Source organism: Rhodococcus sp. RCBS9, from assembly GCF_029457415.1.
Classification (GTDB): Bacteria; Actinomycetota; Actinomycetes; order Mycobacteriales; family Mycobacteriaceae; genus Rhodococcus_F; species Rhodococcus_F qingshengii.
In genome coordinates this window covers 4,753,227-4,867,807 of sequence record NZ_CP120422.1, presented here as the reverse complement: position 1 = coordinate 4,867,807, position 114,581 = coordinate 4,753,227, and the positions used below count along the sequence as shown (strand labels likewise).

General features: G+C 62.8%; 109 protein-coding genes, 1 pseudogene and 1 riboswitch (2 of these 111 cut by a window edge). Of the genes and pseudogenes, 57 read left to right on the top strand and 53 right to left on the bottom strand.

The genetic code is table 11. The features are described 5' to 3' along the window. On the top strand, positions 1–1,385 hold the 3' portion of the coding sequence (locus tag P0M12_RS22800; RefSeq protein ID WP_277376866.1) for an aldehyde dehydrogenase family protein. Its footprint begins 121 nt before the window's first position; the window shows 1,385 of its 1,506 coding nt (coding positions 122–1,506); the start codon falls outside the window, past its left edge; the stop codon is at positions 1,383–1,385. On the opposite strand, the gene P0M12_RS22795 is transcribed toward P0M12_RS22800, so the two are convergent. From P0M12_RS22795 to P0M12_RS22785, 3 genes are read right to left on the bottom strand one after another with little or no spacing between them, the layout of a single operon-like run. Further along, positions 1,336–2,121 (bottom strand): alpha/beta fold hydrolase, encoded by a 786-nt coding sequence (locus tag P0M12_RS22795; protein ID WP_030535042.1) that lies wholly within the window; start codon positions 2,119–2,121, stop codon positions 1,336–1,338. The two genes, P0M12_RS22800 and P0M12_RS22795, sit on opposite strands and share 50 nt — an antisense overlap. Beyond that, positions 2,118–3,182: a 2-oxoglutarate and iron-dependent oxygenase domain-containing protein gene (locus P0M12_RS22790; RefSeq protein ID WP_042449601.1), complete on the bottom strand. Its 1,065-nt coding sequence runs from the start codon at positions 3,180–3,182 to the stop codon at positions 2,118–2,120. The genes P0M12_RS22795 and P0M12_RS22790 overlap by 4 nt, the downstream gene beginning before the upstream one ends. Further along, on the bottom strand, positions 3,163–4,554 hold the full coding sequence (locus P0M12_RS22785) for a nucleobase:cation symporter-2 family protein (protein ID WP_277376864.1): 1,392 nt from the start codon (positions 4,552–4,554) through the stop codon (positions 3,163–3,165). Before P0M12_RS22785 ends, P0M12_RS22790 begins: the two co-directional genes overlap by 20 nt. Before the next feature lie 134 nt (positions 4,555–4,688). Here P0M12_RS22785 and P0M12_RS22780 point away from each other — a divergent pair, with 134 nt between their 5' ends. Genes P0M12_RS22780 through P0M12_RS22770 form a run of 3 tightly spaced genes read left to right on the top strand, consistent with a single transcriptional unit; the run spans position 4,689 to position 7,438 of the window. Further along, the gene (locus P0M12_RS22780; RefSeq protein WP_007727247.1) at positions 4,689–5,252 is read left to right on the top strand and encodes a cupin domain-containing protein; all 564 of its coding nucleotides are present in this window, start codon (positions 4,689–4,691) and stop codon (positions 5,250–5,252) included. A 55-nt stretch (positions 5,253–5,307) separates the two neighbouring features. After that, on the top strand, positions 5,308–6,312 hold the full coding sequence (locus P0M12_RS22775; RefSeq protein WP_081377504.1) for an acyl-CoA dehydrogenase family protein: 1,005 nt from the start codon (positions 5,308–5,310) through the stop codon (positions 6,310–6,312). A gap of 34 nt (positions 6,313–6,346) precedes the next feature. Then, the gene (locus tag P0M12_RS22770) at positions 6,347–7,438 is read left to right on the top strand and encodes an N-formylglutamate amidohydrolase (RefSeq protein ID WP_003940896.1); all 1,092 of its coding nucleotides are present in this window, start codon (positions 6,347–6,349) and stop codon (positions 7,436–7,438) included. A 38-nt stretch (positions 7,439–7,476) separates the two neighbouring features. Here P0M12_RS22770 and P0M12_RS22765 read toward each other — a convergent pair whose 3' ends face one another. Further along, a complete protein-coding gene (locus P0M12_RS22765) occupies positions 7,477–8,808 on the bottom strand; it encodes an anaerobic C4-dicarboxylate transporter family protein (protein WP_277376863.1) in 1,332 nt (443 codons plus the stop codon). Positions 8,809–8,914: 106 nt separating this feature from the next. Here P0M12_RS22765 and P0M12_RS22760 point away from each other — a divergent pair, with 106 nt between their 5' ends. Together P0M12_RS22760 and P0M12_RS22755 are read left to right on the top strand one after the other, a co-directional pair. Further along, the gene (locus tag P0M12_RS22760) at positions 8,915–13,462 is read left to right on the top strand and encodes an ATP-dependent helicase (protein WP_277376862.1); all 4,548 of its coding nucleotides are present in this window, start codon (positions 8,915–8,917) and stop codon (positions 13,460–13,462) included. A 63-nt stretch (positions 13,463–13,525) separates the two neighbouring features. Further along, positions 13,526–14,317 carry a DNA-formamidopyrimidine glycosylase family protein gene (locus P0M12_RS22755; protein ID WP_030535047.1) on the top strand — a complete coding sequence of 264 codons (792 nt, stop codon included), beginning with the start codon at positions 13,526–13,528 and terminating at the stop codon, positions 14,315–14,317. On the opposite strand, the gene P0M12_RS22750 is transcribed toward P0M12_RS22755, so the two are convergent. Further along, on the bottom strand, positions 14,304–14,873 hold the full coding sequence (locus P0M12_RS22750) for a TetR/AcrR family transcriptional regulator (protein WP_007727263.1): 570 nt from the start codon (positions 14,871–14,873) through the stop codon (positions 14,304–14,306). The genes P0M12_RS22755 and P0M12_RS22750 overlap by 14 nt on opposite strands. Before the next feature lie 87 nt (positions 14,874–14,960). Here P0M12_RS22750 and P0M12_RS22745 point away from each other — a divergent pair. The 5 genes and pseudogenes from P0M12_RS22745 (at position 14,961) to P0M12_RS22725 (ending at position 19,136) form a co-directional block, all read left to right on the top strand. Then, positions 14,961–15,901, top strand: a pseudogene (locus P0M12_RS22745) (oxygenase MpaB family protein). A gap of 17 nt (positions 15,902–15,918) precedes the next feature. Beyond that, positions 15,919–16,455 (top strand): hypothetical protein, encoded by a 537-nt coding sequence (locus P0M12_RS22740; protein ID WP_003940745.1) that lies wholly within the window; start codon positions 15,919–15,921, stop codon positions 16,453–16,455. Positions 16,456–16,778: 323 nt separating this feature from the next. Then, positions 16,779–17,252, top strand: coding sequence for a hypothetical protein (locus P0M12_RS22735; protein WP_007727281.1), 474 nt, complete (start codon positions 16,779–16,781; stop codon positions 17,250–17,252). Next, positions 17,242–18,165 (top strand): hypothetical protein, encoded by a 924-nt coding sequence (locus P0M12_RS22730; protein ID WP_102999358.1) that lies wholly within the window; start codon positions 17,242–17,244, stop codon positions 18,163–18,165. The genes P0M12_RS22735 and P0M12_RS22730 overlap by 11 nt, the downstream gene beginning before the upstream one ends. A gap of 86 nt (positions 18,166–18,251) precedes the next feature. Further along, complete coding sequence (locus P0M12_RS22725; protein WP_058226546.1) at positions 18,252–19,136, top strand: aldo/keto reductase; 885 nt, start codon at positions 18,252–18,254, stop codon at positions 19,134–19,136. 36 nt (positions 19,137–19,172) lie between these two features. Here the strand turns inward: P0M12_RS22725 and P0M12_RS22720 are convergent, their stop codons facing one another. Then, entirely contained in the window at positions 19,173–19,916 is a 744-nt protein-coding gene (locus tag P0M12_RS22720) for a 3-hydroxybutyrate dehydrogenase (RefSeq protein WP_058039068.1), read from the bottom strand. Then, positions 19,913–21,289 carry an MFS transporter gene (locus P0M12_RS22715; protein ID WP_003940819.1) on the bottom strand — a complete coding sequence of 459 codons (1,377 nt, stop codon included), beginning with the start codon at positions 21,287–21,289 and terminating at the stop codon, positions 19,913–19,915. The genes P0M12_RS22720 and P0M12_RS22715 overlap by 4 nt, the downstream gene beginning before the upstream one ends. Positions 21,290–21,442: 153 nt before the next feature. On the opposite strand from P0M12_RS22715, the gene P0M12_RS22710 reads away from it, so the two are divergent. Next, positions 21,443–22,390, top strand: a complete 948-nt coding sequence (locus P0M12_RS22710) for a LysR family transcriptional regulator (RefSeq protein WP_064443411.1) — start codon at positions 21,443–21,445, stop codon at positions 22,388–22,390. On the opposite strand, the gene P0M12_RS22705 is transcribed toward P0M12_RS22710, so the two are convergent. The 3 genes from P0M12_RS22705 to P0M12_RS22695 form a co-directional block, all read right to left on the bottom strand. Then, positions 22,359–23,075 (bottom strand): GAF and ANTAR domain-containing protein, encoded by a 717-nt coding sequence (locus P0M12_RS22705; protein WP_003940742.1) that lies wholly within the window; start codon positions 23,073–23,075, stop codon positions 22,359–22,361. The two genes, P0M12_RS22710 and P0M12_RS22705, sit on opposite strands and share 32 nt — an antisense overlap. A gap of 50 nt (positions 23,076–23,125) precedes the next feature. Continuing rightward, positions 23,126–23,668: a hypothetical protein gene (locus tag P0M12_RS22700; protein ID WP_003940921.1), complete on the bottom strand. Its 543-nt coding sequence runs from the start codon at positions 23,666–23,668 to the stop codon at positions 23,126–23,128. Between the two features lie 99 nt (positions 23,669–23,767). Further along, the gene (locus P0M12_RS22695; RefSeq protein WP_125050568.1) at positions 23,768–25,510 is read right to left on the bottom strand and encodes a glycerol-3-phosphate dehydrogenase/oxidase; all 1,743 of its coding nucleotides are present in this window, start codon (positions 25,508–25,510) and stop codon (positions 23,768–23,770) included. 108 nt (positions 25,511–25,618) lie between these two features. On the opposite strand from P0M12_RS22695, the gene glpK reads away from it, so the two are divergent. Together glpK and P0M12_RS22685 are read left to right on the top strand one after the other, a co-directional pair. Next, on the top strand, positions 25,619–27,109 hold the full coding sequence (glpK, locus tag P0M12_RS22690; protein WP_277376858.1) for a glycerol kinase GlpK: 1,491 nt from the start codon (positions 25,619–25,621) through the stop codon (positions 27,107–27,109). A 171-nt stretch (positions 27,110–27,280) separates the two neighbouring features. Then, positions 27,281–28,696, top strand: coding sequence for an MFS transporter (locus P0M12_RS22685; protein WP_030535054.1), 1,416 nt, complete (start codon positions 27,281–27,283; stop codon positions 28,694–28,696). Here the strand turns inward: P0M12_RS22685 and P0M12_RS22680 are convergent. Then, on the bottom strand, positions 28,693–29,589 hold the full coding sequence (locus tag P0M12_RS22680; RefSeq protein WP_030535055.1) for a LysR substrate-binding domain-containing protein: 897 nt from the start codon (positions 29,587–29,589) through the stop codon (positions 28,693–28,695). The genes P0M12_RS22685 and P0M12_RS22680 overlap by 4 nt on opposite strands. An 83-nt stretch (positions 29,590–29,672) precedes the next feature. Here P0M12_RS22680 and P0M12_RS22675 point away from each other — a divergent pair, with 83 nt between their 5' ends. Both P0M12_RS22675 and P0M12_RS22670 read left to right on the top strand, forming a co-directional pair. Next, positions 29,673–30,587 carry a CoA-transferase gene (locus P0M12_RS22675; RefSeq protein WP_007727305.1) on the top strand — a complete coding sequence of 305 codons (915 nt, stop codon included), beginning with the start codon at positions 29,673–29,675 and terminating at the stop codon, positions 30,585–30,587. Then, positions 30,584–31,369, top strand: coding sequence for a CoA-transferase (locus tag P0M12_RS22670; protein WP_277376856.1), 786 nt, complete (start codon positions 30,584–30,586; stop codon positions 31,367–31,369). The genes P0M12_RS22675 and P0M12_RS22670 overlap by 4 nt, the downstream gene beginning before the upstream one ends. On the opposite strand, the gene P0M12_RS22665 is transcribed toward P0M12_RS22670, so the two are convergent. Beyond that, a complete protein-coding gene (locus P0M12_RS22665; RefSeq protein ID WP_277376855.1) occupies positions 31,350–32,531 on the bottom strand; it encodes a PLP-dependent aminotransferase family protein in 1,182 nt (393 codons plus the stop codon). The two genes, P0M12_RS22670 and P0M12_RS22665, sit on opposite strands and share 20 nt — an antisense overlap. A 181-nt stretch (positions 32,532–32,712) precedes the next feature. Beyond that, positions 32,713–34,116, bottom strand: coding sequence for an NAD(P)H-quinone dehydrogenase (locus P0M12_RS22660; RefSeq protein ID WP_003940987.1), 1,404 nt, complete (start codon positions 34,114–34,116; stop codon positions 32,713–32,715). A gap of 154 nt (positions 34,117–34,270) precedes the next feature. On the opposite strand from P0M12_RS22660, the gene P0M12_RS22655 reads away from it, so the two are divergent. Further along, the gene (locus tag P0M12_RS22655) at positions 34,271–34,741 is read left to right on the top strand and encodes a gamma-glutamylcyclotransferase (protein ID WP_003940753.1); all 471 of its coding nucleotides are present in this window, start codon (positions 34,271–34,273) and stop codon (positions 34,739–34,741) included. Between the two features lie 13 nt (positions 34,742–34,754). Here the strand turns inward: P0M12_RS22655 and P0M12_RS22650 are convergent, their stop codons facing one another. The 4 genes from P0M12_RS22650 to P0M12_RS22635 are packed head-to-tail and all read right to left on the bottom strand — an operon-like array spanning position 34,755 to position 38,903. Beyond that, complete coding sequence (locus tag P0M12_RS22650) at positions 34,755–35,831, bottom strand: hypothetical protein (RefSeq protein WP_030535059.1); 1,077 nt, start codon at positions 35,829–35,831, stop codon at positions 34,755–34,757. Positions 35,832–35,886: 55 nt separating this feature from the next. Further along, positions 35,887–37,035, bottom strand: coding sequence for a M20 family metallopeptidase (locus P0M12_RS22645; protein WP_277376854.1), 1,149 nt, complete (start codon positions 37,033–37,035; stop codon positions 35,887–35,889). Next, positions 37,032–38,192 carry a M20 family metallopeptidase gene (locus P0M12_RS22640; RefSeq protein WP_003940688.1) on the bottom strand — a complete coding sequence of 387 codons (1,161 nt, stop codon included), beginning with the start codon at positions 38,190–38,192 and terminating at the stop codon, positions 37,032–37,034. The genes P0M12_RS22645 and P0M12_RS22640 overlap by 4 nt, the downstream gene beginning before the upstream one ends. 12 nt (positions 38,193–38,204) lie before the next feature. Next, complete coding sequence (locus P0M12_RS22635) at positions 38,205–38,903, bottom strand: enoyl-CoA hydratase-related protein (RefSeq protein ID WP_003940710.1); 699 nt, start codon at positions 38,901–38,903, stop codon at positions 38,205–38,207. 67 nt (positions 38,904–38,970) lie between these two features. Here P0M12_RS22635 and P0M12_RS22630 point away from each other — a divergent pair, with 67 nt between their 5' ends. Together P0M12_RS22630 and P0M12_RS22625 are read left to right on the top strand one after the other, a co-directional pair. Next, complete coding sequence (locus P0M12_RS22630; RefSeq protein ID WP_192712554.1) at positions 38,971–39,768, top strand: purine-nucleoside phosphorylase; 798 nt, start codon at positions 38,971–38,973, stop codon at positions 39,766–39,768. Next, positions 39,765–41,357 (top strand): phospho-sugar mutase, encoded by a 1,593-nt coding sequence (locus P0M12_RS22625; protein WP_277376851.1) that lies wholly within the window; start codon positions 39,765–39,767, stop codon positions 41,355–41,357. The genes P0M12_RS22630 and P0M12_RS22625 overlap by 4 nt, the downstream gene beginning before the upstream one ends. Here P0M12_RS22625 and upp read toward each other — a convergent pair. Beyond that, positions 41,354–41,977, bottom strand: a complete 624-nt coding sequence (gene upp, locus P0M12_RS22620; protein WP_007727319.1) for a uracil phosphoribosyltransferase — start codon at positions 41,975–41,977, stop codon at positions 41,354–41,356. The genes P0M12_RS22625 and upp overlap by 4 nt on opposite strands. Positions 41,978–42,058: 81 nt before the next feature. Here upp and P0M12_RS22615 point away from each other — a divergent pair, with 81 nt between their 5' ends. From P0M12_RS22615 to P0M12_RS22595, 5 genes are read left to right on the top strand one after another with little or no spacing between them, the layout of a single operon-like run. Then, on the top strand, positions 42,059–42,373 hold the full coding sequence (locus P0M12_RS22615; protein WP_007727320.1) for a type VII secretion target: 315 nt from the start codon (positions 42,059–42,061) through the stop codon (positions 42,371–42,373). Then, a complete protein-coding gene (locus P0M12_RS22610; RefSeq protein ID WP_277376850.1) occupies positions 42,370–43,380 on the top strand; it encodes a C40 family peptidase in 1,011 nt (336 codons plus the stop codon). The genes P0M12_RS22615 and P0M12_RS22610 overlap by 4 nt, the downstream gene beginning before the upstream one ends. Positions 43,381–43,389: 9 nt before the next feature. Continuing rightward, a complete protein-coding gene (locus P0M12_RS22605) occupies positions 43,390–43,731 on the top strand; it encodes a hypothetical protein (protein ID WP_277376849.1) in 342 nt (113 codons plus the stop codon). Next, positions 43,728–44,027 carry a YbaB/EbfC family nucleoid-associated protein gene (locus P0M12_RS22600; protein WP_277376848.1) on the top strand — a complete coding sequence of 100 codons (300 nt, stop codon included), beginning with the start codon at positions 43,728–43,730 and terminating at the stop codon, positions 44,025–44,027. Before P0M12_RS22605 ends, P0M12_RS22600 begins: the two co-directional genes overlap by 4 nt. Before the next feature lie 47 nt (positions 44,028–44,074). Then, on the top strand, positions 44,075–45,313 hold the full coding sequence (locus P0M12_RS22595; RefSeq protein ID WP_003940713.1) for a hypothetical protein: 1,239 nt from the start codon (positions 44,075–44,077) through the stop codon (positions 45,311–45,313). Between the two features lie 15 nt (positions 45,314–45,328). Here the strand turns inward: P0M12_RS22595 and P0M12_RS22590 are convergent, their stop codons facing one another. The 3 genes from P0M12_RS22590 to P0M12_RS22580 are packed head-to-tail and all read right to left on the bottom strand — an operon-like array spanning position 45,329 to position 48,116. Beyond that, entirely contained in the window at positions 45,329–46,414 is a 1,086-nt protein-coding gene (locus P0M12_RS22590) for an adenosine deaminase (protein ID WP_050654872.1), read from the bottom strand. A 9-nt stretch (positions 46,415–46,423) separates the two neighbouring features. Next, positions 46,424–47,719, bottom strand: coding sequence for a thymidine phosphorylase (locus P0M12_RS22585; protein WP_003940738.1), 1,296 nt, complete (start codon positions 47,717–47,719; stop codon positions 46,424–46,426). After that, positions 47,712–48,116 carry a cytidine deaminase gene (locus P0M12_RS22580; protein WP_007727326.1) on the bottom strand — a complete coding sequence of 135 codons (405 nt, stop codon included), beginning with the start codon at positions 48,114–48,116 and terminating at the stop codon, positions 47,712–47,714. Before P0M12_RS22580 ends, P0M12_RS22585 begins: the two co-directional genes overlap by 8 nt. A 253-nt stretch (positions 48,117–48,369) precedes the next feature. Here P0M12_RS22580 and sdhC point away from each other — a divergent pair, with 253 nt between their 5' ends. From sdhC to P0M12_RS22560, 4 genes are read left to right on the top strand one after another with little or no spacing between them, the layout of a single operon-like run. After that, positions 48,370–48,774, top strand: a complete 405-nt coding sequence (gene sdhC, locus P0M12_RS22575; RefSeq protein WP_020969155.1) for a succinate dehydrogenase, cytochrome b556 subunit — start codon at positions 48,370–48,372, stop codon at positions 48,772–48,774. A gap of 1 nt (position 48,775) precedes the next feature. Next, a complete protein-coding gene (locus P0M12_RS22570) occupies positions 48,776–49,231 on the top strand; it encodes a succinate dehydrogenase hydrophobic membrane anchor subunit (RefSeq protein WP_003940699.1) in 456 nt (151 codons plus the stop codon). A 15-nt stretch (positions 49,232–49,246) separates the two neighbouring features. Then, complete coding sequence (gene sdhA / locus P0M12_RS22565; protein WP_003941011.1) at positions 49,247–50,998, top strand: succinate dehydrogenase flavoprotein subunit; 1,752 nt, start codon at positions 49,247–49,249, stop codon at positions 50,996–50,998. Then, a complete protein-coding gene (locus tag P0M12_RS22560) occupies positions 50,998–51,765 on the top strand; it encodes a succinate dehydrogenase iron-sulfur subunit (protein ID WP_003940925.1) in 768 nt (255 codons plus the stop codon). Before sdhA ends, P0M12_RS22560 begins: the two co-directional genes overlap by 1 nt. Positions 51,766–51,823: 58 nt before the next feature. Here the strand turns inward: P0M12_RS22560 and P0M12_RS22555 are convergent, their stop codons facing one another. After that, positions 51,824–52,846 (bottom strand): LacI family DNA-binding transcriptional regulator, encoded by a 1,023-nt coding sequence (locus tag P0M12_RS22555; protein ID WP_277376846.1) that lies wholly within the window; start codon positions 52,844–52,846, stop codon positions 51,824–51,826. A gap of 75 nt (positions 52,847–52,921) precedes the next feature. Here P0M12_RS22555 and P0M12_RS22550 point away from each other — a divergent pair, with 75 nt between their 5' ends. The 4 genes from P0M12_RS22550 to P0M12_RS22535 are packed head-to-tail and all read left to right on the top strand — an operon-like array spanning position 52,922 to position 56,617. Next, positions 52,922–53,713, top strand: coding sequence for an SDR family oxidoreductase (locus P0M12_RS22550; RefSeq protein WP_277376845.1), 792 nt, complete (start codon positions 52,922–52,924; stop codon positions 53,711–53,713). After that, the gene (locus P0M12_RS22545) at positions 53,713–54,753 is read left to right on the top strand and encodes a Gfo/Idh/MocA family oxidoreductase (protein ID WP_277376844.1); all 1,041 of its coding nucleotides are present in this window, start codon (positions 53,713–53,715) and stop codon (positions 54,751–54,753) included. Before P0M12_RS22550 ends, P0M12_RS22545 begins: the two co-directional genes overlap by 1 nt. Next, on the top strand, positions 54,750–55,616 hold the full coding sequence (locus P0M12_RS22540; RefSeq protein ID WP_007727332.1) for a TIM barrel protein: 867 nt from the start codon (positions 54,750–54,752) through the stop codon (positions 55,614–55,616). The genes P0M12_RS22545 and P0M12_RS22540 overlap by 4 nt, the downstream gene beginning before the upstream one ends. After that, positions 55,613–56,617, top strand: a complete 1,005-nt coding sequence (locus tag P0M12_RS22535) for a Gfo/Idh/MocA family oxidoreductase (RefSeq protein ID WP_080961238.1) — start codon at positions 55,613–55,615, stop codon at positions 56,615–56,617. The genes P0M12_RS22540 and P0M12_RS22535 overlap by 4 nt, the downstream gene beginning before the upstream one ends. Before the next feature lie 58 nt (positions 56,618–56,675). Here P0M12_RS22535 and P0M12_RS22530 read toward each other — a convergent pair whose 3' ends face one another. The 4 genes from P0M12_RS22530 to P0M12_RS22515 form a co-directional block, all read right to left on the bottom strand. Beyond that, positions 56,676–57,488 carry an ATP-binding cassette domain-containing protein gene (locus tag P0M12_RS22530; RefSeq protein ID WP_007727336.1) on the bottom strand — a complete coding sequence of 271 codons (813 nt, stop codon included), beginning with the start codon at positions 57,486–57,488 and terminating at the stop codon, positions 56,676–56,678. 3 nt (positions 57,489–57,491) lie between these two features. Further along, a complete protein-coding gene (locus P0M12_RS22525) occupies positions 57,492–58,550 on the bottom strand; it encodes an ABC transporter permease (protein WP_003940759.1) in 1,059 nt (352 codons plus the stop codon). Positions 58,551–58,613: 63 nt separating this feature from the next. Beyond that, complete coding sequence (locus tag P0M12_RS22520) at positions 58,614–59,615, bottom strand: substrate-binding domain-containing protein (protein WP_007727338.1); 1,002 nt, start codon at positions 59,613–59,615, stop codon at positions 58,614–58,616. Positions 59,616–59,775: 160 nt separating this feature from the next. Continuing rightward, on the bottom strand, positions 59,776–60,777 hold the full coding sequence (locus P0M12_RS22515) for a LacI family DNA-binding transcriptional regulator (protein ID WP_277376843.1): 1,002 nt from the start codon (positions 60,775–60,777) through the stop codon (positions 59,776–59,778). 115 nt (positions 60,778–60,892) lie between these two features. Between P0M12_RS22515 and P0M12_RS22510 the strand changes: the two genes are divergently transcribed. The 4 genes from P0M12_RS22510 to P0M12_RS22495 all read left to right on the top strand — a co-directional run bounded on the left by P0M12_RS22510 (position 60,893) and on the right by P0M12_RS22495 (position 64,429). Beyond that, positions 60,893–61,918 carry a Gfo/Idh/MocA family oxidoreductase gene (locus P0M12_RS22510; protein ID WP_007727343.1) on the top strand — a complete coding sequence of 342 codons (1,026 nt, stop codon included), beginning with the start codon at positions 60,893–60,895 and terminating at the stop codon, positions 61,916–61,918. After that, a complete protein-coding gene (locus P0M12_RS22505; protein ID WP_030535069.1) occupies positions 61,915–62,691 on the top strand; it encodes a TIM barrel protein in 777 nt (258 codons plus the stop codon). The genes P0M12_RS22510 and P0M12_RS22505 overlap by 4 nt, the downstream gene beginning before the upstream one ends. 173 nt (positions 62,692–62,864) lie before the next feature. Further along, complete coding sequence (locus tag P0M12_RS22500; protein WP_277376840.1) at positions 62,865–64,049, top strand: phytanoyl-CoA dioxygenase family protein; 1,185 nt, start codon at positions 62,865–62,867, stop codon at positions 64,047–64,049. A gap of 62 nt (positions 64,050–64,111) precedes the next feature. Beyond that, positions 64,112–64,429: a hypothetical protein gene (locus P0M12_RS22495; protein WP_042923501.1), complete on the top strand. Its 318-nt coding sequence runs from the start codon at positions 64,112–64,114 to the stop codon at positions 64,427–64,429. A 39-nt stretch (positions 64,430–64,468) separates the two neighbouring features. Here P0M12_RS22495 and P0M12_RS22490 read toward each other — a convergent pair whose 3' ends face one another. The 5 genes from P0M12_RS22490 to P0M12_RS22470 form a co-directional block, all read right to left on the bottom strand. Further along, positions 64,469–64,894 (bottom strand): hypothetical protein, encoded by a 426-nt coding sequence (locus tag P0M12_RS22490; protein WP_100245418.1) that lies wholly within the window; start codon positions 64,892–64,894, stop codon positions 64,469–64,471. Positions 64,895–64,952: 58 nt separating this feature from the next. Beyond that, the gene (gene iri / locus P0M12_RS22485) at positions 64,953–66,389 is read right to left on the bottom strand and encodes a rifampin monooxygenase Iri (protein WP_058226435.1); all 1,437 of its coding nucleotides are present in this window, start codon (positions 66,387–66,389) and stop codon (positions 64,953–64,955) included. 121 nt (positions 66,390–66,510) lie between these two features. Beyond that, positions 66,511–67,893 carry an MFS transporter gene (locus tag P0M12_RS22480; RefSeq protein ID WP_081305327.1) on the bottom strand — a complete coding sequence of 461 codons (1,383 nt, stop codon included), beginning with the start codon at positions 67,891–67,893 and terminating at the stop codon, positions 66,511–66,513. A 30-nt stretch (positions 67,894–67,923) separates the two neighbouring features. Beyond that, a complete protein-coding gene (locus tag P0M12_RS22475) occupies positions 67,924–69,072 on the bottom strand; it encodes a Gfo/Idh/MocA family oxidoreductase (RefSeq protein WP_214925628.1) in 1,149 nt (382 codons plus the stop codon). A gap of 106 nt (positions 69,073–69,178) precedes the next feature. Then, entirely contained in the window at positions 69,179–69,916 is a 738-nt protein-coding gene (locus P0M12_RS22470; RefSeq protein ID WP_003941006.1) for a GntR family transcriptional regulator, read from the bottom strand. A gap of 199 nt (positions 69,917–70,115) precedes the next feature. On the opposite strand from P0M12_RS22470, the gene iolC reads away from it, so the two are divergent. Genes iolC through P0M12_RS22430 form a run of 8 tightly spaced genes read left to right on the top strand, consistent with a single transcriptional unit; the run spans position 70,116 to position 79,318 of the window. Beyond that, on the top strand, positions 70,116–71,120 hold the full coding sequence (gene iolC / locus P0M12_RS22465; protein ID WP_193604587.1) for a 5-dehydro-2-deoxygluconokinase: 1,005 nt from the start codon (positions 70,116–70,118) through the stop codon (positions 71,118–71,120). Further along, the gene (locus P0M12_RS22460; RefSeq protein WP_021332504.1) at positions 71,113–72,012 is read left to right on the top strand and encodes a hypothetical protein; all 900 of its coding nucleotides are present in this window, start codon (positions 71,113–71,115) and stop codon (positions 72,010–72,012) included. The genes iolC and P0M12_RS22460 overlap by 8 nt, the downstream gene beginning before the upstream one ends. A gap of 21 nt (positions 72,013–72,033) precedes the next feature. Beyond that, the gene (gene iolB, locus P0M12_RS22455; RefSeq protein ID WP_021332503.1) at positions 72,034–72,906 is read left to right on the top strand and encodes a 5-deoxy-glucuronate isomerase; all 873 of its coding nucleotides are present in this window, start codon (positions 72,034–72,036) and stop codon (positions 72,904–72,906) included. Between the two features lie 14 nt (positions 72,907–72,920). Beyond that, positions 72,921–74,876 (top strand): 3D-(3,5/4)-trihydroxycyclohexane-1,2-dione acylhydrolase (decyclizing), encoded by a 1,956-nt coding sequence (iolD, locus tag P0M12_RS22450; protein WP_047271847.1) that lies wholly within the window; start codon positions 72,921–72,923, stop codon positions 74,874–74,876. 52 nt (positions 74,877–74,928) lie between these two features. Beyond that, positions 74,929–75,834 carry a sugar phosphate isomerase/epimerase gene (locus P0M12_RS22445; RefSeq protein ID WP_007727370.1) on the top strand — a complete coding sequence of 302 codons (906 nt, stop codon included), beginning with the start codon at positions 74,929–74,931 and terminating at the stop codon, positions 75,832–75,834. A 26-nt stretch (positions 75,835–75,860) separates the two neighbouring features. Then, positions 75,861–76,901: a Gfo/Idh/MocA family oxidoreductase gene (locus P0M12_RS22440; protein WP_007727372.1), complete on the top strand. Its 1,041-nt coding sequence runs from the start codon at positions 75,861–75,863 to the stop codon at positions 76,899–76,901. 2 nt (positions 76,902–76,903) lie between these two features. Then, complete coding sequence (locus tag P0M12_RS22435; protein WP_007727374.1) at positions 76,904–77,788, top strand: sugar phosphate isomerase/epimerase family protein; 885 nt, start codon at positions 76,904–76,906, stop codon at positions 77,786–77,788. Between the two features lie 24 nt (positions 77,789–77,812). Continuing rightward, positions 77,813–79,318 carry a CoA-acylating methylmalonate-semialdehyde dehydrogenase gene (locus P0M12_RS22430; RefSeq protein ID WP_030535077.1) on the top strand — a complete coding sequence of 502 codons (1,506 nt, stop codon included), beginning with the start codon at positions 77,813–77,815 and terminating at the stop codon, positions 79,316–79,318. A 62-nt stretch (positions 79,319–79,380) separates the two neighbouring features. Here the strand turns inward: P0M12_RS22430 and P0M12_RS22425 are convergent, their stop codons facing one another. Continuing rightward, complete coding sequence (locus P0M12_RS22425; RefSeq protein ID WP_030535078.1) at positions 79,381–79,953, bottom strand: dihydrofolate reductase family protein; 573 nt, start codon at positions 79,951–79,953, stop codon at positions 79,381–79,383. A gap of 121 nt (positions 79,954–80,074) precedes the next feature. Further along, positions 80,075–80,473: a hypothetical protein gene (locus P0M12_RS22420; protein ID WP_021343646.1), complete on the bottom strand. Its 399-nt coding sequence runs from the start codon at positions 80,471–80,473 to the stop codon at positions 80,075–80,077. 103 nt (positions 80,474–80,576) lie between these two features. Here P0M12_RS22420 and P0M12_RS22415 point away from each other — a divergent pair, with 103 nt between their 5' ends. Beyond that, positions 80,577–81,887, top strand: coding sequence for a D-alanyl-D-alanine carboxypeptidase family protein (locus P0M12_RS22415; RefSeq protein WP_030535079.1), 1,311 nt, complete (start codon positions 80,577–80,579; stop codon positions 81,885–81,887). On the opposite strand, the gene yhjD is transcribed toward P0M12_RS22415, so the two are convergent. From yhjD to P0M12_RS22380, 7 genes are all read right to left on the bottom strand, one after another. Next, positions 81,884–82,918, bottom strand: a complete 1,035-nt coding sequence (yhjD, locus tag P0M12_RS22410; protein ID WP_030535080.1) for an inner membrane protein YhjD — start codon at positions 82,916–82,918, stop codon at positions 81,884–81,886. The two genes, P0M12_RS22415 and yhjD, sit on opposite strands and share 4 nt — an antisense overlap. A gap of 51 nt (positions 82,919–82,969) precedes the next feature. Beyond that, positions 82,970–84,004 (bottom strand): tryptophan--tRNA ligase, encoded by a 1,035-nt coding sequence (gene trpS, locus P0M12_RS22405; protein WP_003941025.1) that lies wholly within the window; start codon positions 84,002–84,004, stop codon positions 82,970–82,972. A gap of 26 nt (positions 84,005–84,030) precedes the next feature. Continuing rightward, a complete protein-coding gene (locus P0M12_RS22400; RefSeq protein WP_030535081.1) occupies positions 84,031–84,525 on the bottom strand; it encodes a barstar family protein in 495 nt (164 codons plus the stop codon). Continuing rightward, complete coding sequence (locus P0M12_RS22395; RefSeq protein ID WP_030535082.1) at positions 84,525–85,064, bottom strand: ribonuclease domain-containing protein; 540 nt, start codon at positions 85,062–85,064, stop codon at positions 84,525–84,527. The genes P0M12_RS22400 and P0M12_RS22395 overlap by 1 nt, the downstream gene beginning before the upstream one ends. Before the next feature lie 26 nt (positions 85,065–85,090). After that, entirely contained in the window at positions 85,091–85,936 is an 846-nt protein-coding gene (locus tag P0M12_RS22390; protein WP_080712672.1) for an exodeoxyribonuclease III, read from the bottom strand. A 36-nt stretch (positions 85,937–85,972) separates the two neighbouring features. After that, positions 85,973–87,112: an MFS transporter gene (locus P0M12_RS22385; protein WP_007727387.1), complete on the bottom strand. Its 1,140-nt coding sequence runs from the start codon at positions 87,110–87,112 to the stop codon at positions 85,973–85,975. Positions 87,113–87,311: 199 nt separating this feature from the next. Then, a complete protein-coding gene (locus tag P0M12_RS22380) occupies positions 87,312–88,535 on the bottom strand; it encodes an NADP-dependent isocitrate dehydrogenase (RefSeq protein ID WP_003940772.1) in 1,224 nt (407 codons plus the stop codon). 305 nt (positions 88,536–88,840) lie between these two features. Then, a riboswitch (SAM riboswitch) is annotated at positions 88,841–88,981 on the top strand. A 143-nt stretch (positions 88,982–89,124) separates the two neighbouring features. On the opposite strand from P0M12_RS22380, the gene P0M12_RS22375 reads away from it, so the two are divergent. The 4 genes from P0M12_RS22375 (at position 89,125) to P0M12_RS22360 (ending at position 94,106) form a co-directional block, all read left to right on the top strand. Further along, positions 89,125–90,450 (top strand): bifunctional o-acetylhomoserine/o-acetylserine sulfhydrylase, encoded by a 1,326-nt coding sequence (locus P0M12_RS22375; RefSeq protein WP_007727392.1) that lies wholly within the window; start codon positions 89,125–89,127, stop codon positions 90,448–90,450. Beyond that, the gene (locus tag P0M12_RS22370) at positions 90,447–91,583 is read left to right on the top strand and encodes a homoserine O-acetyltransferase (RefSeq protein ID WP_007727395.1); all 1,137 of its coding nucleotides are present in this window, start codon (positions 90,447–90,449) and stop codon (positions 91,581–91,583) included. Before P0M12_RS22375 ends, P0M12_RS22370 begins: the two co-directional genes overlap by 4 nt. Before the next feature lie 118 nt (positions 91,584–91,701). Next, positions 91,702–93,531, top strand: coding sequence for a DEAD/DEAH box helicase (locus P0M12_RS22365; RefSeq protein ID WP_277376836.1), 1,830 nt, complete (start codon positions 91,702–91,704; stop codon positions 93,529–93,531). After that, positions 93,531–94,106, top strand: a complete 576-nt coding sequence (locus P0M12_RS22360) for a hypothetical protein (protein ID WP_166502026.1) — start codon at positions 93,531–93,533, stop codon at positions 94,104–94,106. Before P0M12_RS22365 ends, P0M12_RS22360 begins: the two co-directional genes overlap by 1 nt. 5 nt (positions 94,107–94,111) lie before the next feature. Here P0M12_RS22360 and P0M12_RS22355 read toward each other — a convergent pair whose 3' ends face one another. Continuing rightward, a complete protein-coding gene (locus P0M12_RS22355; protein ID WP_003940740.1) occupies positions 94,112–94,396 on the bottom strand; it encodes a DUF3017 domain-containing protein in 285 nt (94 codons plus the stop codon). Positions 94,397–94,401: 5 nt separating this feature from the next. Beyond that, positions 94,402–95,259 carry a bifunctional methylenetetrahydrofolate dehydrogenase/methenyltetrahydrofolate cyclohydrolase gene (locus P0M12_RS22350; protein WP_174519480.1) on the bottom strand — a complete coding sequence of 286 codons (858 nt, stop codon included), beginning with the start codon at positions 95,257–95,259 and terminating at the stop codon, positions 94,402–94,404. A 31-nt stretch (positions 95,260–95,290) separates the two neighbouring features. Between P0M12_RS22350 and P0M12_RS22345 the strand changes: the two genes are divergently transcribed. Together P0M12_RS22345 and P0M12_RS22340 are read left to right on the top strand one after the other, a co-directional pair. Continuing rightward, positions 95,291–95,803, top strand: coding sequence for a GNAT family protein (locus P0M12_RS22345; protein ID WP_230587437.1), 513 nt, complete (start codon positions 95,291–95,293; stop codon positions 95,801–95,803). Between the two features lie 32 nt (positions 95,804–95,835). Beyond that, a complete protein-coding gene (locus P0M12_RS22340; protein ID WP_007727403.1) occupies positions 95,836–96,111 on the top strand; it encodes a DUF1905 domain-containing protein in 276 nt (91 codons plus the stop codon). 6 nt (positions 96,112–96,117) lie between these two features. On the opposite strand, the gene P0M12_RS22335 is transcribed toward P0M12_RS22340, so the two are convergent. Together P0M12_RS22335 and P0M12_RS22330 are read right to left on the bottom strand one after the other, a co-directional pair. After that, positions 96,118–96,738, bottom strand: coding sequence for a pentapeptide repeat-containing protein (locus P0M12_RS22335; RefSeq protein ID WP_003940770.1), 621 nt, complete (start codon positions 96,736–96,738; stop codon positions 96,118–96,120). A 33-nt stretch (positions 96,739–96,771) separates the two neighbouring features. After that, a complete protein-coding gene (locus P0M12_RS22330) occupies positions 96,772–97,452 on the bottom strand; it encodes an excalibur calcium-binding domain-containing protein (RefSeq protein ID WP_003940685.1) in 681 nt (226 codons plus the stop codon). A 136-nt stretch (positions 97,453–97,588) separates the two neighbouring features. Between P0M12_RS22330 and P0M12_RS22325 the strand changes: the two genes are divergently transcribed. After that, positions 97,589–98,053 (top strand): tRNA (cytidine(34)-2'-O)-methyltransferase, encoded by a 465-nt coding sequence (locus P0M12_RS22325; protein WP_007727408.1) that lies wholly within the window; start codon positions 97,589–97,591, stop codon positions 98,051–98,053. A 6-nt stretch (positions 98,054–98,059) separates the two neighbouring features. On the opposite strand, the gene P0M12_RS22320 is transcribed toward P0M12_RS22325, so the two are convergent. The 3 genes from P0M12_RS22320 to P0M12_RS22310 form a co-directional block, all read right to left on the bottom strand. Continuing rightward, positions 98,060–102,244 carry a bifunctional nitrate reductase/sulfite reductase flavoprotein subunit alpha gene (locus P0M12_RS22320; RefSeq protein ID WP_277376834.1) on the bottom strand — a complete coding sequence of 1,395 codons (4,185 nt, stop codon included), beginning with the start codon at positions 102,242–102,244 and terminating at the stop codon, positions 98,060–98,062. Between the two features lie 180 nt (positions 102,245–102,424). After that, positions 102,425–103,258, bottom strand: coding sequence for a DUF3626 domain-containing protein (locus P0M12_RS22315; RefSeq protein WP_277376833.1), 834 nt, complete (start codon positions 103,256–103,258; stop codon positions 102,425–102,427). A 7-nt stretch (positions 103,259–103,265) separates the two neighbouring features. After that, a complete protein-coding gene (locus P0M12_RS22310) occupies positions 103,266–104,402 on the bottom strand; it encodes an NAD(P)/FAD-dependent oxidoreductase (RefSeq protein ID WP_277376832.1) in 1,137 nt (378 codons plus the stop codon). A gap of 74 nt (positions 104,403–104,476) precedes the next feature. On the opposite strand from P0M12_RS22310, the gene P0M12_RS22305 reads away from it, so the two are divergent. After that, a complete protein-coding gene (locus P0M12_RS22305; protein WP_007727412.1) occupies positions 104,477–105,157 on the top strand; it encodes a TetR/AcrR family transcriptional regulator C-terminal domain-containing protein in 681 nt (226 codons plus the stop codon). 12 nt (positions 105,158–105,169) lie between these two features. On the opposite strand, the gene P0M12_RS22300 is transcribed toward P0M12_RS22305, so the two are convergent. Beyond that, positions 105,170–106,081 (bottom strand): LysR family transcriptional regulator, encoded by a 912-nt coding sequence (locus P0M12_RS22300; protein WP_030535095.1) that lies wholly within the window; start codon positions 106,079–106,081, stop codon positions 105,170–105,172. Between the two features lie 91 nt (positions 106,082–106,172). Here P0M12_RS22300 and P0M12_RS22295 point away from each other — a divergent pair, with 91 nt between their 5' ends. Further along, positions 106,173–107,258, top strand: a complete 1,086-nt coding sequence (locus P0M12_RS22295; protein WP_042449826.1) for a TDT family transporter — start codon at positions 106,173–106,175, stop codon at positions 107,256–107,258. A gap of 74 nt (positions 107,259–107,332) precedes the next feature. Then, entirely contained in the window at positions 107,333–107,974 is a 642-nt protein-coding gene (locus P0M12_RS22290; RefSeq protein WP_003940771.1) for a dihydrofolate reductase family protein, read from the top strand. A 47-nt stretch (positions 107,975–108,021) separates the two neighbouring features. Here the strand turns inward: P0M12_RS22290 and P0M12_RS22285 are convergent, their stop codons facing one another. Beyond that, a complete protein-coding gene (locus P0M12_RS22285; protein ID WP_003940684.1) occupies positions 108,022–108,330 on the bottom strand; it encodes a rhodanese-like domain-containing protein in 309 nt (102 codons plus the stop codon). Between the two features lie 85 nt (positions 108,331–108,415). On the opposite strand from P0M12_RS22285, the gene P0M12_RS22280 reads away from it, so the two are divergent. Both P0M12_RS22280 and P0M12_RS22275 read left to right on the top strand, forming a co-directional pair. Beyond that, positions 108,416–109,255: a CPBP family intramembrane glutamic endopeptidase gene (locus P0M12_RS22280; RefSeq protein WP_039972807.1), complete on the top strand. Its 840-nt coding sequence runs from the start codon at positions 108,416–108,418 to the stop codon at positions 109,253–109,255. Between the two features lie 33 nt (positions 109,256–109,288). Continuing rightward, positions 109,289–110,179: an alpha/beta hydrolase gene (locus P0M12_RS22275; protein ID WP_277376831.1), complete on the top strand. Its 891-nt coding sequence runs from the start codon at positions 109,289–109,291 to the stop codon at positions 110,177–110,179. Here the strand turns inward: P0M12_RS22275 and P0M12_RS22270 are convergent. The 4 genes from P0M12_RS22270 to P0M12_RS22255 all read right to left on the bottom strand — a co-directional run. Next, positions 110,166–111,173 (bottom strand): NAD(P)-dependent alcohol dehydrogenase, encoded by a 1,008-nt coding sequence (locus P0M12_RS22270; protein WP_277376830.1) that lies wholly within the window; start codon positions 111,171–111,173, stop codon positions 110,166–110,168. The two genes, P0M12_RS22275 and P0M12_RS22270, sit on opposite strands and share 14 nt — an antisense overlap. Before the next feature lie 56 nt (positions 111,174–111,229). Further along, a complete protein-coding gene (locus tag P0M12_RS22265; protein WP_030535097.1) occupies positions 111,230–112,000 on the bottom strand; it encodes a glucose 1-dehydrogenase in 771 nt (256 codons plus the stop codon). A 14-nt stretch (positions 112,001–112,014) separates the two neighbouring features. Then, positions 112,015–112,362: a hypothetical protein gene (locus P0M12_RS22260; RefSeq protein ID WP_007727425.1), complete on the bottom strand. Its 348-nt coding sequence runs from the start codon at positions 112,360–112,362 to the stop codon at positions 112,015–112,017. A 234-nt stretch (positions 112,363–112,596) separates the two neighbouring features. Beyond that, on the bottom strand, positions 112,597–114,581 hold the 3' portion of the coding sequence (locus tag P0M12_RS22255; protein ID WP_037129108.1) for an error-prone DNA polymerase. The gene runs 1,303 nt beyond the window's last position; only the last 1,985 of its 3,288 coding nucleotides appear in the window; the start codon falls outside the window, past its right edge; its stop codon occupies positions 112,597–112,599.

Sequence of the window (114,581 nt, the reverse complement as noted above, 5' to 3'; positions counted from 1 at the left end):
GTACCGTTCGGCAGCACTCCGGTAGAGAAGTCGACGACGCCGTCGAGGCGGCTCATCGTGCGTTCCTCACCTGGCGAACCGTTCCCGCTCCGGCGCGCGGCGCGGTCGTACGCCGGCTGGGCAGCTTACTGACCGAGCACAAGGATGACCTCGCGGAGATCGTGACGTTGGAGGCCGGGAAGGTCACCTCGGAGGCTCTCGGCGAGGTACAGGAGATGATCGACATTTGCGAGTTCGCCGTCGGTCTCTCCCGGCAGCTCTACGGACGCACCATGCCGTCCGAGCGTCCCGGACACCGGTTGACGGAAACGTGGCACCCTCTCGGCGTTGTCGGGGTCATCTCCGCGTTCAACTTTCCCGTCGCGGTGTGGTCGTGGAATACCGCCATCGCTCTCGTCTGCGGCGACTCCGTCGTCTGGAAGCCTTCGGAAACCACTCCGTTGACCGCGCTGGCATGTGACGCCCTCCTCCGACGCGCCCTCGCCGACTGTGATGCACCGATCGACGTGCACCAGTTGATCATCGGCGGACGCGATGTCGGTGAGGCCTTGGTGGTCAACCCACTGGTGGCCTTGGTCAGCGCCACCGGTTCCGTGCGAATGGGCCGCGCGGTGGCTCCGCGGGTCGCCGAACGCTTCGGGCGAAGCCTCCTCGAGTTGGGTGGCAACAACGCCGCAGTCGTCACACCGTCGGCAGATCTCGAGCTTGCCGTACGCGGAATCGTGTTCTCCGCCGCCGGAACTGCGGGGCAGCGGTGCACCTCACTTCGTCGGCTCATCGTGCACGAGTCGATCGCCGATCACGTCGTCGAGCGCGTTGCGGCCGCGTACGCACAGCTCGAGGTCGGCAGTCCCTTCGATTCCGGTGTTCTGGTCGGGCCGCTGATCAACGAAGCCGCGTTCGAGACGATGCAGAAATCGCTCTCGGCCGCACGCGCGGACGGCGGATCTGTGGTGTGTGGCGGGGACCGCGTCGGCGATTCCGGGTTCTACGTGACACCTGCCCTCGTTCGTATGCCCGCACAGACCGAGGTGGTGCGGGCGGAGACTTTTGCACCCATCCTCTACGTCTTGACCTACACCGACTTCGACGACGCCATTGCGCTGCACAACGGCGTGCCTCAAGGACTTTCGTCCTCGATCTTCACACTCGATCAGCGAGAAGCAGAGCACTTCCTCGCCGCCGACGGCTCCGATTGCGGCATCGCGAACGTGAACATCGGAACGTCCGGTGCGGAGATCGGCGGCGCATTCGGCGGGGAGAAGGAGACTGGCGGCGGACGCGAGTCGGGTTCGGATTCGTGGAAGGCATACATGCGCCGAGCCACCAATACCGTCAATTACTCGGACCAGCTTCCGCTGGCTCAAGGGGTCGAGTTCGGCTGAACACCTGCCGGGCGAAATCGGTGATCGCGTCGATCAACTCCGGGAGCGCCGACAACTGCGGTGCATGGTCGGTGCCCAGGCTGACCACCTGGGCACCGGGGACAAGTCTCTGCATGGCGCGTTGAGCCTCGATCGGCACGGTTCGATCCAGCGTGCATTCGACATACAACCTCGGCACGGTTCCGAATCGCTCTTCCGTCCAGACCGGTGCCATCAGGCGGGCTGACTCCAGTTGTGGAACGAGCATGCGCGCGGCGAAGATCGCATCAGCCACCGGCGCTTCGTGGAAGAACACAGCGGCACCGGCTTCGGGCGGTACCACCGTCGCATCCCCGTCGTCGGCGGGGACCAACCAACGTGAGATCCCGACCGGACTTTCCAGACCGAGTTCGATGCAGAGCATCCCGAAGTCCGTCTGCGATGGAAGCATCATCCCTGCGACGTACACAAGACCCGTTACCCGCGAAGGCAGCAACTCAGCCACCTGTGAGGCCACGATGCCACCGCCGGAGTGACCAACGAGGGCGCACTGCCCGTCCAAGGACTCGACAACTGCCACAACATGTTCGGCAACGACATCGAGATCGATCACGTCGTCTGAGTTCCAACTTCCCGAGCCGGGAAGCTCCACCACAACAGGATTGAAGCCGGCCGATTTCAGTGGGCCACACACACGATCCCAGACCCAACCGCCGGCCCATGCTCCGTGGATCAGGACGATGTTCCGTGCACTCACTGCTTGACCTCGAGCTCTGCAGCCGAAAGTACCCGAGCCGCCTCACGACCTGCGGCGGCGTTGGACTTCCCCTGCCTCGACCCGGCCAATTTGGCCTTGATGTGATCGCGAACGGTAATGGGTTCGTACTCCAAGCCGGAGTCGTCCTGAAAACTCGGCAAGGTCGCAATCACCGCGTCGACGTTTCCGTCATGGAAGAAGGCCGCCGATCGCCGGCGCTTGATGGTGCCGTTCACCACCGGAGGCGCAACTCGGTGCAGCGTGGACATCCACCTGTCGTTGGTCAGTCGCGCGGTGAGATCCCCGAGGTTGACCAGTAGCGCGCCGTCGTGCGGCCAGACATCGTGCCAGCGTCGGTCGCTCCCGAGTACTTGCAAACCTTCGACCTGATCCGCCCACAGCACGGTGACCAGCCCGAAATCGGTATGTTCGCCCATCCCCTTCAACTCACCGTCCAACGTCACCGTCCCTTCGGGTAACGCGTAGTTGTTCATCCGCAGTACGTCGATGGAGTGGTCGGTGATCGACTCGAAGAATCCTGGGGTCAGCCCGAGCGCGTCTTCGAAAATGGTGGTCAGTGTGCGTGCCACCCGCTCGCCATGGGCGTAGTAATTCTCCACCCGCTCCGTGAAACCAGACACTGCGGGCCACAGGTTGATTCCGTAATCGTCCTCCGACAGTTCGAGTTCGGTGAATGATCGGGCTTCGGTTCCGACGTTGAAGGCCTCGAAAAAGTCGTTCATTCTGGTCGCGGATTCGACGCCGAGGCTCAGGCTCAGCGACTCACTCTTGGGCGGGCTGTACCCACGATTCGCGCCCTCGATTCGGTAGCCCGACTTCGTCTCCATCGGCAGCCCGAAGAAGTCGTCCATCGCTTCGGCGAGGCCGGAAGAAACAGCGGCCGGAACACCGTGGCCCCGAATCTGCATGAAACCTACAGTCCGACAAGCATGGTCGACTTCGGCAGCCACTCGCGCCTTGTCCTGGTCGGCACCACCGAGCACGTAAGGCGAGATGTCGACGACGGGCACTTCGAAGGGATCAGACTGGGACTGTGACACTGGCGTCTCCTGCAGAGCTGGTGGCGGGTTCAGATTTTGCAGTGGCATGGAGGCTCTCTCGCGATCGCCTCGCGAGTTCACCGAGTCGGGTGTGATTGAACAGCAGATTGAGCGAAAAGGCCGAGGCCGCAGCCAAGGTGATGCCGCTACCGAGGAGGATCTGAGCCGAGGAGGGGAATCGCTCGAACATCCCCTCCGCAAATTCCGGAAGAATACCGATCCCCACCGATACAGCGGCGATCGTGGTGTTGATCGGGTCGCTGAGATCGACCTTGCGCAGCGTGTTGATTCCGACCACGGCGACAGTGGAGAACAAGATGATTCCGACACCGCCGACCACCGGATCAGGCAGGGCTGCAACCACTTCACCCATTCGCGGGATGAGGCCGAGGACGATCAGAATGGCACCGCTGGTAGCGGTCACGTACCGGCTGTACACCCGGGTCGTGGCAACGGCGCCGACATTCTGCGAGAAAACGGTGTCGACAAAGGCATTGAAGATTCCGCCCAGAACTCCCGACATCCCGTCGGCCACCAGCCCTCGTGCGAGATCTGCTTTCTTCAAGGGCTTTCCGGCGATCTCGCTGACCGCCAGCATGCTCGCCGTCGATTCTGCGAAGACGACTGCCATGACGATACTCATCGCCACCACGGCGGTGACGGGAAACTCCGGAGCGCCGAAGTGGAACGGCATCGGGAAGCCCACCCAGGCCGAGCCGCCGACGCCACTCAGATCGATCAGGCCCATCGGGATGGCGATCACGGTGCCGATCACAAGCGCCATCAGTACACCGAGCTGCGTCCACATCCCGCGGCCGAGGCAGATGAAGGCCACCGCGACCACAACGACTGCGGCAGCCAGCGCCAGATTCTTCGGGTCGGCGAACGACGGGGAGGTGGGGTCGTTTCCGACGATCAGTCCTCCTGCGACACCGATCAACGAGATGCCGATGACTGTGAGGACGACGCCGGTAACCAGGGGTGGGAAGTATCGGACGATCTTGGCGAACGGCACGGCCAAGGCAATGCCGACTACGCCACCGACCAGCATGGACCCGTACACCGCCTGCAGGCCGTACTCCTTGGCGATCAGAATCATCGGCGTCAGCCCGGCGAAGGTCGCCCCGCAGACGATCGGCAGCCGGACACCGGCGACCTTCCCGACGCCCAGGCTCTGAATGATCGTGATGATGCCTGCAACGAGCAAGTCCGCGCTGATCAGCATCGCGACTGTGCTGCGGTCCAGCCCTACGGCGGCACCGAAAACCAGCGGAACCGTGATGCAGCCGGTGTACATGATGAGGACGTGCTGAAGAGCAAAAGCAGACTGGCGGGCAAATGGGAGCCGCTGGTCGACAGGATGGATGGCCATGCGCCGATCTCCGTCCGAAGCTGGAAGTGTTTCGTGTACGGGACTATTCAGCACGTCGATAATTTCTTACCGTGGTCGAATTTGTTTCGTCTGTGTAATCAAAACTTTCACCAGAGCACTGCTATCTTCGGCACATGGACGACGACCAGAAGGCGATAGCGACCGCAATCGGGGCTGCCGTGCGGACGGCGCGAAAAGAAGCCGGACTGACGTTGCGCGAGGTTGCCGTGAAGTCGGGCTTGTCCCAGCCCTTCCTGAGCCAGACCGAAAACGGCCACGCAGTACCCAGTGTCATGAACCTTCATCGCCTCGCGCAATCGCTCGGCACCACGGCGCACGCACTCTTGGCACAAGGTGAGCGAACTCCGTCCAGCCTCGTCCGCGCCGGCGAGGGGCGAACCTTCGAACTGGCACACGATTCGGTGATTCGATTCTGCTCCACCGGCTCACGGACCATGGAACCCAACGAGATCACGGCAGCACCTCATTCCGAGGCAGGTGAGCACACCGAGCACGCCGGCGAAGAGTTCATTCATGTTCTCGAAGGATCTGTCGAGGTCGAGGTGGGACTGGACGAGCATCACGTTCTTCATGTAGGCGACACCCTCCTCTACACCTCGACCATCCCGCACCGGTGGTTCAATCGCACCGATGCGGTCGCGAGGTTCCTCATCGTGAGTTCGCCGCCCTCGTTCTAGATGCGCGGCTGTAGTTCCACACCACAACCCCCCGCTCACGGCTTACCCTGACAGCGTGACCATGTGGCCGGAACTTGCGCGCGAAATCGCCGATACCGTTCTGTTTCCCGTCGCCGACAGCGTCGACGCCGACGGAGAAATCCCCAGCAGCCATTTCGACGCGCTCGCCGCCGACGGCTTCTACGGCATCGCTGCCCTCGGTGAGGGTGGCCCCAGCAGCGAAGAACTGGTCGAGGTCCTCGAAACCTTGTGCGGCGGTTGCCTCGCGACGACGTTCACCTGGATGCAGCATCACGGCGTCGTCGGAGCCCTGGCGGCGAGTCCCAATGCACCTCTGCGCGAACAATACTGGGACGGTCTGGTTTCCGGCACGATTCGCGGTGGGGTTGCCTATGCCGGCGCCATCCCCCGCCCACCGCTCCTGTGGGCGAAGCGGGTGAACGACGGCTACGTCCTCGACGGGATCGCACCCTTCGTCACCGGTTGGGGCATCGTCGATGTTCTCTTGGTGTCGGCGCGCGACGAGTTCGACAATTCCATCGTTCATTCCGTCGTACCGGTGGGCGAGGCCCCGGGTCTGACGATCGAGGAACTTCCACTGATCGCGGCGCGCGGAAGCAACACCGTCCGAATCGTGTTTGACGCTTTCGAAATTCCCGATACCGACGTCTGTGCTGTCGTCAGCGACGAACAATTCCAGAGCACCCAGCTCCCCGGCTTGTGGCTCAACGGCGCGATGGCCATGGGCATCACCCGCCGCGCTGTCACCGAACTTGCGGATCTGGGAGTCGACACCGACGCGTTCGAGGAACAAGCCACCCGGGCGCGCGCCGATCTCGATGCAGCACTGCGCGACGGCGGCGACATGTCGGCCGCCCGCGCCCGAGCGTCGGAACTTGCGATACGCGCGTCGGCCGCACTCGTGACTGCGACCGGAAGCCGCGCTCTGGTCGGCAGCAACACCCCCGAGCGGCTCATGCGTGAAGCCACCTTCACTCTTGTCGCGGCTGGTCGCCCGGAGATCAAAACAGCTCTCGTGGAACGACTCAGCGGATACTGAGTACGCAAGGTTGTACTCGATTACGCTGGGGCTCATGACCAGTGGAGAACCAGTACTCATCCCGGCCGGAACCGTGTTCACGCCGGAGGACCTGACGTTCTATGCCGATCGCGACTCCCGCAGTCTCGACGACGCCATCGCCGAAGCCGACCTTCTTGTCAGTTGCCCACACTCGGGTTCCGCGATTCCAGCAGAACTCTCACGTTTTCTCGCACCCGAGTTCACACAGCGGCTGCAATTCGACTTCACCGACATGTCCACCAGTCCCATCGTGCGCCGTTGGGCCGAAATCGATTCGCGCATCGTATACGTGGAGAATCCGCACCCTCGCATGATTCGCGATCCCAACCGTGCGAAGCCCGAAAACCTGGAAGCGTCACTGCGCGAAGCATTCGCCCGCGTCCACAAGGCCGGTGCAGGCAACAAAGCAGACCTCACCGGCGTCGACGCAGTTCGCCCTGTCACCTTCTCGTTCTACCCCCTGCTGCTCGAGCCGACCGACGACGCGGGCTGGAAGAACCTCGCCGAGACCTTCACCGAGACAGCCGAACACGGTTTGGGTGTCTACGAAAGAACTCGCGACACACTGATCGAAGCCATGGTGGAGAAGAGCTTCGAACTCGGTCGATCGTTCACGACGTTGTCGTTCCACGACACGATGAACCACACCACCCGGCGGGACGGCGCCGTCAATGTCGAACGGCCGGAAGCAGATCGACTCCCCGACGTCGTCGCACTCTCCAATCGTGGCGATCACGACGGTAATCGACGCGGCGACAATCCCGTGACGATGGATCCGGAGCTCATTCGCACTCTTGCGGTCTCACATCGCAAGGGATTTCAGGTCGACGATCCGGATGCGGTCGCTCTCAATCAGCCGTACCTCGGCAGTTTCGAAATCATCCGAGCCGGAGCGAGATTCGCCGAATTGAGCGCCCGCGCCGCCGAAGCCGGGATCACGTTGAGCGCGGTTCAGGCCGAATTCAAACGAGAATTCCTACTGGGAGACGAACTGGCCGCCTACATCATGGAACCCGGCGTCGACTGGCCTACACCCGACGCCGAACGGGTGGACCAGCTCGCTCACGCGTGCAAGGCGAGCTGGGACCACTACCGCAACAGCTGACTCAGCGCTGTCACTCAGGGCTGACTCAGCCGCAATACTCAACCGAGCACCACTCCGAACAACGCGCCGGCCGCAATCGTCGAGACGGCCAAGATGATGGTCGGCAGGAAGAACGAGTGGTCGACGAGCTTGGAACCGAGCTTCGTGCTGCCCGAGAGGTCGAAGTTCGCAGCCGCGATCTGCGAACCGTTTGTCGGCAACAGATAGACGCCGGCAAACGCTCCGGCCCACATTCCGCTCACCAGACCGGGTGCAATCCCGGCAGCGAGACCGATCGGCACGATGGTCCTCGTAGCGGTCGACTGACTGGTCGTCAGTACACAGACCAGGAAGACACCGAGCGCGAAGATCCACGGCGCGGCGTTGACCCAGTCGCCGACGGTGCTCGTGATCAGCTCGGAATGGGCGCTGATGAACGTGTCCGTCAGCCATGCCAGACCGAACAGCGCGATGGCCGAGACCATACCGGCACGGAACACCGTCGACGACGGCACGTCGGCGACATTCGGGCGGCACACCAGCAGGATCAACGTACCCACGACGAACATCAGCATTTCGATGATCGGTGTCATCCCCATCGGAGTACCGTCGGCAGCTTCGGGACGAATCCCCTTGAACAGGCCGAAGATCACGATAGCCAGGACGCCGGCGAGGAAGATCAGTGCCGCGTTTCGTCCGGTCTTCGTCGAGACGAGTTCGGTCTTGGAGGCTGCACCAGGTCCGGCCAATTCGCCCGACTTCATCTTCGCCTGTATCTCCGGGTCGTCGTCGAGATCTTTGCCGAGTCGGTTGACCGCGATGGAGGAAAGGATGATGCCGACAACAGCAGCCGGGAAGGTGATCTTGATGATGTCGATGAGTTCGAAATCGTAAGGCGGCACGTCGGTCAGCGTGACCATTGCCGCCATTGCCGCGGACACCGGACTACACGCCAGCGCCACACCGGTCGAGACAACTGACAGCGACAGCGGTCGTGACGGCCGCACACCGTTCTTGTACGAGACGTCGTAGATGACGGGGAGCAGTGGGTAGAGGATGTTGGACGTGCCGGCACCGACCGAGAACAGGAATGACACCAACGGCGCGATCAGCGTGATCTGTTTCGGGCGAGATTCGATCAACTTGGCCGCGATGGTGACCATCCAGTCGATACCACCGGCCGCCTGCATCATCGACGACGCGAGGACGACGGACAGGACGATGAGGAGAGCGTCGACCGGCGGACTGCCGACGTCCTCTCCGAAGACGAACACGAGGACGGCAACACCTGCGCCGCCCCACAGACCGAGAGCGACACCGCTCGATCTGGTACCCATGACAATCGCCCCGAGCACTACCGCCAGCTCGAGGACAATCTTGACTGCTTCCATCAGGCACTCGCCTTCTCGATAACAAGAGAATCGCTATAACAGGGCAAATAGTATGCTCTGCGCTTCGGCTGCAGGCACGAACACGCTGTCGGTGGGAAGGGGCAATATGGTGGTCGTGACCAACGTCCTCGGTAGGTTCTCGCCCGTCACACGCGAGTGGTTCGGCGGCGCTTTCAGCGCTCCGACTGCTGCGCAGCTCGGCGCCTGGGAATCCATCGCGAGTGGCTCTCACACACTTGTCGTCGCGCCCACCGGCTCCGGCAAGACATTGTCGGCGTTCCTGTGGGCCCTCGATCAACTCGCCGCCAAGGACGAAGGCGAACGCGCCACCAAAGTCCTCTACATTTCGCCGCTCAAAGCGCTGGGTGTGGACGTCGAGCGGAACCTTCGCGCGCCGCTGGTCGGCATCACGCAGACGGCGAAGCGTCTAGGCCTCACTCCGCCCGAGATCACCGTCGGTGTCCGTTCCGGTGATACGTCCCAGGCCGATCGGCGCTCGTTGATCAAACGACCCCCGGACATCCTGATCACCACGCCTGAGTCGTTGTTCCTGATGCTCACCTCCGCTGCCCGGGAAACACTGGTCGGTGTCGACACCGTGATCGTCGACGAGGTTCACGCGGTGGCGGGCACCAAGCGCGGCTCTCACCTCGCGCTCTCACTGGAACGCCTGGACGGCTTGCTCGAGCGTCCGGCGCAACGCATCGGATTGTCGGCCACTGTCCGTCCGCACGAGGAGATCGGGCGGTTCCTCGCCGGTTCGGCACCGATCCGAATCGTGGCTCCGCCTGCCGCCAAGACCTTCGACCTCACGGTCCGTGTTCCCGTCGAGGACATGACCGAACTGGGGATCGCGACGCCGGACGACGGTTCCGAATCTCCCACCCCGCAAGCCGGTTCGATCTGGCCCCACGTCGAGGAACAGATCGTCGACCTCGTTCTCGACCACCGATCGTCCATCGTGTTCGCCAACTCTCGCCGCCTCGCCGAACGATTGACAGCCAGGCTCAACGAGATTCATGCAGAACGCATCGGTCTGGCCGTCGAGAAAACATCTCGCCCGCCCGCGCAGATCGGGGCTCCCACCGAGGTCAACTACGGCGCAGAACCCCTCCTTGCTCGCGCCCACCACGGATCGGTCAGCAAAGACCAGCGAGCCCTCATCGAAGACGACCTCAAATCGGGTCGATTGCGATGCGTCGTCGCCACCAGCAGTCTCGAACTCGGAATCGACATGGGCGCCGTCGACTTGGTCATCCAGGTGGAGGCACCGCCTTCGGTTGCCAGCGGCCTGCAACGTGTCGGCCGCGCCGGCCACCAGGTCGGTGAGATATCGCGAGGCGTCGTCTTCCCCAAGCATCGCACCGACCTGATTCATTGCGCGGTGACGGTCGAGCGCATGGTCGAAGGCAAGATCGAAGCGATGGCCGTTCCGGCCAATCCCCTCGACATCCTCGCTCAGCAAACTGTTGCGGCCACCGCTCTCGAACCGATCGACGTCGACGACTGGTTCGAGACCGTGCGCCGAAGCGGTTCCTTTGCAACGCTTCCCCGTTCGGCGTACGAATCGACTCTGGACTTGCTGGCGGGGCGGTACCCCTCGGACGAGTTCGCCGAATTACGTCCTCGCCTTGTCTGGGATCGTGAGTCCAACACGCTCACGGGCCGCCCGGGTTCGCAGCGTTTGGCCGTCACTTCCGGCGGCGCAATCCCCGACCGCGGCCTCTTCACCGTCTACATGGTTGGCGAGAAAGCGTCCCGCGTCGGCGAACTCGACGAGGAAATGGTCTACGAATCCCGGGTCGGCGACGTCTTCGCGCTCGGCGCCACCAGTTGGCGGATCGAGGAGATCACCTTCGATCGGGTTCTGGTCAGCCCCGCCTACGGCATGCCGGGTCGTTTGCCCTTCTGGCACGGCGACGGACTCGGTCGCCCCGCCGAACTCGGACAGGCGTTGGGGCAGTTCGTCCGCGAAACGGCTCTCGGCAACGAAGCCGACGTCGTCGAGCGTTGCCGCGTGGGCGGGCTCGATCACAACGCGACTACCAACCTGATCCAACTCGTCGGTGAGCAGAAGAATGCCACCGGGCAGGTGCCGTCGGATCGAACCCTGGTGGTCGAACGCTTCCGCGACGAACTCGGTGATTGGCGTCTGGTGCTGCATTCCCCGTACGGCCAACGGGTTCACGCACCGTGGGCCCTCGCCATCGGGGCGCGCCTGCAGGAACGATACGGCGTCGATTCCAGCCCGACGGCCTCCGACGACGGCATCATCATCCGACTCCCCGACACCGAGAACGAACCTCCCGGCGCCGAACTGTTCACCTTCGACGTCGAGGACATCGAAGATCTGGTCACCCAGGAGGTGGGCGGCTCCGCGCTCTTCGCTTCCCGATTCCGCGAATGTGCCTCCCGCGCACTGCTTCTCCCCCGCCGCAATCCCGGAAAACGTGCACCGCTGTGGCAGCAGCGTCAGCGGTCGGCGCAACTGCTGGACGTCGCCCGCAAGTTCCCGACCTTCCCGATCCTGCTCGAGACCGTACGCGAGTGCTTGCAGGACGTTTACGACCTGCCTGCACTGAAGGAATTGTTCGGCAAGATCGAGAAAAGGCAGATTCGAATCGTCGAGGTGGAGACGGCCTCTCCGTCTCCGTTCGCCAGTGCGCTCCTGTTCAACTACGTGGGTGCGTTCATGTACGAGGGCGACAGCCCCCTCGCCGAGCGACGCGCCGCCGCTTTGTCCTTGGACTCCACGCTGTTGGCCGAACTCCTCGGCCGCGTCGAGCTGCGCGAGCTCCTCGACGCCGGAGTGATCGAGCAGGCCGAACGTGAACTGCAACGGCTCGTCCCTGACCGAAAGGCCAAGGACCTCGAGGGTGTTGCCGATCTCCTCCGCATGCTCGGCCCGCTGACCACCGAAGAAGTCACCGAACGCTGTCTCGAGGACCCGGTCTCATGGCTCGAGAAGTTGGTTACGGACAAACGCGCCCTCCACGTCTCGTATGCGGGCGAGAGCTGGTGGACCGTCGTCGAAGATGCAGCGCGGCTTCGCGATGGACTCGGCGTTCCCCTACCCATCGGCGTTCCGGCCGCGTTCATCGAGCCGGTCGATCAACCACTCGACGACCTCCTGAGCCGGTACGCCCGCACCCACGGTCCCTTCACTCTCGCCGACGCGGCTGCACGCTTCGGTCTCGGAGTATCAGTCGCGCGTGACGTTCTCGGTCGGCTCGCGCTCGAAAAGCGGGTCCTGGAAGGTGAATTCCGCCCGTCTGCAACCGGGAGCGAATGGTGCGACGCCGAGGTCCTGCGTCGCTTGCGGCGACGCTCGCTCGCCGCGGCACGGCAGGAGGTCGAGCCGGTCAGCACCGCGACGCTCGGGCGATTCCTTCCCAGTTGGCAGCACGTAGGCGGCACGCTGCGAGGAATCGACGGTGTTGCAACGGTGGTCGATCAACTTGCCGGCGTTCCGATTCCGGCGTCCGCTCTCGAATCGTTGATCCTGCCGAGCCGAGTTGCCGACTACTCTCCCGCGATGTTGGACGAACTCACGTCGACGGGTGAAGTCCTGTGGTCCGGATCGGGAGCTATCTCGGGCAAAGACGGGTGGGTAGTGCTGCACCCCGCCGACCTGGCACCGATCACGCTCAATTCGCCCGCCGACACCGACGTCTCGGAATTGCAGAAGCGCATCCTCGACCTGCTGTCCGGCGGCGGTGCCTACTTCTTCCGCCAGTTGGTCGACGCGTTGCGAACTACGGAGTCGGCTGCGGACACGGTCGACAGTGCGGTGACGACGGCACTGTGGGAGTTGGTGTGGCTCGGACACATCGGTAACGACACCGTTGCACCGCTGCGCGCACTTCTCTCCGACACCACCAGAACAACAACCAGTCACCGATCACCTCGCCGTGTTCCGCGGGCCCGTCCGTACCGCGGAATGGCCCGCGCTTCCACGCCCGCGCGCACGGGACCGGCAACTGCCTCCGGTCGGTGGTTCCAGCTGCCAGGTATCGAACCTGACCCCACTATCCGGGCGCACGCCACGGCTGATCTGCTGCTCGAACGATACGGCGTCGTCACCCGCGGTTCGGTGATGAGCGAGAACGTGCCGGGCGGTTTCGCGTTGATCTACAAGGTACTGAGCACGTTCGAGGACAACGGGCGCGCTCGACGCGGATACTTCGTGGACACCCTGGGCGGCGCTCAATTCTCCACGCCTCCCGTGGTGGACCGCTTGCGGACGTTCGGTGATTCCATCGAGGGGCGCCACACCTCCTCGGCTGCAGTCACTCTCGCGGCGTGCGACCCGGCAAACCCGTACGGCGCGGCGCTGCCGTGGCCGGCGTCGGGGGGCGAAGAGTCACCAGGACACCGACCCGGACGAAAAGCCGGCGCACTGGTAGTTCTGGTGGAGGGTGAGTTGGTTCTGTTCGTCGAGCGCGGCGGTCGCACGATCCTGACATTCACCGACGACGGCGGAACGTTGCGCCTGGCAGCACTGTCACTTGCTCAGAAGGTGACTTCTCGCGCCATCGACAAGTTGGTAGTGGAGAAGGTCGACGGAGAGACCATCCACGGCAACGATTTTGCTCCGGTCCTGGTCGAAGCCGGCTTCGCGGCCACCCCTCGCGGATTCCGGTTGCGGTCATGAGGATTGGGGTCATGATGATTGAGATCGTGGAAGTTGAGATCCTGAAGTGTGGGTGCGGCGACCATGCCTGAGGGCGATACCGTGTGGCGGGCCGCCAATGAACTGCGCGCTGCCCTGGCCGAGAAGGTACTCACCACCTGCGACGTCCGCGTTCCTCGTTACGCCACGGTTGATCTCTCGGGCCACCGCGTGGATTCCGTCGCCAGCCGCGGAAAACATCTCCTGATCCGAGTGGGCGAAGCGTCCATTCACACGCATCTGAAGATGGAAGGTCAGTGGCAGATTTATCGCCCCGGCGAGCGCTGGCGCCGACCCGCTCATCAAGCGCGCATCATCTTGGCCACCGAAGACTCTGTAGCAGTTGGCTTTTCACTGGGAATCACCGAGATCCTCGAACTCGGGCAGGAACAGGAGGCCGTCGGACATCTCGGACCGGATCTGCTCGGGACCGATTGGGACAGTTCCGTGGCCGCCCGAAATCTTCGGGCTGCCGACTCCGTACCGATCGGAATCGCGCTCCTGGATCAGCGGGTGATGGCCGGACTGGGCAACGTGTACCGAAACGAGATCTGCTTCCTACGAGGTATTCACCCGAAAACGCCGACACATCTCGCGGGGAATCTCGACGCGATAGTGGATCTGTCTTTTCGCACCATCAACGTCAACAAGTCGCGTCGCATCCGGGTCACCACCGGCGACACCCGCCCCGGTAGGCAGACATGGGTGTACGGCAGACGCGGAAAACCATGCCGCCGTTGCGGAACTCGCATCAGAGAAGACACCCTCGGACCGGATCAGCTCACCGAGCGAAATATCTTCTTCTGCCCGGCCTGCCAGCCCTTCACGCCTGGTTAGCGTTGATCAGCAGCCTGACGCAGTGGCGGACAAATCGATCACGGTCCACGACGATCGTGCCGTCCAGATAACCGATGAACAGTGTGAACAACGCCCCGACCAGTCCGACTGCCACCAGTTGCTTGTCCACGGGATCAGCGATCTCGGACAACTGGTCGTACACCAGGTCGACGAACGCCGGCATCGATTCGATACCGCGGCCGCTCAGAACGGGTTCCGAGAGCGGGGCGATCAGGAGCACTCTCCCCATCGCCGGATCGTCGACCATGAGCTTGACGAAAGCGTCGACCGCAGCGGTGGCGACGGCCTCGGATGTCGTCTCCGACTCCACTGCCGACGCAAGCGCCGACTGCGCACGCTCGGCGACAAACGTGTGGACCGCGACAACGTACTGATCGCGATCGGTGAAGCTTTCGTAGAAGTACCGCTCGGTCAAACCGGCGGCCTTGCAGACCGCACGCACGTTGACGGCCGGACCGTCGACCGCACCGAGCAGTGTCACTCCGACGTCGAACAACGTCGCCTTTCGAGTGGCCCTGCGTTCTTCGATGCTCACAACTTCCCCACTTCGCCGACACTTGATCTTCAATGCACCCGGCATTCGATCCTTGACTACCGCTGTTGTCGATCCTAATCTGACAACATGCGTAGTCAACTTGACGACAGCAGCACCCCGGTTCCCCTCGGTCCGGATTCCCTGACGTGGAGGTATTTCGGCGACTGGCGCGGGATGCTGCAAGGCGTCTGGGCCGGTTCGATGCAGAACATGCACCCCGGCCTCGGCGCCGGAGTCGAGGAGCATTCACAATTCTTCGACGAGCGGTGGGAACGACTGTACCGCTCGCTGTATCCCATTGCAGGCGTGGTCTTCGACGGCGATCGCGCGCAGCAGACAGCCGAAGAAGTCCGCGGCTATCACACACGAATCAAGGGCGTCGACAAGTTGGGGCGTCGGTATCACGCACTCGATCCCGATACTTTCTACTGGGCGCACGCAACGTTCTTCATGGGCACAATCGTCACTGCCGAGAACTTCTCCGGTGGCTTGACCGAGGCCCAGAAACGTCAGCTCTTCACCGAGCACATTCAGTGGTACCGCCTGTACGGGATGAGCATGCGCCCTGTTCCCGAGACCTGGGAAGCATTTCAGGAGTACTGGGACCACATGTGCCGCAACGTACTCGAAGACAACAAGGCGACCCGCGACGTCCTCGACCTGTCGGGACTCGGCAAGCCCCCGTACATGACGTGGCTACCCGATCCGTTGTGGCGGCTCGCCCGAATCCCCCTCGCCCGCGGATTCGTGTGGCTGACGGTCGGAATGTACGACCAACCGGTTCGAGACCTACTCGGCTACTCGTGGACCAGTCGCGATCAGAAAATTCACAACGCTGTCGGCCGCACCGTCAACGCCGTCTTCCGTCTGGTGCCGTGGCGATACCGGTATCGCCACGTGCTCGCGCGGGATGGGATCGAGCTGACGGCCGAATCCCCGCCGATGCACCACTGGTCCACACACCGGCGCGCAACCTGCCCCCGCTCGAGCAGCGAGATAACCCGATGCACTACAGCCCCAGGGTCTGATCTGCCATGCTCTGAACATGGAGTGGGACCTGCGAACCCTGCTGAACCGTCCGATCACGTCTCACGGTGCGCCGCTGGGACAAGAACGTGTGGCGGCGAGGACCACCGCGTACATCTACGGCAACATTCTTGTCCTCGCCGCACTCATACCGGTGACGAAATCTCAGGAATCGCTCGGCGCCGCGATTGTGGTCGGCACGGCATTGTCGACATACATCGCCCACACATTTGCCGAGGGCGTCGGCGAGAGCATTCGCAACGATCGCCGACTGACGACCGCGGAGAGAATCGACTCGCTTCGCGATTCCGTCCCGATCCTCACCTCTGCGGTTGTTCCTGTCGTCATTCTCGCGACGGCGTGGTTCAACTTCCTGGAACCACGGACGGCGCAGTTGATCGCGGAAATCGTCTTGATCCTGCGGATCGGTTCCACCAGTTACGTGATCAGCCGACTGCACGGCGAGAAAGTCAGTACGAACACACATCTGGCAGCCTTCGGCCTCGCTGCCGTCGCCACCCTCATAGTCGGGTTGAAGATAGTGCTCACTCATTGACGAGCCACAAGTGCAAAAGAAGTCAGACCGGTCGTATATAACTAAGACGGGCAATTCGCAGAAACCTAACAATCGGTAATTTCGATGTGCGGTGATCGACGACTAACTCGGCCCACTTCTATCAAGTAGGCAGAGGAGCAGCCCGCAATGACAACACCACAGTCGCCGTATCCCTGGAACAACGACCCCAACCACACGACACCTCTCCCTCCGCCCCCTCCTCCGCCGCCGGGTATCACACCCGGTCAGGCTCCGTACTCGGGACATCAGCCTGCTTACACCCCGCCCCGGCCCCATACGGTCAAGGCACTGGATATTCGCCGATGCCTCCCCGCCCGCCGAAATCGTATGCATGGCTGTGGGTCCTACTGGGAGTTGTCACAGTCGCACTCGTCGCCGTCGTGGTCTACGTATGGGTTCTCCCTCTCGTCTTGAACGACAATTCCGACGAGAACACCGCACGCACGGAAACCGTGGTGATCACCTCACCTGCGGCCGCGCCGCAGAACGGCGTCGTCACACCCGCGCCCAACGAGTCGGTCCCTGCCAGCGCAGCGCGTTGTGGATCGGTGTTCTCGAACAACGAATTCACGACGTCCGCCGTCGGCACCAGCGTGACGTCTTGTGAGTTCGCCGAAGAAGTGCGCTACCAGTACGTGAGCCAGGGTCGACGCGGCGGCCCGGTCTCCATCAGCGCGGTCAGTCCGGTCACGGGAACTCGGTACTCGATGAACTGCGCCGGCAACAAAGTCGTCACGTGTACCGGCGGAAACAACGCGGTGGTCTATGTCTATTGAGCAGTGCGTCGAGGCTCGAAGCGGGACGCGCCGACGACTCCTGGCGGTTGCACTCGCCACTGCTTCTGCAGCAGCCCTCGCGGGCTGCACGATTCCGACGCGAGACGAGTCGTCGGAGAAGGTCGAGACGATCACCGAGATCGTCGTCGTTCCACCGGAGCCGACAGAGACTCCTGCCGCCCCGGGCAACGGTGTCGGCCCGCTCGCCGGATTCGAGGCCCTGGGCAACACCCTCGGCGGCGCCGTGGGTATCGCACTCGTGCCCGTCGGCGGAGGTCAGTCACTCGTTGCCGGCGAGTGGCAGAACGGAGTCGCCTGGTCCACCATCAAAGTCCCACTGTCCATCGCAGCCCTCCACGAAACCGACAACACAGAACTCACAACGGTCAAGCAGGCGATCACCACCTCCGACAACGAATCAGCCGAAGAACTGTGGCGAGGCCTCGGCGATCCGACCACTGCCGCAGCGAAGGTCGAGTCAGTCCTCGTGGCCTCCGGCGATATGTCCACCACCGTGGAATCACGCACGCTACGACCAGAATTCAGCTCGTTCGGTCAAACACAATGGCCACTTGCCGTCCAAGCGCAATTCGCCGCCACCCTGCCATGCCGGAGCGACGCCACCGAAGTCTTCGGGCTCATGGGCAGCATCAGCCCCGACCAACAGTGGGGCCTGGGAGTGATCCCGGCCGCTCGATTCAAAGGTGGGTGGGGGCCGGACGACGACGGCGGCTATCTGGTCCGCCAATTCGGGATCATCAGCAGCGGCACCGGACAACTCGCTGTCGCCATCGCAGCCAAGCCGGACTCGGGCACTTTCGCCGACGGTACTGCGATGCTCAGCGACATCGGCCGCTGGGTAGGCGAACGAGCGCAGGCTTTACCCATCGGCGGCACCTGCCAACCGAGCTGAAGTACTGCCGGTCGAGGGAGGTACTGCCGTTACCCGGCTGAGCAGTCACTCCCGCCGAACCCCCGGCCGCCGCTACCGTGGACGACATGAGCATCCCGAGTCTGAAACTGAACAACGGCGTCGACATCCCAGCGCTTGGCTTCGGCGTGTACCAGACGCCGCCGGACGAAACACTCGCCGCCGTCGAGTCCGCGCTGTCGACGGGTTATCGCCATATCGACACTGCCGCGGCCTACGGCAACGAGAAGGGCGTCGGTGAGGCGATCCGGCGATCCGGACTCGATCGCGCGGACATCTTCGTCGAGTCGAAGGTCTGGATCACCGACTACGGATACGACGAGACTCTGCATGCCTTCGACAAGAGCGCAGGCAAACTCGGTGTCGAACAACTCGACCTCCTGATCCTCCATCAGGCGTTGCCGAGCGAGTTCGAGCGCACGATCGACGCGTACAGGGCGTTGGAAACGCTTCTGGCCGACGGCAAGGTCCGCGCCATCGGAGTCAGTAACTTCATGCCGGATCACCTCACCCGACTCCTGGACGCAACGTCCGTGGTGCCGGCGGTCAACCAGATCGAGGTTCATCCGTACTTCAGGCAGTCGACTTTGCTCGAGGCCGACGCCGATCACGGGATTCTGTCTCAGGCCTGGTCACCGATCGGCGGAATCACGTTCTACCGCGACGGCTCCCACGGCTCGACCCTCGAGGACGCCACCATCGGCGCCATCGCGACCGCGCACGGCAAGTCGCCTGCACAGGTGATGCTGCGCTGGCACCTCCAGCAGGGCCGCCAGGTGATCCCCAAGTCGGTGACTCCCTCGCGGATCGCGGAGAACTTCGACGTGTTCGACTTCGAACTCACCGCCGAAGAACTCTCCGCAATCGACGCACTCGACACCGGAGTTCGCGGCGGTCCCGAACCCGAGGTCATCACCCGCGAGAAGTTCGGAATCGAGATTCCCGAAGCCTGAACCCGGCAGCTTGAACAACACAGCAGCCCCAGTGATCTAGCTGGCGCTCCACCCGCCGTCGATGGTGTACGAAGCCCCCGTCACCATCGACGCCTCGGTCGATGCCAGCCACCCCACCAGCGATGCCACTTCTGTGGGCTCGACCATCCGTTTGATCGCGCTCTCAGTGAGCATCACCTTCTCGACAACCTCGGATTCACTGATTCCGTGAACCTTTGCCTGGTCGGAGATCTGGGATCGCACGAGTGGTGTCAGGACGTAGCCCGGATTGACACAGTTACTGGTGACACCGTGTGGGGCACCCTCGAGCGCAACAACTTTCGACAGGCCTTCGAGTCCGTGCTTTGCCGTGACGTACGCACTCTTGAATGCCGAAGCGCGGAGCCCGTGGACCGAGGAAATGTTGACGATGCGCCCGAATCCTTTGCGGTACATGTACGGCAGGGCCGCTCTGACCAGGAGGAACGGCGCTTCGACCATGAGGCGTTGAATCTTCCGGAAGTCCTCGACGTCGAAATCCTCGATGGGACTGACCCGTTGAATGCCGGCGTTGTTGACAAGTACGTCCGTCTCGAGTGCCAGATCCACGAGTTGGTCGGTGTCGAGGAGATCGACGGCCCACGCAGTGCCGTCGATCTCGTCGGCCAGCGCCTTCGCGGCGACGTCGTCGAGATCAGCGACGGTGACGTGGGCGCCGCGGGCGGCAAGGAGTCGAGCACACGCCTCGCCGATACCGCTGGCACCACCGGTGACCAGTGCCGTTTTGCCGGAGAGCGTCATGCGGAAACACCGGCCCGCTCGTCGGCGAGCACTCGTGCGTCGGCGGCATCGACGGACTCGAGCGAGATTCCCTTGGTCTCCCGCGCGAAAACGACTGCGACGATGGTGACCAGGGATGCCAACAGGAGATAGATCGCGATGGGGACCGAGGAGTCGAACTTGCTCAGCAGTCCGGTCGCGATGATCGGAGCCAGTGAACCTGCCACGATCGACGTGACCTGATATCCCAGGGAGACACCGGAATAGCGCATCCGGGTCGGGAACATCTCGGCCATGATCGCGGGTTGGCCGGCGTACATGAACGCGTGGAACACAAGCCCGATGATGATTGCCGACAAGATGACTGCATTGTGCCCGCTGTTCATCATCGGAAAGGCGAAGAATCCCCATGTTCCGGCGGTGACGGCGCCGATCATGTACACCGGGCGTCGACCGATCGTGTCGGACAGTTTGCCCACCAACGGAATCACTGCGAAGTGCACGGCATGTGCCATCAGCATCCACCAGAGGATGTGCGCCGTGTCCGCATGAACGACGACCTTGAGGTAGGTGATCGAGAAGGTCACCACGAGGTAGTACATGACGTTTTCGGCGAAACGCAGGCCCATCGCGGTCAACACTCCGCGCGGGTAACGCTTGACCACCTCGAAAACGCTGTACGAGGTTGCCTTGACCAGTTCTGCTTCCTTCTGCGCCGCAATGAAAATGGGAGCGTCGGTGACCTTGGTCCGAACGTAGTACCCGACCAGAACGATCACCGCGGAGAGCCAGAAGGCAACGCGCCAGCCCCAACTCATGAAGGATTCGTCCGAGAGCGTCGACGTCAGGATCAACAGCACGACAGTGGCCACCAGGTTGCCCATCGGCACGCCGGCCTGAGGCCAGGACGACCAGAACCCGCGAGATCGATTCGGGCTGTGCTCGGCGACAAGGAGTACCGCCCCACCCCATTCGCCGCCGACAGCAAATCCTTGGATGAAGCGCAGCGTGACCAGCAGTGCCGGCGCCCAGTAGCCGATCTGACCGTAGGTCGGTAGGCAGCCCATCAGGAAGGTCGCGGCACCGACCAGCAGCAAACTGAACTGCAACAACTGCTTCCGGCCGAACTTGTCTCCGAAATATCCGAAGACGATTCCGCCGAGTGGTCGGGCGGCGAATCCGACGGCGTAGGTGATGAAAGCCGCGATGATCGCATCCAGCTCGTTGCCGCCGCCAGGAAAGAAGACTTTGCTGAAGACCAGCGTGGCCGCCGTGCCGTACAGAAAGAACTCGTACCACTCGACCACGGTGCCCGCCATCGAGGCGCCGACCACCTTCTTCAGCCCCGATGGTGGGGCTTGGCTCTCGGGTTTCGGCATGTTGTCGACGCTCATCGTGGACTCCCTCGTCTTCAGTTCGCGATTCGCCTGCTCTTCACGATCAGGAATGTGACCGCTCGCACATTTTTTGTGACTCGATGAGTATCGGTGCAGATTCTTGGCACGACAATGACAAATCTCGCACCATACAGGTGCAAAAATGCAGATATGACACTCGGACTGAGCCCGGACGACCTACTGGTGCTTCTCGCGGTCGGTCGCACCGGCCGCTTCAACACCGCAGCCGACGACCTGGGCCTCAACCACACCACCATTTCGCGCCGCATCGCCTTGCTCGAGAAGAGCCTCGGCGGCCGTGTACTGGTCCGCTCGTCCGGCGGCTGGGAGTTGACCGACCTGGGCAGACAAGCCCTCAGCGCGGCCGAGCGCATCGAGGCCGCGGTGAACGAACTGGCACTCGACTCCACCGGTCAGCAGCAACTCGACGGCGTCGTGCGGGTCTCGGCCACCGACGGCTTCAGCGCATACATCGCGGCCCCCGCCGGCGCAGCGGTTCGCAGACGCCATCCTCGCGTGAGCGTGGAGATAGTCGTCGCGACCAGAAAGGCGTCGCAGATACGCTCGGGGCTCGACATCGAGGTTGTTGTCGGCAAACCTCAAGTTCACCGCGCCGAGGCCGTCCATCTGGCCGACTACGCGCTGGGTTTGTACGCCTCCCGAGAGTATCTACGTCAGAATGCTGTTCCCGAAAGTGCCGAAGAGCTGGCCGAACACTCGCTCGTGTATTTCATCGACTCGATGCTGCAGGTCGACGAACTCGATCTGGCTCGCAAGCTCACGGTTTCCATGCGCGAGGCCGTCACGTCCACCAACGTGTTCGTCCACATCGAGGCAACGCGCGCGGGTGCCGGCATCGGCTTGCTCCCCTGCTTCATGGCCGAGCAGCACGACGATCTGATTCGCGTGCTGCCGGCTCACATCGAAGTCAGACTTTCGTACTGGTTGGTGGCTCGTTCTGAATCCTTGCGCCGACCGGAAGTCGCAGCGGTGGTGACGGCACTTCGAGAGACGGTGGATCTCAAGCGATCTCAACTCCTCGGCTCGCCCGGGGCGAACGAAGCGCTCAGTCCAGAGTCGAACGATGCTGGACGATGACCTTGCGCGCCAACTCGGCGATCTTGACGTTCATGTTCTGCGAGGTTCGCACCAGAATGTCGAAGGCCTCGTCGTCGGACACCCGATGCAAAGCCATCAGCAGACCGACGGCCTGACCGATTTCGCGACTGCTCGCCAGGCCGCGCCGCAGCGAGTCGGCATCCTCTCCTCGGTTCAGCGCGGTGACGGCCACGGATGCAAACGATGCCAACATGATCGCGTGGTCGGCAACAGTTTCCGTGAATGCTCCCGGAGTGTCGGAGAAGAGGTTGAGGGCACCGAACTTCTGACGATCGACCATCAGTCGGAACCCCATCGAGCCACGAATGGGTGTCTCTGCCACGACTTTCCGAGCGAACTCGGGCCACTGATTCGGAGTGCGAAGATCTGACTCGAGCTGCGGCGCCTCCGTGTCGAGGGCGTCGATGCACGGCCCCTCACCAGTCGCACGTTCAAGATCGTCTGCATGCTCGGCGATCTCGTCGCTTGCCGCTACCGTGACGTTGGTGTTTCCCCGTCGCAGCATCAGGCTTGCGTGATCGCAACCGGGAATCAACTCGACAGCCGCCGAACAGATCGCGGAGTACACCTCGGCGCTGTCTGCGGCGGAGTAGAGGATCTCCGCCAACGCCGCGAACACTGCCGTGGGTTCTGTCAGTGCTTGGTCGCGCTCAGCCATCTCCATACACCTCGGGGTCTACCGTTCATCGAATTCTTCACCGAACGGTACAAACCTTACTTACTCGAGCGGATGGGGTCGCCGCCGCTCGCCGATTCCCGCCCGTCCGTCCCCTGAAAAGCTTCCGTAGCCGCGCGGTGATGCAGAGCCGTGACGGTGGTGATCTGCTTGGACACCAGGTCGTTGAGCTCGCGGTACTGCTCCTCCGTCTCCCCGGCCGGAATGTCTCTCAGGACCTCCCACATCGCACTCTTGCCGCACAGAGCGGTCCGCATGATCTCGAGAGTTGCCAGCTTCACGAGACGGTTGCGCCAGATGGCGTCGACATGGACGAGGCGCCTGATCCGATTGACCGTCGCGTCGATCTTGGAGTACCGCGGCAGAGATATGCCCTGGGTGTCCTCGATCAGTTGCAGCAGCTGCTCGATCTCGTACTCGAGCTCACCCGGCAACGAGTCCAGCTCACCGTCGGCCCACGCGCCGTACGAGTCCGAGAGTGACCGCGAGAGTTGCAGCCCTACCATCGCTCCGCACAGGTGAGTGACCAGATAAGCAGTGGCTATGTGTTCCTCAGCAGATCTCGACCGACTACCGAACATTGGGATCCTCCTGGGCGACGCTCGACCGGTCTGTGCTGACACGGGTGGTGATTCGACATCCGCCTACCCGCGACAGACCGAGAACAAACGACGGGCGACTCAGACCCGATCCGGCACCACGACGACGGGTTCGAGGATCTCGGCCCGAGACTCCGGCGCTGCGGCGCGCAAGGCGTCGGCCGACTCGTCGTCCGGCTGGGTCTGCGACTCGATCTCCGCTTCGACGCGCGCTCGGTACGTGTCGACCTCGCGCTCGACGGTGGCGGGATCCCAACCGAGAATCGGAGCAACCAATCCGGCAACCTGTTGCGCACAGTTGACACCACGATGCGGGTACTCGATTGCGATGCGCATGCGGCGAGCCAGGATGTCGTCGAGGTGCAATGCACCCTCCGCCGCGGCGGCGTACACAGCCTCGACCTGAAGGTAATCGGGGGCATCTGTGATGGGCTGCAACAACTCCGGCGTCTGTCGGCCGAGTTCGAGGACCTCCGTGATGAGTGAACCGTAGCGGTCGAGCAAGTGCTTGACGCGATACGGATGCAAGCCGTACTGCTCGCCCAGTTGCACAGTCTGATTGATCAACGCGAAGTATCCGTCGGCGCCGACGAGCGGCACCTTCTCCGTGATCGACGACGCCACTCGCGCCGGAATGTCTTCTGCTGCGACATCGACGGCGTCTTCCGCCATGACCCGATACGTCGTGTACTTTCCACCGGCGATGGCGACCAGGCCTGGAGCCACACGGGCAACGGCGTGCTCGCGCGAGAGCTTCGACGTCTCGTCGCTCTCACCGGCAAGCAGCGGACGCAGGCCTGCGTACACACCGTCGATGTCGGCGTGCGTCAGCGGCGTGACCAGAACGGAGTTCACGTGGCCGAGGATGTAGTCGATATCTGCTTTGGTTGCCGCTGGGTGAGCGAGATCCAAGTTCCAGTCGGTGTCCGTGGTGCCGATGATCCAGTGACTGCCCCACGGAATGACGAACAGCACCGATTTCTCGGTACGCAGGATGATGGCGGCTTCACTGACGATGCGATCGCGCGGGACGACGATGTGTACGCCCTTCGACGCTCGCACCCGGAACCGTCCGCGCTGACGTGAGAGGGCCTGGATTTCGTCCGTCCAGACACCGGTTGCATTGATGACGACGTGACCCTTGACCTCCGCGGTACGGCCGTCTTCGCAGTCGCGAACACGAACTCCCGAGACCCGGTCCGCTTCACGCAGAAATCCCACGACCTGCGTCGACGTTCGGACGACCGCGCCGTAGTGGGCGGCGGTCCGTGCAACGGTCATGGTGTGCCGAGCGTCGTCGACGACGGTGTCGTAGTACTGGATGCCACCGGTCAGTGAACTGCGCTTGAGGCTCGGCGACATGCGCAGTGCGCCCGCCCGGGTCAAGTGCTTCTGGGAGGGGACCGATTTGGCGCCGCCCATCCGGTCGTAGAGGAAGATTCCCGCGGCCATGTACGGGCGTTCCCACACTCGGTGAGCCAAGGGGAACAGAAACTTCAGCGGCTTGACCAGGTGCGGAGCGAGCGTGGTCAGCGAGAGTTCGCGCTCACGCAACGCCTCACGAACGAGGCCGAATTCTAGTTGCTCGAGATAGCGGAGACCGCCGTGGAACATCTTCGACGAGCGACTGGACGTACCGGATGCGTAGTCACGGGCCTCGACCAACGCAACCTTCAGCCCGCGGGTGGCCGCATCGAGGGCCGCTCCGACACCGACGACACCACCGCCGACAACGACGACGTCGAATTGCTCGGTCTGAAGTTGTTCCCAAGCAGCTTCGCGCTGCTGCGGGCCGAGAAACTGCGCACCTTGCTGCTTACTCAACCCGGTCTCCTGTAAGTCGACGACGAATCCGTTTACAGGCTAGTAGCTTGATCCACATACTGCGACAGCGCACGGATTACTGCGAACACGCCCGAACCTAGGAGCACAGTGAATCAATACATCGCCGCCATCGACCAAGGCACGACGTCGAGCCGCTGCATGATCTTCGATCACGACGGCGCCGTGGTGAGCGTTGCGCAGAAAGAACACGAGCAGATTTTCCCGCGAGCAGGTTGGGTCGAGCACGATCCGGTGGCGCTGTGGATCAACACTCGGGAGGTGGTGGCCGGCGCTCTCGCGAAGGTCGATCTCACGCGGGCCGACATCGCTGCCGTCGGAATCACGAATCAGCGTGAGACGACCGTCGTTTGGGAACGTTCGACGGGTAAGGCGATCTACAACGCGATCGTGTGGCAGGACACGCGCACGGATCAACTGTGTGTCGAACTGGGCGGCGACGAGGGTCCGGACAAGTATCGAGACAAGACCGGACTACCACTCTCGACCTACTTCGCCGGGCCGAAGATCCGCTGGATTCTCGACAACGTCGACGGTGCGAAAGCAAAAGCGGAGGCCGGCGAATTGTGCTTCGGCACTGTCGACACGTGGATCGTGTGGAACCTGACCGAGGGCGTCCACGTGACAGATGTCACCAATGCGTCACGCACGATGCTGATGGATCTCGAGACCCTCCAGTGGGACGAATCGATCTGTGCGGACTTCGGAATCCCGATGTCGATGCTCCCGGAAATCCGTAGTTCCTCAGAGGTCTACGGCACAGGACGTCCACGCGGCAATCTCGCCGGTGTGCCGGTCGCCGGAATCCTCGGTGACCAGCAGGCAGCCACATTCGGCCAGGCCTGCCTCTCCGAGGGTGAAGCCAAGAACACCTACGGCACCGGCAATTTCATGCTTCTCAATACTGGCACGAAGCCGGTGCACAGCAAGCACGGACTACTGACGACCGTCTGCTACAAACTCGGCGAAGCCCCTGCCGTGTACGCACTCGAAGGTTCCGTCGCCGTGACGGGTTCCTTGGTCCAGTGGCTTCGAGACAATCTCGGAATCATTCAGAACGCCAAGGACATCGAGCCGCTCGCCGCAAGTGTCGATGACAACGGCGGCGCCTACTTCGTGCCCGCGTTCTCCGGGCTGTTCGCACCTCGGTGGCGACCGGATGCCCGGGGTGTCATCGTCGGTCTGACGCGCTTCGTCAACAAGGGACACCTGGCCCGCGCAGCGCTCGAGGCGACGGCATACCAGACCCGCGAGGTCATCGACGCCATGCGAGCGGATTCGGGAGTCGAACTGTCCGCACTGAAGGTCGACGGCGGCATGGTGGTCAACGAAACCCTGATGCAGTTCCAGTCGGACATCCTCGGAGTTCCCGTCATCCGTCCGGTGGTCAACGAAACGACAGCTCTCGGTGCTGCATACGCAGCGGGCCTCGCCATCGGTTATTGGGCCGATACCGAAGACATCCGCAACAACTGGGCCGTCGGCAAGACGTGGGAACCGGCGATGGACGAGTCCGAAAGGTCACGGCTGTACGCGGAGTGGAACAAGGCCGTCGAGCGGACGTACAACTGGTCCGAGTAATCACCCCGATCCTTCCATACCGGAAGAGCTGATCATGGTCGCCTATTGATACTCCTGAGGTATCAATAGGCGACCAAGTTGGTATTGGACGTGACCTACACCACTCTGCGAATCTCATTCAGGCACGCCACGTTTCGGCGCCGCGAATGTTGCAGAGAAAGGTCGCCACGCATGAGTTCACCCACTCGCAGTTCCGAGGAGATCAACGCCAAGGCGCGAAGAGCCGGTATCGCTTCGTTCATCGGAACCACTATCGAGTGGTACGACTTCTACATCTACGGCACTGCCGCTGCCCTGGTATTCGGCGACATCTTCTTCTCCGACACTCTCCCGAACGGAGTCGGAACTCTCCTCGCCTTCATCACACTCTGGGCAGGCTTCCTCGCCAGGCCGATCGGCGGGATCATCTTCGGACACCTCGGCGACCGGATCGGACGCAAGAACACTCTCGTCATCACCTTGATGATGATGGGTGTCGCCACGGTAGGCATCGGACTCCTCCCCACCTACGCACAGGTCGGGATCTGGGCGCCGATCGGTCTGGTCATCCTTCGCGTCATCCAAGGAGTCGCGGTCGGTGGCGAGTGGGGCGGCGCAGTGCTCATTGCCAGCGAAAATGCACCGAAGGGCAAGAGCATCCTCTACTCCGCGTTCGCCCAACAGGGCTCACCCGCCGGAAATCTGTTGGCCACCATCGCGTTCTTCCTTCTGTCCTCGATGCCGACGCCGTCGTTCCTCCTGTACGGATGGCGCATCCCGTTCATCATCTCGGCGGTGCTGGTCATTCTCGGGATGATCATTCGCCTCAAACTCGAAGAGTCGGACGAGATGAAGGCCGTTCTCGCACGCAAGAAGGTCGTCAAGCTTCCGCTCGCCGAAGTCTTGCGCAAGCATTGGGTACTGGTTCTCCTCGGCGCCGGCGCACTTCCCCTCGCCCAGGTCACCTATTTCAAGAACACCTTCGCATTGTCCTGGGCTACAAAAGAACTCGGATACGATCGAGGAACCTTCCTGGCCGCCATCGCGATCGCGCTCGTCGTGCAGTTCATCGTCCAACCTTTCGGTGCCGTCCTGGTCTCCAAGATCGACATGCGAAAAGCCATGTGCCTGATGGTGATACCGGAGTTCGTTCTCATGCCCGCCATGTTCTTCGCGATCCGAACCGGGAACTTCACCATCGCAGTCGTCGCGATGTGTCTGGCCACGATCCCGCACTCGATGTTCTACGGCGCCATCGCCGGCGTTCTCGCTCGTGCCTTCCCCGCCAACATCCGTTATACCGGTCTGTCGACGGCGTACCAATTGTGTTCCCTTGTCGTCGGCGGCGGAACTCCCGTACTGGCGCAGTGGATGCTCAACACGTCAGGCAATATCGTCGGGGTCGCGATCGTATCCGGGCTGTACGCCCTTGTCTCGCTGATCTGCACCCTGCTCCTGCTCCGACGTACCGGCTACAACGCGGGCGAACTCTCGACGGCCGAACAAGCGGACTACGACGAACTCGAACTCGAAAACACTCTTGTCAATACTGCGAACTCACCGAAGTCCGAAACGGGTGAGATTCCTACCGGTCGGGCAACCGTCTAGGCCAGGGACGGCAGCGCCTGCTCGGACAATTTCAACACTTCGAGAAGAGCAGGTCTGTCGTCTCCCTCTCGCCAGGCGATACGCAGTTGAAGAGGAGGAGGTGGGTCCATGACCGGAACAAAGACAACATCAGGATTCACGATGCTCTGGGCCACCGAGGAAATGGTCAACGAGCATCCGATTTCCGCGGACACCAGCGCGATCAACGACATCGAATCCGGTGCCGTCTGCACGATGCGAGCCAGGAACCCTGCATTCTTCGAGGCAGTGAGCAGAGACTCCCGCAGAATCGAACCTGGCTCCGCCGGAAGCGTCACCCAATTCTCGGACTCCAATTCGATCAACCGAACCGAGTCCCTCGACGCCAACGGGTGGTCTTTGGACATGGCCACCAGAAAGTTCTCCTCGGCGATCAATCTCGACGTGATCCCGAGCGGCGGTACGGTCCACCGCACCATCCCGATGTCGAGTCGTCGATCGAGCAGCATCAACAACGCCTCGTTCGCGAAAGCAGAACTGTCGAGCACGAATTCGATACCGGGATTGGTCTTTCTCACCAATTTCGCCCACCGCCCGACGAGCAGATGCGAAGAAGTCCCCGCGAAACCCAGGCGAACGCGACCTGTCGTTCCCTTGCCTGCCGCAGACACCGCGATCTCGGCCATCCGGCACGCGTCCAGAATCTCGCGCGCCGGAAGCAGCAGCGCTTCACCGGCAGCAGTGAGCCGCACAGTTCGAGTGCTCCGATCGAACAACGGCGAACCGAGCTGTTTCTCGAATTGCCTGATCGTTCGACTCAGCGGCGGTTGCGCAATCCGAAGCCGCTGCGCCGCACGGCCGAAATGTAGCTCCTCAGCCACCGCGAGAAATGCGTTGATCTGATGAATTTCCACCCGACATTGTTGCGCCACACCGGCCGAACATGTCAAGTTCCGAAACCGACCGAGTGCGCGAAAGAACAAGAAGAGGTACACACGTGGACAAGACCCTCTCGATGAAAGAGGCCGTCGGCCGATACGTCGAAGACGGGATGACCGTTGCGCTGGAGGGATTTTCACATCTCATTCCTTTTGCCGCGGCACACGAGATCATCCGGCAGGGCAGAAAGGACCTCACGCTCTGCCGGATGACGCCGGACATCGTTTCCGATCAACTCGTCGCCGCCGGCTGCGTCCGAAAGCTGGTTGCCTCGTTCTTCGCCAGCGGCTCCGCAGGTTCTCTGTACGAGTTACGCAGACGCATCGAGAACCAGGACCCGCTCCCCCTCGAAGTCGAGGAATACAGTCATTACGGCATGGTGTGCCGGTATCAGGCGGGAGCGGCCAGGCTTCCCTTCTTCCCGCTGCGGTCGTACGCCGGTAGTGATCTACCCGCACTCAACCCACAACTGAGACTCGTCGAGGATCCGTACGGCGGCGGGAGCGTCTACGTTGTGCCGCCGTTGAATCCGGATGTGACGATCATCGGCGCACAGCGAGCGGACACGTCCGGGAACGCACAGATCTGGGGCATCGCCGGGGTGCAGCAAGAAGCCGTTTACGCCGCGAAGAAGGCGATCGTCGTTGTGGAAGAGCTGGTCGACGACGAGGTCATCAGGTCAGATCCGAGCCGAACTCTGATTCCCTCGCATGCAGTCGACGCGGTTGTCGTCTGCCCGCGCGGCGCGCACCCGTCGTACGCACAGGGATACTACGACCGCGATTGCGGCTTCTACCGACGCTGGACCGAGATTTCCAAAGACCCTTCGTTGCTGAGAAATTGGCTCGACGAATGGGTGTACACACTCGGCGATCACGACGAATATCTCGCCAAGCTCGGAGCTGACTACTGGTCGGATCTCGAGGTCGAATCAAAACTCTCCACACCTGTCGACTACGGGAGCAGACTGTGACCACCACGATTGTCAGCGGTAACACCACCTCCACCGAAACGATCGTCGCCGTCGCGGCACGCGAGTTGGCGGGTAAGCGCCGTGTTTTCGCCGGAGTCGGGCTCCCCACGCTCGCAGTCGATCTCGCGCGCCACACGTCGAATCCGGACGTAGAACTGATCTACGAATCCGGAGTGTGCGGCGCGCATCCGTCGGCGATGGCCGAAGGTATCGCCGACTCCGTCGTGGTCTCCGGTGCCGAATCCGTGCTCAGTATGGCCGCGCTCTTCGGTTATGTCCTGCAAGGTGGCAACGTCGACGTCGGATTTCTCGGGGCCGCTCAAATCGATCGAACGGGAAGCCTGAACACAAGTTTCATCGGTGACTGGAAGAACCCGACGGTCAGACTGCCCGGCGCAGGCGGGGCCGTCGAGATCATCGCGAACGCCGCCGAGATCTTCGTCGTGATGCGTCGCCACGACCTCAGTTCCTTTCCGGCCGCGCTCGACTTCTGCACCTCACCCAGCCCCGCCCGCGCCCACGCCAGCGGAAAGGGCGTCATGCCGGCAGGTGCAGGAGTGACAAAGGTGTTCACCAACCTCGGTGTCCTGACACACCAGGGCCCCGGCGGCGAGTTGGAGCTGACCAGTGTCCACGAAGGCATCTCGGTCGATCAGGTGCGAGAGGCGACGGGATGGGATCTGGCCGTCGCCGACCACGTCACCGTCACCACCCCACCGTCCGGTACGGAGATCGATCTGCTCCGCAACACTATCGACAAAGTCAGGCTGTACCTGCGATGACACTGTCCCGGAGCCTGCCGACGGCGTCGACCAGCACGGCTTCGGGATACGTCGCGAAACACAGTCGAGCGCTTCGACCGAGGCCAGCTTCGACCGCGAAGGCCGAACCTGGGACAAATGCCACGCCATGCTCGAGCGCGGCACCCAGGAGTTCGGTGGTGTCGACATCGTCGACGAAATCCATCCAACAGAACATCCCGCCGCGGACCTCGGAAAAGCGTGCACGCCCACTCAATTCCGTCTCGGCGGCCGTGACCAACGCCTTCGCCCTCGCGCCGTACCCCGCTCGAAGCACGTCGAGATGCGCGTCGAACCATTCGACGTCGGAGAAGAGGTCTGCGGCGATCTGCTGGGTGAGCGAAGACCCGCACAGGTCAGCGCCTTGCTTGATCAGTTCGACCGCCTCGCAGACCTTTCGGTCGCCGTGCAGCCAGCCGACGCGCAGCGCCGGTGCCAACACTTTGGAAGCACTGGACAGCCGAATCACCCTGTCCGACAACGCCGCCAGCGGTGCGGGCGGTTTCTCGCCGAAGTACAGTTCGCCGTACGGGTCGTCCTCGAGCACCCAGAACCCGTATCGGTCCGCCAGTGCCGCCAAGTGCGCTCGCCGCTGCGCCGAAAGCACCGCGCCGCGCGGGTTGTGGAAATTGCTCACGGTGTGAACAACTTTGGGCCGAAGACCGGCGGCAAGTTTCGTCTCGAGCGCGTCGGTATCCATTCCGTCCTCGTCCAGCTGGACGGGAACGAGACGGGCCTGCGCCGTTCGAAAGACCTGCAGCGCACCGGTATATGCCGGTTCCTCCACGACCACGACGTCACCGGCGTCGAGGAGGACCTGCGCGAGCAAGCTCAAACCTTGCTGAGAACCGTGGGTGATCACGACTTCGGACACGTCGAGTGTCCGCCCGATCTTGGATGATTCGCGCTCGGCGATCACCTCACGGAGGCGCCGCAGGCCTGACGTCTCGCCGTATTGAACGGACGAGGGGTCACCGAGTGCGTCGTGGGCTGCCTTCGAGATTCGCTCCCGCGGAATGAAATCGGGATCGGGCAGTCCGCCGGCCAAGCTGATGACGTCGGGCCGGGCAGTCAGGGTGAGCAGATCGCGAATTGCAGAACTACGGAGTCCGTCCATACGAGCAGACAGCGCGGCGTGTGTCATATGAAGCTCCCAGGCACGCAGAATGAAGGTCAGAGGAAAAACACCCTGAGCCGTCCTGGGTCAACGGGGCGGGAGAGCGCCGAGATACCGACCCTTGATTCGGTCGGTATCTCGACTATCCCACCAATACTTCAGTATGTGAAACAGAGTTCCCACACTGTAAGAAGGCTCTGGTCGGTTGTCAGTCCAGGTCGTCGTGACGCATGAGCTGACGAGCAGCCTCGGTGATCGATCCGGTCAGCGACGGGTACACCGAGAACGTCTGCGCCAGGTCGTTGACCGTCAGGTTGTTCTGTACGGCGATCGCGATCGGCAGGATCAATTCCGAAGCAGTGGGTGCGACCACAACACCGCCGATGACCACGCCGGTAGCCGGGCGGCAGAAAATCTTCACGAATCCGCGACGCAAACCGGACATCTTGGCGCGCGGGTTGGTGTTGAGCGGCAACATGACGGTGCGCGCAGGCACCTCTCCGTTGTCGATCGCTGCCTGCGAAACACCCACCGTTGCAATTTCGGGACGTGTGAAGACGGCCGACGCGACGGTCTTCAACTTGATCGGGCTGACGCCTTCACCCAGTGCGTGGTACATCGCGATACGTCCCTGCATCGCAGCCACCGACGCGAGCGGGAGCAGTCCGGTGCAGTCACCGGCGGCGTAGATACCGGAAACCGTGGTGCGCGAGACCCGGTCGACACGCAGGTATCCACCCTTGTCCAACTCGATGCCGACCCGCTCCAGGCCGAGACCGTTGGTGTTGGGGACGGAACCGACGGTCATCAGAGCGTGGCTTCCTTCGACCGTGCGGCCGTCGGAGAGCTTGACGACGATGCCCTTCTCGGTGCGCTCGACGGCGTCCGCGCGGGCGTGCTTGACGAGGGTGACACCGCGCTCGGCGAGGGCGTCCTCGAGCACGAGCGCCGCATCGGCATCCTCGCCGGGCAGAACACGGTCGCGACTGGACACGAGCGTGACCTTGACGCCCATCTCGGTGTACGCGGAGACGAACTCGGCACCGGTGACACCGGAACCGACCACGACCAGGTGCTCGGGAAGCTCATCCAAGTCGTAGAGCTGGCGCCACGTCATGATTCGCTCACCGTCGGGCTCGGCTCCCGGGATGATGCGGGGGCTGGCGCCGGTGGCGATCAACACGACGTCTGCGTCGATGGTCTTCTGCTCGCCGCTTCCGAGCGTCGCGCGAACCTGGTGTGCTGCCATACCGAGGAGTGGATCGGTCAGTTCGGCGGTGCCGGAGAGAACCTCGACGCCTACCGTCTGCAACCGTGCGCGAATGTCCGAGGACTGGGACAACGCGAGACTCTTGACTCGGGAGTGGATCTTCGGCAGTGACACCGAAGCCTGCTCCGGATCCAGAGTGATGCCGAGGTCGGATGCACGACGCATGTCGGTGCGGATTCCGGTGGACGCGATGAACGTCTTCGACGGGACACAGTCGAACAGCACACACGCACCGCCGACGCCGTCCGAATCGACCAGGGTGACCGTGGCCCCGTGCTGCGCGGCTACCAGTGCCGCCTCGTAGCCGGCGGGTCCGCCACCGATGATCACGATCCGGGTCATGTGTCCTCCAAGTCCTCGCGTGGCCGGCAGGGGTCTCCCGTCGACCAGTGTCACGCTATTCGAGCACCACGTGTCGCGCAGTGCTTGTACCAGATTACTTGCGTCCGGTGGTCCGCTTCGCCACACCCTCGGACCACGGTTTAGGCTTGCGCCCGTGTCGATTTATGCCGCCTACGGTTCCAACATGCATCCCGAGCAGATGTTGTTGCGCTGCCCACACTCCCCCATGTCCGGGACAGGGTGGCTGCGAGGCTGGCGCCTGACCTTCAGCGGCGAGGACCTCGGCTGGGAGGGTGCTCTCGCCACCGTGGTCGAAGATCCCGATTCCAGTGTTTTCGTGGTGCTCTACGACGTCCCGGAAGAGGACGAAGTGAGTCTGGACCGCTGGGAAGGTGCCGAACTGGGTCTGCACCGCAAGATCCGCGTGCGGGTCGACACCGCCGGCGACGCGGTACTTGCGTGGCTCTACGTCATGGATGCGTACGAAGGCGGGCTGCCGTCGGCCCGCTACATCGGTGTGATGGCCGACGCTGCCGAGATTGCCGGAGCGCCGGCCGAGTACGTACGAGAGTTGCGGACGAGAAACAGCCGCAATGTCGGTCCGGGTAACGGTGTTACCGATTAGATAGCTGTCCTGCTCAAAGCAGCAGGAAATACGCGAGCACTGCCAGTGCTGCGAGCACCACCACAACCGTCACGCCGATGAGCACACGCTTGGAACCGCGCGACTCCGATTCGCCTGCGACAACTGCAGTTTCCGGCTCGGCGGTCGCCACCCCGGCAGCGGTTTCTGCCGCCACCTTCTCGCGTCCCAGGGTGTCGAACACCTCGGTCACGTCGTGTGAAGGCGGCAATCCGATCGGCACGATAGTGTGCGACGTCGAGGTGAATCCGGCAGCCAGAATTGCGGCTCCCAGCGCAGCCGACTGCTCAGGTCCGGGACCGAGTTCACATCTGACACCGAGCTTTTCGGCAATCCCGGCCGCTATGGACATCATGGCCGCTTTGTCTGTCGCCGGTTCGCCGTCACCGGTGACGACTACGGCGTCCAGGTTCTCCGGCATCCAACCGAACGCACCCAGAGCCGTCGCGAGGCGTGAACTCGGCGAACTCCCGTCGCCGGCAAAGCCGAATGCACGGCCGGCCGCGACACCAGAACGCACGAGGGTGACCGCTGCCCCGGTGTCGTCCACGTGATAGATGCCGATGAGCGTGCCGGCGAGTGCCGCGATTTCCGACTCGAACCACGCCGACACGGCCTCGGCATCCGAGACGAGTGTGACTCGTTCGAGGCCCGCGTAGACCAGCGAATCCTGCATGAGGGCCGCTGTCGACGAGTCCCAGCGTGACGGGTAGGTCGCGACGATGTCGGGCGCTCCCCCGCTTCGACCACCACGATCGGGCAGCGGCTCGCATTCCTGCAACAGACAGCGAATCGAGGTCGCCACCAAATCCTCGGCGCGGTAACGAGTATCGGCAGTTCCCGCGACGCCACTCGGGTCCCCGACGCGACCGACAAAGCCCGACCAGCTCTCGGCGAACTCACGGCCGGCACCCAGTTGCTCGGTGCCACCGAGCACCGTCGTTCCGTCCTTGCGTTGATTGAGGATCGTGTCCCGAACCAATACCACCGGATCGGCCGAACCCGGATCGTTCGACGCAACGACAGCCGTCGACACCAATGTGCCGATTCGCACTCCCACACCTATGGACATGCCCGTACCTTCACTCGAACGACACGAAAAACGGTACCCCCGACGGGAACCGGAACTATCCCAGAACCAGGCTCGTCAGAACCTTCACACCGACGCCGAGTGCTCGCTCGTCGAGATCGAAAGTGGGTTGGTGGATGTCGAGCTGATCGCCTTCACCCGACCACACGCCGAGCCGCGCCATGGCCCCCGGCACCGTTTCGAGGTACCACGAAAAGTCTTCGCCACCACCGGATTGCGGGGTGTCCGCCAAAGCATCTTGTCCGACGGTCGCGATGGCGTCCTCGAACATCCGAGTGGACACCTCGTCGTTGACGACCGGAGGCACTCCGCGACGATAGTTGAGTTGGTAGCGAACTCCGGTGGGTGCGAGCAGTCCGTGGACGATTTCTTCCACGAGCGGTTCGAGCAACTCCCAGGTGTCGTGATCGCCGGTACGTACCGTGCCCGTCATCATGCCGGTCTGCGGAATCGCGTTGGGCGCCTGACCTGCGCTGACCGCGCCCCACACCATGACGGTTCCGGTACGCGGATCGATACGACGGCTGAGCATTCCCGGCAGCCCGGTCACGACGGTGCCGAGCGCGTAGATCAGATCCGTGGTCAAATGCGGCCGCGACGTGTGCCCACCCGGAGAGTCGAGGACGACCTCGATCGTGTCGGCAGCAGAGGTGATCGCACCCAGGCGCATTCCCACCTGGCCTGCCTCGAGTCGCGGATCGCAGTGCAGAGCAAAGATTCTGGACACACAGTCGAGCGCGCCCGCGGCGATGGCGTCGAGTGCTCCGCCAGGCATGACTTCCTCGGCGGGCTGGAATATCAGCCGAACCCCGACGGGAAGTTCGGGCAGCGTGGCCAGAGCCAGTCCGGCGCCGAGCAAGATGGTGGTGTGGGCGTCGTGCCCGCATGCATGGGACACACCGGGGACCGTGGACGAGTACGTCGCCCCGGTCGCTTCCTGCATCGGCAAAGCGTCCATGTCGGCGCGCAGTGCGATTCGTGGACCCTCCGGTCCGATATCGCACGTGAGACCGGTGCCACCGGGAAGGATCTTCGGCGACAATCCAGCGGCAGTGAGGCGGGTGGCAACGAATTCGGTGGTCGCGTATTCGCGGCGAGCCAACTCCGGGTTGGCATGGATGTGTCGACGCCACGCGACGAGGTCGTCGGTGTGCGCGTGAATCCACGTGTCGATTGCCGCGTTCACCGGCGATCTACCCCTTCCAACAGACGGGCGCGTTGTTCTGGATCGGACGCTACCCGGACAGCAGTGCGGGCCAACGCAATTGCACCGTCGACTACCGCTCGATCTGCGGAGGTGGTGATACACGCAGCCGCGAACTCCGGCTGATGTGTCACTGCCCCCGATGAATCCAAGCCTATGACCGGGTGAATTCCCGGAATCACATTGGTCACATTACCCATATCCGTACTACCCAGTGGACGGGAGCGCTCCCATTCCGCTGCCAGTGGCACCCGCCCGAGATCGACGATCTGTTCACGGTACGCCGCCGCCAGCCACGGATCGGGGGTCAACTCGGTGTAAGTAGGCGATACCGTGCGGATTTCGTGGGTGCACCCGGTGCCGAGTGCACCCGAGGCGAAGCACGCGTCGGCACGCTCGGACAGATTGGCCAACGACGCGGCCGTTTCGGCACGCAGGTAGTAGAGCAATTCGGACCGAGCCGGAACGATGTTGGGAGCCGTGCCGCCGTCACTGACGATTCCGTGAATCTGCTGACCTGGCTGCAGGTGCTGACGCAACAGTCCGACCGCCACCTGAGCGAGAGTCGCTGCGTCGGCGGCGTTACGACCGAACTCCGGCGCAGCAGACGCATGCGCCTCGCGACCGTGATAACTCACGGCGATGTCCGCCAAGGCCAGCGAGGTCGCACCGATGATGTCGATCGGCCCTGGATGAACCATCATGGCCGCGCCGACGCCGTCGAATGCACCACGCTCGAGCATCAGAACTTTGCCGCCACCGGTTTCCTCCGCGGGAGTACCGATCACTCGGACTGTGATCCCCAGTTCGTCGGCCACGGTAGCCAACGCGATGCCGGCCCCGACCGCGGCGGCGGCAATGATGTTGTGCCCACAGGCATGACCGATCTCGGGCAGCGCGTCGTACTCGGCGCAGATCGCGATGACCAACTCTCCGCTGCCGTAGGTGGCATCGAATGCCGTCGGCAGATCGACGATCCCGTGAGTGACCGCGAAACCGTGCTGCGCCAGCAGGTCCGACACTTTGGCAGCGCTGCGGAACTCCTCGAAGGCGAGTTCCGGGTCGCTGTGAATCGAATGCGACAGCGCAATCAGATCGGCCTCTACGGACCTGACTGCGCTGTCGACATTCTGGTTCACGCGATCATTGTCTCACCCGAAGGAGAAGTTGCTCTTGTCAGTCACCTGAGCGAGGTCTGCAAGAGCATCGCGGTGGATGCCTGCCTTGATTCCCGCCAAGTTCTTGCCGTGAGTCGACGTCAGTGCCGACGCCTTGGCCACAGCAGCGGCGAGTACTCCGTCGCCGTCGACCGTTTCCTGCACGATGCCGGCAGCGAGTGCGTCGGCGCCGCCGAAGCGACGCCCCGTCGTCATGGCATCGACTGCCGTCTGCTTGGGCAGACGACTGTTCAGCAGTGCAGACATCCCGACAGTGAACGGCATGTTCAGTCCCACCTCGGGGAGGCAGTAGAAGCCGCGGTCCGCGCGCATGATCTGGAAATCGTGCGAGGACGCGAGCATGGCGCCGGCGCCGAACGCGTGCCCCTGCACGGCCGCGACCGTGGCCATCGGGAAGGTCAGCAAACGGCTGTAGATGGTGTGGACCTTGTCCAGGTAGCCGGGGAGACCGTCGAGATTGCCGAAGATCCACGTCGTGTCCAGGCCGTTCGTGTAGAACTTGCCCGTCGCCGTCGTCACCAGGGCTGCGGGCCCCTCGTGCGCTTCGACCTCGTCCAACTTGCTGTGAACAGCGTCGATCCACTCAGGGCCGAAGCGGTTCTCGTTGTCCGTTTCGCCCTCGTTGCCGAGGTACAGGATGAATACGTCGCCGTCGCGTTCGAGATAAGGCATGGATGGGAGAGTAACGCCCGCCAACTCACCCGGCGAACCGACCCGACTCCTCAGTAGGGTTGCTCACATGGGAACGATCGCCGAGGCCGCCGCCGCTGCTCTGTCCGCCATGACTGGCTCTTCGTCACCGTCAGTCGCCATCGTGCTCGGGTCGGGGTGGACCGATGCCGCAGACGTGTTCGGCGACGCCGGTGCGGACGTGACAGCCGAAGTCTCGATGGCGGATCTTCCTGGCTTCGCCCCACCGTCCGCTCTCGGCCATGCGGGCACCATTCGTTCGGTGCGCGTCGGAAACACCGAAGTCCTGCTGCTGCTCGGGCGCGCGCACGCATACGAGGGCCACGATCTCGGTACCGTCGTCCACCCGGTCCGGACAGCCATTGCTGCCGGTGCCGAAACGGTCATCCTCACCAATGCGGCCGGCGGTATTGCTGAAAACTACACAGTCGGTCAACCGGTGCTGATCAGTGACCACCTGAACCTGACGGCCCGCTCTCCCCTCGTCGGCGCAGAGTTCGTCGACCTGGTCGACGCCTACTCGCCGGAACTGCGTGCGCTGGCTCGCTCGATCGACCCGGACCTTGCCGAGGGTGTTTACGCCGGGCTTCCCGGTCCGCACTACGAGACTCCAGCCGAGATTCGAATGCTTCGTACACTCGGCGCCGATCTGGTCGGCATGTCGACAGTTCACGAGACCATCGCGGCTCGCGCGCTCGGCGCTCGCGTTCTCGGCATCTCCATGGTCACCAATCTGGCCGCCGGAATCACGGGCGCCCCGCTCGACCATCAGGAAGTGCTGGCGGCAGGCAAAGCCTCGGCGGCCCGGATGGGAGTGCTGCTGCGTCAACTGGTCGAGCAGCTGTGACACCACTGAACGTCACCGAGTGGATCGACGCCGATCCGGACCCAGTTACCCGCGCAGAATTAGCAGCCCTTTCGGAACATGAACTGACCGAACGCTTTTCCGCACCACTGACGTTCGGCACTGCTGGGCTTCGCGGGCCGGTGCGCGGCGGACCCAACGGAATGAACCTCGCGGTCGTCATCCGGACCACGGCCGGTCTGGCGGCCTGGCTGACAGCTCGCTGCCAGGGCGGGTCCCGCGTTGTGGTCGGCCGCGACGCCCGGCTCGGTTCAGAGGCATTTGCTCTGGCCGCCGCCGAGGTCATGGCAGCCGCCGGGTTCGAAGTGACCCTGCTCCCCCGCCCACTGCCGACACCGCTGGTGGCGTTCGCGGTGCGCAGGCTCGGGGCAGCGGCAGGTATCCAGATCACCGCCTCCCACAATCCTGCCGCCGACAACGGTTACAAGGTGTATCTCTCGGGCGGAGCGCAACTCGTCTCCCCCGCCGATCGTGAAATCGAGAGCGAGATCGCTCGCATCGGTAGTGCCGCCGACGTCGCGCGAGCATCGGTGATTCCGGCCGACGATTCTCTGGTCGAGGAGTACATCGCCCGCATCGCGACCCTCCCGCACGGCGACGCCCGCTCGATCCGGATTGCGCTCACGGCAATGCACGGCGTCGGCGGCGAGACTGCGACCGCGGCTCTGCGAGCAGCCGGATTCGAGGGCCTGCACGTCGTGGCGGAGCAGTTCGATCCCGACCCCACGTTTCCGACCGTCGAGTTCCCCAATCCCGAAGAGCCCGGCGCCGCAGACCGCCTGCTCGCCCTTGCCCGAAGTGTCGACGCGGATCTGGCGATCGCACTCGACCCGGATGCCGACCGCTGCGCCGTCGGAGTTCGCGACGGTGATCAGTGGCGCATGTTGCGCGGCGACGAAACCGGGGTGCTCCTGGCCGACCACGTACTGAGCACGGCGCCCGAAGATTCGTTGGTGGCGACGACGATCGTCTCCTCGACCCTGCTCTCGAAGTTGGCGAAAGCCCGCGGAGCCAGGTTTGCGCAGACACTCACCGGATTCAAGTGGCTCACGCGCGCCGGCGACGGACTCGTCTACGCCTACGAGGAAGCGATCGGGCACTGCGTCGATCCGGATGTGGTGCGGGACAAGGACGGAATCTCAGCTGCCGTTCTGGTGGCTGACTTGGCTGCCACCCTCGCGGGCAGCAACAGAACCCTGTTGGACGTTCTAGGCGACTATGCCGTCGAATTCGGACTGCATTGCGGGGACCAAGTATCCCGCCGCGTCGAGGATTCGAGTGACATCGCGGAAATGATGAAACGGCTACGCGCCGATCCGCCAAGCCAACTCGCGGGCGAGCCGGTCACGACCGAGGACTTGTCCCTGGTTCGCGGTGGTATGCGCACCGACGCAGTGATATTCGACGGGCCGTCGATCCGCGTGGTTGTTCGACCGTCCGGAACCGAGCCCAAGCTCAAGTGCTATCTCGAAGTTGTCGTCCCGGTGGCGAACCGCGCCGACCTCGCGAACGCAGTAGAGCAGGCGAAGGCCCGGCTGGCCGAACTCCGAACCTTCGCCTTTTCGCTCTAGCGGGGTCCGAACTGCCGATCGCCGGCGTCACCGAGACCGGGGACGATGAAAGCGTTCTCGTCGAGTCCGTCATCGATGCTCGCGATGACCAGACGAACCGGGTGGCCGGACGCTGCCAGCGCGTCGACGCCGGCCGGAGCGGCCACGACGCACACTGCCGTGACATCCGTCGCGCCACGCGCAACCAGCAAGTCGATGGTGTGCACCATCGAACCACCGGTGGCGAGCATCGGATCGAGCACGAACACCGGGATCCCGGACAGATCCGCCGGCAGGGATTCGAGGTACGGAACCGGCTGATGAGTCTCTTCGTCACGTGCCATTCCGACAAAGCCGACGCCGGCCGACGGAATCAGCGCACTCGCCTGTTCGACCATGCCCAGACCGGCCCGCAGCACCGGTACCAACAACGGCGGCTTCGCGAGCCGGATGCCCGTCGTCGCTGCTACCGGGGTATCGACCGGAAATTCCTCGACCTCCGCGTCACGCATGGCCTCGTAGACCAGCATGTGCGTGAGCCTGCGAAGTGCGGAACGAAAAGTCGCGTTCTCACTGCGTGCATCACGCATTGTCGTCAAGAGGGCCGCCGCGAGCGGATGGTCGACTACGTGCGTTTGCATGACCATCAGAATAGTTCCTCGGGAACCGGAGCACCCCGCGCGGCGTCCAAGAAGGAGTAAGCGCAACGGGGGGAAGACAAGTTGACAAATCTGGATCTGGACACTGAAAGCATCGCGGAGTTCGCCACGCGGTTGGGCACTGTTGCCGACAACGTCGCGCAAGCTCGACAGGACGCGGCGGGTGGCGATCACTTGGCTCTGTCCACTGTGCTGGGGCTGATCGGCGGCGACTTCGTCGATGTCGCGAGCCGAGCACAGCAAGCGCACATCGACGACATCGATCGACTGTCCGCTGTGATCTCCAGCGTCCAGTCAGCCACCCGCGACGCTCACGCCGTCTATCTCGACTCCGAGGAATCGGTAAGAAGGACTCTCGCTGAAGCCGCACGCTCATGATCGACGTCGACGCACTCGCACGACCGATCATCGACCTGGTCGACACTGTCGGGACTGGTGTCCCCAGCACAAATGGACCTGACGTCGGCATCCGAATCGCCACGGACGCCCTCGAGATCGCCTACCAACTGGGAAGCGCGGCACTGAGCGAACTGGCGTCCTCTCAGAGTTCGTCCACGGCACTCACTGCTGCGGTGACCAAAACCGAGCAGACGCAGACGTCGACGCGAAACCTCGCCGATCGCGGAATCGACATCGCCGGCGTCGTGGACGAAGCGACAACGTCCGTGTACGCGGGAATGACCGAACTCGGTGAGATTCTCCAGTCCTTTCTGACACTCGCGATCAAGGCCGGGCCGACGCTGATGACACCGACGGGCCAATTGATGTTGTTGTCGGCCGCGTTGGAGCACCTCGGACGCGCGGTATCGGTTATCGAGCGGGTACGCGGTGAGCTGGCCGGGTCGACCGACAAGATGTCCGCACTCGTCCCGTCCGTCCCGATACCGGATCCCGCACCTGGAGTCTCCGAGTCGGCGGGTGGTTCCGGTTCCGTCGGTGGTTCCGGTTCCGCAAGTGGTTCCGGTTCCGCAAGTGGTTCCGGTTCCGTCGGTGGCGTTGAGGTCGAACTTCCCGACGGTTCGATTGCCACCGCACCGAACGCCGAGGCCGCTGCTGCCGTACGCAACGCGCTCACTCAACAGGGTGTCCCGTACGCCTGGGGAGGCACGACACCCGGAGTCGGTCTGGACTGCAGTGGTCTGACGCAATGGGCGTACGGCCAGGCCGGAGTCGATATTCCGAGGTTGGCGCAGGAACAGGGAATCGGGAACCAGGTCGATCAGAACAATCTGATGCCGGGCGACCTCGCGGTCTGGGACGGCCACGTCGCGATGGTGATCGGCGGCGGCCAGATGATCGAAGCCGGCGATCCTGTCGAGATCAGCGCCATCCGAACCACGAACAGCGGCATGGGCTTTCACGGCTTCTACCGTCCGACGGAATGACAGGGAATCATGCCCGAGAACAAGCGCGAATCACCGCCGATCATCACAGCCGTAGTCGTCAACCGCGACGGAACCATCGCGGTCCGCGCCACGGAGTACGCCGTGCCCGTGGACCTGAGGATCAGCCAGGACGAACTGCGGTACGGCGGGCAGCGGTTGGCGCAGCAGATACTCACGCTGTGCTCACATGCAGCAATCGAAGCCGGCGCCCGCCATCGTGTGGAGCTCGAGGAGACCGGAGTCCCGGCAGCGATCCTCGATCGGCTCGGTCTACCGACCCGAGACGAACTGGCCGATGTCGACGCCGCCGAGGGCCAGAACCTTCCGTCGAGCTGGATGCGTTCGATATGAGCGAGATTGATCGAATCATGGAGCTGGCGAAACACCGGACCGGACTCTTGCAGGAAGCCGTCGACGGGGTCGGCGCTCTTCGGGTAGTCGTCTCGAGCGAGGGTGGGATAGTCACGGCGACTGTCGACGGGCTGGGCGCTCTGGTCGACCTACGGATCACCGACGCAGTCACCGCGATGAATTCTCAGACGGTGGCCGCATTGACGGTGGCCACGATTCACCAGGCAGTTCAACAGTCCAACGACGAACGCGAGCGACTGGTCAGTGAGCTCCGAGTAGCCCTGAAACAAACGTGACGAACCCCCGCTATGCCTTTCGCGCTGCGGTGGATAGGCTTCCGCCCATGGCTGGAGACATCGTCCCTATCGAAATCGGACTCACCGACGGAGACCTCGTCACTTTGTGGGCACCTCGCTGGCGCGAGGGCGACGACGAGTGGGAAGCGTTTCTCGGCCATGAGGAAGACCTCTACGGGTTCTCCTCCGTCGCGGAACTCGCGGCCTTCATCCGAACGGACTCCGACAACGACCTGGTCGAGCATCCGGCGTGGGCCGTCGTCTCCGGACTGTCGGCAGCCGAGTTGGAACCGGAAGAGAACTTCACGTTCGACTTCGTCGGCGTGCCGGAACTGGCCGCAGGTGACCCTGAGGCACTGGTGGTCTCGGAACTCGAAGACACCCTGAACATGGCTCGCAACATCGGTGAGGTGTGCGAACTCGACGCGGTCATCCGCTTCTTCAGCGGCCATCCGGTACTCGGCGCGCTTGCCACCGGCGCCGGCACCTTCGAAGGCCGCGAAGGCCTGGAGCTGTGGGACCAGGTCGGCGCTGCGATCGTCAAGGACTGGGACGCCGTTCTCGACGCCATCGACAAGGTGGTCACCTCCCCGAAGGTCGATGCAGCTGCTGTGGCGGTCGCCGAAGCTGAACTGCTCGCTGCCGCCGAGAACACCGTCGACGCCGACGATGTCGCCGAGGAGGGCGAGGACGAGGAATTCGACGAAGACGACCTCGAAGAGGACGAAGACGAAGTCGAGACCTTCTGGGGTGAGGTCGGTGTCGACCCGATCCGCATCATCACCTCGGCCGAGACGTTCTACACTCTGCGCTGCTACATGGGAGATCAGGCGATCTTCCTCGGCAAGGACGGACTGATCACCGTCTTCCGTAGCGAGCGCGCACTCGCTCGCTACCTCGCCGACAACCACGAACACGATCTCTCGCAGGTCAGTACGTACGGCGAAATTCAGAATGCGGCCGTCGACGGTTCACTCGAAATCGAGGTCACGGACGAGAACGTCTACGTTCTGCCCGGCATCGCCGACGACCTCGCCCAGGGCCCGGACGTCGTAGATGCCGAGCAGCTGGAACTCGCAGTCGAATTGTTCACCGATGCAGCAGATTTCGCCGACGACGACTCCACCGAGGAGGCTCTGTCCGCGTCGAACGAGCTGGGTTGGTACGTCTCGTACCTCCTCAACCCCGATCCGTCGCGGATGGCTCCGAGTGCGCCGTTCACCAAGGAATCCGAGGCCTGGCGCGAACTCGAGCGCGAGTTCGAGGCCCGGCTTCGATCTGAGTAGTCGGGCGCACGTCATCTAGCCGATGAGCACGGCGTAGCCCGGCTTGATGACGTCGTCGATCAACGCGAGGCGCTCGTCGAACGGGATGAAGGCCGACTTCATCGCATTGATGGTGAAGCGTTCGAGATCGGTCCATCCGTAACCGAAGGTCTCGACCAACGCGGCCATTTCCCGGCTCATGGTGGTGTCGCTCATCAGCCTGTTGTCGGTGTTGACGGTCACTCGGAAGCGCAAGTCCGCCAAGAGTCCGAACGGATGGTCCGCCAGGGCGGCTACGGCTCCGGTCTGCACGTTCGAACTCGGGCACAGTTCCAGGGGAATGCGCATGTCACGGACGTAGTTCGCGAGCCGACCCAACTCTGCCCCACCTTGCACTCCTACGTCGATGTCGTCCACGATCCGCACGCCGTGGCCCAACCGATCCGCTCCGCAGAAGGCGATGGCTTCGTGGATCGACGGCAACCCGAAAGCCTCACCCGCGTGAATCGTGAAGTGGGCGTTCGCGTCACGCATGTACTCGAAAGCGTCGAGGTGCCGGCTCGGTGGGTTACCGGCCTCGGCACCGGCGATGTCGAAACCGACAACCCCGCGGTCCCGGAATCGCACAGCGAGTTCGGCGATCTCCCGCGACCGGGCGGCATGCCTCATCGCCGTGAGAAGACAGCCGATGCGGATCTCCCGTCCCGCGACCCTGGCAGCGGATTCGCCGGCCCGGAAACCTTCGAGAACGTGCTCGACGACCTCGTCCAAACTCAGGCCTTGTTCCAGGTGCTGCTCGGGCGCAAAACGGACCTCGGCATAGACGACGTTGTCGTCGGCCAGATCCTCGGCACACTCACGTGCCACCCGTGCGAGCCCTTCGGGGGTCTGCATCACGGCGACTGTGTGCGCGAACGTTTCGAGGTAGAGCTCGAGCGATCCACTGTCAGCGGCAGTTCGGAACCATTGCGCCAGTTCGGATGCCGTATTCGCCGGCAGCTCGTCGTAGCCACATTGCTCGGCCAGTTCGAGAACGGTCTCGGGTCGGAGTCCTCCGTCGAGATGATCGTGGAGAAGAACTTTGGGTGCGCTGCGGATCGTGGTCAACTCCGGTGCGTTCATTCGCCAACGCTAACGCGAATCACCCACAATTCGCTCGATGAGCAACGGTCGCGAAACGGTGTCGGAATCGGTCCCGATCGACCATCCACCGCCGAGGCTTCGTCGCGCTGCATCAAATCTCTCGGGAGTGTCGGTGTGCAATGTCATCAGCTTCTGCCCGGCACGGACCACGTCGCCAGGCTTTGCATGCATCTCGATGCCGGCACCGGCCTGAACGGCTTCGCCCTGCCGTTCGCGTCCGGCTCCCAGTTTCCAGGCCGCGATGCCCACCGCCATGGCGTCGAGTCGGGTCAGTACGCCGTCTCGGTCCGCGGTGACGACGTCGCTGTGCCGGGCCACCGGCAGCGTCGCGTGTGGGTCCCCACCTTGTGCGGCGATCATCGCGCGCCACCGGTCCATTGCCGTGCCGTCGGCCAGTTTGTCGGCGGGGTCGATACCGTCGATCCCAGCCGCGGACAGCATCTCCCGAGCCAGGACCAGGGTCAGCTCGACGACGTCCGACGGCCCGCCGCCTGCCAGCACCTCGACGGATTCACGTACCTCGAGGGCGTTGCCCGCCGTCAATCCGAGCGGGGTGTCCATCCCGGTGATGAGAGCGCTTGTACGCACGCCGGCGTCGTTGCCAAGCTCGACCATCGTGCGTGCCAACTCTCGCGCGTCGCCGAGGTCCTTCATGAACGCTCCGGAACCGACCTTGACGTCGAGCACCAGGGCGCCGGTTCCCTCGGCAATCTTCTTGCTCATGATCGAACTTGCGATCAGCGGAATGGATTCCACCGTTCCGGTCACGTCACGCAGCGCGTAGAGCTTCTTGTCCGCGGGGGCCAGATTCGCTCCGGCAGCGCAGATCACCGCGCCGATTTTCGGATCCGAGAGAATGTCGACCATCTCCGTCGCCGTGAGCTCGGCTCGCCAACCTGGAATGGCCTCGAGCTTGTCGAGAGTTCCACCGGTGTGGCCGAGTCCGCGGCCCGACAACTGCGGGACTGCAAGACCACAGGCAGCGACGAGGGGTGCAAGCGGAAGGGTGATCTTGTCCCCCACTCCACCGGTCGAATGCTTGTCGACGGTGGGCAGCGGCAAGTCCGAAAAGTCCATCCTCCCGCCGGATTCGATCATGGCCTCGGTCCATCGGCCGGTCTCTGCTCGCGACATTCCGCGGAAGTAGATCGCCATCGCGAGCGCCGACATCTGCTCGTCGCCGACGATCCCCTGTGTGAACGCCTGAACTATCCAGTCGATCTCGGTTCCCGACAGCTCGCGGCCGTCACGCTTGGCGCCGATGATGGAAACTGCGTCAAACATGGCGGAGCCCCTCTGCTTGTTCCGGCCCGAAAGCATCAGGCAACAGCTCGCTCAGCGGCTTGAACCCACTGCTCGTGTCGACAAGCATCTCACCCCCGCCGTGCTCGAGGAGAAGCTGTCTGCACCGGCCGCACGGCATCAGAATCGAGCCCTTCGCGTCACAGCACGTGAAGGCAATCAGCCGGCCACCCCCGGTGGCGGCCAAGTTACCGACGAGTCCACATTCGGCGCACAGGCTCAAACCGTATGAGACATTTTCCACATTGCATCCTGAGACGATCCGACCATCGTCTACCAGGGCCGCTGCACCCACCGCGTACCCCGAGTACGGCGCATAGGCGTGCCGCATGACCACTTGCGCGTTGTGCCGCAACAACTTCCAGTCGATGTCACCCATGGTTCGTTATCCAATCACGCCGACTGAATGGATGCAGAAACCACGCCGAAACCGTCCCGGGGAGATTGGAAAGGCAAACCTTACAAAGAGTTTGGTACGCGTACGAATCCCGCATCTGATTAGTTCCCGGTTTCACATAGGTTTAGAGTCTGAGTCAAGTCGGTTCAGGATCCCGTCGAGCCCGGGCTGAGGTACATCGAAGCTCTCTGCAGGCTCGACGCGTCCACCAATGACGTTGGAGGCACAGCACTCGATGAGTACTACGACTGAAGCCGCTCCTCAGAAGGAGCGCACGAGGTCGCTTTACCGGGGCGACCCCGGAATGTGGTCCTGGGTTCTACACCGGATCACAGGCGTCGCTACTTTCTTCTTCCTATTCGTACACGTTCTCGATACGGCACTCGTTCGGGTCAATCCCGATACGTACGACGCCGTCATCGACACGTACAAGAACCCCCTCGTCGGCCTCATGGAGATCGGCCTCGTCGGCGTAGTCCTCTACCACGCCCTCAACGGCGTGCGCGTGATGTTGGTGGACTTCTGGTCGAAGGGCCCGAAGTACCAGCGCGTCATGCTCTGGACCATTCTGACGATCTGGTTCCTGGTGATGATCCCAGGCGCCGGACGCATCCTCATCAACATGTTTGCGGAGCACTGACATGGCGACTACTCACGGACCCGAAGCCAAGAGCCTGGGCACCTCATACGACCGTCCCGCAAGCCTGGACAACCCGCGGTCCCCGCGCGCGAAGGCTCGGAACAACTTCGAGTTGTACGCATGGCTCTTCATGCGCTTCTCCGGCGTCGCCCTGATCGTTCTGGTCCTGGGCCACATGTTCATCATGCTGATGCTCGACGGTGGCGTTCACCGTCTGAACTTCGCGTTCGTCGCAGGTCGCTGGTCCAGCCCGTTCTGGCAGTTCTGGGATCTGACGATGTTGTGGCTCGCACAGCTGCACGGCGGTAACGGTCTGCGCACGGTCATCGCGGACTACTCCCGCAAGGACTCCACGCGCTTCTGGCTGACCACGATCCTCGTTCTCTCGATGATCCTGATCATGGGCCTGGGCACGTACGTCATCTTCACCTTCGACCCCAATATCTCGGCGAGCTAGGGGAGCACAGACTTCATGCAGGAACATCGTTATGACGTGGTCATCGTCGGCGCCGGTGGCGCAGGCATGCGTGCGGCAATCGAAGCTGGCCCCCGTGCCCGCACGGCCGTACTGACCAAGCTCTACCCCACCCGCAGCCACACCGGCGCGGCCCAGGGCGGCATGTGTGCCGCACTGGCGAACGTGGAGGAAGACAACTGGGAGTGGCACACCTTCGACACCGTCAAGGGCGGCGACTACCTCGCCGACCAGGACGCCGTCGAGATCATGGCCAAGGAGGCCATCGATGCGGTGCTCGACCTCGAGAAGATGGGTCTGCCGTTCAACCGCACGCCCGAAGGCAAGATCGACCAGCGTCGATTCGGTGGCCACACACGCGACCACGGCAAGGCACCCGTCCGCCGTGCGTGTTACGCCGCCGACCGCACCGGTCACATGATCCTGCAGACGCTCTACCAGAACTGCGTCAAGCACGACGTCGAGTTCTTCAACGAGTTCTACGCGCTCGACATCGCCATCACCGAGACCGAGGACGGCCCGGTTGCCACCGGTGTCATCTGCTACGAGCTCTCGACCGGCGAGCTGCACATCTTCCACGCCAAGTCGATCGTCTTCGCGACCGGCGGCTCGGGACGCATGTACAAGACGACGTCCAACGCGCACACCCTCACCGGTGACGGCATGGGCATCATCTTCCGCAAGGGCCTGCCCCTCGAGGACATGGAGTTCCACCAGTTCCACCCGACAGGACTCGCCGGTCTCGGCATCCTGATCTCGGAAGCCGTCCGCGGTGAAGGTGGCATTCTCCGTAATGCCGACGGTGAACGCTTCATGGAGCGTTACGCACCCACCATCAAGGACCTCGCTCCTCGTGACATCGTGGCGCGTTCGATGGTCCTCGAGGTTCTCGAAGGCCGCGGCGCCGGCCCGAACAAGGACTACGTCTACATCGACGTGACGCACATCCCCGAGGAAGTTCTCGACGAGAAGCTCCCCGACATCATGGAGTTCTCGCGCACCTACCTCGGCGTGGACCCCGTCAAGGAGCCCGTGCCCGTCTACCCGACGTGCCACTACGTCATGGGCGGTATCCCCACCAAGATCAACGGTGAGGTGCTGCGCAACAACGACGAGATCGTCAAGGGTCTGTACGCGGCCGGCGAATGCGCCTGTGTCTCCGTACACGGTGCAAACCGTCTCGGTACCAACTCGCTCCTCGACATCAACGTGTTCGGCCGTCGCGCCGGCATCGCTGCGGCCGAGTACGCGAACTCCACCGAGTTCGTCGACATGCCGGAAACCCCCGCCGCGATGGTCGAAGACTGGGTCGGCGTCATCCTGTCCGATCACGGCCACGAGCGCGTTGCGGACATCCGCACCGAGCTGCAGCAGTCGATGGACAACAACGCCTCCGTCTTCCGCACCGAAGAGCGCCTCACCCAGGCTCTCAAGGATGTGCGTGCTCTCAAGGAGCGCTACAACCACATCACGGTCCAGGACAAGGGCAAGCGCTACAACAGCGACCTGCTCGAGGCCATCGAGCTGGGCTTCCTCCTCGAAATGGCAGAGGTCACCGTCGTCGGCGCCCTCAACCGCAAGGAATCGCGCGGCGGCCACGCTCGCGAGGACTTCCCGGACCGCAACGACGCCGAGTACATGAAGCACACGATGGCGTACAAGGAGGGTGACGGCCTGCTCTCCGACATCCGTCTGGACTACAAGCCGGTGATCCAGACCCGCTACGAGCCGATGGAGCGTAAGTACTGATGTCTGCGCCTGCTGTAGATGCACCCAAACTCCCCGCTGTTCCCGAGGGGGCCGTCATGGTCACTCTCAAGATCGCGCGGATGAACCCCGAATCGGGCGAGGGCCAGCACTGGGACAGTTTCCAGGTCCCGGCACTGCCCACCGACCGTCTGCTCAACCTGCTCCTGTACGTAAAGGGTTACCTCGACGGCACCCTCACGTTCCGTCGCAGCTGCGCACACGGTGTCTGTGGATCGGACGCCATGCGGATCAACGGTGTGAACCGTCTGGCCTGCAAGCTGCTGATGAAGGACATGCTGCCCAAGGACGGCAAGCCGGTCACCATCACGGTCGAGCCCATCAAGGGCCTGCCCGTCGAGAAGGACCTGGTTGTCGACATGGAGCCCTTCTTCGACGCATTCCGCGCCGTGAAGCCGTTCCTCATCACCAGTGGCAACGAGCCCACTCGTGAGCGCATCCAGAGCCAGCACGACCGTGCTCGTTTCGACGACACCACCAAGTGCATCCTCTGCGCATGCTGCACCACGTCGTGCCCCGTGTACTGGAGCGACGGCAGCTACTTCGGTCCCGCTGCCATCGTGAACGCACACCGGTTCATCTTCGACAGCCGTGACGAGGCCGCTTCCGAGCGTCTCGACATCCTGAACGACAAGGACGGCGTGTGGCGTTGCCGCACCACGTTCAACTGCACCGACGCGTGCCCCCGCGGCATCCAGGTGACAAAGGCTATTCAGGAAGTCAAGCGAGCACTGCTCTTCGCTCGATAGTCAGGCCTTCGGCCCTGTGCGCGGTTAGGGAGTCTCCGGACTCCTTGACCGCGCACAGCTATGTCGGGGGCATGTTGAGCGGTGTCACGACTTGAACCGGTGACGTCGTAAAGCCGAAGTGAGCGCCCATGGCGCCGTGTTCCTTCATGACCACCTGACAGGCAGTGCGAACATCCGCCCGCAGATCGTGGTGGAGCACCGCTGATATTCGCCTCTCCCCCAGCAACTTTCGATTGTCACCGTCGAGATCGTGGGCGATGAAGACACTGCACTCCCGGTTCAGTTCTTCGAACGCGTCGACAGTGGCCAGGTTGCCACCACCGATCGAATACACGGCACGGATCTGCGGATCGGATTCGAGTGCCGCTCGCACCAGTTTCCTACTCGTCTGATCCAGACCGTCACTGTTCGGAATGTCGATCAACCGTCGATGCGGAGCCGAGACTCGCATGGCGGAGCGAAATCCCATCTCCCGTTCTTCCTCCCCGCGGAAGAACCCGCTGCTCATGCTGACCAGCACGTTGCCTTCCCGATCCCCCAGCCACTGATCTATCAAGTACGCGGCGGTGGCTCCGGCGGCTCGGTTGTCGATGCCGATGTAGGCGGCTCGCCTGCTGCCGGCAACGTCGGTCACCAACGTGACGACCGGAATCCTTGCCGCCACCAACCGATCGATCGCCGCCACGACTTCCGGAGTGTCGGGAGCCTTGACGATGACACCGTGGGACCCGCGCCGGCGAATCTTGTCGAGCGTCGATGTCATCGCTTCTACCGAACCGGTTTCACGAAAGTGAAACCGAGAACGAACAACAGCGGGTGCAAGGGTGGGCAGTTCGGCCTCGAGCGCGTCACGGACAGCGTCGGAAAACCTTGCAGGAGTTTGCAACACGACGTCGACGATGAACGTGCGACCGACCAGTTTCAGTTGCGAGCGTTGACGTTCCAGGTCCGTGATCGCCTGGCGAACCTCCGATCGTGTGCTGTCGCGAACTCCAGGACGGTCGTTGAGCACCCGGTCGACGGTGGCCTCACTCAGGCCCGACTGCTGAGCGATCTCCCGTACTTTGAATCGATGCGCCACAACTACCTCACGATGATGGATATTTGATGGTTTTTTGCTGTTGCTCGAGGTCTTCGTCACAGCCAGACTAAACCCATGACTTCTACGCCGGGCGTAACCAGGCCCGCACTCCTGGCCGACACCGTCTTACTGGTCAGTGGCGGCTCGCAAGGCGTCGGCGCCGGAATCGTACGCGCCGCAGTCCGTGAGGGCGCTCAGGTGGCTTTCACCGGCCGACGCCCGGACGTCGGAAAGGCTCTCGAGACAGAACTTCCGGGAACTCACTTCATCGAAGCCGATGTGGCACAGACGGATTCCGCGCTCGACAGCGTGGCCGAGACGATCTCTCACTTCGGCCGCGTGGATGCTCTGGTCAATTCCGCCGGGCTCACTTCACGCGGAACGCTGCTCGACACCACCGAAGAACTCTTCGACCAGCACATCGCGGTGAACCTTCGCGGTCCGTTCTTCACGATGCAGGCAGCAGTCAAAGACATGCGCGAGCGTGCGGTCCCCGGGTCCATCGTCAACATCATCTCCACGTCCGAACTCGGCGGGCAGCCGTATCTCGCGCCGTACGTGGCAGCGAAGGCCGGGCTGGCGGGGCTGACCCGCAACGCCGCCCATGCGCATCGCTGGGATCGCATCCGGATCAACGGTCTCGACATCGGGTGGACACAGACCGAGGGAGAAGACCTCACGCAGAGAGCTTTTCACGACGCCGGTGACGACTGGCAGGAACGTGCGGGCAGCACCCTCCCCATGGGCAAGCTCGGACAGGTCGACGAAATCGCCGAATTCGTCGTCTTCCTGCTCTCCGATCGCAGCGGAGTCGTGACAGGTTCGATTATCGACTGGGACCAGAACGTCTTCGGAGGGCTGGACTGATGGGCGCTCGCATCGGAGTCATCGGGCTCGGACGAATCGGCAGCTACCACGCCCGAAACCTGCTGACGATGGACGGCGTCGACGCACTGATTGTCACCGACGTCGACGCACGTCGAACCTCGGACGTGGCAAGCGAACTCGACGTGGAGTCCGCTGCCGATCCCGACGCGCTTTTAGCGTCAGGCATCGACGGCGTTCTGATCGCCGCGTCGTCGAGTTCGCACGCCGACCTGATCGAAGCCGCTGTCCGCCGAGACATCCCGACGTTCTGCGAAAAGCCGGTAGCCGACTCGATCGAATCCTCGGTTCGTGTCCTCGCGACTGCCGAGCAGACGTCGGTGCCAGTCCAGATCGGATTTCAGCGCCGATTCGACCCGTCATTTGTGGCGGCGTACGACGCGGTTCGATCTGGAGAACTCGGTTGGATCCACACTCTCCGATCGACCACCCTCGACCCCGCTCCCCCGCCGATCTCGTACATCGAACACTCCGGCGGCATCTTCCGCGACTGCTCGATCCACGACTTCGACATCGTCCGGTGGATCAGCGGCCGCGAAGTCACCACTGTTTTTGCCACCGGCTCGAATCAGGGTGATCGCGGGATCGCCGATGCCGGTGACGTCGACACCGCCGCAACGGTTCTCACTTTCGAAGGCGGAACCATCGCGGTCGTGTCGAATACCCGCTACAACGGCCGCGGCTACGACTGCCGACTCGAGGTACTCGGCTCGGCGGACTCGGTCGTTGCCGGGCTGGACGACCGCTTGCCACTCCGCTCTCTCGACCCCGAAACATCGTTCCCCTCGAAGGAGCCGTACACGTTCTTCATGGACCGCTTCACGTCCGCCTACCGTGCGGAACTCGAAGCATTCCTCGGCGTTGTCGCCGGGCGTCGGGAATCACCGTGCACGCCCGCAGATGCGGTCGAGTCGGCCTGGATCTCCGAAGCTGCAACGCACTCTCTGCGCGAGGGTCGGCCCGTCACGATCACCGAAGTCAAAGATCTGTTCCTTCACGACAAGAATGAGGCACACACATGAGCACTCCTCGCATCGCCGGCGCACCGATCTCCTGGGGCGTGTGCGAAGTCCCGGGCTGGGGCTACCAGCTCGACCCTGCGCAAGTCCTCCGGGAAATGCGCGAAGTCGGTCTGGCGGCAACGGAAATCGGACCGGAGGGCTTTCTGCCGACTGCACCCGCCGAAATGGCCAAGGTGCTCGCGGATCACGATCTGAGCGCAGTCGGCGGGTTCGCACCGGTACTGCTGCATGATCGCGATCATGATCCGGTTCCCGGCATCTCCCCCATCCTCGATGGTTTCGTCGCCTCGGGTGCCGAAGTTTTGGTCCTGGCCGCCGCGACGGGTTCCGACGGCTACGATTCACGCCCGGAACTGGACGAGCAGAGTTGGAAAACCCTGCTGCACAATCTCGATCGCCTCACCGACGCCGCGGCCGAGCGCGGAATCAGGGCAGTTGTCCACCCTCACGTCGGAACGATGATCGAGCAGCGCGACGAGGTCCTGCGAGTGCTCGACGGCTCGGCCATCCCCCTGTGCCTGGACACCGGCCACCTGTTGATCGGCGGCACCGATCCGGTCGACCTGGCGCGTCAAGCTCCCGAGCGCATCACCCACGTGCATCTCAAGGACGTCGACGATGCCCTCGCATCACGCGTTCGCAGAGGTGAGCTCACCTACACCGACGGCGTGAAGGCGGGAATGTACCGTCCACTCGGTGGCGGCGACGTCGACATCGCCGGTGTCACAGCCATATTGCAGCGCCACGGTTTCGACGGGTGGTACGTGCTCGAGCAGGACACCATTCTGGCCGAAGCGCCGTCGGACGAGGGACCGGTGCGCGATGTGCGAGCGAGCGTCGAGTATCTGCGGTCGGTTCTGTGACACCTCCGACCCCGCTGCGGATAGGCATTCTGGGAGCCTCACGCATCGCCGAGAACGCGATGATCAAACCTGCAACGGCCACCGGGCACCGCCTGGTGGCCGTTGCCGCACGCGACCCCGAGCGGGCCAGAGCCTATGCGGCCCAGCATGGGATCGAACGGGTGGTCGGTTCGTACGCCGAGCTGATCTCGGATCCGGAGGTGGACGTCGTCTACAACGCGCTACCCAACAGCCTGCACGGACCGTGGAATCTCGCCGCCGTTCGGGCCGGCAAGCACGTGCTGACGGAGAAACCGTTTTCGAGCAACGCGGTGGAAGCGCGTGCTGTAGCCGAGGCAGCGCGCGTGAGCGGAGTGACGCTGCTCGAGGGGTTCCACTACCTCTTTCATCCGGTGAACCGGCGCCTGCTGGATGTGGTTCGGAGCGGCGCCGTCGGCGCGGTCACTCGGGTGGAAACCGTACTGCGGATGCCCACACCATCCGAGAACGACCCGCGGTGGGAGCTCGCCTTGGCAGGCGGGTCACTGATGGACCTGGGCTGCTACGGGTTACATGCTTCCCGGACGCTGAGTGACGTCTGTGGCGGTGCGCCAGTGGTGACCGGGACCCGCCACGAGGAATACGCTCCGGGGGTCGATTCGTGGTTCGACATCGAACTCGAATACCCCAGCGGCGCCACGGCATCCGTGGTGACCACGATGTTGGACGAGCGGTATCACTTCACCTTCCGAGTATTCGGCACTGAAGGAGACGTCCTGGTGCACAACTTCCTGCAGCCGGACATCGACGACCGTGTCTCCGTCACGGCCGGTGGGCGCACGAGCGTCGAGCATCTGGGCACGAAGTCGTCGTACACCTATCAACTCGAAGCGTTCGCCGATCATCTGTCCGGGGTCTCGGCGCTGCCGATCGGGCCGGGCGACGCGGTAGCCAACATGACGATGATCGACGAGGCGTACATGCATTCCGGCCTCGGGGTTCGGCCGACGACCATCCTGTGACGAAACGACTACAGCCTCGGTTCGATTCGAACCGAGGCTGTAGTCGCGAGGTTTTGATCTAGCGGCGAAGCTCGTGGGTCAGCGTCTCGAGCTCGTCACCGCCCGCCATCTCCTTGGTCAGTTCTTCGAGTGAGATGTCGTCGTACTTGGCGTCGAGCTTCTGCCTGCCTCGGTTGAGGAGCACGAAGTGATCGCCGACCATGTACGCGTGGTGCGGATTGTGCGTGATGAAGATGACGCCGAATCCCTGTTCCTTGGCAGCGGTGATGTAGCGCAACACCATTCCCGACTGCTTGACGCCGAGCGCTGCTGTCGGCTCGTCGAGAATCAGCACGCGCGCGCCGAAGAAGATGGCGCGGGCGATGGCAACACACTGACGCTGACCGCCCGAGAGACTACCGATCGGTGCGTCGACGTCAGGCAGTTCGATGCCCATCTTCGACAGTTCCGAAAGAGTCGTCGCGCGCATGGCGTTGGCGTCGAGCGACTTGATCAGACCGCCCTTGCGCAGTTCCTGCCCGAGGAAGAAGTTGCGCCACACCGGCATCAACGCAACGACGGCGAGGTCCTGATAGACCGTCGCGATGCCTTTGCCAAGCGCTTCTTTCGGCGAGTGGAACGTTGTCGGTTCGCCGTCGACGAGTAGTTCACCTTCGCTCTGCTGGTGCAGACCGGCGATGATCTTGATCAGCGTGGACTTGCCTGCGCCGTTGTCACCGAGCACGCCCGTTACTTCACCCGCACCGACGCGCAGGTTGATTCCCTTGAGCGCGATGATGTTTCCGTATTGCTTACCGACGTCCTTGAGCTCGATCAGTGGCACGTTGCCGCCCGAGTTCGAGAGAGCGGGGACTTCAGCTGTGGTACTCATGTGTCACCTTTTCGCAGCGTAGTTGCGGAATGCGTTGTTGGCGATGACCGCGAAGAGCAGCATGGCGCCGAGGAAGAACTTGAACCAGTCCGGGTTCCAGCCTGCGTAGACGATGCCCTGGTTGGTCATACCGAAGATGAATGCACCGATCGCAGCGCCGATCGCGGTTCCGTAACCACCGGTGAGCAGGCAACCGCCGATGACTGCGGCGATGATGTACAGGAACTCGTTACCGACACCCTGACCGGACTGAACGGTGTTGAACGAGAACAGCAGATGCATGCCCACGAACCAGGCAGCAAAGCCGACGGTCATGAACAAGCCGATCTTGACTGCGGTCACCGGCACACCGATCGCGCGGGCACTGTCCTGATTGCCGCCGACCGCGAAGATCCAGTTGCCGATCTTGGTCTTGAACAAAACAAATGTTGCAATCGCGGTGAACAGCAGCCACCACACGACCGTGATCTTGACGGACACCCCGAAGACCGAGAACGACGACGCGAATACCTTTTTCGCGGAATCGAATCCGGCCATGTCGGAGACGCTGGGTGTGGCCACCTGACCACTCACGAGCTTGGTGACGGCCAGGTTGATGCCGGTCAACATCAGGAACGAACTCAAGGTGATGAGGAAGCTGGGAATCTTCGTCTTCATGACGAGGTAGCCGTTGAAGAATCCGACGGCGAGCGAGACGACCAGCGCCAGAATCGCGCCCACCCACAGGTTGAGGTGCAGGTTGTAGGCGATCATCGACGCGGCGAGCGAGGACGTGGTGACTGCGACGCCGGCGGAGAGGTCGAACTCGCCGCCGATCATGAGCAGGGCGACCGCGCAAGCCATGATGCCGATCGTGGAGCTGGAGTAGAGCACTGTCGCAAGCGCTTCCGGCGTACGGAACGGTGCCGCGACGATACAGAAGAAGATGAAGATGGCGATGGCGCCGACAAGTGAACCCATCTCCGGGCGGAGCAGCAGACGCTGAATGCGCTTTTGCTCCTTCACCCGTTCATCGGTCACGACTTTATGGGCGGCAAGGTCGAGATCTGCCTGAGTGGACATGATTTCCCTTCCGTGCTGGACAGGCGCACGGAGGGCGGACTCTCAGCCCTCCGTGCGCCCGGATCAGCGAGTTCCGTTCTTGGCGTACTCGGCGACCGAGTCGATGTTGGTGTTGTCGATGAACGCGGGTCCGGTCAGGGTGGGCAAGCCACCACCGATCACGTTGCCGTTGTTGAGGTAAAGCCACAGCGAATCGATGGCGAGGTAGCCCTGCAGGAAGGGTTGCTGGTCCACTGCCCACTGCACGTCACCGGATTTGATGGCGTCGACGAGCGCCGCGTTGGTGTCGAAGGTGACGACCTTCGCCTTGCTGCCCGCATTGCCGACCGACGTCACGGACGTCAATGCGAACGGCGCACCGAGCGCGAGAACTCGATCGATTGCCGGGTCCTGTTGAAGTTTCGCGGTGATGGTCGACTCCACCGACGGCATGTCCTTGCCGTTGACGTTGAGAATCTCCGTCGTTCCCTTGAACGACTTCTTCACACCGGCGCACCGTGATTCGAGGCTCACGTTGCCCTGCTCCTGAATCACGCACAGCACCTTGGTGGCACCTTCGGTGTTGAGTCGCTCGCCGGCAGCTTCACCGGCAATCGACTCGTCCTGACCGAAGTACTCCTTGACGCCCATGTCCTTCCAGGTTTCGAGGCCCGAGTTGAGGGCGACCACCGGAATGCCCGCGGCGGTGGCACTTTGGACCGCTGCAACCATGGCGTCGGGCTTCGCGAGCGTGACGGCGATCCCGTCGACCTTGCTGTCGATCGCACTCTGAACCAAGTTGGCCTGGTTCGGTGCCTCGGGATCGGCGGAGTACCGAAGTTCGATGTTGTCCTTGGCCGCTGCGGTTTCGGCGCCCTTGCGCACCAGATCCCAGAACGTGTCACCGGGAACCTCGTGGGTGATCATCGCAATGGTGGCGCGGGGCGTGTCCGCCGTACCCGCGCCCATTCCGGATCCGGAAGAATCCGGCTTTCCGCCGGTGCTGGAACAGGCGGCCAGACCCAAGACCACGACTGAGGCTCCGGCCAGTACGGCAACGCTCTTGCGTCCCGTGAGAAACGACATGTGAACTCCCTCTCGACATCAACCAACGGCCCGCGAACGGATGGTGCTCGGTTGTATGTGAAAGATGTAATACCCGTCACAGTCGAATGTCAACAGTTTGTTCTGACATTAGGACTGCTTATCAAAGACCGGACAAACTAGTTTAGGTCGAAACGCCAGGTCAACGCCCTACGAGTCCAGTTGAACCTCGAACTACAAGTTGTGGTTGCGCGACTATGTCCCTGCCCAAGAGTCCACTTCCGCCGTCGAGGCGTTCGGAGATTCGCTCCACCGCGGCGCCACCCAGAAACGCCGTGTCCTGCCCGACGCTGGTCAGATCGATGTGCACCAAACCTGCCAATGCACTGTTGTCGAATCCGATCACGGAGACGTCGCCGGGCACCGAGACTCCCGCACGCAAGAAGACGTCCAGGACTCCTAGCGCGCAACGATCATTGAAAGCGAAGACCGCACCGGGAATCCCTTGTTCGACCATCGACCGCGCGGCGTCCGCGCCGAACTCCTCCGTGAGGCCGCCGGGAAGTATCCGCGATTCCAGTCCGGCCGCCCGCATGGCCTTCCGGTAGCCCTGACGCCTCTCCTGGGCGCCCGGACCGCGTCCGCCGTCGACATGGACAATCGAGCGGTGCCCGAGTCCGACGAGATGATTCACGGCCATCACGGCGCCCGCCTCGTCGTCCGTGCGGACAACGTCCACATGTGCTGAGGGCATCTTCCGGGCGAGCACGACGACGGGAACCTTGGCCGCCAGGTCGACGATCTCCGATTCCGGCGCCTGCGAACCCAACAGCAAGATCGCCTCGCATCGGTCGTCGAGCAGGGTGCGCACGGCGCGCGAGCCAGGCCTGCGGTCCGAGACGGCACTGAGAACGACGTCGTAGCGCAAGCGTTCGGCTGCGTCGTAGATCTCGTCGAGCAGCTCCGCGTGAAAGGTTTGCGCGGCAACATAACTGACACCGATCAGGCGGCTGCGATGCTGGCGCAGCAGTCGCGCCGCGTTGTCGGGTCGATAGCCGAGTTCGTCCGCGGCCGCCTTGACCCGTACCCGCGTCGCATCGCTGGCACCCGGGACATCGCGAATGACGATGGACACCAGTGCGCGTGACACACCGGCCAGGTCTGCTACGTCTTGCAAGGTGGGGCGTCGACTGTTCACCTCCACAGACTAGATCGTTCCAGCGAATACACGCCGAAACGTTGACGCACGAGGCAACCAGCGCTTTACTGATACGACTAGAACGATCTAGTTCCTCATCCTCACTCCGAACGGAGCCCCCATGTCTGCCTCTGTTGCAGTCGGTCTGATCGGCGCTGGATGGATCGGCCGTTTCCACGGCGAGTCCGTCGCGCTGCGTATCCCCGGCACCCGTCTCGTCGCCGTCGCCGATCCTGCGCCCGGCGCTGCGGCGTCGTTGATCGAACGTGTCAGTCCCGATGCCCGCGCGTACACCGACGCCCTTGAGCTGATTGCCGATCCGACCGTCGAAGCGGTGCTCATCAGTACGCCCGCATCAACTCACACCGATCTCGTGGTAGCAGCAGCGGAGGCCGGCAAGCATGTCTTCTGCGAAAAGCCGATGGCATTGACGCTCGAGGACGCCGATCGCGCAATCGGCGCATGCGCCGCGAACAATGTTGCGCTGCAGGTTGGTTTCAACCGGCGCTTCGCCGCCGACTTCGCCGCGGCACACGACGTGATCACCTCCGGTGGGATCGGGACACCGCAGCTACTTCGCTCTCTGACTCGCGATCCGGGAATCACCGCCGACGTCGCCTCCCGAGTCAAGCCGTGGACCATCTTCAACGAGACACTGATTCACGACTTCGACGCCCTGCTCTGGCTCAACCCGGGGGCACGCGTCGTCGAGGTGTTCGCGCAGGCCGATGCTCTCGTCCATCCGCAGTACAAGGAGCAGGGGTACCTCGATACGTCGATGGTTCAGTTGCGCTTCGACAACGGCGCCTTCGCGTCGGCCGAGGCCAACTTCCAGGCCACCTACGGTTACGACGTTCGCGGCGAGGTTTTCGGTTCCGGTGGAATGGTGAGTGCAGGCGAGGTCACGCGGACCGCGATGCGTCATTACAGCTCACCGGGCGTTCGGGCCGACACACCTCGGGTGAACATCGAACTGTTTCACGACGCCTATGTTGCCCAGCTAGCGCACTTCGCAGACTGCATCCGCTCCGGCAGCGCGCCGTCGGTCGACGGTCTCGATGCGCGCAACGCCCTGGAAATCGCACTGGCTGCAAAAGAATCCGTGGAAACCGGACTGCCCGTATCGCTGCTGTCGGTGCCGCAGTGAGCCCCTTCGATTTGGCGGTCTCTGCCGAGATGACGTTCACCGAACTCCCTGTCGTCGAACGCATTCGGCGGATCTCGGAGGCGGGGTTCGCAGCCGAGATCTGGAGTTGGCAAGACAAGGACCTCGATGCTCTGGTCGCCACCGGGGCTCGGTTCTCCTCGATGACCGGCTATCTTCACGGCGATTTGTTCGACGAAGCGGGCAGCGCCGAACTCGTACGTACAGCGGCGCTATGCCTCACGCCGGCAGCGAAACTCGGCGTTCCTCGGCTGAACTTCCATACCGGCGAGCTGATCGACGGACAGGCCGCGCGCCCGCAGTATCGAACTACGGGAGCGATGTGGCTGACGGCCCAACGCGCTCTCGAGAAGATCGCGCGACTGGGTGAAGACGCCGGAGTCGTCTTCTGCCTCGAGAATCTCAATACGATCGTCGATCACCCTGGCGTACCGATGGCCCGAGCCAAAGACACTCTGGCACTGGTGGAATCCGTCTCACACCCCAACCTCAAGATGATGCTCGACCTCTACCACGCACAGATCGGCGAAGGAAACCTCATCGAACTCGTGCGGCGTTGTGGTGACAACATCGGCGAGATTCAGGTGGCCGACGTACCCGGCCGATGCGAACCCGGAACCGGCGAGATCAACTACCCAGCCATCGCACGCGTTCTCGCCGAGCAGGGTTACACCGGCACGATCGGATTGGAGGGCTGGGCATCCGGAAACAGTGACACCGCACTCACTGCTTTCCGGAACGCCTTCACTCTCTAGCTCTCACCCAGGAACGTGATCCCGTCGTAGCGCGCAGATCTTCCGTCACCGGTCGAGTCCACGGGGAGCGCTTCCTGAGGTCTTTTTGATGGATTTCAGGGGTAGTTTCGATGGCTTTTCCTTGGCAGTCTTTGAGTCACAGCACATCGTGAACTCCGCAGGAAGGCCCCCGAATGACTCCAGCACTGACCGACCACACCGTGCCGTTCGCGGGTAGGTTGCACCGAGAAGACTGCAACATCGAAGACTTCGCTGCTTTGGTCGCACACGAGACAGACCCCGTCGATTACCCGTACGCCCATTCAGTGGCCGACGGGGTTCTTCTGTACCACTCGGCAGCATTGGTCGAGCAATCGTCGAATCCAGAAATCCGGGCCGAGATCCAAGACGAGATCGCCCGGGCGTTACTCACCGGTCCAGGCATCACGGTCTTCCAAGGCGCGTTCGACGCGGAGGTATTGGATCGCGCCAGTGCGGTCTTCCGGCAACTCATTGCGCGCCAACACGAAGCCGGCGCGGTGTCCGGAGATCACTTCGCCAAACCCGGAGCCAATGACCGGATCTGGGGAGCACAACTGAAGTTGGCGCTCGAAGATCCCAAGGCTTACGTCGACTACTACGCAAACAGCATTGTCGCTTTAGCTTCGGAAGCCTGGCTCGGCCCCATGTATCAGGTGACGTCGGACGTCAACGTCGTCAATCCCGGTGGCGCCGCACAGAATCCACATCGCGACTACCACCTCGGTTTCATGTCGAGCGACGTCGCTGCGAAGTTCCGAGCGCACGTTCATCGCTTGACCCCCGCCCTCACCTTGCAAGGTGCAGTCGCCCATGTGGACATGCCGGTCGAGACGGGCCCGACGAAATATCTGCCGTACTCCCAACAATTCGAATCCGGATACCTCGCGTTCGAGCGTCCCGAGTTCAAGGAGTTCTTCGAGGCCAATTACGTCCAATTACCTTTGGAGAAGGGAGATGCCGTCTTCTTCAACCCTGCACTGTTCCACGCCGCCGGCCACAACAAATCCGCCGACGTCCTGCGCATGGCAAATCTTCTTCAGGTGTCGTCAGCCTTCGGTCGCGCCCTCGGAACCATTGACCGGGACGCGCTCGTCAACGCGATCTATCCGGCACTGCTCGCTCTCAGCGAAGCAGGTTCCGACGAGGCAGTTCGGTGTGCCGTCGCCGCCTCGGCCGAGGGCTACGCCTTCCCGACCAATCTGGACCGAGACCAACCGATCGACGGCCTCACGCCTCAGACGCAGGCCGAACTTGTGACGGAGGCAGTTCGTGAGCGGATTTCACCTGATCGACTGGCCGATCTACTGAAGGCACAGTCCGAGAGACGAATGGCCTGAGGGACGGCACCGCTGACGAGACTTTTACCGCTCAATGCCGATCGGTCGGTACGATCGTGGGCATGGGGTGGGACTTGTTAGTGCTGTTCGCCATGATCGGCCCGTTGGCCGTGTTCGGGTGGGCCGCCGTTCGGGCGAAGCGCCGCGGACTCGGCGGATCGTTCGTCGGGCCGTTTCAGGAGATGTTCGATCCCGGTGCTGCGCGAGCCCAGACCGTCATCGAACAGATCGCGGAACTTCCGGATCCTGCGGACTCCGGCGACCCGGACAACGACGACGATGTGCCGTACACAGTCGCCTACGAGGGTGTTCGGCTCCACATCAACCCCGGTAAGGCTCGACAGCGCGGAGGCGACGGGACCACCAAGCGAGCTGAGTGAAAGTCCGACCGGATACAACGCGAGGGAGAACTGGTTCAGTCAGGGCCGGCGAAGTTGATAGGTGACACCGTTCTCCAACTCATCTGAGCTGAAGGACTCCGGAGAGAAGTGGCCCAAGCTCACCTCATAGTTTCTCTGGTTTGCGGGGACGGCATCAAAATGTGCGGTGTAGGAGCAGGTGCTCATTCCGTCGGGAAGTTGATCGATTGCCTCGACCTCGAGTGCCGACCTTGTGGATGCAGCGCCGCTGCCCCCGAAAATCTGAATCTGGTCGTTCGGAGCAACACGAATCATGTCGATCACGCACTCTCCAGAGACCGTCTCGGCCTGCTCTGCCTGACCGGTCACCGTTATCGTGGCGGCAAAGGTTTTCGGCACATCGACATTGGTCGTGCAGCTTGTCAGCATCAGCGCTCCCACAGAGCCCGCTGCCGCAGCCGCAACCTGTGCTGACCTTCGCCTCATAGTCGTCAACGGTAGTGCGTCCGAGTCGCCACGGTGCTCGGTTGCCGAATCCGAAGAGTCACACGGGGCCCGTCGCCGGCCGGCCGAACCACGTGGACAGCTGAGTATCCAACTCCGCCTGCGAATCCCCGACCCATGCCACATGACCGTCCGGCCGAAGCAGGACAGCCGGAGCGTCCAATTCAGTGCTTGTGTCAACGATGTGGTCGGCGCGATCGCTCCAACCATCGACGGACAGTTGGCCACCCTGGTCGAGAAGAAGTCCGCGGCCGGATCGCATCAGGTCGTACAGGTTGCCGCGCGTCAACGCGATGTTCCGCAGCCTCCGACCGAGTAGGTCGTCGCCTTCGCCGAAGTCGTAGCGAATCGAGATCGCAGTGATCTTCTCGGTCAGATAACGCTTGACGTCTTCGAATTCCATCAACTCGGAGATCAAGCGTCGCACAGCTTGTGGACCGGCTGCGGTGGAGATCAGCTCCGCCTGCGCGCGCGTGTTGTCGAGGACGTCGGCAGCCACCGGACGCCGTTCCGATTCGTACGTGTCGAGCAGGCTCTCCGGCGCCCAGCCGTTGATCTCGGCGGCGAGCTTCCAGCCGAGGTTGAAGGCATCTTGGACACCGAGATTGAGGCCTTGTCCGCCCATCGGTGGGTGGATGTGTGCGGCATCGCCGGCGAGGAACACCCGGTCACGCCGGTAGTGCTCCGCCAGACGGGTGGCGTCACCGAAGCGCGAGAGCCACCGCGGTGAGTGCACACCGAAGTCGGTGCCCGCAATGGCCAGTAGCTGTTGCTTGATGTCGTCGAGGGTGGTGGGAACCGCGCGACCGTCGGCAACTTCGGCCGCGGGTACCACGACGCGAAAAGCACCATTGCCGGCGGGACCGACTCCGAATCGTTTGTGCGTTTCCCGGATTTCGGCGACAACGGCGGCCAGTTCATCAGCCGGCATGGTCACGTCCATTTCGCCGATCAACGTGTCGGCGCTCGACGGCTCGCCGGGAAACCCGACGTCGATCAGCTTCCGAACAGTGCTGCGGCCGCCGTCGCAGCCCACGAGATAACGCGCGTGAAGTGTTGTGCCGTCGGACAATTCCGCTGTGACGCTATCGGTATCTTGACGGATCGCGACGACGCGCTTCCCTCGCTGAATGTCCGCACCGACTTCGGTGGCATGTTCGGCAAGAATCCTGTCGATCTCGGGCTGAGGAATGCCCAGTACGTACCCGTGCGCAGTATCGAGGTGCGCCGGTGCCGGTTTGCTGATCCCCGCGAAGAATCCACCGAGCGGATACTTGCGGCCGTGCGCGAGGAACTTGTCCAGCAACCCGCGCTGCTCCATGATTTCGATGCTGCGCACATGGATGCCGAGGGCACGGACGAACTGAGTCGGCTCCTCGTCCTTGTCCACGACGACGACATCGACGCCCTGCAGCCGGAGCTCACCTGCCAGCATCAATCCAGTTGGTCCAGCACCGACAATGATGACGTCACTCATGCGATCCCCTCCTCCGGGCAAGGCTTTTGCTTGCTCGCAGCAGACGAGTGTGCACCATCACCGGGGCCTTGCCGCAAGCCCCGGGTCCCGCGTTATGATGAAGGTGGCGGAAGACGCTTCATCAGCGCACCAACACCACAGCACCCGTATCGCGTGGGAGCCGCCAACTCTCGATCACCGTCGGCACCAGCATGGCCCCGAGAACACCCAGCGTCAGAGAAAACGGCACTCCGCCGCTCAGATCCTCCGACTCCGCCAACGGTGTACAGAGCGTGATCACCAAAGCGGACAGTGCAATACCCAGACCGGACGCCAACTCTTGCAGCGTTGCATGCAGAGTATTGGCATCGGTCAGCTCACCCGAGTCGACGTCGGCGAACGCCAAGCTGTTGTACGCGGTGAACCCGATGGATCGCAACGCGCCACTGACAAACAGTGCGACAGCGATTACGACGTCCGGTGTCGTCGACGAGATCAGTACCAGCGCACCGAAGCACACCACCGACAGAACTCCGTTTCCCACCAGAACTAGTCTGATCCCGAATCTGCGCATGAGCGGAGTGGTGAGCGGTTTGATCGCGATATTCCCCGCGAACAGGGCCATCACCAGCAGACCGGCCTTGAACGCCGACATTTCGAATCCCACTTGGAACAACAACGGCAGCACAAACGGCACGCCCATGATCACGAGCCGGTACAGCGAGCCGCTCGACGCGACGAGCCGAAACGATCGAAGTCGGAGGACGCCGAGCGCGATGAGCGGATGATCCGACCGGACGAGGTGAATGACGGCCAAGCTCAACAAGATCAGAGCCGCAACGATCCCGAGGCCCACTCGTAGCCAGTCGGTTCCGGCACTGTGCACGTTATCGAGCGCCACGACAAGCACTGCGACGCCTGCTCCGATCACCACCAATCCCAGCCAGTCGAGGCTCCGTTTCTGCGCCTCCCGAATGTCGGGCACCATGCGCAATGCCAGCAGAAACCCGACGATCCCGATCGGAACGTTGATCAGAAAGATCCAGCGCCACGAAGCGATCGACACGATGGCTCCACCCACAGCGGGCGCAAGAACCGGCGCTGTGAGCGCCGGCCACGTCAAGTAGGCGATAGCCCGTACGAGTTCCGCCTTCGACGTCACCCGCAATACTGCGAGCCGCCCCACCGGCACCATCATGGCGCCGCCTACCCCTTGTAAAGCACGCATTCCCACCAGCATCGGGAGGGAGGTGCTCAGTGCACATCCCACCGACGCCACCGTGAAAACGGCTATGGCAGAGATGAAGACACGTCGCGTTCCGAATCTGTCGGCCATCCATCCGCTCGCCGGGATCAGGACGGCCAACACCAGGAGGTACGAAGAAACGGCGACATTGACGTCGACGGCATCAACTCCGAAAGATTGGGCGATCGACGGCAGTGCCGTTGCGAGAATCGTCGCGTCCAGCATCTCCATGAACAGCGCTGCTGCCACGAGCAGCGCCAGTCCGCGGGGAAATGTCACTGCACCAGAGCCTTTCGGAGGAGCTGTCGATCAGCCGAGAGAAATCCAGCTGCCGGAGGTCACCGAGGCGACCATCGCGTCCAGAGCCTGTGCGGACGCGACTGCATCAGCGATGGTCGCGCCCTGCGGCGCTCCGTCCACGATCGAGGCGATGAAATTGCGAGCCTCGATCACTTTCAGGTCGTCGTAGCCCATCGCGTTGGCCGCGCCAGGCTGGAAGCGGCCGAACTCACCGGACTCGGGGCCGACCAGAACCGTCGTGACGGATTGGTCCTGGTACTTCGAGCCGAGGCTGGTGCCCAGTTCACCCATCCGGCGGTAGTCCCAGAACACGGCACCTTTCGTGCCGTGAATCTCGAATCCGTAATTGTTCTGCTCTCCCACGGCGACGCGGCATGCTTCGAGGGTGCACCGGCCACCCGACCCGAGGCGCAGCAGTGCGCTGACGAAGTCTTCGTTCTCGACAGCCCCCATCTCCCCACCGCTGGCCCGCGCATGTCCACTGGTAGCGGCGGACGGACGCGCACGCTCCGGGATGAAGATCGCAGTATCCGCAACGAGAGCGTCGACGTCATCGAGAAGATGACGAATCAGATCGATGCCGTGCGAAGCCAAGTCGCCCAGGACGCCGGCGCCGCCGCGCTCACGCTCGTATCGCCAACTCAAAGCACCTTCAGGGTGGGCCGCATAGTCGCTGAGGAAACGAAAACGCGAGTGCGTGATCGTGCCCAACTCCCCTGAGTCGATCAGGCTCTTTGCCAGGGCCACAGCCGGCGCGTTTCGGTAGTTGAAGCCGACGGTCGACTGCACACCGGCCTTCGAGACTGCTACGGCAACAGCTTTGGCGTCTTCCGTGGACAAGCCGACGGGCTTCTCGATCCAGATGTGTTTGCCGGCCTCTGCCATTGCGACGCCGATTTCACGGTGCAAGAAGTTCGGGGCCGTGATGCTCACCGCGTCGATGGCCGGATCGGCTGCGATATCGCGCCAATCCTGGGTGAAAGCTTCGAAACCGAATTGGTCCGCTGCTTCCTCCCCTCTGCCAGGCACCTCGTCGGCGACGGCGGCCAGGCGGATCACGGGAAGCTGCGGATAGTGCTGCCGCAGACGCAGATACGCCTGCGTGTGGACGCGGCCCATCCATCCGAATCCGGCAACTGCTACTGAAATGCCTGTCATGAGGCTCCGTTCGGGTCAAATGATCGAAGGATCGCAGAAATGCTGGGATCACAAATCACCCCCACTGACTCGGTCAGGCGGGTACTCGTGTCACCGGGATCGAGATCTAGCGGTCGACCACGGTGGTGTCGAAGTAGTAACGCGACGCTCGGTAGCAGTGGCTGCCGTACTCGACGGCGCTACCTGAATCGTCAAATGCAGTGCGGCTCATGGTCAAGAGGGCAGCACCCACTTTCTCGTCGAGCAATCCTGCTTCTTCGCGAGTCGCCGCCCGAGCGCCGATTCGCTGCCGCGCCACACGGATGTGAACGCCGCGAGTTCGCAAGGTTTGGTACAGCCCCTGCGTCTCCAACTCCTCGGGATCGGGTGCGATGTCCACCGGAATGTAGTTGGTCATCACGGCAAGCGGTTCGCCGTTGGTGCTTCGCAGACGCCTGATGGTGGCCACTTCGGCGTCAGGTTCGAGGTTGAGTTCCGCGGCAACGTCCTCGGCGGGAACTCCCACCGTGAACTCGAGCAGCTTGGTCGTCGGCGCCTGGCCGGCCCTCGCAAGGTCGTCGAACAGGCTGGTGAGCTCGACCGGGCGGTGCACCGGACTTTGCACCACCTGAGTTCCGACTCCCCGCTTACGAACAAGTAGTCCCTTGTCCACCAGCTCCTGGATCGCGCGTCGAGTGGTCGGTCGTGAGAGATTGAGCCGTTTGGCCAACGCCAGTTCATTCTCGAAGCGATCACCTGGGGCAAGTTCGCCACCGAGAATAGCGCCCTCGATTGCCTGTGCCAGCTGAAAATACAGCGGCACCGGGCTCGAGCGGTCCAACTCGACGGCGAGTGCTGCGACCACGGCCAACTCCGATCTGTCTTGGGAAGGCGCCGTATCGACGCTACTTCTCTCGGCAGTGTATGCGAACACTAACATTCACTTGACCGCAAGTCATAATGTCCAGACAAACTATTGACAATCGCTGTGTCGCGGCGCACAGTTTCAGTCATACATCGGTGCCCTGCGTGGGCAACCCACCACGAACTCTCGGGAGTCAGTTTTGACAAGCATCAACACTCACCAGAGCGGGTCACACATCCCTGACGCACCCTTCGACGTGCTTGCCATCGGCCGATCGGGGGTGGACATCTACCCACTTCAGACCGGTGTCGGACTCGAGGACGTCGAGACGTTCGGCAAGTTCCTCGGCGGCAGCGCAGCCAATGTCTCGGTGGCGGCTGCACGCCTCGGCCGGCGAGCAGCACTGATCTCCGGCGTAGGCAGCGATCCTTTCGGGAAGTTCGTCACACGCGAGTTGGCACGTCTGGGCGTCGACAACAGGTTTGTCGTCACCAATTCCGAGTACCCGACACCGGTGACGTTCTGCGAGATCTTCCCTCCTGACGACTTTCCGCTGTACTTCTACCGCAAGCCGCACGCGCCCGATCTTCGGATCACCCCGGAAGACATCGACCTCGACGCCGTTCGAACAGCGTCCCTCTACTGGTCGACTGTGACGGGGCTGTCCGAAGAACCGAGTCGCAGTGCACACTTCGCGGCCTGGGAAGCCCGCGAACGACGCCCGCTGACGGTTCTGGATCTGGACTACCGTCCGATGTTCTGGTCGACGCCCCAGGAAGCAACCAATCAGGTGCAGCGCGCTCTGGCGCACGTGACTGTGGCCGTGGGAAACCGTGAAGAGTGCGAGATCGCGGTCGGTGAGACCAACCCGAACAAGGCGGCCGACGCACTTCTCGACCTCGGCGTCGAACTGGCCATCGTGAAGCAGGGCCCGAAGGGCGTTCTCGGAAAAACGCGAAAGCAGTCGATCACCGTGCCGCCCAACGCCGTCGACGTGGTCAACGGGCTGGGAGCAGGCGACAGCTTCGGCGGATCACTGTGCCACGGACTGTTGGCCGGGTGGCCGCTGGAGAAGGTACTGCGGTACGCCAACGCGGCCGGCGCGATAGTCGCATCTCGGCTCGAATGCTCCACTGCGATGCCGACCGCCGAAGAAGTCCACGATCTCGCCGAAGCCACAGCCACGGAGGCAGTCAATGTCTGACAAGCTCGCCGCCCGCCCCCTCGCCACCACCTACGCCGAAGTGACGGAACTGCGTGCGAGCGATCCGCAGATCATCGAAAAGGCCTGGGCAGCGCGAACTCCTCGCGCCACTGTTCGAGGCAATGGCCGGCTCATGATCGTCGCGGCCGATCATCCGGCGCGTGGGGCGCTGTCTGTCGGCGGCAAGCCGACAGCGATGAACAGTCGTACCGATCTGCTGGACCGGTTGCGCACTGCTCTCGACAATCCTGGAGTCGACGGCGTTCTCGGTACTGCGGACATTCTCGACGATCTGCTCCTCCTCGGCGCCCTCGACGACAAGGTCGTCTTCTCGTCGATGAACCGCGGCGGCCTGGCAGGCGCGAGCTTCGAACTCGACGACCGCATGACGGGATACACCGCGGCGGGCACCGCGAAGTTCGGAATGAACGGCGGAAAGATGCTGCTACGCATCGCACTCGACGACGCGGGCACACTGCCCACCATGACGGCATGTGCCGAAGCCGTGGACGAACTGGCCGCGGCCGGACTGATCGCGATGCTCGAGCCGTTTCTCTCCAGCCGCGTGAACGGCAAGGTCGTCAACGATCTCAGCCCCGACGCCGTCATCAAATCCATCCACATCTCCCAAGGTCTCGGCTCCACCTCGGCGTACACGTGGATGAAACTGCCGGTCGTCGACGAGATGGAACGCGTCATGGATGCGACCACCCTCCCGACGCTCCTGTTGGGCGGCGATCCGCAGATCGCGCCGGAAGAAACGTACGCAAAGTGGGACGCTGCACTTCAGCTGCCGTCCGTGCGCGGACTGATCGTCGGACGCGCGCTGCTATACCCACCCGACGGCGACGTGACCGCGGCCGTCGACACCGCAGTCAAGCTCGTCCACTAGAACCGACCTGGCAGGAGCAAGATGTTCAGCAAGTACTACGTCCCCGCCGGATCGTCCGCCGACGGTGATTTCACGACAGTGGTCACGCCGGAGTCTGCCGGGTGGACCGAATCCAGCTTGTGGATACTCGAACTCGCCCCGGGTGCGAACGTCCACCTGCGGTCCGGCGAGAACGAAATCATCGTCGTTCCACTTGCGGGTTCGGCCGTGGTTGTTGCCGAGGGGACGGAGATTCCCCTCACTGGCCGCGCATCGGTTTTCGACGGCCCGAGCGATTTCGCGTACGTAGGACGCGACGCCGACTACTCGGTCAGCAGCGCTGACGGGGGCCGCTTCGCTCTGTGCGGAGCGCGCGCCGGCGCAAAGCTCCCCCATCGCTACGGTCCGGCTTCAGGAGTTGCGGTCGAGCTCCGCGGTGCCGGGAACTGCAGCCGACAGGTTCACAACTTCGCCACCGCAGACACTTTCGAGGCCGACTCCATCATCGCGTGTGAGGTCATCACCCCCGGCGGGAACTGGTCGTCGTATCCCAGCCACAAACACGACGAGAACAGCGACGTCGAATCGGCCCTGGAAGAGATCTACTACTTCGAGATCGACAGAAGCCCCACCGGGACCGAAGGTTTCGGCTACCACCGCGTGTACGGAACCGCCGCGAGACCTATCGAAGTGCTCGAGGAAGTCCGCTCGGGCGACGTCGTTCTCGTGCCGCACGGCTATCACGGCCCGTCCATCGCAGCGCCGGGCCACCACATGTACTACCTCAATGTCATGGCAGGTTCGGGCGAGATCCGGGCGTGGAACATCTGTGACGATCCGCAACACACCTGGCTACGTGGAAGCTGGGATCACCAGGACATCGACCCTCGACTGCCGTTGCAGTCCCACAACTGACGGAAGTGAAAGCTGTGGCACCCACCAACAACGCAACCGGCAATCGTCCACCTCGCGACGAGCCGACCGTATACCTCACCGTTTCTCAAGCTGTCGTCCGCTTCCTCGCCAACCAGTACACCGAACGCGACGGCCAGCGCACCAAGCTGTTCGCCGGCTGCTTCGGAATCTTCGGGCACGGCAACGTCGCCGGACTGGGGCAGGCACTCTTGCAGGCCGAGATCCAGGATCTCGACGCCGGCCGTGAGCCGACACTCCCCTACGTGCTCGGCCGCAATGAACAGGCGATGGTGCACTCGGCTGTCGCGCACGCCCGCATGAAGGACCGCCTGCAGACGTGGGCGGTCTCGTCCAGCGTCGGCCCCGGTGCCACCAACATGATCACCGGCGCGGCACTGGCCACCATCAATCGTCTACCTGTATTACTCCTTCCCGCAGACACTTTCGCGACCCGCGCCAGTGCCCCCGTCTTACAGGAACTCGAACTCCCGTCGAGCGGCGACGTCACAGTCAACGACGCTTTCAAACCCGTCTCACGATACTTCGATCGGGTATGGCGCCCGGAGCAGTTGCCGAGCGCTCTGCTCGCCGGGATGCGCGTTCTCACTGATCCCGTCGAGACCGGCGCGGTCACCATCGCCATCCCGCAGGACGTGCAGGCCGAGGCTTTCGACTGGCCCGAGTCCTTCTTCGCCGAACGGGTGTGGCACGTGGCCCGCCCGCTCCCCGAACGATCGGTGATCGAACGCGCCGCCGCGATCATCCGCTCGGCTCGCAAGCCACTGATCGTCGCCGGCGGCGGCGTGATCTACAGCCAGGCCACCGACTCTCTGGCAGCGTTCTGCGCGCAGACCGGAATCCCCGTGGGGCAGAGCCAGGCCGGCAAGGGTTCATTGGTCTACGACCATCCACAATCCGTCGGGGCGGTGGGGTCCACCGGCACTACGGCTGCAAACGCACTGGCCACCGAGGCTGACGTCGTCATCGGAATCGGTACGCGGTACAGCGATTTCACGAGCGCGTCCCGCACCGCGTTCACCAATCCCGACGTTCGCTTCGTCAACATCAACGTCGCATCACTGGACTCCGTGAAGCAGGGCGGAGTCAGCGTTGTCGCCGACGCACGTGAGGCACTCGACGCGCTGGCACTTGCACTGAACGACTACCGGGTGGACGACGAATACGCGTCCAGGATCGGTGACCTCGCTCGCGATTGGGATGCGATCGTCGAATCCGTCTACAACCCAGCCGAACCCGCTGCCGACGGGTCACTGAATCAGAATCAGGTGATCGGCCTGGTCAACACACTGTCCGATCCACGTGACGTCGTGGTGTGCGCTGCCGGGTCCATGCCGGGTGACCTCCACAAGCTGTGGCGAACCCGTGATTCCAAGGGGTATCACGTCGAATACGGGTACTCGTGCATGGGATACGAAGTTGCCGGCGGTCTAGGCGTCCGCATGGCGTGCCCCGATCGCGACGTGTTCGTGATGGTCGGCGACGGTTCCTATCTGATGATGGCCACCGAATTGGTCACCGCCGTACAGGAACGCCTCAAGGTCATCGTCATCCTGGTGCAGAATCACGGATTTGCCTCCATCGGTTCACTGTCCGAGTCGCTGGGTTCCCAGCGCTTCGGCACGCAGTACCGCTACCGCTCGAATGACGGACGTCTCGACGGAGGGGTTCTCCCGGTCGATCTGGCCGCGAACGCCGCCAGCCTCGGTGTCGACGTCATCCGCGCCAACACCGCTGCAGAGTTCGCCGACGCGATCAAAGTTGCCAAAGCAAGCGACACCAGCACCGTCATCCACGTCGAAACCGATCCGCTGATCGGCGCCCCGGACAGCGAATCCTGGTGGGATGTACCGGTATCGGCCACCTCCGAACTCGAGTCCACCAAGAAGGCACGGACAACTTACGAGTCCTGGAAGAAGATTCAGCGACCCTACCTCCGTCCATCCGAATGAAAATTCCGCACAACCACACCCCATAAAGCTTGCCCGCGAAAGGAATTTAGACATGAGCGCGATTCGCGTCGGATCAGCCCCCGACTCCTGGGGCGTGTGGTTTCCGGACGATCCACAGCAGACCCCTTACACACGATTCCTCGACGAGGTATCCGCGTCGGGATACGAATGGATCGAACTCGGCCCGTTCGGATACCTTCCGACCGATCCAGCCAAGTTGACGGACGAACTCGGCGCCCGCGGCCTGAAGCTTTCGGCCGGTACCGTTTTCGAACACCTGCACCAGGACGATTCCTGGGATGCCGTCTGGAATCAGATCAAGGACGTCGCCAAGTTGACCGCAGCCGTCGGCGGCAAGCACGTGGTGGTCATCCCTGAGATGTGGCGCGACCCTTCCACCGGAGCGGTACTCGAAGACCGCAATCTGACGCCCGAGCAGTGGCGTAAGAAAACCGACGGCATGAACGCTCTCGGGAAGGCAATGCTCGAGGAGTACGGCGTCATGGCGCAGTACCATCCTCATGCCGACAGTCACGTCGACATCGAAGACAACGTCTACAAGTTCCTCGAAGGGACCGACGAGCGTTTCGTGAATCTGTGTCTCGACACCGGCCACATCAGCTACTGCGGCGGCGACAATCTCGCAATTATCAACAAACATCCGGAGCGCATCGGGTACCTACACCTCAAACAGGTGGATCCGGCGATAGTCGCCAAGGTTGAGGCGGAGGACCTGCCGTTCGGTGAGGCCGTCAAACTCGGTGCCATGATCGAACCGCCGCGCGGAATCCCCGACATGCCGCCGCTTCTGGAGGCCATCGAGAAGCTCGGCATCGACGTGTTCGCGATCGTCGAGCAGGACATGTATCCCTGCCATCCCGACACACCGCTGCCCATCGCAGCGCGCACTCAGAAATACCTGTCCACCTGTGGCGTCCCCGCCGTCCGTTTCAACTGAGCAACACAATCGAGGAGTACCACCGCATGTCTGACAACCAGGATCTCCGGATCGCAGTGCTCGGCGTCGGCATCATGGGGGCCGATCACGTCGACCGCATCACCAACAAAATCGGCGGTGCCCGCGTCACCGTCGTCAACGACTACTCTCTCGCCCGCGCCGAGGAAATCGCAGCACTGACGCCAGGGGCGCGCGTCGTCGTCGATCCGTTCGATGCCATCGCAGCCGAGGACGTCGACGCCGTTGTTCTCGCAACCCCGGGCCCGACCCATGAGAAGCAGGTTCTTGCCTGCCTCGAAGCGGGCAAGCCTGTTCTCTGCGAAAAGCCGCTGACCACCGACGCGGACAGTTCGCTCACGATCGTCAAAGCCGAAGCAGCGCTGGGAAAAAGACTGATCCAGGTTGGTTTCATGCGCCGGTTCGACCACGAATACACCCAGCTCAAGGATTTGATCGACAGCGGCGATCTCGGTCGCCCTCTCGTTGTGCACTGCGCGCACCGCAATCCTGCGGTTCCGAACGGCTTCGACAGCGCGATGATCGTCAAGGACTCACTCGTCCACGAGGTCGACGTGACACGATTCCTGCTCGACGAAGAGATCACCTCAGTGCAGATCATCCGACCGGCCGCGAATTCGCTTGCTCCCGAGGGCATTCAAGACCCACAGATCGCGATATTCGAGACCGAGTCCGGCAGACACGTCGACGCCGAGGTGTTTGTCACCACCGGAGTTGCCTACGAGGTGCGCACCGAAGTTGTCGGCGAACTCGGAAGCGCGATGATCGGACTCGACGTGGGACTGATCCGAAAGACCAAGCCCGGCAACTGGGGTGGGCAGATCACCCCAGGATTCCGCGAACGCTTCGGGCAGGCCTACGACACCGAGTTCGCCCGGTGGATCAAGGCAGTGAAGACGGGCGCCGGCACCGGCAACTACATCGACGGACCAGGTGCTTGGGACGGGTACGCCGCGGCCGCTGTCTGCGCCGCCGGTGTGAAGTCTCTGGAGACGGGTCAGCGCGTCGTCGTGGACATGGTTGCGCGCGACTCTGTGGCCGGAGCTTAGCGATGAAGGTCGCACTCGACCCCACACCTTTCCATCACGATTACTCACTACTCGAGCTACCTCAGGTTGTTGCCGATCTCGGGTACGAGTACCTGCAGCTCACACCGCACGTCGACATGATCCCGTTCTTCAATCACCCGAAAGCCGACGACGCGCTCGTCACCGAGTTCCGGAAGGCCTGCGCGAGTGCGGGAGTCGGCATCGCGTCGGTGCTCCCGGTCCTTCGGTGGTCCGGCCCGGACGAGGACGCTCGCGAAGCAGCCGTGCGCTACTGGAAGCGGGCCATCCAGATCACGGTCGATCTCGGTGTCAACGTCATGAACACCGAATTCTCCGGCCGCCCCGAAAAGGCCGAAGAGTCCGAGCGTGCGTTCTATCGTTCGATGGAGGAACTGGTTCCGATCATCGAACGCGAGGGAATCGACGTCCTGATCGACCCCCACCCGGACGATTTTGTCGAAGACGGACTAGCCGCGATCCGCACGATCCGTGGTGTGAACTCCAAGAACCTCGGCATGGTGATCGTGGCGTGCCACCAATTCCACATGGGTGGGGACCTTCCCGCCATCATGGAGGCCGCCGGCGACATGGTCCGACTCGTTCACGTGGCGGACACCATGGATCATCACCGTTCCCACGGACTGCGCTACATCACCAACCCGCCAGGCAATGCCGTTCGAGTGCATCAGCATCTCAAAATCGGTGACGGAGACGTCAACTGGGACGAATTCTTCGGCGGTCTCGGCAAACTCGGCTTCTACGAACGTGAGAACGCCGTGATGGTGTCGAGCGTCTTCGCCGAGAACGAAAACGCGCACGAGGTTTCCCGGTACCAGCGCGAGACGATGAACGACTACGTCGCCAAGTACACCTCCCCGAACTCCTGAGTCACCAGACCACTAGGAAATACCATGACCAGCACTGATACTCGTGTCATCGCGCACTGGTTGGACGGCAAGCCGTTCGCCGGAACGTCCGAGGACACCGCCACCGTCACCAACCCCGCCACCGGACAGATCACCGGCCGACTGGCCCTGGCGAACCTCGAGGACGCCCGCGCTGTCATCGACGCGGCTGCGGCGGCCTTCCCCGCCTGGCGTGACACCTCACTGGCCCGGCGCACACAGGCACTGTTCAGCTTCCGCGAACTCCTCAACGCTCGCAAAGGTGAACTCGCCGAGATCATCACAGCCGAGCACGGCAAGGTTCTCTCCGACGCCCTCGGCGAAATCAGCCGCGGGCAGGAAGTTGTCGAATTCGCTTGCGGAATACCGCATCTCCTCAAGGGCGGATACACCGAGAATGCATCGACCAAGGTCGACGTCTACTCCATCCGCCAACCCCTCGGCCCCGTCGGCATCATCTCCCCCTTCAACTTTCCCGCGATGGTCCCCATGTGGTTCTTCCCGGTCGCCATCGCCGCCGGGAACACCGTGATTCTCAAGCCCTCGGAGAAGGACCCCACCGCGGCGATCTGGCTCGCCGAACTCTGGGCCGAAGCCGGTCTGCCTCCTGGTGTCTTCAACGTCCTCCAAGGTGACAAGCTCGCCGTCGACGAACTCCTGGAAAACAAAGCAGTCAAAGCGATTTCGTTTGTCGGATCCACCCCCATCGCCCAATACGTCTATGCCACCGGCACCGCCAACGGCAAACGCGTGCAAGCACTCGGCGGCGCCAAGAACCACGCCATCGTTCTGCCGGACGCCGACCTCGACCTCGCCGCCGACGCAATGGTCAACGCGGGATTCGGCTCCGCGGGTGAACGATGCATGGCGATCTCCGCTCTGGTCGCAGTCGGCGACATCGCCGACGAACTTGTCGCCAAGATCGTCGAACGCACCACTCCCCTCGTCACCGGTGACGGCACAAAGAACTCCGACATGGGTCCGCTCGTCACCAAGGCCCACCGCGACAAGGTCGCCTCATACGTCGATGCAGGCGAGAAGGACGGCGCCACCATCGTGGTCGACGGACGTACAGTCCAGGCCGATGGTGGACCGGACGGCTTCTGGCTTGGGCCCACCCTCATCGACCACGTCACCACCGACATGTCGATCTACACCGACGAAATCTTCGGGCCTGTTCTCTCCGTCGTGCGTGTCGATACCTACGACCAAGCCCTCGAACTGATCAACAACAACCCGTACGGAAACGGCACCGCCATCTTCACCAACGACGGCGGCGCTGCCCGACGCTTCCAGAACGAGGTGGAGGTCGGCATGATCGGCATCAACGTCCCCATCCCGGTTCCCATGGCCTACTACAGCTTCGGCGGCTGGAAGAACAGCCTCTTCGGTGACACCCACGCTCACGGGACAGAAGGTGTTCATTTCTTCACGCGAGGTAAAGCCGTCACCAGTCGCTGGCTCGACCCCAGCCACGGCGGAATCAACCTCGGATTCCCCGAGAACAGTTAGCCGGCAAGACATCTGTGGCCGAGACTTTCGAAGAGTCTCGGCCACAGATGTTTTCGAGAGGTCTACGTGACCGTGGGGTGGTACATCAGTACCTGAACTCCGGATTCGTACCGACGATCGTCCTTCAACTCGAGGACGATCTTGTCGGCCGATTCGGGGAACACTCTCCCGCCGGACCCGAGAATGACCGGGAAGACCATCAGGCGCAACTCGTCGACCAGACCGGCCAGCAACAACGCGTGGACGAGCGTCCGACTTCCCGCGACCAGGATCTCGCCGTCGATCTGCTCCTTGAGCTTCGGGACAGATTCCTCGATGGGACCGTCGAGCGCCGTCGAGTTGTTCCATTCGAGCGGTTCGGTCGAACTCGTGACGACGTACTTGGGCATCTCGTTCATCTTGTCCGCAAAGCCTTGGTCGTCCTCGCGCTCAGGCCAGGCACCGGCGAAGCTCTCGTAGGTCCGCCGCCCGAGCAGAAGGACGTCCGCGGCGAGGGTTTCGTCGAGTTTGAACTTCATCTGATCGCCCTCCTGGTACGGAAAGACCCATCCAGTGTGCGCATAACCCGGTTCGCCACCGGGAGCTTCCATCACCATGTCCAAGGACACGAATTCTGTCACCACGATCTTGCCCATACCGATCCCCTGTCGTCAGTGCGTGTGCGCCATTCGAGTAGCCGACTACCCCACTGTTACAGACTCTGCGTGGTGGTGGAACTCATCGGCGGCGATCTCCGATTGTCACCACATAAAGACGTCAGCACACAACCCAGGCACCGTTCTCCTTGATCAACGTGATGTCTTCGCGCATCATCTCGGACGGATCCTCGGTGCTGTAATGGCGAGTGTTGGCTGTCGCCGAATCCCCGTTCACGACGATGTTCTCCACTCCGTCCAGCCTCAGACTGGCAAGTGCGTCGTCGAACGGCGACTCTTCGACTCGCGGACTCTCGCTGCGCATCGAACTGCATTGAGTGCTGTCCACTGCCTCCCAGTCCCTTTCGGCCATGAATTCGAAACTCTGACCGACGACCGCAGAGATTTGGCTCTCGGCCGACGGTTCCGAATCGCCGGAACATCCGACGACAGCGGTCAATGCTCCAACGAGCGTCATTGCCGCGAGCGTCTGGCGTCCACGCGTGCCTGCGAAGTTCATCCGTCCACTATGACCGATGTACAAACCGAATCGCCTGTTTTCGATCCCTCTGCTTGCGTGGCGATTCGGACGTTCCCTCACGTTCGCATACCCTCGTATATCGATGATGTGGCGTCGAAAGTGTGCAGTGGCAGTTGCCGGAACAGTGCTCTCAGGGAGCATTGCGTTTACCGGTGTCGTAGGGACCTCGGGAGTGGCCGGCGCCCAACCGGCCCCGCCGCCGCCCACCACCACCGAAGCGCCGTTCACAACACCCAACACCGACAGCTGCCCTTTCACGAGTAGCCCGGCACCGGCGATCGATCTCTCCGAAGCACCCGCGCCCGGATCTACGGCCCCGACTGCTGTCCCGATTCCGGAAAGCCCTGTCGGTGGAGACAAGCTCGGCGAGTGCGGTGTTGTACTCCCTGACGGCGCTCCCCCGCTCCCGGCGGATATCGCGGCATCCGGATGGGTACTCGCGGACGCCGAAACCGGTGAGGTCCTCGCCGCGAAAGATCCGCACGGTCGCTACCGACCGGCCAGCACCATCAAGATGCTCTTGGCTCTTGTCGCGCTCGACGAACTCGATCTCGACACCGAAATCACCGCAACGGCCGAAGACGCGGACGCTGAAGGTAGCGCTGTCGGCATCGGCAAGGGCGGCAAGTACACCAACCGGCAACTGATGCAGGGCCTGGTCATGGCATCGGGAAACGATGCCGCGCACGCTCTTGCCCGCCAACTCGGCGGTGACGCTGCAGCCGTGTCGAAAATGAACGCGCTCGCGGCAGAACTCGGCGCCCTCGACACCCGCACGGCAACTCCATCCGGACTCGACGGCCCGGGGATGAGCAGCTCACCGTACGACCTGGCCGTGATTTTCCATACCGCCCTGCAGAATCCGACGTTTGCCGGTCTGATCCATACCGAGACCGTCGAATTTCCCGGCTTCCCCAAGGATCCGACGATTCCCGACGATCAGGACCGCCCCGGATTCACTCTCGCCAACGACAATCAGCTGCTCTACAACTACGACGGCGCATTGGGCGGCAAGACCGGCTTCACCGACGACGCCCGCCACACGTATGTGGGTGGCGCGGAGCGTAACGGCCGGAAACTACTGGTGACATTGATGGGTGGCGAAGCCAAGCCGATCCGTCCGTGGGAACAAGCTGCCCGTCTACTCGACTACGGATATGCACTCCCCGCGAGCACAACCGTCGGCTCGTTGACGGACCGATCCACCGACGATGCCTCGCCCGATGTCACTCGCACACCGTCAGCCGCTGCACCAGGCTCGATCTCGGCTGCACCCACCGCTACCGACGCCGAATCCGACACCACTGACCGCATACTCATCGGTGCGGTCGGCGGTGTAGTGGTGATCGCGCTGGTGGCGGGAGCCGTTGCCCTCAACCGTCGGAGGCGCTAGCGCGGCCGACGACGCATGAAGCCCGAAAGACCCAGGCCGGCAACCGCACCCGTGGCGATCAGCGCAGCCACGCGAGACGGTGAAGCACCGTCACTGACAACGATTCGCGGCGAGATCACTGCGGGATCCGGCGGCGGAACGAACGCCAGGGCCAAACTTTCCTTGGTCGTCGCCGCCCACGCCGTGCAGAACAGCAGCATCCGTGACGCCGTGAACACGAACACGAGCAAACCGATGATCGGACCGAATGCCACGCCCGCTGGTCCGTTGGTGACGGCAGCGAGGTAGATCGCACCCACCTGCTTGAAGATCTCGAACACAATCGCGGCGATAACCGCTGCCTGCGCAGCGCTACGCAGCGTGACAGGCTCGCGCGGCAGCCGGGCGATCACCCACAGGAACACCGCCCACGTCGCCAGGAGTGAGAGCAACAGTGAAATAACTCTGAGCCCCACGCCGACACCGGTGATGTTCTCGAGGTTGAGCCATTTCACGATCTGAGTCGCAACCGGCCCACTGCTCAGCGCCGACATTCCCAGTGAGACGACCATGGCGAGAGCCAGACCGACGAGGGCCCCTGCGTCACCAAGTTTGGTACGTACGAAACCCTTCGGCTCGCGCTTGCTCTCCCACATCGCCGTCAGCGCGTCGCGAACATTTGCCATCCAACCGAGACCCGCGTACGCAGCACCCAGGAGGCCGAAGATTCCGACGCTCGCGCGCGAGTCGATGGCCGAATCGATCAGCGTGTTGATGGTGTCACCCAAGCTGCCCGGAATGCTCTTGGTGATCTGCTCCTGAATCGACTCCAGGTACTCGGGATGCCCGGCCAATACGAAACCGGCCACTGCAAACGCGACCATCATGATCGGAATCAACGCGAGAACGCTGAAGTACGTGATACCAGCAGCGTAATAGTCGCCTTTTTGCTCTTGAAACCGTCCGGCCGCGCGAACCAGATGATCGAGCCAGGGTCGCGCTGCCCGTTGCTTCTCGAGGAAGCTCGGTGCGTCGTCGTCCGTGTCAGCCATTGCCGTCCCCCTCATGTTCGGTCAGGCGTCGTGAGTCCGAATTCGCGTAAGTCAGCCCTTCGGTGCCAGGAATCCGACCTTGTCATAGACAGCGGCGAGAGTGCGTGAAGACACCTCACGGGCGCGGTGCGCTCCGGCCGCGATGATGCGATCCAGCTCTGCCTCGTCGGCAAGGTAACCGTCGACCTTCGCCTTGAGTGGGGTGACGAACTCGGTCAGCACGTCAGCGGTATCGGTCTTGAGGTCGCCGTACCCCTTGCCCTCGTAACCGGCCACCAGAGTCTCGATCGGTACTCCCGAGAGAGCCGACTGAATGGTGAGCAGGTTGCTGACGCCCGGCTTGGCCTGCGGGTCGAAACGAATCTCGCGCTCGTTGTCGGTGACGGCCGACTTGATCTTCTTCGCCGACACCTTCGGATCGTCGAGCAGATTGATCAGTCCGGCCGCACTGGCAGCGGACTTGCTCATCTTCGCGGTCGGATCCTGCAGGTCGTAGATCTTTGCCGTGCCCTTGATGATCTGCGGCTCGGGAACGACGAACGCCTTGCCGTAGCGGGTGTTGAACCGTCCGGCCAGATCGCGTGCGAGTTCGAGGTGCTGACGCTGATCCTCACCCACGGGGACTCGCTGCGGGCGGTACAGAAGGATGTCCGCGGCCATCAGAACCGGATACGTGAACAAGCCGACACTGGCGTTGTCGCTGCCTTGCTTGGCGGACTTGTCCTTGAACTGCGTCATACGGCTGGCTTCACCGAAACCGGTGATGCAGTTCAGGACCCACGCCAACTGTGCGTGCTCGGGAACCTGACTCTGTACGAACAGCGTCGCCCGATCCGGATCGATCCCCACCGCAAGGAGCTGAGCGACCGCAACCTTGGTGCGACGACGCAATTCCTTCGGGTCCTGCGTCACCGTGATGGCGTGAAGATCCGGAATGAAGTAGAAAGCGTCGAAATCGTCCTGCAACGGAACCCACTGCTGCAGCGCACCCAGGTAGTTGCCGAGGTGGAAAGAATCCGACGTCGGCTGGATTCCGGAAAGCACGCGAGGCTTTGCGGTGGGCTTCTGTTCTGCAGGGGTCGACATGGTTCCGATCTTTTCACGAGTGGAAATCAGTGCAGTGGCGTGGTGCCCGGGTAGTCGAGTTCGACGAGGTCTTCACCGTGGGCGGTGAGGTCCTCCGCACCGAACTGGTAGACGGTCCGGAAAACGACGGGTTCCCATTCTTCGGCGTAGAAGTCCATCGTTTCGCAGAACCACTCCAACTGATCCTGTTGCTCGGACAGTAGAGAACCCGCGCCTCGGACCACAACTACATATCCGGCGCCGAGTCCGAGGACGTCGTCGAGATCGCGCATGACATCGTCGAAAGCGTCTTTATTTCGCCCGAAGTGGGACGGAAACTGGAAGGCTGCCGCAAACTCGTCGAAGACCTGCGCCGTTGTCCGCATGTTCTCTCCGCGAACCACCCGAACGACAAAATTCTCGGCACGGAGTTGACGTGCAAGATCATCTGCAACGGCCGGGTCGCTCTGCAGCGCCACCGAAGCCACATCCGAAGACGGATCCAGCCACTGCGCCACGCTGACCGTAGACGAATCGGACATCAGCGAATCCTCACAAACGTGTCGTAGTGATCGAGGGTGTACCACGCCGAACCGTCGTTGCCGGTGACGATTCGCTCGGCGTCGCGTCCTTGGCCGTTCTTCTTCGGGTTCACGTCCCATTCCTGATAGACGACACGTCCGCCACCGGCACCGGCACCGACAGCGGGTAGACGTCCTTCGCTGTTGCGGAAGGTGATGCCGCCCTTGGTGCCCGGCGCATTGGCGGAATCCGGCCACCTCCCGGCGTCGATCTCCACCAGCGTGGCGAGCACTCGCGCCGGCGCATCGCTGTTCGTCTGCTGCGTTGTCTTGACAGCGGAGCTCGAGGGCACGGAACTCGACGGCGCGGAACTCGACGGCGCAGCCTTGGTGGTGGCGCCAGGCTTGGCTTGAACACTCGAGGACTGGGCACTCGAGGACTTCGTCACCGACGACGCCGAACTGTCGGAGTCACGTGAAGAAAGGGTGACCGCCAGCACGAGCGCAACCACCGCCACCACGACGGTGATGATGGCGTTGCGCGTCTTTGCGCTCGGCATTTTCAGACCTTCAGACATACGCGTCTCTATCGGTACGAGACGGTGACAGGCGCATGATCCGACCAACGGAGGTCGTAGGACTCAGCGCGTTCCACGAGCGCGACCTTGGCCCGCTCGGCGTATCCGCGAGTGGCAACCTGGTAATCGATACGCCAACCCGAATCGTTGTCGAATGCCTTTCCGCGGTACGACCACCACGAGTACGGGCCGTCGACACCCGGATGGAGGGCGCGGAAGACGTCCACCCACGCGGAATCTTCGGCGAACAGCAGATCCATCCAGGCGCGCTCCTCGGGGAGGAATCCCGAAGACTTCTTGTTGGTCTTCCAGTTCTTGAGGTCGAGTTCGGTGTGCGCGATGTTCCAATCGCCGCTGACCACCACGTGACGATCGGCAGCCTCGGCCGCCGCAGCGGTGGTAGCGAGGTGAACTGCGAAGGACGCCATGAACCGCTCCTTCTCCTCCTGCTTCGGCGTGAGTGCCTCACCGGAGGGCAGGTACAGGCTCGCGACGGTCAGATCGGCGAAGTCGGCTTCGATGTATCGACCGGCGTCGAGAAACTCGTCGTCCCCGTGACCGATCCGCACCGCGTCAGGTTCCGTGCGTGAGAGCACCGCGACTCCGTTGCGTCCCTTCGCGGACGGCTCGGCGGAGACGAGGAACCATCCGTTGCCGAGCGCTGGTTCGAGAGTCTCGCGAAGCTGATCGTCCGACGCACGCGTTTCCTGAAGGCAGATGAAATCCGCCGACGTCTTCTCCAGCCAGTCGAGCATGCCCTTGCGGGCAGCTGCTCGAACGCCGTTGACGTTCACGGACGTGATGGTGTGGGGCGCAAGAATGTGGGAGTCAGCAGTTTGTGGCACGGCAAGCACCGTAGCCGATTCCACCGACGCGGATGGGCGCCCAGGTCAGCGCGCGGCCCTACGCTGCAGAATCACCGCTACCGCCAGCACGACGAGACCCGCGACGGCCAGCAACGACCCCACCGCTGCCGGCGCGGTGTACCCGTAACCGGCTGCGATGACGACGCCGCCGATCCACGCTCCGAAGGCGTTGGCGATGTTGAGTGCGGCGTGATTGAGAGACGCGGCCAAGGTCTGAGCATCCTCGGCGACATCCATCAACCGTGTCTGGAGGCCAGGCACCATCGACGACCCGGCGAGCCCGATGAGGAAGACGAAGATCAGTGCCGTGTACGGATTGCGCACGGCGATCACGAAGACCGCGAGGATCACAACGAGGGATCCCATCGACAGGAACAAGCCCTTCATCAGTGCGCGATCCGCGAGGTATCCACCGACGAAGTTGCCAGCCACCATGCCCAGTCCGTACAGCATGAGTGCGAGGGGAATGAACGAAGCGCCAAGCCCGGACACGTCGGTGAGAGTCGTACTGATGTAGGTGTAGACGGCAAACATCCCGCCGAATCCGACCATGCCCACGATCAGGGTCATCCACACCTGAACGCGGCCCAGTGCCCCGAGTTCGGTGATCGGATTCGTCACCGGCATGCCGTCCAACCGCGGAATCCAGACGAACAGCGAAGCAACCGTTGCCACTCCGATCACCGCAACCAAGGCGAAGGCGCTGCGCCAGCCGAGTGCCTGGCCGATCCAGGCCGCGACCGGTACCCCGATCACGTTGGCCACGGAAAGACCCATCATCACCATGGCGACGGCCTTCGCGCGTTTTCCCGGTTCGGCCAGGTGAGCTGCGACCAGTGCGGCGACTCCGAAATACGCGCCGTGCGGCAATCCGGCGACGAAGCGGGCCATCATCAGCGTCGTGTACGAGGGCGCGAAAACCGAGGCGGCATTGCCGACGGTGAACGCGACCATGAGTGCGATCAACAGGGTGCGGCGCGGTACTCGTGCGGTGAGTGCAGCGATCAGCGGAGCGCCGACGACAACCCCGAGCGCGTATGCCGAGATCACGTGACCCGCGACGGGTTCCGAGACGCCGAGTCCGGATGCCATTTCCGGGAGCAACCCCATGGCGACGAACTCGGTTGTGCCGATACCGAAACCACCGAGAGCGAGAGCGAGCATCGCCGGACCTCTGGCGGAACGAACCCCGGGTGTCGAGGTGTCAGAACGGGAGAGGGTAGACGAAGTCACTGATCAATTGTGGTCTCACACCTGGTTGAACTTCCAAGTGAGAGCGGGTGAGTTCACTCACGTGAGACCGTGAACACAAATGGGACGCCCGGTTTCCCAGACGTCCCATTTGACAGGTGAAGCGGTGAATCTACTTCGCGGCCATGGCCTTCTGCAGGTTCACGTCGAGCGCGCCGAGGAACTCCTCGGTGGTCAGGTAGCCCTGATCGCCGCCGACCAGCATCGAGAGGTCCTTGGTCATCTGGCCGCTTTCGACGGTCTTGATGACAACGTCTTCGAGCGCCTGCGCGAAGCCGATGACCTCAGGGGTGCTATCGAGCTTGCCACGATGCTCGAGCCCGCGGGTCCACGCGAAGATGGACGCGATCGGGTTGGTCGAGGTGGGCTTGCCCTGCTGGTGCTGACGGTAGTGACGCGTCACGGTGCCGTGAGCAGCCTCTGCCTCACAGGTCTTTCCGTCCGGTGTCAGCAGAACCGACGTCATGAGGCCGAGCGAGCCGAAGCCCTGGGCCACGGTGTCGGACTGGACGTCGCCGTCGTAGTTCTTGCATGCCCAGACGTATCCGCCCTCCCACTTGAGAGCGGAAGCGACCATGTCGTCGATGAGGCGGTGCTCGTAGGTCAGACCTGCAGCATCGAACTCAGCCTTGAACTCGGTCTCGTAGACGTGCTGGAAGATGTCCTTGAAGGCACCGTCGTACGCCTTGAGAATGGTGTTCTTGGTGGACAGGTACACCGGGTAGTTCTGCTGCAGTCCGTAGGTGAGCGACGCGCGAGCGAAGTCACGGATGGACGTGGTGAAGTTGTACTGCCCCTGGACGACGCCGCCCTCTTCGGGGAAGTTGACCAGTTCGTGCTCGATCGGTGCGCTGCCGTCCTCAGGCGTGTAGGTAATCATCACCTTGCCGGGGCCGGGGACCTTGAAGTCTGTGGCGCGGTACTGGTCGCCGAATGCGTGACGGCCGATGATGATCGGCTTGGTCCAGCCCGGAACGAGTCGCGGAACGTTGGAGATGATGATCGGTGCGCGGAAGATCGTGCCGCCGAGAATGTTGCGGATCGTTCCGTTCGGGGAACGCCACATCTTCTTGAGACCGAATTCCTCGACACGTGCCTCGTCCGGGGTGATCGTGGCGCATTTGACGCCGACGCCGTGCTTCTGGATCGCGTGCGCTGCGTCGATGGTGACCTGGTCGTCGGTCTCGTCGCGGTACTCGATACCGAGGTCGTAGTACTCGAGGTTCACATCGAGATACGGATGGATCAACTTGTCTTTGATGAACTGCCAGATAATGCGCGTCATCTCATCGCCGTCGAGTTCGACGACGGTGCCCTCAACCTTGATTTTGGACATGGGTGCTTCGCGTCCTCCTAGGAAGTTTCCCTGGTTACACGGTTGCGGTCACACTTTGTGAGTGGGTCCGCGAACGGTTCGATTATCAAACCTAGACGGTGTGGACTGATCTCGGGAGATGAGTCCCAAACAAGACAAGCGTACTGCTAACCCGTGAGGCCGCAACCGGCAGGTCCACTCATCGGTCTCTACTCGCGAGTAACTTTTGCCTGCTAGTGGGCTGCGTCGCCCTGCCTCGCGTGCGGTTGCGGCTCACATTTCGCCCCGTGTCAGGACTGCGCTCACTTCCCGGTAGAATCCGACTTGGTCATGAGTGCCAGCGTCAAGCCCCGGCTCGCTGGACGGCAACCCTCCAACCGCGGTGGGGTGCCCCGGGTGATGACCAGGTTTCCCGACGTGGATCTGCTCGCGCAGTTCCACCGCAATTCGGGTGACAAGCGCGGGTCCGACAGGGACGGACCCCAGACCGGGCCGAGCCCCACGGAGGTATTTCAGTATGTGTCGCACTTGTAGATAGACCCCAGCACGGGGCGGCGATCATTCGCCCCCGTCCGACATCTATCCGTCAGACCACTGGAGTGAACAGATCATGACCGACAACACAGCCGACGCCGCAGCAACTTCGGATCCGACCGCCAACTGGTCGTTCGAGACCAAGCAGGTGCACGCCGGACAAACAGCGGACACCGCCACAAATGCGCGCGCTCTGCCGATCTACCAGACCACCAGCTACGTCTTCGACAGCACCGATCACGCTGCTGCACTGTTCGGCCTCGCCGAGCCGGGCAACATCTACACGCGGATCATGAATCCCACACAAGACGCCGTCGAGCAGCGCATCGCTGCCCTCGAAGGCGGAGTCGCCGCACTCCTCCTCTCCTCGGGTCAGGCCGCCGAGACCATCGCGATCCTCAACATCGCCGAGGCCGGCGACCACATCGTCTCCAGCCCGTACCTGTACGGCGGCACGTACAACCTCCTGCATTACACCCTTCGTAAGCTGGGCATCGAAGTCACGTTCGTCGAGGATCCCGACAATCTCGAGCAGTGGCGCGAAGCCATTCGCCCGAACACGAAGGCGTTCTACGGCGAAACGATCGCCAATCCGAAGAACCACATCCTCGACCTACCCGGTATCTCGTCACTGGCCCACGAGAACGGTCTTCCGTTGATCGTGGACAACACAGTCGCGACGCCGTACCTGCTTCGCCCACTCGAACACGGCGCCGACATCGTCGTTCACTCCGCCACCAAATACCTTGGTGGACACGGCACCGCGATCGCCGGCGTCATCGTCGACGGTGGCACTTTCGACTGGACGCAGGGTCGCCACACGAACTTCACGACGCCTGATCCCAGCTACCACGGCGTCACCTTCGCGGACCTCGGCGCGCCGGCGTTCGCACTCAAGGCCCGCGTCCAACTGCTGCGCGATCTCGGTTCCGCCGTGGCGCCGTTCAACGCGTTCCTCATCGCGCAGGGTATCGAAACCTTGAGCCTGCGCATCGAGCGCCACGTATCAAATGCACAGAAGGTCGCCGAATTCCTCGACGGTCACGTCGAGGTGGCCTCCGTTTCCTACGCGGGACTTCCCTCCTCGCCATGGTTCGAACGTGGAAAGCAGCTGACGCCCAAGGGAACCGGCGCCATCGTCACCTTCGAGCTGCCCGGCGGTATCGATGCGGGCAAGACATTCGTCAACGCCCTGACGCTGCACAGCCACGTCGCCAACATCGGTGACGTTCGCTCACTCGTCATCCACCCCGCGTCGACGACACACTCGCAGCTCACCCCCGAAGAGCAGCTCGCCTCCGGTGTCACACCCGGGCTCGTCCGCCTCGCGGTCGGCATCGAAGGAATCGACGACATCCTCGCCGATCTCACCGTCGGCCTGGCAGCGGTGGCAAACTCGTGACCGTGAACGAATTGGAGCCCAGGATCGACCTCCTGCCCCCACCCGACGGCCAGGTGGGGTTCGTCGACATCGGTGCCTTGGAACTCGAGAGCGGCGCGGTGCTCCCATCGGTTTCGCTCGCCGTTCAGCGGTGGGGTGAGCTTTCCCCGAACCGCGACAACGTCGTACTCGTCGAGCACGCACTGACCGGAGACTCACACGTCACCGGACCGATCTCCGCGAATCAGCCCTCCCCCGGCTGGTGGAACGGGATGGTCGGCCCCGGCGAACCGATCGACACCGGCGAATGGTGCGTCATCGCAACCAATGTCCTCGGTGGTTGTCGCGGCACGACCGGTCCCAGTTCGCCGGCCGACGACGGCAAGCCGTGGGGCAGCAGGTTCCCGGAGATCTCCATCCGGGATCAGATCGCGGCGGAGAAGAAGCTCGTCGATCTCCTCGGGATCGACCAGTTGGCCTCGGTAGTCGGCGGATCCATGGGGGGCATGCGCACCCTCGAATGGGCAGTTACCTACCCGGACGGCATTCGCTCCGCGTTGGTTCTCGCAACCGGTTCACGGGCCACTGCAGATCAGATCGGCACCCAGACGACGCAGATCGCTGCCATCGTCTCCGATCCGGATTGGCAGGGCGGTGACTACCACGGAACGGGGCGGGCACCTCGCACCGGACTCGGCATCGCCCGTCGCATCGCGCACCTGACGTACCGCACCGAGTCCGAACTGGACGCACGCTTCGAGAACTCCGCTCAGAACGACGAAAATCCTTGGAACGGTGGACGATACGCCGTACAAAGTTACCTGGAACATCAGGCAGACAAGCTGGTCGACCGCTTCGACCCGAGCACGTACGTCCTACTGACCGAGGCCATGAACCGGCACGACATCGGTCGTGGACGCGGCGGTGTTGCGGCGGCGTTGGCATCGATCACGGCACCGGTCGTGGTGGGCGGCGTCGACTCGGATCGGCTGTATCCCCTTCGCTTGCAGGAGGAGATCGCCGACGGAATTTCCACGTGCAGCGGCCTCGAGATTCTCAAGTCCAAGGACGGCCACGACGGCTTCCTGACGGAGGCGGACGCCGTCGCCGGACTGCTTCGCCGAACGATGGAGTTCGCGCGTACGGCTCGCTGATTCGGCACAGAGCCACGTTTTCAGGATTCGTCAATGTCGGGAAAACCACAGCTGATCTGCGGGTTTTCCCGACATTCTCATTGGCGAACGTGAGCCGGCGCGGCTAGCATCGGCGAACGTGAATCAGCCATGCTCGACGCGCCTGCAGGCTACGTACATTCCCGAGCACATGTCCTTCGCGTTCTGGGGTGACGCAGACCCGGCAGCGCGGCTGTCGGCACTGGGGATGCCGACCGGGTCGCCGGGCGTGTGCAGGCTTGCGATCCCGGTCGACGAGTCGATCACAGCAACCGACGTCGGAGCGCAACTGCTCGACCTCACCACCGCGATCGACGCGTTCCACAACCTCGATGCTGGTCGCGGCGACCTCGGATCGTCGCTGCTCGCGTGGAAGCGCGTCATCGACACCGGCGCACATGACATTCCGACCGCAGCGCATGCCGCGATCGAGCACGACGACACGAAGATCCGAAGCGCCGAGTCCACGGTGCGGTTGTTCACGGATGCGCGTACAGCCGTGGACAGCCTTCGCCGAGCAAAGATTCAGGCGACTCTGCGCCCGTATCAAATGCAGGGAGTTGCCTGGCTGACGGCTCTGTCGGGTTCGGGTGGTGGGATCTTGGCCGACGAGATGGGTTTGGGTAAGACACTGCAAGCGATTTCGATGATCGCGATCCGCGCCGGCGACGGTCCGCATCTGGTTGTGTGTCCCACCTCGGTGATAGGAAACTGGCGCCGCGAGATCGAGCGATTCGCTCCGCATCTGCCACTGCACGTTCATCACGGGGCCGCCCGTGCACTTCCCACTCGTATCCCCGCCGGCACTACGGTTCTGACCAGCTACAGCGTCTTGCGTTCCGACGCAGCCCAATTGGCCCCGGTCCATTGGAGTTCAGTGGTCTTCGACGAGGCGCAACAGATCAAGAACCCCGCTTCCCTCGCCGCGAAAGCAGCAATGCAGTTGTCGGCGGACGTCAAGGTAGCGATGACCGGCACGCCAGTGGAGAACCGCCTCGAAGAATTGTGGTCACTCTTTCGCGTCGCAAATCCCGACGTCCTCGGGACTCGCGCACGGTTTCGTCAACGCTTTGCCGTCCCGATCGAATCCGGTCGATCGGCCACCGCGGCGACCAGACTTGCCGCGGTGATCGATCCTTTCATTCTGCGCAGAACCAAAGACACAGTGGCCAAGGATCTTCCGCCCAAACAGTTCTCCACGGTCTCGTGCACTCTGACGTCGGAACAGGCGCGCATCTACCGGTCGGCAGTTGCCGATGCGTTCGACTCCGGATTGGGCACGGGAATTGCCCGGCGCGGCAACATTCTTGCCCTTCTGACCACCCTCAAGCAGGTATGCAATCACCCCGCGCAGGTCACCGGCGATACGGACGGCCTCTACGGAAGATCCGGAAAGCTCGACCGCGCAACGGAAATGATCGCCGAGATCGTCGACGACGGCGATCGCGCGCTGATATTCACGCAGTACCGGACGATGGGCGAGATGCTCTCGCGACACCTGGGAGCCGAACTGGGTATCGGTGCCGTGCCTTTCCTCCACGGCGGCCTGAACACCGACAAACGAGACGCGATGGTCGACGCGTTCCAGAACGAGACGGATTCACCACCGGTTCTGATTCTGAGCTTGCGCGCCGCCGGCTTCGGCCTCAACCTCACGCGCGCAAGTCATGTCGTGCACTACGACCGGTGGTGGAACCCAGCCGTCGAGGATCAAGCAACCGACCGGGCACACCGCATCGGCCAGAAACGCACCGTCAACGTCCACACCTTGGTGACGGGCGGCACCGTGGAGGATCACATAGCAGCGATGCACGAGTCCAAACGAGCTGTGGCCGATGCTGTCTCCGGGAACGTCGAGGCCGCGCTGGCCGATCTTCCCGACACCGAACTGCGTGAACTTCTCGAACTGGACGGCGCGGTGATCATCTGATGGCCAACGAATTCGGCGTCACCGCTTGGGGTCGAGCGTGGCTGCGCACGGTGGAGCGGACCGCGGCGTCCGGTCCGAACCCGTCCCTGCCGACGGCTCGCACCCTGGCACGCAACGGTTCCGTGGAGTTCACCATCGTCTCGTCGGGGACCGTCGTCGCCGAGGTGAGCACCAAGGCAAAATCTTCGTCAGTGACGATTGGTGTCCCGCTCTGGACCAAATCCGAGATCGCTGCAGTGAAGAGCCTTCTCCGTTCGGCTGGAAAGGCGAACAGATCCGTCTCCACCGGCGAACTGCCGGACAGCATCGTCACCGAACTGCAGGCTCGAAATATCGCAGTAGCCGTTGATCTTTCGGAGTGCACTGCCAGCTGCGACTGCTCAGGTAGACGCTCGCCGTGCGTTCACCATCTCGCCGCGATCTACGCCCTCGCCGGGCGAATCGACGAGGAACCTGCACTTGCGGTGACGTTACGGAGTGCACCGGTCAAGGCTGGAAAGAAGTCGACATCCGCACATTCGGCGGAGTGGATCCCTTTGAGTGATATCGATATTCGCTCGTTCTACGGGGACTGATCTTCTCAGTCGGTACCGAGCGGATCGATGGTCAGGGCGAGCGTCGCGATCAGCACACCCATAACGCCCATCGCCGCAGTGTCGAAGACCCTTCCACGCACCGCGAGCAACCCCACACGGTTCTCGGGAACGAACCACCGAGCGGCAGCTCCGATGATGACGGCAACACCGAAGACGAGGGCGCCGCGACGCCACCGGTCGGCCAGCACGAGAACCACGGCCGCCGCAATCACGGCGAGGACCGCGAGCATGGGCAGATTCTTCTTCGCGAGGCCGACCAGTGAGGACATCGGACTCAGACTCCGGCCAGAACCCGCTCGGCGCGCTCGACCACGTTGGTGATCAGGAACGCGCGGGTCAGCGGTCCGACACCACCGGGGTTGGGTGAGACGAAGCCGGCGACCTCGCTGACGTCGGCTGCGACGTCGCCGCGCAGGCCGTCGTCGGTGCGACTGACGCCGACGTCGAGGACCGCTGCCCCGGGCTTGACCATGTCTGCGGTGATGAGGCCGGGAACGCCGGCGGCAGCGACGATGATGTCGGCGCGGCGAACCTCGGCCGCGAGATCGCGGGTACCGGTGTGGCAGAGCGTGACCGTCGCGTTCTCGCTACGACGCGTCAGCAGCAATCCGATCGGGCGACCGACTGTGACGCCTCGTCCGACTACCACCACGTGTGCGCCTGCAATAGGGACCTCGTAGCGGCGCAGGAGATGCAGGATTCCACGCGGGGTGCACGGCAGCGGGGCTTCCTTGCCCAACACCAGTCGACCGAGGTTGACCGGGTGCAAGCCGTCGGCGTCCTTGTCGGGGTCGATGCGCTCGAGGGCTGCGTTCTCGTCAAGGTGCTTGGGAAGCGGCAACTGCACGATGTAGCCGGTGCACTCGGGATTGGCATTGAGCTCGTCGATCGTCGCGTTGAGCTGCTCCTGCGTGATGTCGGCAGGCAGGTCGCGTCGCAAAGAATTGATACCGACCTTGGCGCAGTCGTTGTGCTTGCCGCGCACGTAAGCCGCGGATCCGGGGTCGTCGCCCACCAGGATGGTGCCCAAGCCGGGTGTGATGCCCTCTGCCTTCAGAGCGCTCACCCGCACCTTCAGGTCTTCGAAGATTTCGTCGCGGGTAGCTTTGCCGTCGAGGATCGTTGCAGTCACGGCGACCATTGTTCCAGGTTAGGGTCGATGAGTGACAACGGCTCCGGAACTACGCGGCCCGAGGGTGCTCCTCTCCCCCGTCGCGCCCGATCATCACGCCCGTCTGCGGGCAATTCACCTGCACCCGGACGTCGTGCACTGGTGGCAAAATCCCGACGACGACTGGCCTGCAGCGCCGGAGGCTGGCACCACGCGCTACAGCATCTTCCACGGCGACCACATGATCGGCTTCATCCAGTGGTATGAGGCAGAGGACAACCCCGACTTCCGCCACGCCGGGCTCGACTTGTTCCTCGATCCCGACTTCCACGGCCGAGGGTTCGGTCGCGAATCGATTCGCGTGCTGTGTGCCCACCTGATCGACGACCTCGCATTCCACCGTCTGGTCATCGACCCGGAGGTCGACAACTCCGTCGCCATCGCGTGCTACCGATCGGTGGGGTTCAAAGACGTCGGGGTGATGCGCGAGTATTCGCGAGATCGCCATGGTGTGTGGAAGGACGGACTGCTGATGGATCTGCTCGCACGGGAATTCATCCGCTGATCGACTGGGACGAGTTCGAAAGGACCGACATCATGTTGCTGGACAAGGAATTCACGGCCACCCTGCAGAAGAGCGACGCCAAGGGCGGGTGGACTTATGTGATCTGGCCGGAGTCCGCCGAGTTCTTCGGCACCCGCGGCCTGGTCAAGGTACGCGGGACGATCGACGGACATCCGTTCCAGAGTTCGTTCATGGCGTTGGGAGACGGTAACCACAAGCTGCCGGTCAAAGCCGATCTTCGCAAAGCCATCGGCAAGGAGACCGGCGAGCTGGTGACGGTGCGCCTCGAGGAGCGCTTGGAGAGCTAGGCGCTGCTACTTCATGTCGACGACAAGACCGTGCGCCGACGCGTACGCCACCGCCTGCATCAACTCGATCTGCGCGTTTCCGACGGACGCGGACGTCCACAGGCTCGGATCGATCCGCGCACCGCGCAGATCTGCACCTTCGAGTTTGAGTCCACCCGTACGAGCACCGGACAGATCCGCCGACGCCAGCACCGCGCCCCGCATGTCGGCCCGAACCAGGTTCGCTTCACGGAATCGGCATGAGGTGAAGTCGATCTTCCTCAGGTCCGCCCCACCGAGTGAGGTCAACGAGAAGTCGACTTCGTCGAGCGTCAACGGCCGGATGCGGCAACCGTCGAACGTCGACCCGAGCAGACTGCAGTTTCGGAACGTGCTGTGCCACAGGCTGGTCCGGGCAAAATTGCACGAGCGAAACGCAGTTCCCGTGTGCACGGACTCCCCCAGATCGGTGCCGGTGAAATCACAATCCGTGAACACCACCGACTCCGTCGTGAGTCCGGTGAGGTCGGCGTCTCGGAAATTGCAGTTGGTGAAAGTGCGCTGACGCCACTTCTGCCCGGCCAGCCGCGCGTCTGAATAGTCTTCGCCGACGACATCGTCGGATTCTTCGGGGAGCATGCCGTCCATACTGCCCCGCCGCACCGACACCGGTTCGATCGCCTAGGTCTCGCAGGCCACGCCGTCACCGTCACGATCAAGCTTGGACGAATAGCCGGGATCGCCGCGGTAGATCGGGGCAGCACCGGCCGCTCGCACGGCTGCACAGTTGGCGTAATACACCCCCGCGTCAGGCACCTTGGCCGGCGGCGGAACGTACGCCGGTTCTGTTGTCTTCGGCGGCGTGTAGGCCGGAGCGGGCGGAACGTACGGCGTTGTCGTGGTCTCCGGTACCTGAGGCACCAGCGGCACTATTGCCACGGTGGTTGTCGTCGGTGGCGGCACGATCGTTGTCGTCGTCGGCAAGAGGGACGAAGTCGTGGTCTTCGTCGTCGACGGGACCGTGCTTTTGGTTGTCGTCGCCGCCGCTGTCGTAGAAGTGGTCACAGCAGGCGTCGTCGATTCTTCCGACTTGCCCGCGCCCGTCGCCGCGGCGATGGCAACCAGCCCCACGACTGCCGCGCCGGCGATCCACGGCCACTTACGCCGCGTCTTGCCTTCCTCGGCGTTAGTGTCCGGCACCGCCGATCCGGGTGCGCCGAAGACCTGCGTGGGAGTGCCGAAAGCCTGAGTGGGTGCGTCGACGCCCTTGGGCCGTGTCTGCGCGGTCCACTGCTGACCGTCCCAGTAACGGTCGATCGTGGGGTCGAAGGGGTCGGGGTTCCAACCGGCGGGAGGGTTCATCAAAATGTCCGTTCTGCGAAGAGTGCCGGAAATAGATTCGCACGGACTGGCCGGTTTGTTACCAATTCGCCCACACTTCCCGACCGGTCTTCTCACGGACGTGGGCACCGATACGTCGCCCGGTACAGTTCCTCGAGTGTTCCGAGTGATGTTCCACGAGCCCCGCATCCCACCCAACACCGGAAACGCGATCCGCATGGTCGCGGGCACCGGTTGCGAACTCCACCTGGTCGGCCCTCTCGGGTTCGACTTGTCGGAGCCGAAGCTCAAGCGCGCAGGCTTGGACTACCACGACCTGGCGACTGTCACGGTCCACGAAAACCTGACCGCTGCCTGGGAAGCCGTCACCCCCGCTCGCGTATTCGCCTTCACCGCGCACGCGACCACGTCGTATGCCGATATCGCCTACCAACCCGGCGACGTCCTGCTGTTCGGGCCCGAACCCACCGGACTGTCCGAAGAAGTATTGGCGGACGAACACGTCACCGAGCGCCTGCGTATCCCGATGCTGCCCGGACGCCGGTCCCTCAACCTGTCCAACGCTGCCGCCCTCGTGACGTACGAGGCCTGGCGTCAGCACGGTTTCAAGGGCGCCGTCTGATCGACGTCAGTAGACGTCCCGGACATAGCGCTTCTCCGCCGAAAGAGCCTTCACGTATGCCTCGGCACTGCGAGGAGCCAGTTTTCCGTGTTGAGCGACCACCCCGTTGAGGGCACTGTCGACGTCCTTGGCCATCCGGTTGGCATCGCCGCAGACGTAGAAGTGCGCTCCCTTCTGCAACCACTCCCACAGCAGCGCACCCCGCTCACGCATCCGGTCCTGCACGTAGACCTTGTCGGCTTGATCCCGGGAAAACGCGAGGTCGAGTTCGGTGAGGAATCCGTCTTTCCGCAATTCTTCGATTTCTTCGCGGTAGTAGAAGTCGGTCGCGGCGTGCTGTTCTCCGAAGAACAGCCAGTTCGGGCCCGTGTGCCCCAATGCCCGCCGCTCATGCAGGAAGGCACGGAACGGTGCAATGCCGGTCCCCGGACCGACCATGATCATCGGGGTCTCGGGATCGGAAGGTGGCCGGAAGTGGGTCGACTTCTGCACGTAGATACCGATGTCGTCATCGTGAGCGTGGTCGGCGAGGTAAGTCGAGCACACTCCACGCCGTGGGACACCCGCAACGTTGTATCGCACCGCGGACACCGTCAACTGCACTTCGCGTGGGTTCTCCTTCGGACTGGAAGATATCGAATACAGCCGCGGCTGAATCGGTTTGAGCAGCGAGAGCCATTCGTCTGTCGAGGCACGAACGGGCGACTGCGCGAGAATGTCGACGGACTGTCGTCCCCACGACCAGTCTTTGAACGTGGAGACATTCTCCGGCTTCAACAACTCGGCCAGGTCCGAATCGCGGGTTCGTTGATGCACGAATCGAATCATGTCGGTCGAGATTCGAGTGATCTCCAGGCGCTCGGTGAGCGCGGTACGCAGCGTCATTTCCCCGTACTGCCCCAGTTCGACGGTCTCGTCACCGTCGAGGCCGGTAAGGGTGAGCCACTCGTCGACAAACGGAGAGCTGTTTCGGGGCCAGACTCCGAGAGCGTCGCCGGCTTCGTAACTGACCGTGTCACCTGGAAGGTGAAAGCCCAACTGCCGCACGTCTTTGGAAGAACCCGGACGGTTGAGCACGACATTGCGCGTCAAGGCTGTGGTCAGTGGCGCCTTCTTGTTGTATCGCAGCGGCGGCGACATCGCCGGTGAAATCGGCGCGGCTGCAACGGTTGTCCCAGAATTCTTCTTTGCAACGAGGACGTCGGTCGTCTCGCCGGCCACCGAGCTCCGAAGCTCAGCCGTGACCGCCTCCAGCCATCCAGCAGCGGTGTCCTCGAAATCGGGCTCGCAGTCGGCGCGATCGACGATACGACTGGCTCCCAGTTCGGCAAGGCGGGCGTCGAGCTTTCGTCCGTGTCCACAGAAGTCGGCATAGTTCGAGTCGCCGAAAGCGATGACTGCATAACGTGTCTCGGACATGCGGGGCGCCGTGTCAGCAGACAACGCATCCCAGAAACCGCTGCCGTTGTCCGGGGATTCGCCGTCACCGGAGGTACTGGTGATCAGCAGGACCTCTCTGGTAGCTGCCAGGTCGGCGGCGGGGAACTCGTCCATCGCGTGCATCACCACGGGTAAGCCGATTCCCCCGAGACGAGTGGCGCACTCAGCAGCGAATTCTTCCGCGTTTCCGGTCTGCGATGCCCAGAGCACCACGATCGGCGCGCGCTCGGATCCAATACTCGGACTCGATGACAACGCAAGCCCGTCGGTGTCAGGAAGTGAGATCCGCGAGTACAGGCCGGCCAGAACACCGTCGACCCACATCCGCTTTTCGGCATCGAAGGGTGCCGTCGACGGCAAGGTAGGTACCCCGGCAGTGCGATCGGCGTCCGCACGCAACGCAGCGAGAAGGCCGGCCAGATAGCTCTGTTGGAGCGGATCGAATACCACTGCAGGTGTTCCTGTTTGACCGAGGACGCCCGCGAGGACATCGGTTCGCGACAAAGCCCGATCAGCTGGCGCGGGAGCCACCAGCGCCGCCTCGGCGAGCACTGTTTCAGGTGTGTTCACGGCGACCTTCGTCATAGTGACAGCGCAGGCTTTGAACTCCGGTTGCTGCGAGGCAGGGTCGATGGCGTCGTTGGTGACGGCGTTGATGGACAGATATTCACCGAAGGCGTCGTTCCAGTGAAATGGGGCAAAGCAGTTCCCCGGACGCACTCGGTCGGTGACAACAGCCGGAAGCACAGCGCGACCGCGACGTGAGGCAACCTCGATCGCATCCTGGTCGACGATGCCGAGCCTGGCGGCGTCGTCGGGATGGATCTCGACGAAGGGACCTGGGTTGAGCTTGTTCAACTTGGCCACCTTGCCGGTCTTGGTCATGGTGTGCCACTGGTGCGCGAGACGACCGGTGTTGAGCAGGAAGGGGTAGTCGTCGTCGGGCATTTCGGCGGGAAGCATGTGCGGCCGTGCGAAGAACATCGCACGGCCAGTGGCGGTGGGAAATGCGAGCCGCGGAGTGCTGCCGTCATCGCGGATCAGGAGCCTTTGACTGACACCGTCATTGACGTATCGGATGGGATGACGGTCCTGATCACTGTCTGGCGGGCATGGCCACTGGATCGATGTCTTGCGGAGGCGCTCGTAGGTGACGCCGCGTAAGTCGTAGCCGGTCTTCGGATTCCAGAACTGCTTGATCTCTTCGAACACCTCTTCGGCACAGGTGTAGGTGAACGCTTCGGCGTACCCCATCTCGCAGGCGATCCGGGCGATGATCTGCCAATCAGGCAGCGCCTGCCCAACCGGATCCAGTGCCTGCTGAAAGAGCGTCAGGTTGCGTTCGGAATTGATCATCACTCCGTCGGACTCTGTCCACAGCGAAGCAGGCAGCAGAACATCGGCGTATTCGTTGGTCTCGGTGCCCAGGAAAGCATCCTGGGTGATGACGAGGTGGGCCTTCTCCAAGCCGTCGATGACGGTCTTGCGGTTGGCTACCGTCGCAACGGGATTGGTGCAGATGATCCAGCACGCTTTGATGTCACCCGCCGCCATTCGGGAGAACATGTCGATGGTGCCACCGCCGATGTCGGTGCGCAGCGAGCCCTGCGGGATCCCCCATCGCTCCTCGACGAAGTCGCGATCGGCGTCGACCATCACGGCGCGCTGGCCGGGCAAACCTGGCCCCATGTAGCCCATTTCACGCCCACCCATGGCGTTCGGCTGACCGGTCAACGAGAACGGACCGCTGCCGGGCTTGCAGATCGCACCGGTCGCAAGGTGAAGGTTGCAGATGGCGTTGGTGTTCCACGTGCCGTGGGTGCTCTGGTTCAAACCCATTGTCCAACAGCTCATCCAGTTTGCAGCCTCACCGATCCACTGCGCTGCAGTGCGGATGTCGGCCTCGGGGATACCGGTGATCTCGCTGACCTTCGCAGGCGTGTACTCCGCGAGGAAACTGGGCATCACCTCCCAGCCTTCGGTGAAGTCGGCGATGAAGTCCGGATCGGTGTGGCCGTTTACGACGAGCAGGTGGAGTAGTCCGTTGAGTAGCGCGAGATCGGTGCCGGGAGCGATCTGCAGGAACAAGTTCGCCTTGTCGGCGGTGGCGGTGCGTCGAGGATCGACGACGATCAACTTCGCGCCCGCCTTGACCCGCTCCTGCATTCGAAGGAAGAGGATCGGATGGCAGTCCGCCATGTTCGCGCCGGTCACGAAGAACACGTCGGCATGTTCGAAGTCCTGATAGGAACCGGGCGGTCCGTCGGCCCCGAGCGATTGCTTGTATCCGGTGCCGGCACTTGCCATGCACAAACGGGAATTCGATTCGATCTGATTGGTCCCGATGAAGCCCTTGGCCAGTTTGTTCGACAGGTACTGAGCTTCGAGTGACATCTGCCCGGACACGTACAACGCAAACGCGTCGGGACCGTGCTCGTCGATTATTGCCCGCAGGCGCTGGGCGGTGTCAGTGATGACTGCGGCCATGTCCACCGCTTCGATCGCATCACCTCGGCGCGGACGGCGATATGCAGATTCCATGCGCCCCGGGCCGGCGAGCATGTCTGCGGTCGTGGTGCCTTTGGTGCACAGACGCCCGAAGTTGGTGGGATGTGTCTTCAGACCGGAAGACTTCGCAGCCTTCCGACGTCCCGTCTCCGGATCGGTGATGATGTCGAGGACAAGACCACAGCCCACCCCGCAGTACGCGCAGAGTGTGTCGACACTGGTGGTGGTGAGTTGAGCGCCCATCGATTCATGCATCCCTTCGACCGAGGATCAAGGTCGACTTCTATCTTCGGATGCAGTTGTTTCGGGAGTTCATGCCCGATGTTGCGTATCAATCACTCTTTCCTCACCGCGACCTTCGGGCCGATGTGCGGTCCCGGGACCAGCGGTCGTCGACGGGCAGCGATACGCGAATGCCCAGTTCTACGCCCTGCCGCCGAATCGAGCGATGTAGTGCCAAACCTTCTTGACGTCCTGCGGATCGAAGGATGCACCCCGTGCGAGCCCCAGGACGGCAGGCGTCAGCCGCCTGCCGTGCGCAATTTCTCGGGCAAGGTCGATCACGGCCGCTCCCCGGTATTCGGGATGTTCGGCTATCTCGTCGACATCGACCGCGTAACCGTCGTGCCACAGCACCGGGCACGTGAGCGAGTGGGCGATCTCTTCGATCCGTGTGCCCCGGTAACTCGGATCCAGAACGAGCGCCTCGACGTCCGTCCCGATGTCGACGGCGCCGTGGACGTGCGCCTCGATGTAGTGGTCGAGCGGATCGTCGAGCTCGGCAGCCCGTGCGGCGCCGACCAAGCTCATCGCTTCGGCCGTTCCGAATAGATCAGGCTCGAAGACGCTGTCGGGAAAGCAGAAAGTGGTGCGGTCGAGCGTGTGCTCGGCAAGCCGGAAGTAGGACGAGCCGAACCGAGGAGATGCCCCGTACGGATCGGCGGAGAAGTTCAACGATCCGTACTTCGGCCGTTCCGAGGGCTCTCGCTCGTCGTAAGCTCCGCCGAATATCCGACTCTCCCAACGCCAACGATCGCCGCCGTGATGCGCCGTCAGTCCGCCGTTGCTCGTTCGAGTCTCGAACTGGGTCACATAGGTGCCTTGACGTGCGATTGAGGCCAATGTCAGACCACGTTCAGACGGGAGGTCCGGATGAAAGTGCAACGTCACCCGGTGATTTCGATCCAACGGGCCGCCCTTCGAGAGACCGCTCACGTGCGCAATCGCGGCAGACCAGGGAGTGGAATCAACAGGCATTCGCCCATTATCCGGATATGGAAGCAGCGCCGGTGAAGAAATCGACCAGTGAATACGGTGCGCCTTCACCGAGGCAGAGATCAAGGATCACGTGCGAGTCCGCGGCCTCGGATGCGCTGCGCACGAACATCGCTTCTTCGTACTCGGCGAGTGCCCCTTCGATGTCGTCGGGGTGCGTGGCGATCGCCTTTCCCAGTTCGGCGCCGTCGAACATGGCCAAGTTCGCACCCTCACCGGACGGGGCCATCAGGTGCGCCGCGTCACCGAGGAGCGTCACCCCAGGCACGCGATCCCACCGGTGCGTGTCGGGAAGGGCGTAGATCGCCCGCGGAATCGGAGCGGTTTCGCCATTGGTGATCAGCGCCGTGAGTTCCGTTGCCCAACAGTCGAACTCGGCCGAGACCCGCGCTGTCGCAGCGGCGGCGTCGGTGAAATCGACACCGGCAAACCACTCCGCCGGACGGTTCAGCTGAACGTAGGTGTGCACGATGTCTCCCGCCTCTCGATGCGCGGCGATCGCTTTTCCTGGTGCGGGCGCGTACATCGCCCCGTCCCCGACGGCTTCGGCTGCAGCCGAATGCTTCTCGTCGACGTCGTAGAGGTAGGTCTCGACGAACGTGGTGCCGACGTATTCCGGCTTCGCATCGGAGAGCAGCGGCCGGATCTTCGACCAGGCACCGTCTGCACCGACGAGAAGGTCGGTGGTCACTGTCGAACCGTCGACGAAGGTCAACTCGTGGCGATCATCTCCGAGCGAGCGCACAGTGTCGACTTTGCGTCCCCATTCGATCGTGTAGTCCGGAAGGGAATCAATCAGGATTCGACGGAGGTCGCCGCGCAGCACCTCGGGACGTGCTCCCGTGCCGTCGTCGGGTTCGTCGAGGAGCACGGCGGCGTGTTGATCGAGTACGCGCGACGCGGCGCCGCCCGCGTGGATGATCGCGCGGAACTCGTCGGTGAGGCCGGCAGCGTCGAGCGCGGCCTGACCGTTGTGTTCGTGGATGTCGAGTTGGCCGCCCTGCGTGCGAGCTTCTGCCGACAGTTCCGCCTCATAGATCTTCGACGGAATTCCATGAACGTGGAGGACACGCGCGAGGGTCAGACCGCCGAGGCCCGCCCCGATGATCGTTATCGAGTTGCTCATGTTTGTTTCCTTTCAGGCTTCGATTGGAACGTCGTTCCAATGACATCTTGGAACGGCGTTCCAGATATGTCAAGATGGTTCGCATGGCGACCAGGAATCAGCGGACCGAACGACGTACGGATGCGCTCTCGAAGGAGCGAATCGTCGAGGCTGCGATCGAGATCCTCGACGACGAGGGCGAAGCCGCGCTGACATTTCGCGCGCTCTCCGCACGCCTGGCAACAGGTAGCGGGGCGATTTACTGGCACGTTGCCAACAAGAGCGAACTGCTCGCCGCGGCGACCGACGACGTCATCGCCCGCGTGACAACCGGTGCAACCGAAGGCGCAGCCCCACGGGAGGCGATCCGGACCATCACCCTCGGCGTGTTCGACGCGATCGACGCCCACCCCTGGGTCGGCACCCAACTCTCACGTGAACCGTGGCAATCAGCGGTGATGCAGATCTTCGAAAGTCTCGGCGAGCAACTCCAGGCGCTCGGCGTTCCCGAATCGGCACAGTTCGACTGCGCGTCCGCGCTCCTGAACTACGTGCTCGGTCTCGCCGGACAGTACGCCGCGGGCGCCCGTCTGCTCCCCCGTGAGACAGATCGGTCCGCTTTCCTCGCGGGCGTCGCCACGCGATGGGAAGAACTCGACTCTGCGAAGTACCCGTTCCTCAATCAGGTGACGGCGCAGTTGCGCGACCACGACGACCGAGAACAGTTTCTGGCAGGCATCGAGCTCATCCTCGCGGGGATCGACACCGTCCGATAGCGGCCGTAGCCGTCAGCGTGAATGAACAGCGGTGTTGGATCCGAGCGCTATGTCGAGGAAATCTCTTGCCGCACCGCGCAATCCGCGATCGGGATCCCAGACGGCTTGGAGTCGACGCGGCATCCGCAAGCCGTCGACGTTGACCGCGACCAGTCGGCCGTCCGTCAGGTCGGCGGCAACTGCCAGCGACGACAGAACAGCCGGGGCGTTGCCTGCCACCACCGCAGCCTTGACAGCGGTACACGAGGTCAGCTCGAGCAGCGGCGGCACACAATCGGGAACAGCATTCTCGAGCGTCAGGCGCGTACCGGACCCTGACTCGCGCTGAATCAGCGGTGTGCGTGCGAGTTCCTCGACCGGAACGGGCACACCATTCGCCCAGTCGTGTCCCGGCGGCACAACCACGACGAGGTGATCACGCGCTACTTCGCACGACGCGAGCGCCGACGGCACATCCGGCCCTTCGACAAATCCGATATCGGCCTGGCCGGCCTGAACTTGAGCAGAGACGTCCGAGGAATTGTGCAAGCTCACCGACGCCACGACGTTGGGGAACTTGTGCCGCATCGCGACCGTCCATCCGGGAACCAGATACTCGGCGATGGTCATGCTGGCGGCAACCGTGACGGCAGCATCACGTTCACCGCGAAGTGCGGCAACTCCCGATGCCATTTCCTCGGCACTGACGAGGATGTGACTTGCCCACTCGAGAATCAGACCGCCCTCGGCGGTGGGACGAACACCGGTCGCCGCTCGATCGAACACCTTGATTCCGAGTTGGCGTTCGACCGAACGCACCCGGGCGCTGACCGCCTGCTGACTGAGTCCGTGCTCCCGGCCGGCAGCACCCATGCTGCCCAGACGCCCTACGGAAAGGAGGACGTCGAGGGCACTGAGTTCCGGCACCCGAGGAGACAACGACATAGTCCCAAGATTAGACCCACAAGGCGAGTTTGTGGGCATTCAAGAACAACCGGTCTACCGGTACGGACCGGATGAGACGACAGTGAAATACATGACCACCACAACGAGTTCCACCTTCGCCCACATCACTCCGAACTGGTTCGCGGCAGCGATGGGAACGGGAATCGTGTCGGTGGCCGCCGCTTCGCTCGAACCGGAGATCGAGGGCTTGAAACTGGTCTCCGAGATCTTCTGGGTTCTGGCGGTTCTCGTACTGTGCGCCTTGATCGGAGCATTTGCCACCCATTGGTCACAACATCGATGTCAGGCCCTCGCCTACCTGCACAGCCCCGCGATGTTCCCCTTCTACGGCGCCGTCGCAATGGCACTGCTGACCGTGGGATCCGCAACCGGCATCACCGGCCCGGACTTCCTCGGCCACGACGTGGCGATCACCGTGTCGCTGACACTGTGGACACTCGGCACGGCACTCGGCCTGGTCACCTACGTCGTGATGATGATTCGACTCGTTCGAGATGCCGGGATGGCGACGGCAATGCCGTTCTGGCTCATGCCCGTCGTACCTCCGATGGTCTCGGCCACCACCGGCGCAGCGGTCAGCACCCACATGCCCGAAGGCGCTCCACGCATCGCGGTACTGGTTTTCTGCTACATCCTGTTCGCTCTGGCGCTGACCGCCGCCATCGGCATTCTGGTAGCCGTCGCCAGGCAGTTCGCACGCAACCGTTCGGCCGGCGTCGACGTGATCCCGTTCAATGCCATTCCCTCACTGTGGATTCCGTTGGGCGTGATCGGACAGTCGATCGCGGCATCCAACCTGTTGGCCGCCGCCTCACGGCATGCACTCAGCCCCGAGCATGCCGACACCCTGCACGAATTCGGGATCGCCTACGGAACCGTCGTCGGAATCATCGGCGTGATCGCGTTTGTCACCGTCACCGTCGTCACCATCCACGCACTGCGCCGCGGCTTGGACTTCTCGCTCGGCTGGTGGAGCTTCACCTTCCCCATCGGAGCATGTGCCGTCGGAGCGAATGCCTTCGGAGTCGCCACCGGTTCCACCCTGATCCTGGGAATCGCACTTGCCCTGCTGACCGTACTGATCCCCATCTGGGCAACCGTCGCGGTCAGGACCGTCCGGTCGATCCGCAGTGGAGTTCTACCGGCGGCTGCATGAATTCGCACCGATGAGTTTTGGCTCGCCGTACGGTCTGTACTCACGTAGACCATTGTCGAGAGCAGGAGTACACGGTGAGTCAGTTATTGCGAGTGCAGAATTTCGGCGTTTCCAGTGACGGAATAGCCTGCGGTCCGGACCAGAGCTTCGAGAGCCCGTTCGGCCTGGACCACGGTGAAATGTTTGCGTGGGCAGGAGCTACGGCCAGCTGGCCCAATCGCACCGATCCCGGCGGCAGCCGAGGCCTCGACGACTATTTCACGCGGGACTTCTCCAACAACATCGGCGCCGAAATCATGGGCCGCAACAAATTCTCACCCTACCGCGGCCCTTGGGAGAATCTCGAGTGGCAGGGCTGGTGGGGCGACGAGCCACCGTTCCACACCCCGGTTTTTGTCTTGACCCACCACGTGCGGCCGTCGTTCACGCTATCGGACACGACATTCCACTTCGTCGACGCCGACCCCGCGACGGCCCTCGCGCAGGCACGTGAGGCAGCGCAGGGCAAGGACGTTCGACTCGGCGGCGGAGTCAGCACTATCCGTGAATTCCTCGACGCCGATCTGGTCGACACGATGCACATCGCTGTCTCCCCGATCGAATTCGGATCCGGTCTACGACTGTGGGAGACACCTGACGAGTTACTCGACCGCTTCAACCTCGACGTTGTGCCGAGCCCGAGCGGCGTGACGCACCACCTGTTCTGGCGGAAGTGACGTGTTGGGGCAGCTCCGTAAACGGGAGCTGCCCCAACAGTTACGCACTATTCGCCGGTCTCGACCTGGCGCCCCGACTGGTACCACGCCATCGTTCCACCGGCCACCGAAACGGCATTGATGCCGCGAGCCTGCAGATACTCAGCGGCTTGCAAGCTCCGACCACCGACGGCGCAGATGATGTACACCGTTTCCGCGTCCGGAATTTCACCCACGCGAGAGACGAATTCGCTGAGCGGAATGAGCGTCGCACCGGGAACTCGGACCTGAGCGAACTCGTCGGCCTCACGGACGTCGATCAACGGCTCACCCGCTGCCAAAGCCGTGTCCAGTGCATTCAAATCGACTTCCAACATTTCTTCTGCGCCTGCCTTCGTGTTCGCTGCTGTCCGAATAGACGGTACCCGGGCGTTTTCGTGCAGCTCCCTTTACGATCTGACAATGACCAATACGGTTCCCGAAAAGTCCGGTTTTTGGAGTCGCCCCACCGTATGGAAAGTGCTCCTGCTGATCGTCGTCTACCTGGCGTTCTATCTTGCTGTCGGGCAGGTTACCTCCAGGGTTTTTGCAGACCAGATCGACACGGACAATGTCGTGGCAAGCGCCTCCAGCATCCTCCTCGGCGTCGCATTGCCCATCGCGATCGGCGGGATCGCCCTGCTGGTTTTCACGACAAAGGTCGGCTGGCTGCGCGGCGTCTTCGGCCCACAACCCATTCGTGGGCGCGGTTGGATGTGGATCGGTCCGATCATCGTGGTCGCCGCCATTGTTGCGCATCTGGCGGGAACCGATTGGAGCGCCTGGACCACCGGCGAGGTAATCGCCCTGCTGGTGCTCGGTGCGTGCGTCGGCCTGACCGAGGAATTGGCCACCCGTGGCCTGGCAGTGAAGATGCTGCGCGACGCCGGCCACCGCGAGCGCTTTGTCGCCGTCGTGTCTTCACTGGTGTTTGCACTCATGCACACCGTCAACCTCATCGCCGGGATGAAGGCGTCAACCGTTCTGGTCACCGTGGTCTACACCTTCGGTTTCGGTATGTGCATGTACCTGACAATGCGTGTGACGGGCACGATCTGGGCCGCAATCGTGTTACACGGCCTCACCGACCCCACCACAATTCTCTCGACCGGCGGGCTGGACACTTCGGTGACCACGGAAGTGAGCGGCGCCGCCGCCATCACCTCTCTACTGACGGTCCTCTTGGTCGTCTTCGGGGTGATCGCCGTCTTCCTCATTCGAGATCGAATCGGCGAAGATCGGCACACACCCGTCTCGGCCTGACCGACCGCGACCGTACAAGACATACTTGTGCCCATGCCTTCTCGAACCACGTACTCGTTCGCCGTCGTGACTGCATCGTGTCTGCTGGCACTCTCCGGTGCCGTCACTCATGCCACCGCGGGGGTTCCGACAACTCCCGAAGTCGCGACCACCGAATCCATCGCGTCGGAATCGATCAGCGATCTGTATGCAGCCAAGGGTGCGCATGAAGTGGCTGCCGATTCAGTTCCCGGGTACCAACTGTTCTACCCAGCCGGCTTGTCGTCTGATGGCAATCGGCATCCCGTCGTCACCTTCGGCAACGGCAGCTATGCGACTTACGAAGAGTACGAAGCGCTCCTGCAGCATCTCGCTTCTTGGGGTTTTGTCGTTGTGGTGGCCGACAGCAGCGTGACCGGCGACGGTACCGAGATTCTGGGTGCCGCCCATTACATCGTCGATCAGAACACCAACGCTGACAGCATTTTTCACCAGAGGATCGACACCGAAAACATTGCCTCGGTCGGCCACTCCCAGGGGGCAGGCGGCGCGATCAACGCTGCAACTCAGTCGGCGAATCTGATCACCGCCACAGCGGTGCTCGATTTGCCGGACCCGTGGTGGGCCTCGCGACCTGTCGACGTGATCGACGTGGCCCAGTTGACCGGACCGACGTTCTTCATGACCGGCGCCGACGACCCGGTCTCCACCGCCGATCCGCAAGCTGAGTACTTCGACAAAACCGCCGGACCGGCGGTCCGCGGCAGACTGCTTGGCGTCGGCCACAATTGGGCCGCAGATGGCGAAGGATTCCGGGGCTACCTCACCGCGTGGCTGAGATTCACCCTGAGCGGCGACCAGACTGCCGCACGTGCATTTGTCGGCGACTCGGCGGAAATCCTCACCGATCCCCGTTGGGACCGGCAAGCGATCAAGGGTTTGTGATGACGATCTTGCCGTAGGCCTGCCCGGATTTCTGCTGCTCGAAAGCGTCAGCGAGGTGGTCGAGGCTGTAGGAAGAATCTATGACGGGACGAAGCGCCAGGCTCTCCAGCCCGGCGACCATCTCCTCCTGATGTGCACGACTGCCCACCAGAACACCTTCGATGGTGACCTGTTTGGTCAGTAGCGAAGTCAGGTCGATCGACGACGACGGGCCGTTCATGATTCCCAGCGCACAGATCCGCCCGCCGGGTCGGACTGCCGCGAGAGATTGACCGAGCGTGGAAGGCCCGCCGACGTCGAGGACGAGATCGATTCCGCCGCTGAGCCGCATCGCCTCCGATCCCCAGTCCGGGCGCTCGCGGTAGTTGACCACGTGATCGGCACCGAGTTCGGTCAATCGAGCCATCTTGTCGGGGGCCGACGAGGTTGCGATCACCTGGGCTCCAACAGCTTTGGCCAGCTGGACGGCAAACAACGCTACCGTGCTGGTCCCAGGGATCAACACCGACGACCCTGGGATGATCGGGACTCCGGCAAATAGTGCGCGCCACGCTGACAAACCTGCGGTGGGCAAGGTAGCGGCTTCCTCGTAGGTGTAGTTTCGCGGCATCACTGTCACAGCAGATACCGGCACGGTGACGGTGTCGCGGGCGAACCCGTCGACACCGTCACCCGGCGAATTTCCGAATCCGTCGAAATCCGGTGTGCCGCTCCGCCAATGCGGCAAATAGGTGCTCATCACGCGATCTCCGACGCTGAACTGCGTTATGCCGTCTCCGACCGCAACGACCTCCCCGGCAGCATCGGACAACAGGATCCGCGGACCGTCGGTCGCTATCTCTCCGGTCGCCACGAGGTAGTCATGGTGGTTGAGCGAATTCGCGTGGATCGCGATCGTCACCTCACCCGCACCCGGGCCCGGGGTCTCGATCGTCCTCGATTCGAGGTTGTTCAATCCTCCAGGCGGGAGTACGTACACGGCGCGGTTGGTCATGGTGTGGATCCTCGCACGAATGGTGATCGGGTGACGTTCGGAAAGGGTTCTGCTGCTCAGAGGAGAGAAGCGGTGAACCCTCCGTCGAGAACCAGGCTGCTGCCGTTGCACCACGACGACTGGTCGCTCGCAAAGAACACTGCGGCGGCGGCAACTTCCTCGGTCCGGCCGTAGCGCGTCTGCTTAGTGACCATCAGGTCGTCGAATCCCCCGGACTCGAGGCCGAGGGCATTCTCGAAATCCTGCTGGTGACTCTTGACCAGGTCGGTATCGATGAATCCGGGCAGCAATGCATTCGCGCGGATTCCGTGGAAGCGAAGTTCGGCTGACAGGGTTTCGGTGAGATTGCGAACTGCTGCTTTGGCTGCGGCATAGCTGCCGATCAAAGGCGAGCCGGTGGTCGACGAGATCGACGAGATGTTCACGATCGAACCGCCACCGGATGCGACGAGAGCGGGCAGCGAATGACGCACTGTCAAGAACACTCCATCGAGGTTGACCGACATCACTTTCCGCCAGTCCTCGAACGAGGTCTCGATCAGCGGGGTCGTGGTGGCGATACCGGCGTTGGGTACTACGACGTTCAGTCCGCCGAACTCTTCGACCGCTCTGGCGACGAGATCCTTGACCTGCTGTTCGTCGGTGACATCAGTTGTGACAGCGATAGCTCCGTCGATCGAGTCCGCCACTGCCTGTGCTCCGCCACCGTTGATGTCGGAGACCACGACCCTCGCGCCCTCCGCCCCGAATGCCCGGGCAATGGCGGCGCCGATTCCGGCACCTGCGCCGGTGACAATTGCAACTTTGTTCGCGAGAAGATCGGACATGTCAGCGTTCCCCTTCAATTCTCGGTCGGGACGTAGAAAAGCAATTCGGGTCCGGTGTCACCGGTGGTCGCGATGGCCTCGGACATGTCGAGAGTTCCGTCGCCCAAAGCACTTCCCAACGCCTGCGCGGTGCCCGCGAGATCTTCCGTGTCGAGTTGATAGATGCTCAGGTAGCGGCGCGCGGGCAATGCATCCTCGGGCAGCAACTGCACATCCGCCAGGAAGAATCTGGAGGCGGAGACAACTCCGGGCACTCGTTCGACGACCTGCGGAATATGCACGTCGTCGTACCAGCGGTTGAACGCATCCTCCGAAGACGGATCGGCGGGGTGTACGTGTGCGACGAGAATCGCTGTGCTCATGAAGTTCCTCTTCGACTCGAAGTGCTTTTGGTTCAGCGCGTTTGGAAGGCGACGATATTCACGCGCAAGGCAACTGACCGCGGCTGCGTGTGGTGAATCGATCGCGCTCAAGCGACAACCCTAGGGAGCAAATGTGACCCGCACCATATGCTCGGAGGTCAGAGTTGAGCTCCACATTTGTCCTCTCGGCACAAATCTGTCTCTCGGCACTAACACGGTGGCCAGAATCAGGCGTTAACGGAAGTCTCGCGATTTAGCAGTTACTCGCAGATCCATCAGCTGCATCCGGTCTGCCACGACGGTGACAGCGCCTTCTGCATTCTGCACCTTCCCTCGAATAAGCAACGCCGGCGCCGTATTTGCCAATTTTCGGTACTTTGCCCACAACCCCACCGAACACACGACGTTGACCATGCCGGTTTCGTCCTCGAGGTTGATGAACGTGACGCCCGCAGCTGTGGCCGGACGCTGCCGGTGTGTGACTGCTCCCCCCACCAGCACACGGTCACCGTCCGGGATGTCGAGAAGTCTCGACGCCGGCACCACGCCGAGCGCGTCGAGCTGTGGGCGGAGGAATTGTGTCGGGTACGTGTCGGGAGATACTCCTGTCGCCCAGACATCCGCCGCCGCCAATTCGACGTCGCTCATGCCGGGCAGGGTGGGAGCTGTGACCGACGCACCGATACCGGGCAAGCGGTCGGGGCGCTCCCCCGCCGCAGCGCCCGCTGCCCACAGCGCTTCTCTACGCGAGATACCGAAGCTGGCTAGCGCACCGGCGGTCGCCAGCGATTCAGCTTGTGCGGTAGTCAGTTCCACCCGCCCGGTCAGATCGAGAAACGACGTGAACGGTCCACCGAGGTCGCGCTGTTCGACAATTTTCTCGGCGAGTGCATCGCCGATGTTGCGCACTTCCCCCAGCCCCAGCCGAACCTCGAATCCACCTGCCTCGACGGTGGCATGCGCGAGGCTGACATTGATGTCTGCACCGTGTACCTGCACTCCGTGCCGGCGCGCATCGGCAACCAAGGACTGCGGCGAGTAGAAACCCATGGGCTGCGCGCGCAGAAGTCCGGCGCAGAACGCAGCGGGATGATGAAGTTTGAACCACGAGGAGTAGAAGACCAGCGCGGCAAAACTCTGTGAATGGCTTTCCGGGAAACCGAAATTAGCGAATGCATACAGCTTTTCGTAGATCCGGTCGGCAACCTCGTCACCGATGCCGTGTAGGTCTCGCATGCCCTGATAGAACCTCGCGCGCAGTTGTTCCATCTTCTCGGTGGAGCGTTTCGATCCCATTGCCCGACGCAATTGATCGGCCTCGGACGGCGTGAAGCCCGCAACGTCGACGGCCATCTGCATCAACTGTTCCTGGAACAGCGGAACCCCCAACGTGCGTTCGAGTGCCTTCTCGAGCGACGGATGGTCGTAGGACACAGGTTCGAGTTTGTTGCGCCGACGAATGTACGGATGCACTGATCCGCCTTGAATCGGCCCCGGACGGATGAGCGCGACCTCGACTACCAGGTCGTAGAAGTTTCGAGGCTTCAGACGCGGCAGTGTCGCCATCTGCGCACGTGATTCCACTTGGAACACCCCCACCGAATCTGCCCGCTGCAGCATCTCGTACACCGCCGTTTCCGACAGATCGAGTTGCGCCAGATCGACTGTGATGCCTTTGTGTTCGGCCACCAGATCCATCATGTAGTGCAAAGCAGAAAGCATGCCGAGGCCGAGCAGGTCGAATTTGACCAGCCCAGCGGCAGCACAGTCGTCCTTGTCCCACTGCAGGACACTACGATTGGCCATTCGCGCCCACTCCACCGGACAGACGTCGGCGATGGGACGATCGCAGATGACCATGCCGCCCGAGTGGATACCGAGGTGCCGCGGATAGCCTTCGATCTGCGCCGCCAGTTCGAGTACCGGACGCGGAATATCGGTATCCGCATTCTTGTCGATACCGCCCCACCGGCCGACCTGCTTACTCCACGCATCTTGCTGGCCCTGCGAAAAGCCCAGCGCCCGAGCCATGTCCCGCACCGACGACTTTCCTCGATAGGTGATGACATTGGCTACCTGCGCGGCATACGTACGCCCGTACTTCGCGTACACGTGCTGGATCGCCTCTTCCCGGCGGTCGGACTCGATGTCCACGTCGATGTCCGGCGGGCCGTCACGTTCAGGCGCAAGAAACCTCTCGAACAGCAGTTTGTTGCGAA

What these genes read in the sequence shown, in the direction of transcription:
- P0M12_RS22785 (WP_277376864.1), bottom strand. Translation starts at nt 4,554, where the DNA reads ATGGCCATCCATCCTGTCGACCAGCGGCTCCCATTTGCCCGCCAGTCT.
- P0M12_RS22780 (WP_007727247.1), top strand. Translation starts at nt 4,689, where the DNA reads ATGGACGACGACCAGAAGGCGATAGCGACCGCAATCGGGGCTGCCGTG.
- P0M12_RS22770 (WP_003940896.1), top strand. Translation starts at nt 6,347, where the DNA reads ATGACCAGTGGAGAACCAGTACTCATCCCGGCCGGAACCGTGTTCACG.
- P0M12_RS22765 (WP_277376863.1), bottom strand. Translation starts at nt 8,808, where the DNA reads ATGGAAGCAGTCAAGATTGTCCTCGAGCTGGCGGTAGTGCTCGGGGCG.
- P0M12_RS22760 (WP_277376862.1), top strand. Translation starts at nt 8,915, where the DNA reads ATGGTGGTCGTGACCAACGTCCTCGGTAGGTTCTCGCCCGTCACACGC.
- P0M12_RS22755 (WP_030535047.1), top strand. Translation starts at nt 13,526, where the DNA reads ATGCCTGAGGGCGATACCGTGTGGCGGGCCGCCAATGAACTGCGCGCT.
- P0M12_RS22740 (WP_003940745.1), top strand. Translation starts at nt 15,919, where the DNA reads ATGGAGTGGGACCTGCGAACCCTGCTGAACCGTCCGATCACGTCTCAC.
- P0M12_RS22735 (WP_007727281.1), top strand. Translation starts at nt 16,779, where the DNA reads ATGCCTCCCCGCCCGCCGAAATCGTATGCATGGCTGTGGGTCCTACTG.
- P0M12_RS22730 (WP_102999358.1), top strand. Translation starts at nt 17,242, where the DNA reads ATGTCTATTGAGCAGTGCGTCGAGGCTCGAAGCGGGACGCGCCGACGA.
- P0M12_RS22725 (WP_058226546.1), top strand. Translation starts at nt 18,252, where the DNA reads ATGAGCATCCCGAGTCTGAAACTGAACAACGGCGTCGACATCCCAGCG.
- P0M12_RS22720 (WP_058039068.1), bottom strand. Translation starts at nt 19,916, where the DNA reads ATGACGCTCTCCGGCAAAACGGCACTGGTCACCGGTGGTGCCAGCGGT.
- P0M12_RS22715 (WP_003940819.1), bottom strand. Translation starts at nt 21,289, where the DNA reads ATGAGCGTCGACAACATGCCGAAACCCGAGAGCCAAGCCCCACCATCG.
- P0M12_RS22710 (WP_064443411.1), top strand. Translation starts at nt 21,443, where the DNA reads ATGACACTCGGACTGAGCCCGGACGACCTACTGGTGCTTCTCGCGGTC.
- P0M12_RS22705 (WP_003940742.1), bottom strand. Translation starts at nt 23,075, where the DNA reads ATGGAGATGGCTGAGCGCGACCAAGCACTGACAGAACCCACGGCAGTG.
- P0M12_RS22700 (WP_003940921.1), bottom strand. Translation starts at nt 23,668, where the DNA reads ATGTTCGGTAGTCGGTCGAGATCTGCTGAGGAACACATAGCCACTGCT.
- P0M12_RS22685 (WP_030535054.1), top strand. Translation starts at nt 27,281, where the DNA reads ATGAGTTCACCCACTCGCAGTTCCGAGGAGATCAACGCCAAGGCGCGA.
- P0M12_RS22665 (WP_277376855.1), bottom strand. Translation starts at nt 32,531, where the DNA reads ATGACACACGCCGCGCTGTCTGCTCGTATGGACGGACTCCGTAGTTCT.
- P0M12_RS22660 (WP_003940987.1), bottom strand. Translation starts at nt 34,116, where the DNA reads ATGACCCGGATCGTGATCATCGGTGGCGGACCCGCCGGCTACGAGGCG.
- P0M12_RS22650 (WP_030535059.1), bottom strand. Translation starts at nt 35,831, where the DNA reads ATGTCCATAGGTGTGGGAGTGCGAATCGGCACATTGGTGTCGACGGCT.
- P0M12_RS22635 (WP_003940710.1), bottom strand. Translation starts at nt 38,903, where the DNA reads ATGCCTTATCTCGAACGCGACGGCGACGTATTCATCCTGTACCTCGGC.
- P0M12_RS22630 (WP_192712554.1), top strand. Translation starts at nt 38,971, where the DNA reads ATGGGAACGATCGCCGAGGCCGCCGCCGCTGCTCTGTCCGCCATGACT.
- upp (WP_007727319.1), bottom strand. Translation starts at nt 41,977, where the DNA reads ATGCAAACGCACGTAGTCGACCATCCGCTCGCGGCGGCCCTCTTGACG.
- P0M12_RS22610 (WP_277376850.1), top strand. Translation starts at nt 42,370, where the DNA reads ATGATCGACGTCGACGCACTCGCACGACCGATCATCGACCTGGTCGAC.
- P0M12_RS22605 (WP_277376849.1), top strand. Translation starts at nt 43,390, where the DNA reads ATGCCCGAGAACAAGCGCGAATCACCGCCGATCATCACAGCCGTAGTC.
- P0M12_RS22600 (WP_277376848.1), top strand. Translation starts at nt 43,728, where the DNA reads ATGAGCGAGATTGATCGAATCATGGAGCTGGCGAAACACCGGACCGGA.
- P0M12_RS22595 (WP_003940713.1), top strand. Translation starts at nt 44,075, where the DNA reads ATGGCTGGAGACATCGTCCCTATCGAAATCGGACTCACCGACGGAGAC.
- P0M12_RS22590 (WP_050654872.1), bottom strand. Translation starts at nt 46,414, where the DNA reads ATGAACGCACCGGAGTTGACCACGATCCGCAGCGCACCCAAAGTTCTT.
- P0M12_RS22585 (WP_003940738.1), bottom strand. Translation starts at nt 47,719, where the DNA reads ATGTTTGACGCAGTTTCCATCATCGGCGCCAAGCGTGACGGCCGCGAG.
- P0M12_RS22580 (WP_007727326.1), bottom strand. Translation starts at nt 48,116, where the DNA reads ATGGGTGACATCGACTGGAAGTTGTTGCGGCACAACGCGCAAGTGGTC.
- sdhC (WP_020969155.1), top strand. Translation starts at nt 48,370, where the DNA reads ATGAGTACTACGACTGAAGCCGCTCCTCAGAAGGAGCGCACGAGGTCG.
- P0M12_RS22570 (WP_003940699.1), top strand. Translation starts at nt 48,776, where the DNA reads ATGGCGACTACTCACGGACCCGAAGCCAAGAGCCTGGGCACCTCATAC.
- sdhA (WP_003941011.1), top strand. Translation starts at nt 49,247, where the DNA reads ATGCAGGAACATCGTTATGACGTGGTCATCGTCGGCGCCGGTGGCGCA.
- P0M12_RS22560 (WP_003940925.1), top strand. Translation starts at nt 50,998, where the DNA reads ATGTCTGCGCCTGCTGTAGATGCACCCAAACTCCCCGCTGTTCCCGAG.
- P0M12_RS22550 (WP_277376845.1), top strand. Translation starts at nt 52,922, where the DNA reads ATGACTTCTACGCCGGGCGTAACCAGGCCCGCACTCCTGGCCGACACC.
- P0M12_RS22545 (WP_277376844.1), top strand. Translation starts at nt 53,713, where the DNA reads ATGGGCGCTCGCATCGGAGTCATCGGGCTCGGACGAATCGGCAGCTAC.
- P0M12_RS22540 (WP_007727332.1), top strand. Translation starts at nt 54,750, where the DNA reads ATGAGCACTCCTCGCATCGCCGGCGCACCGATCTCCTGGGGCGTGTGC.
- P0M12_RS22530 (WP_007727336.1), bottom strand. Translation starts at nt 57,488, where the DNA reads ATGAGTACCACAGCTGAAGTCCCCGCTCTCTCGAACTCGGGCGGCAAC.
- P0M12_RS22525 (WP_003940759.1), bottom strand. Translation starts at nt 58,550, where the DNA reads ATGTCCACTCAGGCAGATCTCGACCTTGCCGCCCATAAAGTCGTGACC.
- P0M12_RS22520 (WP_007727338.1), bottom strand. Translation starts at nt 59,615, where the DNA reads ATGTCGTTTCTCACGGGACGCAAGAGCGTTGCCGTACTGGCCGGAGCC.
- P0M12_RS22510 (WP_007727343.1), top strand. Translation starts at nt 60,893, where the DNA reads ATGTCTGCCTCTGTTGCAGTCGGTCTGATCGGCGCTGGATGGATCGGC.
- P0M12_RS22500 (WP_277376840.1), top strand. Translation starts at nt 62,865, where the DNA reads ATGACTCCAGCACTGACCGACCACACCGTGCCGTTCGCGGGTAGGTTG.
- P0M12_RS22495 (WP_042923501.1), top strand. Translation starts at nt 64,112, where the DNA reads ATGGGGTGGGACTTGTTAGTGCTGTTCGCCATGATCGGCCCGTTGGCC.
- P0M12_RS22490 (WP_100245418.1), bottom strand. Translation starts at nt 64,894, where the DNA reads ATGAGGCGAAGGTCAGCACAGGTTGCGGCTGCGGCAGCGGGCTCTGTG.
- iri (WP_058226435.1), bottom strand. Translation starts at nt 66,389, where the DNA reads ATGAGTGACGTCATCATTGTCGGTGCTGGACCAACTGGATTGATGCTG.
- P0M12_RS22475 (WP_214925628.1), bottom strand. Translation starts at nt 69,072, where the DNA reads ATGACAGGCATTTCAGTAGCAGTTGCCGGATTCGGATGGATGGGCCGC.
- P0M12_RS22460 (WP_021332504.1), top strand. Translation starts at nt 71,113, where the DNA reads ATGTCTGACAAGCTCGCCGCCCGCCCCCTCGCCACCACCTACGCCGAA.
- iolB (WP_021332503.1), top strand. Translation starts at nt 72,034, where the DNA reads ATGTTCAGCAAGTACTACGTCCCCGCCGGATCGTCCGCCGACGGTGAT.
- P0M12_RS22445 (WP_007727370.1), top strand. Translation starts at nt 74,929, where the DNA reads ATGAGCGCGATTCGCGTCGGATCAGCCCCCGACTCCTGGGGCGTGTGG.
- P0M12_RS22440 (WP_007727372.1), top strand. Translation starts at nt 75,861, where the DNA reads ATGTCTGACAACCAGGATCTCCGGATCGCAGTGCTCGGCGTCGGCATC.
- P0M12_RS22435 (WP_007727374.1), top strand. Translation starts at nt 76,904, where the DNA reads ATGAAGGTCGCACTCGACCCCACACCTTTCCATCACGATTACTCACTA.
- P0M12_RS22430 (WP_030535077.1), top strand. Translation starts at nt 77,813, where the DNA reads ATGACCAGCACTGATACTCGTGTCATCGCGCACTGGTTGGACGGCAAG.
- P0M12_RS22425 (WP_030535078.1), bottom strand. Translation starts at nt 79,953, where the DNA reads ATGGGCAAGATCGTGGTGACAGAATTCGTGTCCTTGGACATGGTGATG.
- P0M12_RS22420 (WP_021343646.1), bottom strand. Translation starts at nt 80,473, where the DNA reads ATGAACTTCGCAGGCACGCGTGGACGCCAGACGCTCGCGGCAATGACG.
- P0M12_RS22415 (WP_030535079.1), top strand. Translation starts at nt 80,577, where the DNA reads ATGATGTGGCGTCGAAAGTGTGCAGTGGCAGTTGCCGGAACAGTGCTC.
- yhjD (WP_030535080.1), bottom strand. Translation starts at nt 82,918, where the DNA reads ATGGCTGACACGGACGACGACGCACCGAGCTTCCTCGAGAAGCAACGG.
- trpS (WP_003941025.1), bottom strand. Translation starts at nt 84,004, where the DNA reads ATGTCGACCCCTGCAGAACAGAAGCCCACCGCAAAGCCTCGCGTGCTT.
- P0M12_RS22400 (WP_030535081.1), bottom strand. Translation starts at nt 84,525, where the DNA reads ATGTCCGATTCGTCTACGGTCAGCGTGGCGCAGTGGCTGGATCCGTCT.
- P0M12_RS22395 (WP_030535082.1), bottom strand. Translation starts at nt 85,064, where the DNA reads ATGCCGAGCGCAAAGACGCGCAACGCCATCATCACCGTCGTGGTGGCG.
- P0M12_RS22385 (WP_007727387.1), bottom strand. Translation starts at nt 87,112, where the DNA reads ATGCTCGCTCTCGCTCTCGGTGGTTTCGGTATCGGCACAACCGAGTTC.
- P0M12_RS22380 (WP_003940772.1), bottom strand. Translation starts at nt 88,535, where the DNA reads ATGTCCAAAATCAAGGTTGAGGGCACCGTCGTCGAACTCGACGGCGAT.
- P0M12_RS22375 (WP_007727392.1), top strand. Translation starts at nt 89,125, where the DNA reads ATGACCGACAACACAGCCGACGCCGCAGCAACTTCGGATCCGACCGCC.
- P0M12_RS22360 (WP_166502026.1), top strand. Translation starts at nt 93,531, where the DNA reads ATGGCCAACGAATTCGGCGTCACCGCTTGGGGTCGAGCGTGGCTGCGC.
- P0M12_RS22355 (WP_003940740.1), bottom strand. Translation starts at nt 94,396, where the DNA reads ATGTCCTCACTGGTCGGCCTCGCGAAGAAGAATCTGCCCATGCTCGCG.
- P0M12_RS22340 (WP_007727403.1), top strand. Translation starts at nt 95,836, where the DNA reads ATGTTGCTGGACAAGGAATTCACGGCCACCCTGCAGAAGAGCGACGCC.
- P0M12_RS22335 (WP_003940770.1), bottom strand. Translation starts at nt 96,738, where the DNA reads ATGGACGGCATGCTCCCCGAAGAATCCGACGATGTCGTCGGCGAAGAC.
- P0M12_RS22330 (WP_003940685.1), bottom strand. Translation starts at nt 97,452, where the DNA reads ATGAACCCTCCCGCCGGTTGGAACCCCGACCCCTTCGACCCCACGATC.
- P0M12_RS22320 (WP_277376834.1), bottom strand. Translation starts at nt 102,244, where the DNA reads ATGGGCGCTCAACTCACCACCACCAGTGTCGACACACTCTGCGCGTAC.
- P0M12_RS22315 (WP_277376833.1), bottom strand. Translation starts at nt 103,258, where the DNA reads ATGCCTGTTGATTCCACTCCCTGGTCTGCCGCGATTGCGCACGTGAGC.
- P0M12_RS22310 (WP_277376832.1), bottom strand. Translation starts at nt 104,402, where the DNA reads ATGAGCAACTCGATAACGATCATCGGGGCGGGCCTCGGCGGTCTGACC.
- P0M12_RS22305 (WP_007727412.1), top strand. Translation starts at nt 104,477, where the DNA reads ATGGTTCGCATGGCGACCAGGAATCAGCGGACCGAACGACGTACGGAT.
- P0M12_RS22300 (WP_030535095.1), bottom strand. Translation starts at nt 106,081, where the DNA reads ATGTCGTTGTCTCCTCGGGTGCCGGAACTCAGTGCCCTCGACGTCCTC.
- P0M12_RS22295 (WP_042449826.1), top strand. Translation starts at nt 106,173, where the DNA reads ATGACCACCACAACGAGTTCCACCTTCGCCCACATCACTCCGAACTGG.
- P0M12_RS22285 (WP_003940684.1), bottom strand. Translation starts at nt 108,330, where the DNA reads ATGTTGGAAGTCGATTTGAATGCACTGGACACGGCTTTGGCAGCGGGT.
- P0M12_RS22280 (WP_039972807.1), top strand. Translation starts at nt 108,416, where the DNA reads ATGACCAATACGGTTCCCGAAAAGTCCGGTTTTTGGAGTCGCCCCACC.
- P0M12_RS22275 (WP_277376831.1), top strand. Translation starts at nt 109,289, where the DNA reads ATGCCTTCTCGAACCACGTACTCGTTCGCCGTCGTGACTGCATCGTGT.
- P0M12_RS22270 (WP_277376830.1), bottom strand. Translation starts at nt 111,173, where the DNA reads ATGACCAACCGCGCCGTGTACGTACTCCCGCCTGGAGGATTGAACAAC.
- P0M12_RS22265 (WP_030535097.1), bottom strand. Translation starts at nt 112,000, where the DNA reads ATGTCCGATCTTCTCGCGAACAAAGTTGCAATTGTCACCGGCGCAGGT.
- P0M12_RS22260 (WP_007727425.1), bottom strand. Translation starts at nt 112,362, where the DNA reads ATGAGCACAGCGATTCTCGTCGCACACGTACACCCCGCCGATCCGTCT.